This window comes from Streptomyces sp. NPDC006207 (assembly GCF_040613835.1).
Taxonomy (GTDB): domain Bacteria; phylum Actinomycetota; class Actinomycetes; order Streptomycetales; family Streptomycetaceae; genus Actinacidiphila.
In genome coordinates, this window is the sequence record NZ_JBEXSX010000030.1 from 1 (window position 1) to 102,481 (window position 102,481).

Consider the following 102,481-nt stretch of genomic DNA (forward strand, 5'->3'; position numbering starts at 1 on the left):
CCGCCGCACCGCCACCCCAGGGCCGCGCGCGGTCCGTGACGCCGAGCTGACCGAACAGATCACCAAGGTCCACACGCGATCGCGCGGAACCTACGCGCGGCGTTCTCCACGGTGACGATCCCGGCGGGCACGACCCCGCTGGCGGTGGTGGTGGCGCCGAACGGCAACGTCTACGTCGGCAACGCCAATTCCGGCAACGTGACGGTGATCAGCAGCACCACGAACACCGTCCTGGCCACCGTCCCCGTCGGTTCGGACCCGGCCATGATCGCGGTGGCGGCGAACGGCAACGTCTACGTCACCAACCAAAGCTCGAGCAACGTAACAGTGATCGACAGCACCAGTAACACGGTCCTGACCACTGTCCCCACCGGCGGGGGCCCGTTCGCGTTGGCGGTGGCGCCCAACGACAGGGTCTACGTCGCCAACTCGACGTCGAACAACGTGACGATGATCGACAGTACCAATAACACGGTCCTGGCCACCGTCCCCGTCGGCGCGGTCCCGGACGCGGTGGCGGTGGCGCAGAACGGCAACGTCTACGTCGCCAACCGAAACGCGGGCACCGTGACGGTGATCGACAGTGCCACGAACACCGTCCTGACCACCCTCCCCTCCGGCGGGTTCCCGGGCGCGGCGGCGGTGGCGCAGAACGGCAACGTCTACATCGCCAACCAGACCTCGAACAACGTGACGGTGATCAGCAGCGCCACGAACACCGTCCTGGCCACCGTCCCCGCCGGCACGGTCCCGGGGGTGTTCGCGGTGGCGCCGAACGGCAACGTCTACGTCACCAACACCGTCTCGAACAACGTGACGGTGATCGACAGTGCCACGAACGCGGTCCTGGCCACCGTCCCCGCCGGCGGGGGCCCGTTCGGGATAGCGGTGGCGCCGACCGGCAAGGTCTACGTCGGCAACTCAAATTCGAACAACGTGACGGTGATCGACAGTGCCACGAACGCGGTTCTGGCCACCGTCCCCGCCGGCGCGTTCCCGTTCTACGTGGCGGCGGCGCAGAACAGTAACGTCTACGTCACCAACGCCAATTCGGCGAACGTGACGGCGATTTCGCCATTGACGGTGACGACCTCACCCACGTCGCCGAAGTGCGAGCAATCGGTGACGTTCAGCATTTCCGGGGGCACTCCGAGCGGGACAGCGGTGGTGGACTTCGGGGACGGCAGCTCCACGGTCACCGTCGCCCTGGACGCCACCGGGAGCGGGCAGACCAGCCACACGTACGCCGCCGGTACGTTCACCGCGACCGTGAACGGCAACCCCACCTCCGTCACCGTGGCGAGCGGATCCGGCCGGCCGTGCTGTCGCGGTGGGTCCCACGCGGGCGATGGCGCGCGGCCTTCGCAGTCACCCCGACCGCACTGCTGCGCCGGCATGGGCAACTTGCCGCACGCAGATGGACCTTCGCCCAGCACCGTCGCCCCGGCCGCCCATCCGTCACCCCGGCCGTCAAGCGGCTCATCCTGCCCTTGGCCCGCGAAAACAGCAGCTGGGGCCACCGCCGAACACAAGGCGAACTCGCCTGCCTCGGCTACCCGATCGCCCCATCCACAGGCTGGGAAGTCCTTCATGCCGCCTGAATCGACCCTGCCCCGCAACGCTCCGGCCCGACCTGGCGCCAGTTCCTCACCCACCAGGCCCACGGCATCATCGCCGCCGGTTTCCTGCACCTCGACACCGTCTCACTCAAGCGCCTGTACACCCTGATCTCCATCGAGCACGGCACCCGGCGCGTCCACCTCGCCGGCATCACCGCGCTGCTGACCGCGGCCGGCGTCGCGCCCCGCGTGGTGATGGAGATCCTGGGCCATAGCCAGATCGCGGTCAGGATGAACGTGTACACGCACGTCGTGCAGGACACCCAGCGTGAGGCCGTGAGCCACATGGGCCGGCTGCTGCGGAGGCGTCCCGGCCGTGAGTGAGCGTGGCCGTTGATGTCAGATCTGGATGTCAAAGACCCCCAGCCATGACCGGCTGGGGGTCTTCTCACTGGTGGGCGTGGACGGTTTCGAACCGCCGACATCTGCCTTGTAAGGGTAGCTATGCCACCGCTCTGACCAGCGAAGTGGCAGCGGATGAAGATCATTTGGGCGATATTCGGGAGATCAACTCTGCTCCCAGATCTGATCCCACCCGAGCGCCCGCATCGCCCGTTCATAGATCTCCTGCAGCCCTTCGAGCCTATCGCGCCGCCTGCTCGTACTCGAGGGGCGCCTTGACCCCCAACTGCTGCTGGTACGTGTCATGGGTGTGCCGCATCGCCCTCATCGTCAGGCCCTGCATGATGGCTGGCCACTCCGGCCGTTCCGCGTGCCCCTTCGACTTCGGCAACGCCTTCCGGCCGTCTGCCACCGGCCGCATGACCTGCTTCCCGAAATTGCTGCGCCGCCACCACTCGCCGCTCCTGGTGCAGAACAGATACGGGTGCCTGTGCTCGGCCGCATGCTTGGCCAGGAGCTCGGCGAGGAACGGCGGCAGATCGATCCTCCGCTTCGACTCCCTCGTCTTCACCTGCTCGAGCCGGATCACCATGGGCAGCTTGTTCCCGTCGTCGTCCCGCGGCTGGTATTCCGCCACCTCGTTGACGACGTTGAGGGTCGGGCAGACGAACTCCCCGCCGTCGAAGGGCTCGCGGCGCTCGCCGAGCGCGGCCGACGTCAGCGCCAGGCTCTCGCCCCAGCGAGGCCCGGCGAACGCGGTGGTGAGGATGTGCAGCCCGTCCAGCGGCCCGGCCCTGCGCGCCATCTGCAGGACCACCTCGGGGGGAGCCCACAACTTGCTCTCGTCCTTCTCCTGTAGCTGAGCCTTGACGCTCGCCGGTCGGCTTCGGCGTCGGCCTGCTAAGGGATTGACGAGCAGGTACTCAGCGTCGACGGCCCCGGTGAGCATCATCGACATGATGGTCAGACACTGGGTGGCCGTCGCGTCGTCGCAGTCCAGGTTGTTCGCCCAGTCCTCGGCCTCGAACCAGTTGATCTGCCGGAGCGGGACCTCGTCCCAGCGGGGGAGGATGTGGGCGTCCAACCGGGCCCATCGCGTCGAGGTCGTGTTGCCGCGTGGTGACTTGGCCATCATCCACTTCCGCGCCCACTCGCCGAACGGCGTGCGCATGCGCTCCGGGTCGACCCACCGGCCGGCCCTGATGGCCGCTTCCTGCTCTTCGCCGAACTGCTCGGCCAGCTTCTTCGTGGGGAACCCTGGCTCTGATCCCCAAGTACCGTCCGGCCGTTTGTACCTCGCCCGCCAAGTGATCTTGCCTTTGCTGCCCTTGGCGGTGCTGACCCTCTTCTCTGCGTAAGCCATGTCTGACCCCTGTGTGCGGATGTTTCCTGCGGATCGCTCGAGTCGGCGGCGCGACCGCAGGAACCTCCGGCACTGCGGTCAGCGGCTGGTCAATTCCTCACCTGGAAGCTCCTCGAGGCGTCGCCAGACCTTGCTCCGCTTCACGAGCTCGACGCGGAACGCTTCAACCACGGGTGCGCTGAAACGGCCTGCGTCGAAGAAGGCGTGGAAGGCACTGAGATCGTCCTCGAGCCACAGAAGAACGCCTGGCGGCAGGTTCTTCCTGCGATGCACGGTGACGGGAAGGGCCTCCCAGGTACCGGCTTCCTCCGGTGGGGGCTTGACCCATCCCTGAGCTTGATCTGTCATCGCGTCGGCGAACCGCGCTGCGTCGTGGTCGTCGAGCTCACGCTCGTCGACGAGGCAGGTGATGTCGCCGTCCGGCTCATCGGTCATGGTCAGCGGCACCCCCTCCGGCAGTTTGCGGGCTGGTACGCGGAGAACGTGAACGCGCATAGTTCCCCCAGAAACCGATCGATTCGGTGGCCCCGATCAACGGTGTCCGGATATGCAACCACAACTTTGAGCCAAAAGTGTCCAGCTTGTGTAGATGTGACGAATTGGAAGTTACACGTGGCTTATGTCCCGGTATCCGAGGGTTTGTCTCGGCCCCCCTCCAACTGCTCTATGTCGGCCTCTGCCTGGCGCCAGGCTTGGAGTGCCTGACGTAGTTCTTCCTGTGACGCCCCCGGTGGCGCCTGCACGATGACGACGGCCCGCGCCCCAGTCGCGCCGACGCCACTGTCCAGGACGGGAGCGCCCGGTGAGGATCCGAGCCGACATCGCCGATCTCCTCGAGCGGGGCCTGTCGAACGCCGCCATCGCCCGGGAGACCGGGGCCGCCTGGCGGACCGTCGAGAAGCACCGCCAGGCCCTCGGCGTCACCCCCACCTCGCAGGGCCGCCGCCCGACCCCGCCGCCCCCGCCGGCCGAGGCCTGGCGCGCGCTCACCGAGCCCGCCGACGGGGGTCACCTCCTGTGGACCGGCCCCACCCTCCCTGACGGCACACCCCGCCACATCGACGGCGGCCGCGCCTACTCGGTGCGCGTCCTGGCCTTCCAAGACCGCACCGGCCAAGTCCCCCAAGGCCCCGTCCTCCCCGAGTGCGAGCAGCCCGACTGCGTCGAGCCCCGCCACCTCGAGAACCAGCTCGGCCGCGACCGCCTCGCCCAGCTCGCCGCCGCCATCGGCATCTGACCACCCACCACCAGCGAACGGACCCGCACCGCATGCTCACCGCCCACCACTTCGGCTGGTACGGCATCGCCGCCGCCCTCTACCTCGGCGCCAAGCTCCTGCTCTCCATCCCCAGACCCGGGCGCCAGGCCCGCCCGCCCCGGCCCCTCCCGGCGATGACCATCCACGCCGTCATCACCGCCTACAACGAGGACCCGGCCATGCTCCGGCAGTGCCTCGAGTCGCTCCTCGACCAGACCGTGCGCCCGAGCTCCCTCACCCTCGTCGACGACCACTCGACGGACCACTCCGCCGCCCAGGTCCTCGACCAGCTCCGCCCCCGCTTCGCCCAGGCCGGCATCGCCGTCAACCTGATCCGCTTCCCCCAGAACCGCGGCAAGCGCCACGGCCTCGCCGCCGGCTTCCTCGACGCCCCCACCGCCGACGCCTACCTCGCCGTCGACTCCGACACCATCGCCGCGCGCAACGCCGTCGAGGAGCTCCTCCGCCCCATGGCCCGGCGCCGCGTCCACGCCGTCACCGGCCTCGTCCTCGCCTACAACCGGGCCACCAACCTCCTCACCCGGCTCATCGACATGAGGTACGTCAACGCCTTCCTCGGCGAGCGCGTCGCCTACTCCCGCCTCGGCTCCGTCCTGTGCGCCTGCGGCTCCCTCGCCCTGTACCGCGGCTGGGTCATGCGCAAGCACCTCCACGACTTCCTCGGACAGCGATTCCTCGAAGGCCCCGCCACCTTCGGCGACGACCGCCGCCTCACCTACTACGCCCTGACCGAGGGTCAGTCCCTCATCGCGCCCACCGCCATCGGCTACACCGACGTCCCCGAGCGCCTCGGCCACTACACCCGCCAGCAGATCCGCTGGGGCAAGTCCTTCATCCGCGAGGGCTTCCTCCTAGCCCTCAAGCCCCGCTTCATCGGCCGCCTGTTCTGGTGGCTCAACCTCCTCGAGCTCGCCGCCTGGCTCGGCTTCACCGCGGGCCTCATCGCCGCCCTCGCCATCGCCGTCACGCACCCCGCCGGCTGGCACATCCTCGCCGGATACGTCACCTGGGTCTGCGTCATGTCCTGGGTCCGCTCCGTGCACTACCTGCGCCGCGCCCCCGGACTCCAGCTCCGCGAGCGCATCCCCACCTTCGCCGCGGCCCCGCTCTACGCCCTCCTCAACCTTGGCCTCCTCCTGCCCCTGCGCCTGTACTCGCTCGCCACCCCGCACATCACCTCCTGGGGCACCCGCCACAACGGCGCCGAGGTCCACCACGACGACCCCGCCCCCGCCCCGGAGCCCGCGGTCACCGACGCGATCACCGTCCCCATCCCGCGCCCCGCTCTCGCCCCCGACGACACAGTCCCCCTCCACCTCCTCGTCCCCCTCGACCCGGACAAGACCCTCGAGCTCGACCTCCGCGCCCACTGACCACACCACCCACCACACCGCATGGACAGGACAAGTCATGACCGCCATCTCTGAGGTCACCCACGACGACCCCCGCGTCACCGCCCTCGCCCGAGCCCGCCAACACCGCGCCCACACCCGCCTGCACCACCCCACCTACGACCAGCTCACGGACAAGGAGCAGCAGGACAGCCGCGTCGCCGCCCGCTCCTACCTCGCCGCCGCCATCGACGCCGGCCTCATCCCCCCTGCCGACATCGACACCCCCGCGGCCGCCGTCCGCTGGGCCATCGACCTAGTCCTCAGGACCCAGTTCATCCCTCGCCCCCACCCCGGCAGCGAGTTCGCCGTCACCAGCTGGGAGCGCACCCCCGACGGCAGCGTCAACACCTGGGACGGCAGCGCCGAGGCCGTCGCCGCCCGCATCACCGCAGCCACACTCCTCGGCCACCCCGAGCCCGACCCCACGAAGATCACCCCCGAGATCGTCCGCGACGCCCTCGCCCACTACGGACACACCGGGTATGGCCATGGCCCCGGCTCACACTCCGGCCACATGATCGCCGCCATCGAGACAGCCGACCACAAGACCCGCGCGCTCCTGGCCCTGACCCACGGTCCGTACGTGGAGGCCGTCCGCTTGGCCCGCGACGTCGACGGCGGCACCGAGCTCCTCGAGCGGATCGCCCGCAGGCTCCCGGCGGCCCCAGCGTGAGCGCGAGTCCCTCGGCCCGGGCCTGGAACAAGCGCGGCGACCAGCGGACCGTCTCGCCCGTCTTCCGGCCGCCCAAGCTCTCGCCCCAGCAGCGTGACGAGATCGTCCAGCGCTTACGCGACGGCGACGACCCCAATAACCTGGCGCTCGAGTTCGACGTCAGCGTCCGTACGATCCGGCACTACATGTGACGATCCCGGGCACCGTCAGCATTCGGTCCTGCCACTCACAGCCCGGAGCAGCACAACACATGGCGGCCGACGCCACTCTCATACCCCTCGGATCCAGGTCCGTGCCCTCGGGTTCTCATCGCGTGGGACGGCTACGTTCCTCCTTGGTGGTTCTGCGCCCCGCCTGCTCAGAGCAGAGCAAGGACGCTGGCTCCTGACGGCCCCAGCCAATGTGCGAGGGAGCTAAGCGCGCCGATTAGGGATGCCCCTGCGGAGGCAAGCACTCCCGCGTCTCGCAATCCGGCTGCGAAGGCCATGAGGTGCCGGGCGGCTCCTTCTCGGTCGGGTTCTTCGCCGTCAAGAGCTTGCCCAACGGCTTCGAGTTCGCCCTCGGCGCTCTGCCGCTGTTGGACAGTCAGCCGCAGTTCATCCATGGCTTGTCGGAGGGAGGTTACTTCGGCGAGTAGTCGCTGGTGGTCGGCATGGTGCACGGTCTGGTTATGGCCTGCCACGTACTGCTGTCCGCTTCCCGCGTTGACGGGACCGTGCACATTGCCGAATTGGTAGCTATCGCCGTTTGCCGTCATTCGTTGCTCCGTAAATTCAGGGTCGCCGAGGGCGACGCACTCGGTTGCGATACTCGATCTCCTCTTGCCGCTTGCGGGCAACCTTCGACATGCCACTTCCGATCGCAGCCACAACTGATCCAATGCCTGCGCCGGCAAAGCCCAGTGCGAAAGTCGGTACTCCGAACAGCTTTCTCTCTGCGAAGGGATTTGAGTCGTCCACGGGAGGCCCGGCACTCGCCATGAGGCTGAGGAGGGTGAACACGAACAGCCCGGCTCCTGCGAGCGCGATCAGATAGCCGATGATGGTAAGGAAGCGGCCGATGCCTTGCCCCTGAAACGCCTCGTCGGTGTTGTCGTAGCCGGAGGTGACGATCACTCGATTATCGTCCCCGTACATATCCCGACCTGAAACGAATTGGTCGCGACCGGCGACGTATTGTTGCCCGCTACCTGCGTTGACCGAGCCGTGAACGTCGCGGAAATCAAAGTTCCCGATCCTGCGCGGTCCCTGGGGCCACGACAGGCGAAGCTCAACCGCACCGATGCGCAACCGGTCGCCATCGTGGAGGGCGGATACACCGTCAAGACGTCGACCGTTGACGTAAGTCCCGTTGGTTGAGTTCAGGTCTGCGACCGTGATGTGGCTGTCGGTGCGAGTCAGGGAGGCGTGGTGTCGGCTCACGCCCTCCAGGTCGAGACGAACGTAGTTGCCAGGCAGCTTGCCGACTTCGCAGTGGCCCATGGGCAGGGCAAACGTTGAGCCAGCCAGTGGACCAGATACCACGATCAAGTGCGGCAGTGAAGCCGGGTTTTCCGACATTTGAGCCCCCCGTCAAGCCACCCACCGTGCCCCCATACATGGTGAGTCCTCCAGTTTCGGGCGACAAGCCTTTCGGACGAGGAGAGTCTCAGGCGACGACCTGCGTCTTCCAGGCAGCGATGAGTCGCTGCGGCGCCAAAGCAGCGCCAGCATGCGCACTGTGTACCTGTCAGAGGACACCTTCGACGAGCGCGCCCTCGCTGGCTGGAGTGCCACGTCATGTCGACGTCCCCGCCTTGGAACGAAGGCCCGCACGTCCGTGACCACCGCCCCTGCCACGACCCCCGCCTCCGATCACCCGCCAGGCCGTCACCGACGTACTCGACGCCGCCGGCCACACCCGGGCCGAGCGCGCCAACGGCGCCTGGACCCGACCCGGGTACCGCGCCGTCAGGCTGCGCTCCGCCCGCGTCGTCGTCATCCACGGCGGCGACACCCCCGAGGCCGAGGAGCAGGCCCTCGACGCCTACGCCGCGGCGCTCACCGCGACCGGCTTCACCATCACTCTCCGCACCATGGGCCAGGGCAAGACCCGCTTGGAGGTAACCCGTGGCTGACGACCACCAGCCGGGGGCCGCACACCCGAGGCCTCCGAGCAGTTCGGCGACTCAACTGAGGAGCTGCACGGTACGTCGAGCGATCCTCGCCAGCCTCGTCACCGCCGCCCTGGCCATCTCTGCCGCCCTCGCAGCCATGGCCCTCACAGGCCTCGACGGCTACCGCGCCCACACCACCGCCGTGCCATCCCCCAGCCCGAACGCGGAACCCCGACTGTGAGCGCCCGCGCGGATCAGGTTGCATTGCGACCAGTCCCAGTGGTTACCTACTTCGCTCTCCTGCTCGCCCTGAAAACGCCAGCACCGTCCACCTGGCAACGGCCGCAGACGGGTCGGCCGCGTCGGCTGACCGCACGTGCGAGGTCAGCTCATCAAGGACTCGATCACACCTCTGAAGGTTGAGACGATGGTCAGCACGGGAGGTACTGCTCCAATAGCCAGCGTAAGCATCTCTAGCGTTTCAGTGAGCCGTCGCCCGTCCGGTGATGGGCTATTGAGTTCCTCATCCAGGCGGTTGACGGCCTGTCGGCAACTTGTGATGCTGTGAACTTGGTCGGCGTGCGTGTCCAAAGCCGCTGATAGCTGCGTGAGAGTTGTCTGGGCGGTCAGGAAGGCAGCTTCCTTTCCGGTTCCATATGTGTGGACTTGATGCATGTCACCGCCAACGGAGCCGGTGTTGACTTGGTTTCCACTGCCGGTGACGTTGAGTCCACTATTCACCGCTTCTGCTGGGCGTCGCCGTCGCATGGTCAGCCTCCCTTGTTGCTTCAGCTAGACACGGAGGGGGAGCTGCCCTGCTGGTGCATATTCCCCCCCAAGGTTCCCGTGTTCACCTGGTTGTTATCGCCAGTGATGAAGTTTTGTGTGATGGCGACTGCCTGTCGCCGGAATTCCGCTGTGGCCAGACCGTGGTCCGCAAGGAACGCACTCACTGTGCTGAACATGCGCGACTGGAGGATCGAAACGTAGCGTTGCACGTCCTCGGTTTGGTGCATGTCGTTGGTTCTCACCAGGCCGCAATGCTCGCGAAGGCTCACCGGCAACCCGTCATCACGCTGTGGCTGAATACGCTCCGCTAGCTGGCCAGTGTCTATTAGGCCCAGGCTGCGTCCGAGGGAGGTATAGAACCGCGCGGCTAGGGCGACCGTGTCGCCACATGCGTTGAGGGGGGCTGCAGTCATCTGTCCTATCAAGGCCCAGCCCTTCGGCGGTGGTGCATCGCTAGAAGACAGCAGAGGGGCCAAAATGTGTGGCCGAGTGACGAAGTGGAGGGTTTTTCCTTCCAGCGCAGCATGCGCAAAGACGGTGACGACCACTTGGCCATCCCAGCTCACGACCTGCGCGGCGAGATAGCGGCGGGCGAAGTGCCCAGTTGGTGGGTTCTGGGCCTCGGTGCACATCTCCGTTGCTTCGGGCCAACTGGGCTCAGAATTATTTGCAGCCGCGCCAGACAGCTTCTTCCAACGGCTCTCCGGAACGCCGAGGAACTCTGCTACATCGCAATTGGGCAGAGCGTGGGTCTCGACAAGGATCCCGCAGAGGTCTTCGATTTCGTCCCGGACCTTGTCCAGTAGTTCGTCCGCCTCGAACTTTCGGTAGCCGCCGGGATCGGAGTCATCGACGACCTCCTCGGTTCTGCTGCCCTCTTCGGCCGTACGAGCTGGCGTCAGCTGGATACGAGTGGCCCCCCTACCCCACGCATTGAGACCGGCCCCGACGAACCTGTCAGTCCCGCTCTCATTGCGGTACGCGATGCTTTGCCATCTCTCAGTCACTCTGAGTGCTGTGACCTTCCTTGCCGCTAAGGGCGCCAAGTGCGGACGCTGCCCAATATGGGGACGCCCTGGGCGTAGAGACTGGAGATAGGCATGTGACGCCCAGCGGTCTATCAGATACACCACCGAACAGGCAGCGATCAGCAGCGGCGCCACACGTGTCGCATCGGTCAAAGCCCCATGCACTACTGGAACATAGGGCCGGACAAGGGTCCACGCGGCGAAAACAGCGCCTGCGAACAGGACGCCAGAGACGATCGAACGGCTACCCCATCGAAAAATGCCACGTCCCCGGTGCCCAGACAAGAACTGCCAGAGCACTATCGTGGCGACGATCGCCGCCATACCCCGCAGGTGAGAGACTGTCAGTTGGGCTACGACGAAGGTCAGAGCAGCGATGCGGATTCGGCGCTGACGTCGTGCCGCGACACTGTGAGCGAGAATGGGTGACAGGCCGAAACCGAAAGACGGCACCGGCCGCTTACGCGTATAGAGCACATTCTTCAAAGCCCATTGAGCCAGCGTCTCGCCGGCGTGCTCGTCGAGACGACGGATAGCGCGAGGTGCGCGACCTTGTATGCGGTCCGACCAACGGCCAAGCCAGTCCAAGCCTTGACCTAACCGGTCCACTCGCGCATGGACGGCACCTGCCATACGTCGGGTCACCAGGTTGGTGTCCGGGACGGGATCACGCAGGGCGTATTCCGTTCTGGCTTTTCCCCATCCGGCGCGCGCTGTGCCGTGCTGGACACCCACAGGGATCTCGGGCTGAGGCTCAGCGGCTCGAGCGCCACCGCGCACACTGTTGCCAGCCGGTGACGTCACTCGCCAAGGCAGCAGCGACATACAGACTCCCCCCGGAGGCGCGTACCAGGAGGCTTATCCTGCGGCACAGGCTGGCGAACGCGCCAGAGGGCAAACACCACTAGCTCTGTGCCTGATCCCCGGCTCCCGCGGCACGGCGTCGGCGAAGCCGCTTCCACCACGTCGAGTGCAACGCTACGTACTCCCGCACTTCCGCCGCGACGACGAATTCGGCACCTGGTCCAGGAGTACGAGGAAGACCCGGTCTGACGCATGCGCCCGCGGCGCGCCCAGTCACTCCCGGCGCGCCGCCGCGATGCTGGCCTCGAGCGCGGCCATCAGGTCGACGACCTCCACCGGCTCCGCCGGCTCCTCCACCTCGGCCCCGGCCATCTTCGCCGCCACCAACTGCTCGAGCGCCGCGGCGTACTCGTCGTGGAGCTCCCGGATCTCGACGCCGGCCAAGGAGTCCATGAGCAGCTCGGCGAGCTCGAGTTCCCGCTCCGTCACCGGGGCCGCGCTCGACAAGTCGTCCGGCTCCCGGATCTCCTCCGGCCAGAGCAGCGTGTGCAGGACGAGCATCCCGTGCCGCGGCCGCAGCACCGCCAGGCGCTCCCGCGTCCGCAGCGTCACCTTCGCCACGGCGACCGTGCCATGCCGCGCCAAGGCCTCGACGAGAAGCGCGTACGGCCGCTGCGCCTGCTCGCCGGCCGCACCGACCCAGTACGCCTTCGAGTACAAGACCGGGTCGACGTCACGATCGTCGACGAAGCCGAGGACCTCGACCGTCTTGCGCGTCGGGATGGGGAGCGCGGCCAGGTCCTCGTCGAGGAGCACCACCGTGCGACCGTCCGGCCGCTCCCAGCCGCGCGCGATCTCCGACTGCGGTACCTCGACGTCCTCGCGCTCACAGACGCGCCGGTGCCGGATGCGCCCACCGTCGCTGGCGTGGACCTGATGGAAGCCGGTGCCGTGCTCCTCGGTCGCCGCATAGAGCTTCACGGGGATCGTGACCAGGCCGAACGAGATGTAGCCAGTCCAGATCGCGCGCATACGGACAGGGTGCAATGCGGGGCGGCCGAGCGCCTGGCAGGCTACTCCGGCGCGGTGATCACTGTGTGCGGCAGCGGCCCTATGCCTTGCGCGTGATGACGTACATCCGGCAGCGGCGGACCGTGTCCGACACGCATTCGGCGGGATCTGTTAGAGCTCGCGATATCGTCACGCACCCTACAGAACCGCTACCGCGCCCACACCACTGCCGTACCGTTCTACAACCCGAACGCCGAGCCCTACCCGTGCGCGCGCCCCAAGAGTGCTCCGGGGTCGGCCGACCTCTTGATGGCCGCCCACGCGGAGGGCAGCCCGTAGCCGTCCAAGCAGCCCGCCCGGGTACGTGGTGAGTACCGGGCGGGCGCCCTACGCGGGGTTAACTACTGGGCGATGGTCATGGACCAGTGCACTGATGATGGAGCTTCGACGTGCACTGCCCCCTCGGCGCGTGGCCGTTTGAGTTGAATCTCGTTGTACGTGCTGCTGACCTCGCCGTCCACACACTCCAACGGGAAACTCAGTGCGACTGGCTCGACTGAAACCTTCAGAGTTCCCTTGCCCTTGCAATTCACGGCAATACCCAAAGGGGCTTTGGACAGGCCGCCAGGCAGATTGAGGATGCGATTACCGCTGACGGAGGCTACCTGGGTGAGGACTTCTCCATCAGGTGCTTCTGGTGCCCGGGTTACCGATTCGCCCTCGACGCCTTCAGATTGGTCAGAGGGCGATTTGGTAGCCGATGCTGCGGATCGGGAGGTGCTTGTGGATGTGTTGTCACAGCCGCTTATCGCGAGGCTGATGGCTATTACGCCCATGGCCGAGGCGGCAAGAGTGGCTGTGGCGCGGCCGGCACTCATGCGCCGGTCTCCCAGATGTACCAGCCCACCTTGTAGGGCGTGTAGCTGACGATCGTGCTCTTCGTTGACGTCGTGCAGTTGCTGTAGAGCGTGTAGCTCTTACCCGTGTGCTGCCGCCGCCACGCCCCGTATCGGGCATTGGTGGTCCTGTGTGGCGGGGTGTCAACGGCTATTGTGTTGCCGATCTTCACCGAGACCTTCGCGGAAAGGTTGACGTTCCAGGTCTGTTCGAGCGAGAGCACCAACACGGTGCCACTCACCTTGAGATTGCCCGAGTAGGAGATTCCTACCTCTCCCGCGGTCTCTGAAGTGAACGTAGACCTAGCGGTGCGCGTCCCCCCGTTGTAGTTTCCTTGGGTTACCCCGACGCCCTTGTGGTACTTATCGCCTTGCGAGGTCGGCACGTAGACGCCATGTGACGGGCCGCAATAGGTCCCATCCGGAGTGTCCGTCGCAGTGGGCTTCCCCGTGGGAGTTACCACGGGATCCGGGTCGAATGGTGGGTTTTCTTCCGGAGCGTCCGTCAGTGACTCCGTCGGTTCTGCAGGCGGTTCAGTATTTACCGCCCCGTCTCCGTCGGGTTCCTGGGATGTCGTCGGCACCGGAGTCGGCGTCTCGCCGAAAGCGAGTCCCTGTACGCCAAGAACCAGCAGCAAAGCTGTGGCTGAAACCGTTATTCCCCGTCTTGCGTTGATGATGTCCACAGGACACCTCTCGCGCTGGCCGCCCCCCTGGAGGCCGTGTGCTGATGAACGTATTGGACCTGCCGAGTGGATGGCAATGATCTTTGAGGTAGATCTGAGGGTTGGTTTCGTGTTCGCTGACGAGTGGCGGATCGGAGCCTTCGAATGGGGGACTTGGGTGTATTTCAAGCGGTTCCGACGTGTGCGGGAAGTGGATTTCGAAACTCCACTCTCCCACAAGCGAATGCAATCGCAAGGCCGCTAGGTGTGAAATCTACTTGCATTCCGTTTTCGTCTATAGTGTCCGAAATACGCCCTGTGGCACCTCGCGGGCCCTGCTTGCTTGCGGGGAAGTCGCGGTTGCCCCCTGATCGGGTCGCCCGCTCCGTCCCTAGTGGCGCTTGCCGGAGAGGCTGTTTGGAGGTCCTGGCGAGACTTCCAGTACTGGAAGTGCGGCTCCGGCTCGCTCCAGTCGAACAGTCGCATGCGGCAGAGCCGCACCGAGTCATTCGGTGGGATCGGCCAATCCGGATCTTCCGCCACGCCACGAGGTCAGGTGGGCTCGCGCTGTCGGATGTGCTCGAGGCGCGCGCGGACTCCGTTCCCCGTCGCCACCGCTCCCCGTGGGGTTCCTTGCGCGTTGTGTACCGGCTGCTCCGCGTGGATCATCCGGAGCTCGGCTGTGTACGCCTCTTTTCGGTTGGGGTACCCAATCCAACTCCGCGTGTGCCGCCCACCTTGCCATCGGGTTTCTGTCCATCCCGATGTAGAGCACCGTGCCGGCCTCGTCGAGTAGGCGGTAGAGGCAGCCTGCGTACTGCCCTTAGACGCTGCTCCCGGGTGTGAGACCAGGCATTGCGTCCTCCGCTGTGTCGCTTTGCTCCACCTTGGCCTTCTGTTTTGAGGGGTTGGTGATCCCCTTGGTGATGTGCCGGGCGCGACTGAAGCTCACGTTGATCAATTTGCCGATGTCCTCGTAGGACAGGCCGTTGTCGTGCAGCTCGCTGGCGGCCTGCTGCCGCATGGCCCTCACTTCCTTGTGGAGGTCGGGCCAGCGGTTCAGCAGATCTGTAAGGCGCTTGAGTCTTTCCGCGGGATCCCCGGACTGTGCGAGGGCGTCGATGGAGTCCAGCACGCGCTGCACCTCCTCGTCGATCTCGTCCGCCATTTGCACTCCATCCGTCAGGAGCGCAGCCCTTACCGGCGACTTGTAGAGTACTCTACAGTCGTCAGGTGGTAGCCACGCTGCCACTCGATCTCAACAAGTCGGCCCTCGTCCCGCCGCCTGGCAGCAATCGGGACGAGGGCCGGTCTCCGCAGACCGCAACGACCACGGAGATCCGATGCACGAGCCTAGTGGCGCCCTTCCCCAGCAGCCCAGCAATGACCCCTACGACTGGCGCCCCGGCCCCGTCGTCCCCCGCATCCCCGGCCAGCGAGCACCCGGCGGAGGCGCGCAGTGAACGGCGGCGAACGACCCACCGAGGCCGACCAGCCGGCCGTGACCCCGGTCGTCGAAGACGCGCACGCCATCGCGGAGCAGCTTCTCGCCCGCGCCGCCGTCGACTACGCCGCCGTCCCCCGCGGCTCCGGCACCGTCCTCGCGCTGCCAGCCAACGACTGATCGGCAGCCCCGCCCCCGTGCCGGCCGTGCCCGCACCCTCCGCCGCGGGCACGGCCACCCCACCTCATGCCCTACCAGCCGTACCGGGTCCGAGCCCAGTGGCCCCGCACGCGGAACCTGCTCACCCAGGTCCAGGCCTCGGGCGGCGACGTCGGCGGCTACTCGCTGGGCACCATCCCGCAGGGCAACGCGGGCGTCTCGACTTTCTCCGTGACGGACACCTCCGGCGGCACCATCGTCACCTCGAGCTCGGCGTGGAGCGGCGGCCGCGTCTTCCAGTACGCCGTACCGTCGGGCTCCGCCGTCGCCGCGGCAGTTTGCTTCACCCCGCAGCCCGTCGGCGAGCGGGGCGTCACGTACACGATGCAGATGCGGGTCCGGAACATCACCCCGTCCACATCGCTGCAGGTCCACGCCTACGTCTCCAGAGTCACCGCAGGCCAGACCCTCACCTTCACCCAGGGCAGCAACGTCACGCTCACCGGGTCGGCGACGGCCGCCTGGACCACCGTGACGGTCACCGCCACCCTCGGCAATGACGCGTCGTACCTCCTGTGCGGCGTCCGCCTCACCACCGCGGCGGCCGCCGCATGCTCCGTCCAGGTCGACGGCTGGCAGCTCGAGCGCGGCTCCGTCGCCACGCCCTGGACCTGCCCCGGCACCTGGTACCCGATGTACGCCGGCTTCGCGAGCGGTACCCGCCGTCGTGGGACGACAGCGGCACGTACGGCGTCGTGACCCCGACCATGGTCGACGCGTTCGCGCTGCTCTCACAGACGCAGCTCCCCGACCCCCTGACCGCCGAGATCAACCTGAGCTCCCCCCGCTTCCTCTACAAGCTGGGCGACCCGGCAGGCAGCCCGACCACGGCCGACTCCACCGGCAACAACCCCGCCGCCGCACTGGCGAACAGCAAGTACGGCGCCGGCTCCATGGTCTTCGGCACGGCGATCACCGCCACCGACCCCGTCGGCGGTATCTACACCGGCTCCACCGACACGGTCGCCACCCTCAACAATTCCTTCCCCGGCACCAACACCATCGGCCCGGCCACCTTCCTGAGCCTCGGCTCAGCCGGCATCAACGGACCGGCCGACCCCGCCCGGTGGTCCCGGATGATCGCCTTCCGGTACACCGGGCCGACGCCCACGTCCAACGCCTACCTCTGGTCCTCCATGGACCGCCAGCGCTCCGGGACCAGCCCCAACGGCTCCCACATCTACGTCTACCTCGACAGCACCGGCAAGCCCGCCCTCCACCTCCAGGGCCCCACCGGCGTGAGCGTCAACGTCTACTTCGGCGGCGCCACCAACTGCGTCGACGGAAACTGGCACCTGCTGCTCTTCGGCTACCAGCAGTCGACCAACCAGATCGTCATCAGCCAGGACGGCGCCACCAGCGCCTACATCGGCAGCGTCTCGACCGACGTCACCCCCACCGGGCTCGTCGGCGACAACGTCGGCTGCTTCGTCGACACCACCGTGGGCGGCGGCACGACCTACAACTTCAAGGGCGACATCGCCTTCGTCGCCGAATTCGGCACCTTCCTCAACACCTCCCAGCTCACCGGCATCTACTCCGCGTGGAAGTCGGCTTGCGACGGCGAGTCGACCAACGCCCGCTACGCGCGCATCCTGCGGTACTCCGGCTACACCGGCCCCTCGTCGATTCAGACCGGCCTCACGACGGCCATGGGCCCCGCCAAGACCGACGGCCAGGACGCGGTCAGCGCGCTCAATGCAGTCGTCGACACGGAGCACGGGGAGCATTTCGTCGCGCGCGACGGCAGCGTGGTCTTCCGCAGCCGCGCCGCCCGCTACAACGCCACCACCCCCGCCGTCATCTTCGGCGAGCGCCAGGACCTCGGCGAGTGGCCGTACGAGGCGGTCACGCTCGACTACGACTCCACCCACCTGGCGAACCAGGTCACCGTCACCCAGGAGAGCAGCGGCCAGACCTTCTACGCCCAGGACGCCACGTCCATCGCCAACTACTTCCCCAGGCCCCTGACGCGCACGATCAACCCGTCCAGCGCGCTCAAGGCCCAGGACGCCGCCGGCTACCTCCTGTCCCGGTACCGCCAGCCGAGCACGCGCATTGCAGGGCTACGTCTGCACCCGTCGGCCATGCCCGCCCTGTGGCCGACCGTCCTCGGCCTCGAGCTCGGCACCCGGGCCCGCGTCATGCGCCGGCCACCCGCGCTGGCTCCCGCCATCGCCGTCGAGTGCTTCGTCGAGAAGATCGACTGGGAGCTGTCCGACGAGAACGAGTCACTCTGCAGGCCTCCCCGGCGGACACCACCCCCTACGGCGCGTTCGCGGCCTGGCGCACCACCCTCGCCAGCGGCATCGCCTCGGGAGTCTCCTCCGTCACCGTCACCGCCTCGCAGGACAACACCAACCCGCTCGCGGCCCAGCTCGCCTCCGGGCAGCAGATCGTCCTCGGGCAGGGCACCGCCAACCAGGAGACCGTCACCGTCCTCTCGGTCGGCGCCACCTCGCCGGGCTGGACCACGGCCACGATCACGCTCACCGCGGCCACCACCAAGAGCCATGCCTCGGGCGACGTGGTGTGCGAGCCGCTCCCGGCCAGCACGACCGACCCCACCACCTGGGACGCCACCCAGTTCGACGCCGCAGCCTTCGCCTTCTAGGGGGTCCGCCATGCCACGCACCGTGCCCAGCATCACGACCGAGGTACCCGGCAATCTCATTACCTCGGCCAAATGGAACGCCGGTGTAAAAGCGATGGCCGATTTCATGATGGGCAGCGGCAGTAATGGCGTTCCCCGCTTTGAGGGACACCAGGGGACCGCGCAATCCATCTCCTCGGCCACGTTTACCAGTCTCACGCTGGACACCGAGACCATCGACAGCGACGGCGGACACAGCACCGTCACCAATCCGTCCCGCTACACCATCCAGGTCGCCGGGACCTATTTCCTCCTCGGGCAGGCCTGCTTCCCGTCGAACGCGACCGGCAACCGCGGGTGCCGACTGCAGGTCAACGGTGCCAACATCCAGGGGGGCGCCTCGCTCATCCCCGCAGCGACCGGCAACGCCTGCGGAGTGCCGTGCTCGGCAATGGTCTCGCTCAGCGTCGGCGACTACGTCGAAATCCAGGGATACCAGACATCCGGCGCGGCATTGAACACCGCCAACCCCAGCGACTTTTCAAGCGGCCTCCGCGTGCTCTGGATTTCCGGCTGACCCGCTAATCCCGGAAGGAGAGCGGCAAATGACCACTCCTCAGGTAACTCCGCAATGGCGGAAACTTCTCGACCACGTCATGGCCGTCCCCGAGCGGATTTACGAGACGTGGAATCCCGTCGAAGGCTGGGACAACCACACGCCGTTCGGGGAGCAGTACGGCTGGGACGGCGTCGCGTGGTGCGTCATGTGGGACTGGGACATGTACGCCGACGTCGGTCTCACCGCGGCCGTCCCGAAGACGGCGAGTGTCGCAGCGTTCACCTCCTGGGCGCGAATCCACGGCTGCTGGTCCGAGTACCCGTCGGTTGGCGCCTGGGTCAACTTCGGCAACGGCGGCCACACCGAGCTCGTCACCGGCTTCGACGCCACGTACGTCTACACCAAGGGCGGCAACTCCGTCGCGGCCGGCGCCGCCGATGCAGGGCAGGGGAACGGCGTCTTCTCCCACCGCACCGAGCGCCGCTCCTCCCGCGTCACCGGCTACCTCGCGCCCGTCTTCCCCGACGGCATCTGCCCGCCCACCGCCGACCCCGCCGACCCGCGTGGCGGCAAGCCCGCCACGGCGTACCGCTGGGCCCCGGCCATCGCGAACGTGACGCCGGCCTTCCCCGGCCGCAGCTACTTCCTCCTCGGCGCCACCTCCGACCACGCCCTCCTCCTGCAGACGTGGCTCCACCGCGGCCAGTGGGGACCGCCGTACCGCGTCGGCCCGTCCCGCACCATGACCGCCCTGGACCTGCTCAAGGTCAAAGCCCTGCAGGAACACTTCCTCGCCGCCCTCGTCCCGGCCGACGGCAAGACCGGCCCCAAGACCTGGCAGTACGCGTACGAGGTCGCCAACGGCCTCCGCAGGAAGTAGGCCGCGGCCATGGCACCGGACGCGCAACTGTGGTCCGCGTTCCTCGGCTTCGCCGCGCCGCCGCTCATCGCCGTCGTACAGCAGCCCCGCTGGTCCAGCACGGCCAAGACCCTCGTCATGCTGCTGTCGTCAGTGGCCCTCGGCTGCGGATCGGCCTACTTCGGCGGCCAGTTCACCGCCCACACCGTCGGAGGGAACGTGCTCATCGTCGCCATCGCCGCGGGCTCCGCGTACCAGACCGTCTGGAAGCCATCCGGAGTCGCGCCACGGATCGAGAGAGCCACGTCCCCGAGGCCGAGCCGAGGGCGGCATCGCTCATGAGCGAACTCTTCGGCCTGAAACTGGGGAGCGTCGGCCCCGCCGGCATCCTGGCCCTGGTCGTCGTCTTCGTCATCATCGGCCGCCTGGTCCCGCGCCGGACCGTCGAGGACATCCGCGCTGACCGTGACGCCCAGCTCGCCGACGCCCGCAAAGAGCGGGACACCTGGCGGGACGTGGCCCTCGCCTCCGAGCGGGCCCGCATGGAGCAGCAGGCGCAGGTCACCGAGCTCCTCGAGCTGTCCCGCACCGCGGTACGGGTGCTGACCGCTCTCCCCGCGCCGCCGACCTCCCGTGAGGAGGTGACGGCCGATGCTGCGGTGGACACGTCTCCGGCGGCGACCTGACCCGGCAGAGGAGGCGCGCGAGCCATCGCCCGAGCTGCAGGAGGCAACTCGGGCGCTCGAGCGCGCCAAGGAGGCCTGCAAGGAGGTCGGGCAGCTCGGCCGCGAGGTCGGGCAGCTCGGCGCCGAGTTGCGCCGCCAGCGCGAGACCAACCACTTCGCGGCGAGGATCCGCGCAGCTCTTGAGGAGGGGCGGTGAACGACTGGGCACGCCTGATCAACCTCGTCGGCTCGGGCCTGGTGGCCCTGGCCTGCGCCCGCTTCGTGGCCATCTACCACCTGCGGGCCCCCTGGCGCTCGACCGCGACAGGCCGCCACATCATGACCCTCGTGGCCGTCATCGGGATCCTCGGCCTCTACACGATCCTCATCACCATCTGGCCCGAGGGGCTCCTCGCCGACACCCTCCGAGCTGTCCGCAGCACGATCCTCCTCGTCATGGCCGTGCTCATCAGCGGCTTCACACGCATGGTCACCGACGCCCAGCGCAAGGAACACGACCAGCCGAAGTAGTGCCACCCTCCCGCACCCGCCCCCCACCGCCGCACGTCGGCGGTGGGGGGTCTTTCCGTATTTTCACCCGCATTGTCAGTACCCGCCCGTACCGTCGGCACCAGGACCAGTGATCAGGGAGCGCCGATGCTCGACACGACGACCGACGACCTCCTCACGCCCGAGCAGGCCCGCGCAGTCATCGGCTCGGCCACCACCGCCGAGGAGACCGCGCTCGCCGAGCTCGCGCTGCGCGTGGGCCTGCGCGGCCGCGAGGTCCTCGACCTGGTCCTCACCGACGACCCTGCCGAGCTGCTCACCGTCGTCTACCGCTTCCATGAGCGGCGCATCGCCATCGCCCCCACCGCGGCACGCGCGGTCGCCGCCCAGGCGCAGGCCGCCGGCGTCGGCCCGGGCGAGCGCCTCTTCCCCGGCATGGCCGAGGTCCAGCTCGTGCAGCTCGTCCACCGCCTGTGTACGGCCGCCGGCGTCCTCTTCGTCCCGCTGCCCGTACTGCGGCGGACGGCCATCTCGAGCGCACTCGATTGGGAGATCAGTCTCATGGACGCGCAGGCCTACTTCGGCTTCGCCGTCGACGGCGTCCTCCCCGACCTCCAGCCCGGGGCGGACGTCAGGATCGCGGCAATCCTCGACGACATGTACCGCGACTGATCACCAGGCCGGTACCCTCTGGCCCGGGCCTTGCCGCGCCCCCCGTCGCGGTAGGGCCCACCACTGCAATCGGCCCAAGCGTTGCCATTTGGGCAGTGAGAGCCGCGCGCCTTGCGCGCTTGTCGCGTGGTGTCTTGGCAGCAGGGCTGAACCCGCAACCGCAAACGATCGATCAGCATAGTGGTGATGGAAGCCGACGCTGGTCGGATAACCGCCTAGAGAAGCGCGAAGCGGCACAACACGACGCAGAAGCACCGCTTCAGGACAGGAGGAAGTGGCGTGGCTAACTTAGGGGAAGAGCAGCCTCCGGCGCCGCCGCAGAGATCGGTCGCCCGGCGTTTGCTCGGCGCACATCGCGGTCGAACCCTTGCTGACTGGGGAATCCTTGTAGGCATCTATTCGACATTGATCCTGGGTGTAATAGGGATCTTCTTAAATGTTCGCTCCATCTCCGTTTCGGAAGAAGGAAATGCGGCAGCCAAGAAGGCGAACGAGATAGCAGAGGAAGACGGAAAGAAGGCTGCCAAGCTGGAGTTGGCGAAAGTGACCGCAAGCATCAAGGGGGGCATCTCGGGAACCTCGAGAGACGGCGATGCGGCTCCGGAGAAGGAGAACGATCTGCGTGGCGTTCACGTTGAAATCACAGTCCGCAACCTTGAGGATGCTCCGGCGTTCATCTCGAAGGCGACCCTGACATTCCGTAAATCCGGGTATCCGGAGCCCTGTTACAACATTGGCGGGCCTCTTGTTTATACGGCCAATTATGAATTCACCGTCCCCGATAGTCAACCCTACGTGGACGATAGTAGTGGCCTCCATAAGGTGCCGTTCAGTCTCTCGAATGAATTAACACACGAAATCCCGCCTAACAAGTACGAAAAATTCATGATTACCGTTGGTCCTGAAAGTATTCCGGATCAAGGCAACCCATGGTTTGGCGTCTTTGATATCGTGCTGGAACATGACGACGGAAAGAATCTTAAGATCGGCCCTCTGGCGGTTGTCAACACAGGGGGGAACTCTATGTTCTATCCGGATGGAGACGGGTGGCACATCGAGGGTGAGCAGGTTCCTGGCTGCACCAAGAGAAATGCAGACTTGATTGCTGAAGTGATGCGCACGCCGAACCTGGTGACGTCGAAGGAATTTGCTAGCCTCGATTCCGCCCTTGAGCAATACCGATGAGGCGCGGCGGGGCGGTGTGAGTGCCAAGTCGGCCCAGTTGGATAGCCTGAACACGATATTCAGGCAGACCTAGCGGAGCTCCTCTTCGGGACGACACACCTCGCACGGCGACACGATGTCCACCTCGAGCGCGACGAGCGCCTCCTGCCGGTTGAGGCGGCCGCCGGAGGCCCGCGAGCAGCGCGCCCGGTGCAGGACGCCACGGCCGCCGCCGTCCACTGGCACGTGGGCGAGCCTCCACACCGTGGGCAGCGGCTCGCGGCCGGCCGGCTTCGGCTCCGTTGACACCGGCCTGGCAACGCGGATGGCCTCCGGCGACCACCAGTAGGTCCGCCAGTAGTGCACCGGCCACCCGTCGCCCTCGAGGAAGCACACCCGCATCTGCAGCGTGACCCGGCCGTCGTGGTGCCGGAACTTGGTGAAGACGGTCGCCTGGTGCCACTGCCCGCCCACCCGCACCTCCACCAGCGGCCGCCGGTCCGACGGGTACGCCTCGACGTCCGGCGAGGGCACCCCCTTGGGCAGGTCCTCGTGGTGCATGCGGACCACGTCGCCGTCGAGGAGGCCCTCCTCGACCGGGCTGCGGGCGGCGCGGGACTCGATGCGCATGGTCGCCTCGTCCCAGAAGAACCAGGCGCGGCGGCGGCCGCCCGGCAGGGCGGGCCAGACGATGAGGTGAAGCCCGACCCTGCCGTCCGGGTATTCGCGGCGCTCGGCGGCGATGGCGCGGTGCCGGCGGCCGGCGATCTGCAGGTAGACGCGGGGCCGGTCGTGCTCTGGGTAGGCCTCGGTGAACGCGACCGGTTCGGCGCCTGCCCCGGGTCTCCGGGGCGGCACCTCCTCCGCATCACGCCAATCGCTCACGTGTTCGACTGTAGCTGTGGGGCGGCCCAGCCCAAAGACCGGAAGCGCGCGCCGATCACCCGAACGGGTAGGCCGCCGGCTTACACCTGCTCTTCGGTGATGTCGATGCCCTTCGCCTTCGCCCAAGCCTCGACCGAGGGGCGGCTGTGCTCTCCCCAGTAGTTCCACCGGAGCGCCCCCGCCGCCGTCAACTGCAGGATCTCGGGCCTGCCGAACGCCTGCACCAGGTGGGAACCGAGCCGGTAGGCGGCGGCCACAAGCTCGGGGCCTTCCGAGGCGAGGTCGTCGATGTCGGCAACCGTCGTGGCCGACGGCGGCGACGTGACCATCCGGGATCCCAGAGAAGCCCGGCCACCGAAGAAGCGGTAGTGGACGAGGGTTGCCGCGCGCTCGGGGAAGACCGGGTAGATACTCGCCCGGATCAATGCGTTGCCGGACGCTCCAGTTCGATCACGTGCATGCTGGGCGAGGAACCGGAGCCCCGCGAGGAGGCTGTCGGCCACGTGCTCGTCACCCACTTCGGTTCGCGGCACCTCGTTGTCACTCGGAATGTCGACGACCGAGGCGAAGGCTCCGGCGCCCGTGTTGTGGAGCTGGCAGGCGAGCCACTTGGGCTTCTCGTCAGGCTGCAGCGAGCCGTCCGCGGAGAGGCGCCCCGGCCCGACCTGCGCCCGGTACCACTCACGCCCGATCGCTGCCACAATGTGCGGCCGCCGACTGGTCACTTCGTGCTGGAACTTCTTGAGCGCCGCCGAGTCGAGCGTCATCGTGCCGCCGAGATCCGGAAGCAGGCTGACCATGATGAACGTCTGGTCACTGATGTCGAGCTCGTCGGCGAGTCCCTGCTCGATGCCCTCGAGGCGGCCGGCTCGGTCGCCGTCGGCGGCGAACTGGGCGAGATACGCCGCGCGCACCTCAGCCTGGCTCATGTAGATGGTCGTGGAGCCGTTGCGCCGCGGGAACCGGAGGGTCTCGTTGTTGACGATGACCGCGTGGGGGGCCTCGGCGCTCCGGAGGATGGAGATGAGGTAGAAGCCACGGTCTGGGTTGCTCCCAGGGACCGGGATGACGTCGAACTGAGGCAGCGGGGAGACGCCAGCGGCAACCGTCTGCAGGATGCGCCGCTTCTCGTCGTCACTGAGGTCGACCTCCGGCGCTGCGGCCGCAACGCCGTGCGCGTCCTCGTCCATGCCCAGGATGATCAGGCCGCCGGCCGTATTCGCCATGGCCGCGACGTCGCCGCAAAGCGAGCGCTTCGCGCTGTCGTTGGTGCCGTAAAGCTCGCGCTTGAAGTCCAGGTCGAAGTCTTCGGGGACCGCGCCGGCTATGAGGCCGAGGACGTGGGAGTGCTGTGCCTCGGCCACGGGCGCGCCGAGCAGGCGCTCGAGCCGAGCGGAACGGAATGTCGCCATGCGTAGATCTTGGCGGAAAGGTTCCCGTCGTGAGTGGATTTTTCCCGGTCGTCACAACGGGAGCCGGTACACGACCTTCCCGCCGTTCACCGGGACGCCGAGGGCCTTATAGAAGCCCAGCGCGGTCGGGTTGTCGGTGTCGGCCGTCCACTCGAGCCGGGTGCAGCCGAGCTCATGGGCCGCGGTGCGGACGGCCTCGAGGAGAGCCCGGCCGACGCCGCGGCCGCGGGCCTCGTCCCGGACGTACAGCTCCTTCATCCACGCGCTCGTGTCGGCGCCGGCCGCGGGCCAGAGCAGGGAGAAGGAGGCCATGCCGAGGACGTCCTCGCCGTCACGGGCGAGGAGCACAGTGGCGGCCGGGCGGGCGCCGAAGAGCGCGGCGCGGATCTGGCCGACGTCGCCGGGGGCGTACGCGCCGCCGTAGTAGACCTCAATCTCACCGATGAGCCGGGAGATCTCCTCGGCGTCCTTCTCCGTCGTCGGCGTCACCTGAACCATTGATCATCCCCGCCCTCTCGCCGGGCGGGAGCGCCAGGATCTCGCGCAACACCCGGACCTCACTGACCGCTTGTGCCTCGGGCACCCTAGCGGCCACTTCCCGGGCACGGAAGATGATCAGTGCCGAGCGGTGAGCGGGCGGCAGGCTCACGATGGTCTCGGTGGCCAGAGCGGCGGCCGCGGCCGCGTCGCCGCCGTGGGCGCGGCACATGGCCTGGTCGAGGCGGATGAGAGTGCGGTCGGTGTGGTCGCTGTCCGGGTACAGGCCGAGGGCCCGCTCGTGCTGCTCGGCCGCGCGCGGCACGTTCCCCAGGTGGGTCCACGCGTTGCCCGAATGGAAGGCCAACTGCGCCTCGCTGTACCCGAAGGCCGAGCCGATGCGCTGCTCGGCGGGAAGCCGCTCCAAGGCGGCCTCGGCGGCCTCGAGGGCGGCCGCGGTCTCCTCGCCGTGGCCGAGCTGGGCCAGGGCCCGGGCCCCGAGCGGCGCGGCGAGGGCGGCGCCGACGCAGGGCAGGCCGCCTGCGTAGTGCTGGGCGCGTGCGGCGAGCTCGACGGCCCCATGGAGGTCGCCGGAGTAGTAGAGCTGGTACGCCTCCTGCGCGTACATCCATGCGAGGGTCGTGCGGTCCTCGCCGGCCGCGGCCGCGGCCCGGCCGGTGCGCCACCAGTCGCGAGCGGCCGGATCGCCCAGCTTGAGGAGCGTGAGGGCCATCAGGCCGGCCAACTGTGCCAGGCACTGGACGAGGCGTCGCCGGGTGGGCTCGGGGTGACGGTGCGCCAGGACCTGGCGCAGGTCGCCGATGTCCGCCAGGAGCTCCGGCAGGAGTTCGCGCTCGGGCCGGTAGCGGGTGGCGCGGCCGTGCCGGGCGACCGTGTACGCCCACTCGTCCAGGCACGTCGACGACACCGGCCCGGCCGCGAGGGTGTCCCGGAGGTCGTGCTGCAGGGCGGCGACCTGCTCGAGCGGCCGCAGGCCCGGCCTCATGGCGGCAAGCGCGATCAACTGGCCGTTGGCGTGGAGCGCCTGATCCAGCGCGGCCGCCATGGCCGGTGTCGGCCACCGCCGCCCGTTCTCCATGTCGGACACGTAGCTCTTGCCGCAGGCGGCCAGTTGCGCGACATCCCGCAGGGACCGCTCACCGCGGAGGCGGCGTAAGGCCTGCCCGAAGGTCTCCGACATGGCTGCTCCTCCCCATGTCCGCCATGTCCGCAACGCAGCGGACAGGAGCGGACGCGGTGTGTATGGGCCCCAACCGCCCTACTCGGCAACGCTACTCCCAAGGACTGATCAACCACGGGGCGTGACGGGAGAAGCGGTGTGGATACGACGGTCAATGAGAACGCGACCACCGCCGCCGCACGACCGGCGCACGCCCCGGAGCAGCCCAGGCGCCGCGCGCTGATCTACGTCTGCATGACGCAGTACGGCGACGTCCACCGGGTCGTCGAGGAGCTCCGCGCCTACGCCCGGCAGCGCGGCTGGGAGATCGTCGGCGAGTACGGCGACCGCCACGGCCTCGCCAGGACCGAGGGCGAGCGCCCGCAGTTCCACTTGGCCCGGGCCGCCATCGCCGCCGGCCACGCCGAGGTCTTCCTGACCTACTACCCGACCATGCTCGGGCTCTGCGCAGGCGAGGCCACCGAGGTCCCGGACTTCGAGCGGTGGCTCGCCACCCATGGCGCCGAGGTCTGCACCGCGTGGCACCCGTGCGTGAAGGAGCACGTATGAGCCGCCCGCCCGCTCCGCCCTCGACGAACCCGGAGAGCACCCCATGCACGCGCTGATCGCCGCCCCTCTCGGGGGCACCCACCTCCTCCTGCGCCCGGGCAGCCCGAAAGCCGTGAAGCTCGGGACCGCCAAGGCCGCCCACTTGCAGAGCCCGCCGCAGCCGGAGAGACGATCCCCGACTGGCTCCTCGGCCCCGTCGCCGCCTCCTGGGGGATCGACCTCGCAGGCCGACAAACAGCCCGCGCGATCCTCTTCCGCGACCCGGGCCCGTACGAGTTCAGCCGCGCCACGTACGAGATCAACCTCGGCTGCGACTTCGACTGCGAACACTGCTACCTCGGGCAGAAGCGCTTCGAGGGCGTGGACCTCGCCGGCAAGGAGCGGCTGCTCCTCACGCTCCGCGACGCCGGTGTGATCTGGTTGCAGATCACAGGGGGCGAGCCGCTCATCGACCCGCACTTCCCGTTCGTCTACGAGCGCGCCCACGAGCTCGGCATGCAGGTCGAGATCCTCTCCAACGGGTCGCGCCTGCGCAGCAACCGCATCTTCAACCTGCTGGCCAAGTACCCGCCGACGAAGCTGTCCCTGAGCGTGTACGGCGCGACCGCCGAGACCTACGACGGCCTCACCAGGAGGCGCGGCGCCTTCGACCGCTTCACGGAGGGCCTGGCACGGGTCGTCGGCGCGCGAATGAACCTGGATTTCAGCCTGATCATCACCCGCCGCAACGCCCACGAGCAGGACGCCATGCGCGCGTGGGCCGACGAGCTCGGCGTCCCGTACCGCGAGTACGCCAACATCTCGCCCACGATCTACGGCACGGCCGAGCCCCTGCCGACCCAGTCTCCCGAACACCTCACCCAGCGAGAGCCCTTCACCGGCTGCCCCGCCGGCGTCACCTTCTTTCACGTCGACCCTCACGGGCGGGCCTCGATCTGCACGGTCGGCCGTGACCCGAACGTCGACCTTCTCGCCGAGGGTGTGGAAGGCCTCGCTCGACTCGGCGGCATCGCCGAGTCCCTCATGCTTCGCACCGGAGGATGCAGCGGCTGCACGCTGTCCGCCACCTGTCGGGTCTGCCGGCCGATGGCGAAGGTCTTCCAGGATGCGAAGGCTCCACTGACCCACTACTGCCAACACGGCACCTAGGAGGACCTCATGGCTCCTGCCCTCGCTCTCGCCGAGCGCCCCGCCGCCCCGGCCGCGCCCGTTCTCGTCGGCCTGTCGCCGACCAGGACCACGCCGGACCCGGACGCCGTCGAGCTGGTCGCCGACGTCGACGCGCTCCTCGTCGGCACGCTGCCCGGATGCAGCGACGACAACCCGTACAACTGACCGCACACCGAGCGGGGCCGCGGCGCACGTCGCGGCCCCTCGGCCCTCCCCAGTCTGGAATCCTCACCTCATGCCGACGCACCGGTACCCCGAGATCCCCGCCGAGGCCCTCGCGATCATCGAGACGCACACCGGGCCCGTGCTCAAGGCCGAGACAGTCTCCACCGGCCTGAACTCCGAAGTCGCCGCCCACATCCACACCGCGGCAGGGAGTGTGTTCGTCAAGGGCCTTCGCCTCGAGCACCCCCGGGTCTGGACGCAGGAACGCGAAGCCGCCATTGCTCCGCACGTTGCCCCGCTGGCCCCTGCCCTGCTCTGGCACACCCAGCGCGCAGGCTGGGACGTCCTCGGCTTCGAAGACCTCGACGGCCCTCACGCCGACTACACCCCCGGCTCCCCGCACCTTGCCCTCGTCGCCAACGCGCTGCAGGCTCTCGCCGCGGTACCGCTGCCCGACCTGCCGCTCAAGACCATGCCGGACCGGATGCGGGCGTACGTCGGCGACGACGCCGAGCAGTTCGCCGGGGACCAACTCCTGCACACGGACTGGAACCCGCACAACGTCTTGGTCGTCGACGACCGGGCCCGGCTCGTCGACTGGGCCTGGGCCGCGCGCGGCGCCGGGTGGATCGACCCCGCACTATGGGTGATCTGGCTCATCGCCTCCGGTCACACAGCTGATGAAGCCGAGCGCATGACCCTCAGGCACACCATGCTGGCGGACGCGCCCGTGCCCTGCCTCGACACGTTCGCGCTCGCGCAGCATCGGCTCTGGGACGAGATCGCCGGCGACGCCCCCGACGAGTGGACGGCCACGATGCAGACCGCGGCCGCCGCATGGCACCGGCACCGCTCCGGATGACCGAGCCTCACCAGCCGATGCGCCAGCGGTCCGCGGGCAGTGTCAGGTCGGCGGTCTCCACCGGGCGGCCCTCGACGTCGTACCGCGTGCGCTCGACGACCAGGACCACTATCCCGACGGCCAGGCCGAGAAGGCCGGCGATGCTGCGGTCGAGGTACCCGGTGGATACCTCGACGTGGTGCGACACGTACAGCCGCGTGGTGCGGCCGCGGCGCCAGGTGGTCATCACCATCGCAGGTCGGCCGTCGGGGTCCAGGAGCTCGACGCGCTCCCGGAGCAGCGTCGTGCCCTCCGGCACGCCCAGCCGATGGGCAATGCAGGCGGATGCCCGAGCGGTCACGTGCTCGGCGTCGCCGCGGCCGTGGGGCCAGGGAGCGTCTGGTCGGACGAGGGTGCGCACAGCGGGAAGGTACGCGACGCGCAGGCGCGCCCGCGGGTGTCCTTCGATGAGCTCCTCGCTGCGGAGCTCTTCGATGGCCAAGCGGACGACCCCAAGGCCGACTTGATACTCCGCGGCGAGGTCCCGCCAGGACGGGATGCGCTCTCCGGGCACCCACTCCCCGGCAGCGATTCGCCGGCGGAGGTCTGCCGCGACGCGCTGGTAGGAGCCGGGCGTCATCAGGACCTCTGACGATTGGCGATCTTGTGGTTGCGAATCGCCAAGCTACTGCCGCTGGCACCGGCTGCTACGTAGCAGTTACCGTTAAGTGATCGGCGATGCCGCAGGGGATAGCAGATTGTCCCGGGACTCGCCTGACTCCCCGCAAATCCGAACAGGCGTCCACCTGTTCGGGCGAAAGATTGCCTCAGGTGACTAGGCTCGACTGGTACACACGTCAATCAACGGGGACGTGAGACGCGCCGGGCGGACCAGAACTGGTGGCCCCGTTCACCGGGTCGCCCGGCGGCGAGCCCGGCCCCCTCCGCGCTACTCGGAGGGGGCCGGTGCCTTCACAACGTCAGTACGGGGCCGAGAAGGTTCCCCACTCGACGAACGTACGCCAGATCGATACGCAGTCGGCCCACAGGTCTGCCGAGAACGCTATTCCCGCCGGGTGCCGGCGGCGAGAGGAATCTGCCCTTGCTTCACGGGAGACGAGGGCTCTCGAGTCCGGCGCTGACCAGGGAAAACACCTTGATTGTCTGGGAGATATTTGGGAGACGCCACGGCGTAGGGCGGCCGTAGTCCAAGCGTTTCCGACCGTAGGCCGACCGTGCCACAAGCGAAAGGCCCAGGTCGCCGAATAGCGAGTGACCTGGGCCTTCGTACGCCTCTGACCAGTTCAGAAGGGTGGGCGTGGACGGTTTCGAACCGCCGACATCTGCCTTGTAAGCCTGGTGGTCCGGGTCATCGAGGCCACGCAGGTCAGAGCGGCTTTTAAGAGACCCCAGCTCAGCCAGTCATCGCGACCGCGACGACCCGCCGTTGTCCGTGGTTGACCGCCCGATGTGGCACGGCTGTGGCACGCCGTCCCTCGTGTCAGCCCCATCCGTCATGCTCTGGAGCGTGGATGAGAACGCCTTCTGGCAGTTGATCTAGGACTGCAAGCCGATGACGCCTGACCCGGATGCGGAGCAACTCGTGGCCGCTCTGACCTCACGGCTGGTCGCGGGTCCATTGGGTACGGTCAAACAGTTCGCAGAGCAGTTGTCGTGGGCGCTGTACCGGCTGGATCGCAGGGAGTACGGGCACAGTCTGTCGGGCGATGCCTTTCTGTACACCCGAGCCGCTGTCGTTGCTGCCGGCCGAGAAACGTACGACCGCGTTCTTCGGGATCCTGCGGAGTTCGAGCCGTTTGCCACTGGCGGCGTATGGGCCGAAAGCTTGCTGTACGTTCCAGATCGGGCGTATGAGCACATCACCGGCGAGGAGTGGGGACGCCGGACGCGCTACTCCTATGAGTCCTACTCCAACACCGCGGGCTGGGCCGGCTCCTAGAACCTCAGCTCTGCTGCGCGCGAACTCACGTGGCGAACTATCGGTGCAGCTGGACACCAGACGCCGACACCTGCCTTGTAAGTTCGATTCCCCAGCCGTCGTCAGCCTGGACAGCCAGTCGCCCGAAAGGCATGGAAGCCATGTAGGAGTGTGGTGACCCGTCGGTATCCGCCCACGTTGATGTCAGCCGGAGATGTCAGGAACTTCTACCAGCCCTGACCCAAGACTGGCTGTAGCGAGGCTGCTACAGCAGAGACCACCCCAAGGCTTCCGCCAATTGTCGCCAGTCCAGTCGTCGCGTTAGGGAAGAGCTCGCGCCCCAGCTGCCTCCACCGCTCCCGAACCACCACCATCTTGAGCTTCTGCCATTTGTGCTGCCGTATGTGGCAACCCATCATGACACCCTTACTGTTGTTGCGGCATGAGCCGTCTCGCCCGAGGGCACCACACCACGCAGGGGCTCGGAAGAAGAAGTACACGGTGGTGATGGCGGAGAGAAGCAGCAGCACACCCGGTCCGAAGTCTGAGGTCAGCCAGCCCACCAGCAGCACGGCGAACACTGCCCATCCCCAGTACTTGCCTATGCCCTTCATGGGCCGGGAACGTATCGAAGCCCCAGCCGGACAGACAGGGAGCATCTGAGGCTCAATGGGCGCATTCGGGGCGCACATGCGGACGAGTGGCGCCCCATCACGCCAGCCGCCCACACACCGGCGGACATGGGTAGGTGCGCAACCTCTCACGGCCGAGACCTGGACAAGGTTCCCGCGCGCCGTCGTCGCAGGTCGACACGGGGGCAACTTCGACGACGGGGAGCCCCCGACCCCGCCAGCTGATCCAGCTCCTAGCGGCCTGCCGGACGCCTCGCTGCGGGTGGGCTTGTCCACAGTTCTCGACTGCCGCATACCGCGTCCCCGCCGGCGGCGGAGTCATCGAGCGATGTCTGCCGTGGTGCCTGAAGGCGGGGCGCACACGTGGATCGACGGAGGTGAGCTTGCCACCAAGCCCCAGCCACGAGTTGGACCCTCGCGAAGCTCCCTGGTGACTGCGACCAAGCGGCCCTGCACCACCTGGCCTGCCTTATTATCTGAGCCTGGGGAGGGGAACCGCACATGGACGACCTGTCAGATCGCCTTTCAAACGCCTTGGACAGCTTGATCTCTGGGCAGGAGTTCTCAGAGATCCCAGATATCGCCGTGTATGACGATGTTCTTAGTCAGTGGGATAAGGGATATCGCAAAGAGCTCGAAGAGTCCATTCGGGACGGCAATTTTGGCCCGCGCCACACAGAAATTATAGATTACCCAAAGAACGACATCGCGGTCCGCCCCTTGGCGCGATTTTCTGCTCCTGATCGGCTGGTTTACGATGCGATGGTATTCGAGATCGCACCCGAGCTAGACAATTTTCGGAGCCCCTCAGTCTATAGCTATCGATGGAATCATCGGGCCGGCAGACCAGTTTTCTGGCGAACTTCCTGGACTCAAATGAGGCGACGCGCCCAAGCTAAGTTGCTGACCAACTGGAAGTTCAGAGTGGCATCGTTGGACGTTTCGTCTTTCTATGAACACATCGACGTTGGCGTTCTGTCTGACGACTTGAGCATGGTCTCCAATAACGAGCTAGCCGTTACCCGAATTGGAACGTTTCTCAAGAAATTTCAGACCATCAATCATGCGTGGGGCCTCCCACAAGGATCGGACGCTTCTGGCATATTGGCGAACGTCTACCTGGCGCCCGTAGACGAGTTTTTGCAGCGCAACGGATTTCCATTTTTTCGGTACTCTGACGATGTGACGATTTTTGACGAAGAGTGGAATTCTCTCAGGGATGTGCTTATTGAAGTAAATAAGCTACTTCGCTCTAAGAGGCTTTCAATGTCGGGACATAAAACAGGAATTCATGAGTTCTGGGAAGCACTCCAAGATCTCCTGAGTGCTGAGAAGGCCTCGATCGATCAGGCGGTCCGCTCCGGAGATCCGGAAGCTGAGCGCGATGTCCGGACCTTCTTTGACGACCTTATTGAAGCAGATAAAATATCTGCAAGTGACCTGAAATTTGCCATCAATAGATTTAGAAATATGGGCGACGACTACGCCGTCGACTGGTGTCTCGGCAACCTGCGTTTTGTTGCTTACGCATCGAGGGAGATATTCGCCTACTTTGCGGAGTGTGGACACAGTCAGCCCCGGATACAGCGTCGTCTCGAAGAATTCTTGCAGTCGGCGGAAAGTGCCAGTTATCCGTACATAGAGCAGCGAGTGTTGAGATACTTCGTGCGACTGGGCATCGAGAGCGAGGAAGTAAAGGGCGCCGCCTGGGACATCATGGAGGACAAGAATCGCGAAGAGTTTCCGCGCGAGTTTGCGGTCCGGTATTTGGGAGGCTTCTCATCCGCATCCGAAGCTCAATTGTTGCGACATAAGTTCGAAAGCGAGGCGAGCATCCCAATGCGTAGGGCGCTCCTAATGGCTCTCTACGAATCAGGAAAGCTCTCTGCAAGGTACCTGGGTGACGTGCAGTACTCGTTGCCGGAATTGCGATGGACGTGCAGCTATCTTGGCGAGAATCCCAAGATCCCGAAGTCATGAGAGTAGGTTAAACCTTGAACGATGATCAGTTTAGCTCCGTCAAGGGCGAACTCGAACGCATTCACGAGAACTGCCTCTACAGTGCGCAGGCATATTTTGAGGCGGCTAAGCGCGCCGAGTTTTGGGGACGGTTGATGGTTTTCATTCCAGCATGCATGTCAGCCATTTCGGGATTCATGTCCACATTGCATAAGAACCCGATATGGGGTGCCATTTCTGCTATAGCGGGAGCAGTCGCCGCAACGGCTTCTTTCCTTGGGGTGACCAAGAAAGCTTCCGACTTTCAATCTTCTGCGCGTTCGTACACTGCCTTGCGTCACAACGTCCAGATGGAGATTGGCTTGCTATCGAAGGACGACTCTTGGGATCACGCACAGGGGATTTTGCGTTCAATGAACGCTGCTTATGTGCAGATCGTGGCTACTGACATACCGGTCACTAATCGCGCTTTTAGTGTTGCGCGCAGGCGCATCCATCAAGGAATGGCGTCATAGTTCGAGACTTCGAACTCCCAAGTTTTGGCGGCAGTGCACGTCCATCCGTTCCGTGGTGTCATCGCTCGTCGAGATGCACGCACCTCCTTTTTCACCGGTGCCCGAGATGTTGATGTCATACAGCCTCAGTTGTAGTTGTGTCCTGACTGCTGCGGCATAGCGACCCCTCGGCAATGAAGGTACGGGTGTTCGTCGCCAACCATACAGTGTGCTGTTCCCCGAGGTGTTCCGTGTACAGGACGCCTGAATCCCCGGTAGTTTTGCCGACCACGGCCCCTTCCCACATTTGTGCAGCTATCGGAAGAAGTCGCTCGGGGCGGAGAGTGCCCAGCACACGGCAGGATGCCCACATTCCGCCATTGATGCGGATATCCGTGAAATCTTTCGGATTCTCACTGATGCTGCTGCGCTTCGTCCAGTCCCGCCTGATCACCTTGATGGCCCACCCACGGCGGCCGCACTCGCTAAGGAACAGATCCAGCACAGGGCCGTCGACTTGCCCAAACCCCACCCAAGAGCCGTGACGGCCGCCAGCGAATGCATGCCCATCGGCGTCCAGGACACCTGCCATCCAGCCGGCGATTCGAGTATTCTCTGGCACCCATGGGCGGCCGATGTTAATGATGCGATGCTTATTTGGAGACAGGTCCTTGCTAGCCACCCAAGCGATCCTGGAGCCGCGGTTGACGTAAGGGAGCCGGACTAGCCATAGGTGTTCTGCGGACGCGATGGATTCTCCATCATCGGTGACCACCCGATAGGAATCAATAGTCCCGCGCTCATTCTGAATTACGATCCCCTTGCGATATCTTCGTCCGCCATTTGCATTCCCGACCCTTACTGTCTCCTCGTCGAAGGAAACAAGTTTGTCCCCAGTCTTGAGTTCGCCTGCCATTTTCCACGTGAGATCGGCGCAGAGAACTAGAGCCTCAGGGTGCATGTGATATCCATTTGTACTCCAATTTGTGTTTCAGTGGCTCCCCGCGAGCATTTGGCCGGGTTGGCGCCTATTCTTCCTCGGCTTCCTGAGACAAATATCTGAATTCCTGGCGCAGGCGTGGTGTTGTCGACTTGCGCCACACCTTGGTGCAGCCCGGAAGTCCATCCACCGGACTCACGATACCGCCATACTCCGTTCCGTCGGGCGCGAGGAAGGAGAATTCAAAAGTGCCAGAGATGGGTGAGGATGCGGAGGAAATTTCCTGCAGTGATTCGTTGTCGATGTCGTAGTTACGCACGATGTGACGTCTCAGGATTTCCTGCGCTTCCTCTGCCGTAATTTCGGCACTCGGAGCGTCTGGGCGAGAACGGGTCTTGATCCGTTCGAATGCCGTTCGGACGGCTGCGGCAAACGCAACCGCACCGGCGCCGCCGGTTATGTCTGATGCGAGAGTGATGGCGTACTCAGCAAATGATCCGGAGGCTCCCCAATTCGTTCGGCTCTCCTGGATGCTGACGACATTAGAAGTTGGATATTCTTTGTGGCCGTCTAGTGTTGCAATCGAGTGCAAGTATTCGGCAATGTCATCGCCCGTGGCGTCGACTTCACCGAGCTCGTAACTCCAGACTTCGCTGGGATAGTGGATAAGTTGATCTACTACTCGAACCGAGATCAAACATTCGGAGACGCGCACTTTTGGATCCCGCAATCGGTTTGCTGGAAGTCAATCCGGTACAGCAGATGGTAGGGCTCAGTCGCGCGCAATGTGGGCAACTTAGGTCGGCGGAGTGGGTTTGGCCGGTGGCCTGCCTGGGCTGGGGCCGGGCATGATCAGGGGGCCGTACGCTTGCCAGCGACTCGGGCAGGCTTGCCCCTGCCCGTAATGTGTCCGAGTGGCCCCCTGGTCTTGCTCGGCGCGGGTCCCGGACCGGGGAGGTGGCTAAAGCCGCGGAGCCGACCGCCCCAGCCACAGCGGGTTTCTCCTGCCAACCCTCCGCCGTCTGGCGGGCGGCCGGCGGCCGGGCCGGAGCGGGGCGCAGACAGGAGCGTCGGCCCGAGGCGCCGGGCCGCGCGCCGCCGCGCTGTGCGCGGCGGGAGCGCCTTGATGAAGTAGAGAAAGTCTTACCGCACAGCATCACTTCATGATCGTCTAGGGCTGACGTCAAGCATCACCCGATGCCAAATCGTCAAGCCTCAACCGAGGCCCGACAGGGGGCCGGTGGGCCTGAGCCCGCCGCACGGCCGAGAACCGCAGAGCAAGGTTCTGCGTCCCTTCTTGCGGCGCCATGGCCTAGGGGTGGTCTAGGGGCGCGAAAGATAGCAAAGGTGATCATGAGGCAAAAGTGGGTGCTCATCGTCGTTCTGGCGTTCCCGATAGCTTTCCTGGGATGGGTTGCCTGGACGTTCATCACGTCGCCCTTCTTCAGCGACCCGATGTCCCAGGCAGAAACCGTCCCGTGCGAGGAGGCCATGCGCTACGCGGACCAGGACGGACTGCCCAAGGGAGCTCGCGACGCGAAGTGCACCGCCCTCAGTTGGCTGGACACGACGTATACGGCCCACTTTACGATCACACGGACGGATCTGGACGCATGGTTGAACGAGGCCTATCCCGGCACCCATCTCACGTCGGAGGACTGCCTCGGGGCGCCGGCAGACGCCTGCGCTCACATCGAGTTGAACCCTCCCGCTGACGGTGGGGCGATGGCGATAGACGTCAGTGTGCGGTACGCCAAGGACTCGACCGCAGTCGTCGATTTCGAGCCGTTCGACGTGTGACCCAGCCAGCGCCGCCGTTCACGCGACGACCGCTGCTTCGCCGGGTTTCATCGGCCGATGCCCCGTGCCGGGCGAACCTATGCGGTCAAAGCACTAGCTGGTGATTAGGTGCTTGCCGTTGTGGCTGCGTACGTGGGGGCCGTTCCCGTCCAGGGCGTCGAGGAGCCGGACCGCGAAGACTTCGGACATGCGCTCTGAGACTTCTTCGGGGGTGAGCCAGTCGACGGCTGTGGACTCGTTGGAGGTGCGTTCGGTGCCGCCTGAGGGCTTGCAGCGGAAGACCAGGGCGACGATGCCGCGGGTGGTGTTCTTGTAGACCCCGGTGAGTTGGTCGACCTCGACGTGGATGCCGGTCTCTTCCCACACTTCGCGCTTCACGCCGTCCTCGGGTGCCTCGTCCAGTTCCAGGACGCCACCAGGGAGCTCCCAAGTGCCGTTGTCAGCCCGGCGGATCGCCAGGAGCCGGCCGTCCTCGCGCACCACGGCTCCGGCCACGGATACCGAGTGCAGCGCTGGCGTCGGCGTGGGCCCCTGCGATTTACTCATGTACAGGAGCATAGGAGGGGGAGAAGGACTATGGGAACCGCGGTAGGAGGGGCGAGGTCGGTGCCTCGGTATGTGGAGATCGCCGATGAGATCGTTCTGCAGATCCGGCAGGGTGTTCTCAAGCCTGGTGACACGGTGCCGAGTGAGTCGGAACTGATGGACCGTTACGGCGTCTCCGGTGGCACGATTCGCAGGGCGATGACAGAGGTCCGCGCGAGCGGCCTGGTGGAGACGCGCCACGGCAAGGGCTCGACGGTCAAGGATCGCCCGCCGGTGCGGCATCGGTCGTCGGACCGCTTCCGTCGCTCGCTCCGTAGGGGTGGCAAGGCCGCGTACCTGGCTGAGTCCGAGCAGTCCGGTGCTGAGGCGAAGGTCAGCGTTCTCTACATCGGGCCCGTGGAGGCCCCGGAGGACATTGCCGAGCGGCTGGGCGTGGAGGTCGGCGCCAAGGTGCTGGCCCGGCGGCGTCTTTACTTCCGCAACGGGACGCCGGTCGAGACGGCTACCTCGTACCTGCCGTGGGACGTGGCGAAGGACATCCCCGAGCTGTTCGCCGAGAACCCGGGCGGCGGTGGCATCTACGCCCGGCTGGAAGACCACGGGCACGAGTTCGCCGAGTACGTCGAGACCTTGCAGGCCCGGCCGGCCTCCAAGGCTGAGTCTTCGGAGCTGGCGCTCAGCCCCGGTGCACCGGTGATCCACCTCATCCGCAACGCGATCACAGTCGACGGTCGGGTCGTGGAGGCGTGCGACACGCTCATGGCCGCTGACCAGTTCGTTTTCACCTATCGCATCCCCGCGATCGACTGACGCTCGCTCAACTCCGCGCAGCCCGCCGTGACTTCTTCTTCGCGGCGGGTTGACTCATGTATAGGAGTCGGGCACTCTTCTTCATGTCACTCCTATACATGAGTGACTGAGTCGAAGCCTCTATAGAGGAGTGATCTTCTGTGCGTCAGATCCCCGTCGACACCTCCGCCGCCACCGTGATGGTCGCGCAGCCGCCCCAGCCCAAGGTCCGCGACCGCCGCACCGGCGAGATCGCCACGGACGCCGAGACCGGCGCGACGATGATGACCGTGGACGTGATGTTCGCGGCGAACGGCGAGGTCGAGATCCTCTCGGTGTCCGTCCCGGAGCCCGGTATCTCCGGTGAACTGGTGATGGGCACCCCGGTCGCGATCACCGGCCTGATCGCCCGGCCGTGGGAGAACGAGTTCAACGGCCAGCGCCGCCACGGGATCAGCTTCCGCGCGGTCGCCGTCACCTCGCTCGCCGCCGGCACCGCGAAGGCGGCCTGAGCCATGACCCGCTTCACGGTCGCGCTGCTGCTGGTCGCCGCCACTGCCCTGATCCTGCGGTGGCGGCGCCCCGCCTGGTACTGGCTGACCTTCGGCGTCACCCTCGCCGTCCTGCGGGTCCTGGTCCGCTACGGCTCGGTGATGGAGGCGTGCGGGCTGACCGTGCCGCCCTCCCGCTGGCGCATGGCAATCGCGCGAGCCACCAACCGCCCCGCCCCCAATGCGCGGGCCCCGCGCATCCTGCGGCTACGCCCCACCCGTACCGGCCTGGTCCTGCAGTTAGGACTGCGCCCGGGGCAGGACGCCTTCGACGTCGCCGCCTCCTGCGACCGGCTGCGGCACTCGTTCGGTATGTACGGCGTGACCTCGCGCGAGCTGCGCTCGGGTGTGGTCGAGCTGCGGATGACCGGCTACGACGTCCTCAAGCGCGTGCAGATGCCCGCGAAGATCGACCGCACCCCGATGCGGGTCCCGGTCGCCCTGCGCGAAGACGGCGCCGTCCACTACCGCGACTACCGCACCGTCCCCCACGCCCTGACCCTCGGCGCCACCAAGTCCGGGAAGTCCGTCTACCAGCGGAACCTGGTCGCCGAACTGGCCGCGCAGGACGTCGCGCTGGTGGGCATCGACTGCAAGCAGGGTGTGGAGCTGTTCCCGCTGGCCCGCCGGTTCTCCGCGCTGGCCGACAACCCCGACACCGCCGCCGACCTCCTCGACGCCCTCATCGCCCGCATGGAGGCCGTCTACCAGCTCATCCGTACCGAACAGCGGATCACCGCCGACGTGCCCGATGCGCAGATCGCCGCCGACATCTGGGACCTGCCCGACCACCTGCGTCCGACCCCGGTCGTGGTCCTGGTCGACGAGGTCGCCGAACTCGCCCTGTTCACCACCAAGGACGAAGAGAAGCGCCGCGACCGCATCATCACCGCGCTCGCACGGCTGGCTCAGCTTGGCCGCGCCGCCGGCATCTACCTGGAGATCTGCGGACAGCGCTTCGGCTCCGAACTCGGCAAGGGCATCACCATGCTCCGCGCCCAGCTCACCGGCCGCACCGCCCACCGCGTCAACGACGAACCGTCCGCGAACATGGCCTTCGGCGACATCGCCCCCGACGCCGTCCTCGCCGCCATCCAAATCCGCCCCGACACCCCCGGCATCGCCGTGACCGGCGACTCAACCGGCGGATGGGCCCGCATCCGCACGCCCCACACCACGCTGCGCCAGGCCGTCAACGCCTGCAACCGGCACGCCGACCACACCCCGGACCTGCCCGAACTCGCACCCTTCCGGCCCGCCCTGGCTGCCCACCTCACCCCGGTGACGACACCGGCGGCCAAGACACCGGCCCCGGCCGCCGCCTGATCCCTCCCAGCCCAACGGCTGGCGCGACCGCCTCGCGCCAAGGTCCCTACCCCGCCCATGCCGAAACCAGGAAGGAGACCGACGATGCCCAAGCTCCGCGTGGACGCCGTCCTCGTACAGGCCGTGATCGCCGGTGCCCTGTCCTTCGCCCACCTGCACGACCTCGCCGCCGCAGCCGGGCAGAGCGGCTGGAAAGCCTGGGCCTACCCCATCAGCGTCGACCTGCTCCTCGTTGCCGCCTGGCGACGACTGCGCACCCTCCGCACGGACGGTGCCCCCGTGCGCGCCGCGTGGCTGTGGTTCGCGGTGGCTTTGTCCGCCTCCCTCGGGGCGAACATCGCTACCGCCGGACTCCTCGACCTGGACCACGTACCCGACTGGCTGAGCATCCTCGTGGCCGGATGGCCCGCCCTGGCCTTCCTCGGCGGCACCCTCCTGGTCCACGCCCCCGGCCACCAGGCTCCGGCTCCCGTGCCGACCGAGACGGCCAGCGTCGAACGCGCCCCTGAGCCCGAGCCGGTGCCGGAAGCCGTCGAGACAAGCGAACCCGTTCCGGCCCTGCCTGCCTCACAGCCCGCGCCTCCGCCGACCGTTCCCCCCGTTCCGGCCGCGCTGGTGGCCCATGCCCGGAAGGTCGCCAACGACCACCAAGCCCGCACCGGGGCCCCGATCGACACCGACACGCTCCGCGTCCGGCTCGGCGTCCCCGCCCAGCTGGCCGACGCCATCGCCGCCCACCTCACCTGAGAAGGAGGAAACCCAATGCGTCCGCACATCCGCGCCGCCCTGGAACGGTCCGCCGAACTCACCCGGAACAACCGCCTGGTAGACGCCATGCGCCTGGGCGAGGACGCGATCAACCAGGCCACCGACGACGAACACCCCGAGATCCGCCAATGGCTCACCAACCACGCCGGCGACTTCACCGGACAGGAGGACTGACCCATGCCCGCCCGCGACTTCTTCCACTCCGTGATGCGGATCGGCCCCGTGCAGATCGGCACCCACCGCGACCGCCACGGCCAGACCAAGCACGTCGCGGTGTGCACCAACGACCGCTGCGGCTGGTCCGCCGACTACTCCAGCCAATCCGCCGCACAGCTGGCCGCCCGCACCCACCGCTGCACGGCCCGATAGGAGGCAAAGCCCGTGGACGTCCCGCTCTGGTTCGCCCTGATCGTCGTCGGCTACCTCGGCTGCAAGCTCATCCGCCCACCGCTCTGGCTGGTTTTGGTGCTGCTCCTGGGCGGCTACCTCATCGCCGACAGCCTCCTCGCCCCCTTCATCGACACCGTCATCAAGTAGGGAGACCGCTCATGCTCCGGCCGAAGATCCCCACCAACCCGACCCCGACCGGTGTCGTGATGCCGCTGCCTGTCGAGCCCGCCGCCGGCGTCGTCCAGCACACCCCGGCCCCCGCGCCTGTCCCCGTGGCTCCGGTGTCGTCCCGGCCCGTCGTGCAGCTCACCCCGGGCGCCCTGGTCGCGCTCGTCGGCGGCGGTACCGCCGTGGTCCTGGTCGTCGGCACGGTCCTGGTCTCGATGCTGCTGGCGGTCGCCGTCACCGCCGCCTCGGTCGCCGTCTGCGCCGTGGTCCTGCGCTCGATGCTCAACGGCCAGCACAAGCACCGCTGACCGGCCCCCGGGGCGGTCTCAACCGCCAAGTATCCGCCGCCCCGGGAGCCGTGCCCCTGCCCGAACCAGAGATCCGGAAGGAACCCCCATCATGACCCACCCCACACCGCCCCCGGCACGGATGTGCCCGGCCTGCGACGGCTTCGCCTCCGCCGCCATCACCCTCGGCGGGCGCGACCGGCACGGCCACCTGCGCACCCTCACAGTCCACTGCCCGGCCTGTCACGGCGCCGGCACCCTCCGCCCCGCCCTGACGCGGGAGGGCGCCCGTGCCTGACACCGCGACCCCCGCGGGCCTGGACCCGACCACCCTGACCGACCTGCTGCGGGTGGCCGGGTCCCCGGGCTTCCACCGCTGGGAAGACCAGATCCACCGCACCGGCGGCTGCTCCGACCCCATCCACCTGACCGGCTGGACCCTCACCAAAGACAAGGTGAGCGGCGAGACCCTGCACCACTACTCCACCGAGAACGAACCCGGCGGTCGACTGCGTATCGCGTGCGGCAACCGCCGCGCCTCGCGCTGCCCGGCCTGCGCCTGGACGTATGCGGGCGACACCTACCACCTCATCCGGGCGGGCCTGGCTGGCGACGACCGCCGCGACATCCCCGGCACCGTTCGGGATCACCCCCGAGTCTTCGCCACCCTCACCGCCCCCTCGTTCGGGCGCGTCCACAACCGGCCCGACACCGGACGCTGCCGCTGCGGCACCCGACACGCCGCGGACGACCCGGCGCTGGGGACCGCGCTCGACCCGGCCACCTACGACTACGCGGGGGCGGTGCTGTTCAACAACCACGCCGGGCAGCTGTGGCAGCGCTTCACCAACCGGCTCCGCCGCGAGATCGCCGCCCGCGCCGGCCTCACCCAACGCGCCATGGCAGAGGTCCTGCGGGTCTCCTTCGGCAAGGTCGCCGAGTTCCAAAGGCGCGGCGCTGTCCACTTCCACGCTGTCATCCGCCTCGACGGCCCGGACGGTCCGGAAACCGCCCCGCCGTCCTGGGCGACCACAGGGTTATTGGAGGACGCCATCCGGGCTGCCGCCCGCCACTCGTACACCTCGATCGCCGTCCCCGCTGCCGGTGACCAATCGGCCCGTACGTTCCGCTGGGGCGCTCAGCTCGACGTCCGACCGGTCAAGGCGTTCGGCGACGGCTCCGACATCACGGAGCAGGCTGTCGCCTCCTACGTCGCCAAGTACGCCACCAAAGCAGCACAGAACACCGGCACCCTCGACCGCCGCATCGGGGAGCTGGCCGAACTCGACCGCCACGGCGTGCCCGACCACGCCCGCCGCCTCATCCAAGCCTGCCGCGACCTCGACGACCTCTACCCCGACCGCCGGCTGTGGGCCTGGGCGCACATGCTCGGCTTCCGCGGCCACTTCTCCACCAAATCCCGCGCCTACTCAACCACCCTCGGAGCGCTGCGACAGGAACGCGCCGACTACCGCGCCGCCCAAGAGCACGCGGACCTCGGCCCGGAGCCCATCGAGCCGGACACCGTCCTGGTCCTGGCCGACTGGCAGTACGCCGGCCACGGCCACACCCCCGGCGAATCTGTCCTCGCCGCCTCCATCGCTCGGGACCTCCAGCTCAACCGTGAAACCGCACGTGAAGCCCTACGCGACCAACTGGCCCTGGAAGGAGCCGCAGCATGAGGGAGCGATACCTCAGCGTCGACCAGGTGGCCGAAATGCTCGGGACCTCGGTGCGCTTCCCGCGTCGTCTGATCGCCGAGCGTCGCATCACATTCGTCAAGGTCGGCCGCCACGTCCGCATCCCCGAGAGCGCGGTCGAAGCTTTCATCGCGGACCACACGGTCCAGCCGGTCACGAGCGGCACGGCGCGGCTGAAGGCGGTGGCCTGATGGCGAATTCCAAGGGGCGCCGTCGTCGCTTCGGGTCGGTGCGGAAGCTGCCTTCGGGGCGTTTCCAGGCGCGTTATCGGGGCCCGGACGGGCTGATGCGGACGGCGGACAAGACCTTCGCCAGTCAGACCGATGCGGACCGCTGGCTGGTGAGGCAAGAGGCCAAGATCCTCGACGGTGACTGGCAGAACCCCGACGTCAAGATCGCTTTCGGTGAGTACGCCGAGAGCTGGTTCAAGGACCGCGACTACGCCGCCACCACTCGCGAACGGAACGGCAGCGCTTTGAACTTGCACATCCTGCCGACCTTCCGCGCGGTGCCGCTTCGGGACATTACTACCCCGCAGGTGCGGCGTTGGCGGACGACGCTCCTCGATCAGGGCGTCGGCGGGGCGACCGTCGCCAAGGCGTATCAGATCCTCCGCGCCATCATGAACACCGCCGTGGACGACGGCTTGGTCCAGCGCAATCCGTGCCGCATCAAGGGCGGGGCCACCGCACCGAGTGCCGAGCGACCGTTCCTGTCGGTGGCGGAAGTCTTCCGGCTCGCGGATGCCGTACCCGCGCGCTACCGCGTGATGATCCTGCTGGCTTCCTTCACGGCACTGCGCTTCGGGGAGCTGGCCGGCCTCCAGCGGTGGGACGTCGACCTGGAACGCCGCACCATCTCGGTCCGCCGGTCGGTCGCCGAGACCCGGTCGGACGGACTGACGGTGAAGGCGCCCAAGTCCGCGGCCGGCGTGCGCACCGTGGCGTTCCCCGCCTCGCTCACGGTCGAGTTGGCGGCGCATCTCGCCGAGTACGCCGAGCCCGGCCGCACGGGTCGGGTCTTCGTCGGGCCGCGCGGGGGAGTGCTGCGGCGGAACAACTTCCGGCGGATCTGGCTGCGGGCCATCGGTACGGCCGGCCTCGGGGACGTTCACTTCCACGATCTGCGGCACACCGGCAACACCCTCGCCGCGACGGGCGGGGCCTCCACCCGGGAGCTGATGCACCGCATGGGGCACTCGTCGGTGCGGGCCGCGCTGATCTACCAGCACCTCGTCAACGGCCGCGACCACGAGATCGCCGGGCACGTGGACGACCAGATCCGGCGGGTCAAGGGGCCGGACGTCGGGGATCCATCTGGCACGTGAGTGGCACGGCGGCCCTCACAGGCGGCAAGAGATCAAGGCCCAGGCTTCCGGACTCGTACCGGTTGACCTGGGCCTTTGCCATGCGCTGGGGCTGGTGGGCGTGGACGGTTTCGAACCGCCGACATCTGCCTTGTAAGGGCAGCGCTCTACCGCTGAGCTACACGCCCGCTGGACACGCGAAAGCACACCCTACCCTGCCATACCCCGTGACCAGCAAACGCACGCTCGGGGTCAGGTGTAGGTCACACGGAGTTCCTTCACGCCGTTGAGCCAGGGGGAGCGGAGGCGGCGGGGGGCGCCGGCGAGGCGGATGGCGGGGAGGGTGTCGGCGATGGCGTTGAAGATGAGGTCGATCTCGAAGCGGGCGAGGCTGGCGCCGAGGCAGAAGTGGGGGCCGCCGCCGCCGAAGCCGAGGTGGGGGTTGGGGTCGCGGGTGACGTCGAAGGTGTCGGGGGCGGTGAAGACCTCGGGGTCGTGGTTGGCGGAGGCGTAGAAGATGCCGACGCGGTCGCCCTCGCGGATCTTGGCTCCGCCCAGCTCCGTGTCGTGGGTGGCGGTGCGCTGGAAGGAGGTGACCGGCGTGGCCCAGCGGACGATCTCGTCGGCGGCGGTGCGGGGGCGCTCGGCGCGGAAGAGGTCCCACTGGTCGGGGTGGGTGAGGAAGGCGTGCATGCCGTGGGTGATGGCGTTGCGCGTGGTCTCGTTGCCGGCGACGGCCAGGACGAGGACGAAGAAGCCGAACTCGTCGGTGGTGAGGTTGCCCTCGTTCTCGGCGGCGACGAGCTTGGTGACGATGTCGTGGGCGGGGCAGGCCTTGCGTTCGTCGGCCATGTTCATCGCGTAGGAGATGAGCTCGATGGAGGACTCGGTGCCGATCTCCTCGGTGATGGCGAGCTCGGGGTCGTCGTAGCCGATCATGTTGTTGGACCACTCGAAGATCTTGCCGCGGTCCTCCTGGGGGACGCCGATGAGTTCGGCGATGGCCTGGAGGGGCAGTTCGCAGGCGACGTCGGTGACGAAGTCGCCGCTGCCGTGGGCGGCGGCGCCGGCGACGATGCGTTCGGCGCGCCGGCGCAGGGCGTCCTCGAGGGCGCGGATGGCGCGGGGGGTGAAGCCGCGCTGGACGATCTGCCGCAGGCGGGTGTGCTCGGGCGGGTCCATGTTGAGGATGATCAGCTGCTGGGCGTCGATGCGGTCCCGCTGCATGTGCTCGTTGAAGCGGATGATCGCGGTGTTGGTGCGGGAGGAGAAGGTCTCGGGGGTGGTGGAGACCGTCTTGACGTCGGCGTGGCGGGTGACGGCCCAGTAGCCGTCGTCCCCGAAGCCCGCGATGCCGTGGGGCTGGGGGATCCAGGAGACGGGTGCGGTGCGCCGGAGGGCGGCGAACTCCGGGAGGGGTATGCGCTCCTGGTTGACGTCCGGGTCGGTGAAGTCGAAGCCGTCGGGGAGGGCGGGGCAGGAGGGGGGCGGCGGCGTGGCGGACATCGGCGGCTCCTGGTCCGGGTGGTCCGGCGTGGTCCGGGTCGTGGTCCGGGTCGTGATCCGGTTGGTCCGGATGTCTCCGTGGTGGTCTCCGGGGCTTCCCTGGGCGGCGGCCCGCGGACGTCCCCGCGCACCGCTTGCTGACGCTCCATCAGATGTGCCTGTGGACGGTAGCTCCGGCCCCTGCAAGTCGCAAGGCCCGTGACGGTGCGGATCGGCCGGCTTGGTGCACGACCCTTGCGCCCGCGTACCGCCGGTAATCAGACTGCTGGGCGGAACTAGAACGCGTACTAGTTCTGCCGTGGGCGCCGGGACGCCCCGCGGCCGAGGAGAGGACGAGGTACATGGCCGCTGAACCCGTCATCGTCGAAGCTGTACGCACCCCCATCGGCAAGCGCGGCGGCGCGCTCGCCAATCTGCACCCCGCCTACCTGCTCGGTGAGACGTACCGCGAACTGCTCGGCCGCACCGGCATCCAGCCCGACGCCGTGGAGCAGATCGTCGGCGGTACGGTCACTCACGCCGGGGAGCAGTCGATGAACCCGGCGCGCACCGCCTGGCTGGCCTGCGGGCTGCCGTACGAGACGGCCGCGACGACCGTGGACTGCCAGTGCGGTTCCTCGCAGCAGGCCAACCACATGGTCGCCAACATGATCGCGGCCGGGGTGATCGACATCGGCATCGGCTGCGGCGTCGAGGCCATGTCGCGGGTGCCGCTCGGCAGCGGCTCCAAGCACGGGCCCGGCAAGCCCTTCCCGGACGAGTGGAACGTGGACCTGCCCAACCAGTTCGAGGCGGCCGAGCGCATCGCGCGGCGCCGCGGGCTGACCCGGGAGCACGTCGACCGGCTCGGGCTGATCTCGCAGGAGCGGGCCGGGCGGGCCTGGGCCGAGGAGCGCTTCAAGCGGGAGACCTTCGCCGTGCAGGTGCCCACGACGGAGGAGGAGCAACTCGCCGGCCAGGGCATGTGGCGGCTGGTCGACCGTGACGAGGGGCTGCGCGACACCAGCATGGAGGCGCTGGCCGGGCTGAAGGCGATCATGCCGACGGCCGTGCACACCGCGGGGAACTCCTCGCAGATCTCCGACGGCGCGGCGGCCGTGATGTGGGCGTCCAAGCGGATGGCGCGGGCGCTGAAGCTGCGCCCGCGGGCCCGGATCGTGGCGCAGGCGCTGGTCGGCGCTGACACGCACTACCACCTGGACGGACCGATCGATGCGACGCGCGCGGTCCTCGGCAAGGCCGGCATGACGCTGGACGACATCGACCTCGTCGAGATCAACGAGGCCTTCGCCTCGGTGGTGCTGTCCTGGGCCCAGGTCTTCGACCAGGACCTGGAGAAGGTCAACGTCAACGGTGGCGCGATCGCCCTCGGCCACCCCGTGGGCGCCACCGGGGCCCGTCTGATCGCCACCGCGCTGCACGAACTGGAGCGCGCGGACAAGGAGTTCGCGCTGATCGTGATGTGCGCGGGCGGGGCGCTCGCGACGGGCACGATCATCCAGCGGATCTGAGCCGGCGGGACGCGGGCAGCGCACCGGGGCCTTGCGCCGGGGCGCTGCGCCGGGCCAGGGACCGGGCCGACGGCAGCTGCGACGGGCGGCCGGCCGTGCCGGTGCGGCCGCACACCGCGAGCGGGACCCGCGACGTGCCGATCGGCAACAGCGGGAGCTGCCGCGCCGACCTCGCGGCGCACGGCGTGCGGGCGGCGCCGGCCGACCCCGGCGACACCGACGGCTTCGGCGCGTTCCTGCGCTCGGCGCCCCGCGTCGCGCGCGCTGGTTCGCGGCGCCGGCCCGTCAGCGTGCCTGAGGCGGCACGCGCGACGCGCCGTCTCCGCTCCCGTCCCCGCCACCGTGTACGTCCACGAAGGCCACCGGTGCGCCGAACGCGGCGCGCCGGGTGGCCCGGCGCAGGGCGCGCAGCACGAACGGGCCCAGGGTGAGGACCAGGACGGCGGTCAGCACGGCGCGCGGGACGTCCCAGCCGAGCGAGGTGGCCAGGCAGTACGCGGCGAAGCGGGCGAGGTTGTCGGGGAGCGGACCGCCCGGCACGAAGGAGACCCCGGAGGACATGCCGCCGAGGTACGGCCAGCCCTGCAGGTTCATGATCGTTCCGTAGGCGATCGAGGACACCGCCCCGTAGCCGGCGAGGAGGACGAGCTCGCCCCGGCCGCGCAGCCCGCCGGCGCCCGGGAGCAGGCCCGCGCCGAGCGCCACCCAGCCCATCGAGAGCATCTGGAACGGCATCCACGGCCCGACCCCACCCGTGAGCAGGGCCGACGCGAACATCGTCAACGCCCCCAGCGCGAAGCCGAAGCCGGGGCCGAGCACCCGGCCGGACAGCACGACGAGGAAGAACATGGGCTCGATGCCCGCCGTGCCGCCGCCGAGCGGACGCAGCGCCGCTCCCGCGGCGGCCAGCACCCCCAGCATGGCGACGGACTTGGCGCTCAGGCCCTCCTCGTCGTCCGCGATCGTCGCCATGACGACGGCGAGCAGCAGCGGCAGCAGCAGCGCGAACAGCCAGGGTGCGTCCTCGCTGTGGGCCAGCCCCGAGCCCGGGTCGGCGAGCAGCGGCCAGCCGAAGGCGGCGACGCCGATCACCGAGACAAGCGTCAGCGCGACGACGGCCCGGCGGCCCAGCCGGACCGCGCGCGGTGGACGCGCGGTCACGCCGTGCCCGCCAGGGCCGCCTCGACCTGGCCGACCGTCAGCCAGGGCAGCGGGCTGAGCACCTTGGCCACCTGCGGGGCGAAGGCGGGCGAGGAGACGACGACGTCGGGGGTGGGGCCGTCCGCGACGAGGTCGCCGTCGGCGAGGACGACGACGCGGTGGGCGAGTTCGGCGGCGAGTTCGACGTCGTGGGTGGCGAGGACGACGGCGTGGCCGTCCGCCGCCAGGGCGCGCAGGTGCGCGGCGAGACGGGCCTTGGCGGCGTAGTCCAGGCCGCGGGTCGGCTCGTCGAGCAGGATCAGCGGGGGCCGGCCGGTCAGTACGACGGCGAGGGCGAGCGCGAGGCGCTGGCCCTCGGACAGGTCGCGCGGGTGGGTGCCGTCGGCGACCCCGGGCAGCAGTTCGCCGACGAGGGCGCGGCAGGTGCCGGGGGTGGCGCGGGCGTCGGTGTCGGCGGCGGCGCACTCGGCGGCGACGGTGTCGGCGTACAGCAGGTCCCGGGGGTCCTGCGGGACCAGGCCCACGCGGCGGATCAGCTCCGCGGGCCTGGTGCGCGACGGCTCCAGCCCGCCGACGGTCACGCTTCCCGAGGTGGGGGGCCGCATCCCGGCGAGGGTGGACAGCAGGGTGGACTTGCCCGCGCCGTTGCGGCCCATGAGGGCCACGGTCTCGCCGGGCCGTACGGTCAGGTCGACCCCGCGCAGCGCCTCCAGCCGTCCGCGGCGCACGGTGAGTCCCGCCACGGCCGCGACGGGCTCGCCCGCGGCGGGCGCGGGCGGCGCGGGCGGGGTGCGGCCGTCGAGGCGTTCGCGCAGCGGGGCGGCGGCGCGGCGGGCGTCGCGCACCGACAGCGGCAGCGGGGACCAGCCCGCGAGCCGGCCGAGCGCGACGACCGGCGGACGCACCGGCGAGAGCGCCATGACCTCGGCCGGCGGACCGGAGACCGGGGCGGCGCCCCCGCCCGGGAGGAGGACGACCTGGTCGGCGTACTGCACGACCCGCTCCAGGCGGTGCTCGGCCATCAGCACGGTCGTCCCCAGGTCGTGGACGAGCCGCTGCAGCACGGCGAGCACCTCCTCGGCCGCGGCGGGGTCGAGCGCGGACGTCGGCTCGTCCAGCACCAGCACCCGCGGGTGGACGGTGAGGACGGAACCGATGGCGACGCGCTGCTGCTGCCCGCCGGAGAGGGTGCTGATCGGGCGGTCGCGCAGGTCGGCCAGACCCAGCAGGTCGAGGGTCTCCTCGACACGGCGGCGCATCACGTCGGGGGCGAGGCCGATCGACTCCATGCCGTAGGCGAGTTCGTCCTCGACGGTGTCGGTGACGAAGTGCGCGAGCGGGTCCTGGCCCACGGTGCCCACCAGATGGGCCAGTTCGCGCGGTTTGTTGCGGCGCGTGTCGTGCCCGGCGACGGTGACCCGCCCGGTGAGGACGCCGCCGGTGAAGTGCGGCACCAGACCGGAGACGGCGCCAAGGAGGGTGGACTTGCCGGTGCCGGAGGGCCCGACGACCAGGCAGAGTTCCCCCTCGGGGACGGTCAGCTCGACACCGGCGACGGCGGGCGCCGCGGCGCCCGCGTACGTGACGGAGACCTGCTCGAAGCGGATCACGGGCGGGCTCCCTTCAGGTGCGCGGGCAGCAGCCCCAGCAGGACGGCGGCCGCGGGCCACAGCGGCAGCGACGGCGCGGTCAGCGGCACCACGGGCGGATCCAGGTCGGCGGGGGAGGCCCCGGCGGCCCAGATCGTCAGCGCGGCGACGGCCACGCCCGAGGCGGTGATCAGCCACGCGGTCGCGTCCCAGCGGTCGGGACGGTAGCGGGTGCGGACGGAACGGCGCCCGCCGAGCCGCAGCCCCGCGGCGGCGGCGGCCAGACCGGCCAGCAGCAGGGGCAGGCCGTACGCGGCACCCGCGGCGGCCAGCAGCGCGTAGGTGCCGGCGCACAGCCCGAGCAGCCCGCCGAGGGTCAGCGCGGCGGTCGCCCGGCGCACGGCGGGCGGCACCTCGGCCGTACGGCCGTAACCGCGGGCGTCCATGGCGGCCGCGAGGGCGACGGAACGCTCCAGCGCGCCCTCCAGCACGGGCAGGCCGACCTGGAGCAGCGCCCGTACGCCCTTGTCCGCGCGGCCCCGCAGCCTCCGGGCCGTCCGCAGCCGCCGGACGTCGGCGACCAGGTGCGGCGCGAACGTCATCGCGACGACCACGGCGACGCCCGCCTCGTACAGGGCGCCGGGCAGCGACTTCAGCAGCCGCGCGGGGTTGGCCAGGGCGTTGGCGGCGCCGAGGCACGCCAGGAGCGTGGCCAGCTTCATGCCCTCCCGGAAGGCGAACCACAGCCCCTCGGCGGTGACCCGCCCGCCGAGACGGACGCCCCGCGCCCAGTCGGGCAGCGGCACTTCGGGGAGGGACACCACGGTGTGCGTGCCCGGGATCGGCGACCCCAGGACGACGGCGAAGGCGAGCCGGATGGCGATGACCACCAGACCCAGCCGGAGGAACGCGGCGTACGACCGCGACCAGGGCGCGTCCGGCACCCGGCACACGGCCACGACGTATCCGGCGACGGCGGCGAGCAGCGCGAGCAGCGCCGGATTCGTCGTCCGCGACGCGGCCGTGGCGAGCCCCAGCGCCCACAGCCACCACGCCCCCGCGTGCGGCCCGCGCCTCCGTCCCGCCCGTCCGCCCTCCGTGCCCGCGTCCTTGGTGCGGTCGGGCAGCCGGAGCAGCGCGCGCAAGCGGGCGGAGCCGCCGCCTTCCGCGCTGCGGGGGAGGGTGCGGTGGTCGCCCCCGGCGGGCGGTGTGAGGACCTGTCGGGGGCGGGTTGCCGCGCCAGGCAGGGCGGTTGCGTGGCCCGTGGGCGGTTCGCCGGCGCCGCCCCCGGGGGCGATGTCCCCCAGGAGCCGTGCTGCCGCGCCGCCGGGGCGGATGGCCGGGGCGGCCGACTGGCCGTGGCGCTGCGTCGCGGCCCGCGCGTGGGGTGCGGTGGCCGTGCGTGGTTCGCCGGTCTTGTGGAGGGGAGTGTCGGCGCTGCCCAGGGGGGTGTCGTCCCGCTGGGTCCGCGTTGCCGTGGCCGGCGTGCCGGTCGGACCGTCCGCGGGTCCGGCGGTGCCGGCGCGGTGGCGTCGGCACCGCGGATCCTCGCCCTGCGTCGCGGCCCTGGCGGCGCGCGAGGGGAGGGCGGCGGCGCCGGGCCGCGGGGAGGGCGTGGCGGTGGTCACGGGCGGTCGCTCCGGCGCCGTCGGGCCTGCCAGGTCCTCCCGGGTGCGCGGACGCAGTGGGGCGGGGGCGCCCGATACCTCGGCCTGCGCGGTGGTCGCATCGCCCGTGCGCGGTTCGGCGGGGGTGTCGGCAGAGGGGAGGTCCGTCCGCCGGGGCCGGGCGGCCGGGCCGGTCAGGTCGTCGCGGTTGTGCGGGCGCAGCCGCGCAAGCAGGGCGAGGGCCCGCAGGGCACGCGGTCCGGAGACCGGCGCGCCGCTGGTCCACCGCAGGGGCGTGGCGGTGGTCACGGGCGGTCGCTCCGGCGCCGCCGGACCTGCCAGGTGGCGGCCGCGGCGACGACGAGGACGACGGCGGCGGCGCCGTACGTGCCGAGCGCGGGACCGGAGGAGGGCGCGGGCGCGGGCGCGGGGGGCGCGGCGTCGTCGGTGACCTGCTCGCCGCAGCCCGTGGCGGGGTAGCCGGCGATGGCGCAGACGAGGCCCGCGGAGTTGTAGCGCAGCGGGGGCGCGACGGCGGCCAGGGCGTCGGCGGAGGTGGCGTCGGCGGGGACGCGGGCGCAGGCGGTGCGGGCGGCCGGGGCGCCGGCGGCGGTGCCGAAGTCGAGCAGCAGGGCGACGCGCTTGGTGCCGGGGCGGGCCGGGGTGCCGTCGCAGACGTCGGCGAACCGGGCGGCGCCGCGGGGGCGCGCGGCCGAGTCGGCGTCGGGGCTGACGCCGAAGCGCCAGCCCTCGACGGCACCGTCGCCGGGGCGGCTGAGGGCGGGGCCGGTCCGGGCGTACGCCCAGGCGTCGGTGGCCGCGTCACGCTGCCAGAAGGACCAGTACCGGTAGGTGGCCGCGTGCGCGGGCGTCGCGACGAGGGCGGCCACCAGGGCCAGGAGGAGTGCCGCCGCCGTGAGGGGCGGCCGCCTCACAGCCGGTGCTTCCGGCCGGCGAGCAGCACCCCGATGCCGATGCCCGCGACCAGGCAGGCGCCGACGATCCACCACACCGAACTGCCGCCGGAGGAGTCGGGCTTCTGTTCCGCGACCGGACCGAGGGCGCTGAGCTGCGTGATGTGGTCGCGCAGGGGGTTCCCGGTGGCGTACGCGGCGAGGGCGAGTTGCGCGAGGGCGGTGGGGTTGTCCTTGGACCAGGCGGCGGAGTTGGCGGCGAGCCAGTTGTACGCGCCCTTGGCGGCGTCGAGGTGGCCGCCGGCGGCGAGGGCGACGACGGCGTCGGCGGTGGTGCCGAAGTCGGGGGTCTTCTGGTCGGAGCCCGGGGTGACCGCGTCGAAGTGGCTGCCGCCGGCGGTGAGACCACCGGCGAGCCAGGCGGCGCCCGCATCGGAGGCGCTGCCACCGCACTCGGCGCGCACGGGGACGTCCCGGTCGGGGGCCTCGACGACGAAGCCCGCGCCCTCGGCGCCGCGCACGGCGTCGGCGGTGGCCTTGGCGTTGGCCGCGAGGGCGCCGGACTTGGGGTCGGGCTGGTAGGCGAACGCGCCGCCGTCCTTCTTGCCGCAGGCCACCTGGAGGGAGCGCAGCGCGTCGTAGGGCGAGCGGCCGTCGGTGGTCACGGACTTGACGTCGGTGCCGGCGGCCTTGAGGCCGCCGATGACGACGCCGGTGGAGTCGGCGTCGGAGGCGCCGCCGGGGTTGTAGGACCAGCCGCCGTCGCGGTTCTGCACCTTGGCGAGCCACTCGGCGGCGCGCTCGACGGCGAAGTCCTGGCCGTGGACGGCGAGCGCCTGGACCGCGATGGCGGTGGCGTTGGTGTCCTCGGTCTTCGGGTCGCAGGGCGCCGTCGGGTCGGGACGGTACGAGGCGAAGCCGCCGTCCGCGCACTGCTGCTTGGCGAGCCACTCCACCGCGTCACCGGCCGGGTCCGTGTCGGCCGCGTGGAGCGCCAGCAGCGCGTACGACTGACGCCACACGCCGTCGTACGTCGGGTCGCCCTCCCCGTACAGCGCGGCGGGCGCCGCCGCGGGCGACGGTGACGGCGACGCGGCTATGAGGAGCGTGCTGAAGGCGGCCAGGGCGGCCGCGGCGGTGCGGCGCAGGTGCATCGGGTGGTGCCTTTCGGGTGAGCGGTCGCGCAGCCGGATGCGGGCGCGCGGTCACGGCACCGGGCTCCGGCTCCGTGTACCTCGACGGAAGAGCCGCTCCCGTCCGCGCGGGTGCTCCGGCTGGGCCCTCCCCGGGCGGGGACGGCTCACGGTTGCGGGTCAGCGCCGGATTCGCACCGGCTTCCCCCGCTCGGACGTGATTGGACTTGGTGTGTCGACCACACCTTAGCCGGGACCGCGCGCCGGGCCGTGCCCGGCCGTGTGCGGTCTGGCTCACACCGGCGGCCTCACACCGCGGTGTACGCGACCGGATCCGACCCGGGTACGGGTTCGGCGTGCCCGAGCTTGACCAGGCGGCGCAGGTGCGCCTCGGCCTCGGCGACGGCGATGTTCCGGGAGGGGAAGGGGATCTGCTCCCAGGGACGGTTCCACTGCATGGCCTCGGCCAGTTGCCACGGGGTGCGCGGGGCCTCGGCGATCAGGGCGCGGAGCGAGGCGAGGCGGTTGGCGTGGTGGTCCAGCAGCTCGCGCACGCGGGCGCCGGCGTCGGTGAAGGGGTGCTTGTGGGCGGGCAGCACCTCGGCGGGGTCGAGCCGGGCGACGCGTTCCAGGGAGTCGAGGTAGTCGCCCAGGGGGTCGCCGGCGGTCGCCTCGTCGGGGTCCTCGTACAGGCCGATGTGCGGGGAGATCCCGGGCAGCAGGTGGTCGCCGGAGAAGAGGCGGCGGCCGTCCTCCTCGAAGAGGCAGACGTGACCGGGGGTGTGGCCGGGGGTCCACACCGCGCGGATGGCGCGGCCGGCCAGCGGGACCCGCTCGCCGGGGACGATGTCGCGGTCGGGCAGGGCGGGCCGCAGGCCGGGTACGTTCGCGGCGCGGCGCTCGGCGCGCACCGCCCGCAGCGGGGCGAGGTGCTCCTCGGGGGCGCCGGCGGCGGCGAGTTTGACGGCGAGGTAGTCCAGCCACAGGCCCGGTGCGGCGCCGCGGGCGCGGCGGACGACGGCGGTGTCGGCGGGGTGCATGGCGATCCAGGCGCCGGAGGCCTCACGGACCTGGCCGGACAGGCCGTGGTGGTCGGGGTGGTGGTGGGTGACCAGGACGCCGTGGACGTCGGCGACACGGGTGCCGAGCGCGGTGAGGCCGTGGGCGAGGGCGTCGTAGGAGGCGGGGTCGTCCCAGCCGGTGTCGACCAGGACGGTGCCGCGGTCGGTGTCGACAACGTAGACGAGCGTGTGCCCCAGGGGGTTGTCGGGGATCGGGACCGGGATGCTCCAGATGCCGTCGCCGTGCTCCATGAGGGCCCCTCTCCGCTCCGTCGCATGCATTGCCCACCATAACTAGAACTGGTATCAGTTCTGAAGCAGAGTCACTTTCTGACGAGGCATCAGCCAAAGGCGGGACGGGACAGGCATGGACGGGAACGGGATCGTCGAACACGGACAGCTCTTCATCGGCGGGGAGTTGGTGGACCCGCTCGGCACCGGCACCATCGAGGTGGTCTCGCCCCACACCGAGCAGGTCTTCGCGCGGGTGCCGCACGCCTCCCGCGAGGACGTCGACCGCGCCGTCGCCGCCGCCCGCAGGGCCTTCGACGAGGGCCCGTGGCCACGTACGACCCTCGACGAGCGCATCGCGGTCGTCACGCGCATCAAGGACGCCATCGCCGTGCGCCACGACGAGATCGCCCGCGTCATCAGCTCCCAGAACGGCTCGCCCTACTCCTGGAGTGTGCTCGCGCAGGCGCTGGGCGCGATGATGGTGTGGGACGCCGCGATCACCGTCGCACGCGGTTTCACCTGGGAGGAACGACGGGCCGGCGTGCTCGGGCCGCTCCTCGTGCGTCGCGAGCCGGCCGGCGTCGTCGCCGCCGTCGTCCCGTGGAACGTCCCGCAGTTCACCGCCGCCGCCAAGCTCGCCCCCGCGCTGCTCGCCGGGTGCGCGGTGGTCCTCAAGCCCTCGCCGGAGTCACCGCTGGACGCGTACCTGCTCGGCGAGATCGCCGCCGAGGCGGGGCTGCCCGAGGGTGTGCTGTCGATCCTGCCCGCCGACCGCGAGGTCAGCGAGTACCTGGTCGGCCACCCCGGCGTCGACAAGGTCTCCTTCACCGGCTCGGTCGCCGCCGGCAAGCGCGTCATGGAGGTCGCCTCCCGCAACCTCACCCGCGTGACGCTGGAACTCGGCGGCAAGTCCGCCGCACTGGTCCTGCCCGACGCCGACCTGGACACCGCCGTCCCCGGCATCGTCTCGGCCGCCTGGATGAACAACGGACAGGCCTGCGTCGCCCAGACCCGGATCCTCGCGCCCCGCTCCCGCTACGACGAGACCGCCGAGCGCCTGGCGGCCGCCGCCTCCGCGCTCGTCGTCGGCGACCCCCTCGACCCCGCCACCCAGGTCGGGCCGCTGGTCGCCCGCCGCCAGCAGCAGCGCTCCCTGGACTACATCGCCCTCGGCCAGCAGGAGGGCGCCAAGGTCCTCACCGGCGGCGGCCGCCCGCAGGCGCAGCCCACCGGCTGGTACGTCGAGCCCACCCTCTTCGGCGACGTCACCAACTCCATGCGGATCGCCCGCGAGGAGATCTTCGGCCCGGTCATCTGCCTGCTGCCGTACGAGGACGAGGCCGAGGCCGTCCGCATCGCCAACGACTCCGACTACGGCCTGTCCGGCAGCGTGTGGACCGCCGACGTCGAGCACGGCATCGACGTCGCCCGCCGGGTGCGCACCGGCACCTTCAACGTCAACACCTTCAGCCTCGACATGCTCGGACCCTTCGGCGGCTACAAGAACTCCGGGCTCGGGCGCGAGTTCGGCCCCGAGGGGCTGGGCGAGTACCTGGAGCACAAGATGATCCACCTGCCCGCCGGCTGGGAGGGCTGACCCCGTGGGGGACCGGTGGCACATCGAGGTCGACCGGGGGGTGTGCATCGGCTCGGGCATGTGCGTGAACTCCGCGCCGGGCGGCTTCACCCTCGACTCCGCCCGCCAGTCCCACCCGGCGGCCCCGGACACCGATGCCGCCGAGGCGCTGCTCGCGGCGGCGGAGGGCTGCCCGGTGGAGGCGATCAGCATCACGCTGGCCGGCTCCGGCGAGGCGGTCTTCCCGCCCGAGGAGTGACCGGGCCGGAGGAGTCAGGGCTTCGCGCGGCGCGGATCGGTGAGGTCGATCAGCCGGCACACCGTCTCGATGTCGATCTTCACCTGGGCGATCGAGGCGCGTCCCGACAGCCAGGTCACCAGGGCCGAGTGCCAGGTGTGCTCGATGACGCGGACCGCGGAGAGCAGCTCGGGCCCGGGCGGCCCGTCCAGCCGCATCGCGTCCAGGACGATCGCGGTCGTCAGCCGCGACACGGCGTCCACCTCCGGGCTGACGGAACGGTCGGCGAAGGTCAGCGCCCGCACCATGGCGTCCGCGAGGTGCGGTTCGCGCTGCATCGCGCGGAAGGCGCGCATCAGCGTCTCCGCCACGCGGTCCGCGGGCTCGGCCGCCGAGGGCGGGCGCTTGCGCAGCGCCTCGTGGAGGTGCTCCAGCTGGTCCCGCATCGTGGCGACGAGCAGATGGATCTTGGACGGGAAGTAGCGGTAGAGGGTGCCCAGTGCGACGTTCGACTGCTCGGCGACCTCGCGCATCTGGACGGCGTCGAATCCGCCCCGCACGGCGAGCTCGGCGCTGGTGCGCAGGATGCGGCGGCGGCGGGCCTCCTGACGCTCGGTCAGCGGCACGGGGGACGGCGTCGGCTGAGGAGCTGCGGTCATCTGTCCCAATCCGAATCTGTGCGCCGTGCGGAACCGGCCCCCAGCGTACTGCGGTGCCCTTCTGCGGGGGGTGCCCCTTGCGGCCCGGTGGTTGTGTGCGGGTTGTTCGCGCCTGCGGCGGGCATCCCCCGCCCGCCGCAGGCGCAACGGAGCCGCACACGAACACCGGGCGCGGCCGCAGGCACGGCGTGGCGGGAATCACCCGGACCGACCAGGGCACCCCGCACGGCTACAGGTATCTTCGTGCTCTCGGGCCAACTCCTGAGTAACCGAATCTGAAACTTGTTCTAGCAAGGCACGGGCGGCTACGCTCCCGCTGAAGTGCAGTGAGAAGGGGGCCGTGAGTGACCGCAGAGGCCAGGCCGCTCCGGATCGCGCTGCTCACCTACAAGGGGAACCCGTTCTGCGGGGGTCAGGGCGTCTACGTACGCCATCTGTCCAGGGAACTCGCCCGGCTCGGGCACAGCGTCGAGGTGATCGGCGCCCAGCCCTACCCTGTGCTCGACGCGGTCGGTGACGGGGTACGCCTCACCGAGCTGCCCAGCATGGACCTCTACCGCCAGCCGGACCCGTTCCGCACCCCGAAGCGCGGCGAGTACCGCGACTGGGTGGACGCGCTGGAGGTCGGCACGATGTGGACCGGCGGCTTCCCCGAGCCGCTGACGTTCAGCCTGCGGGCCCGCCGTCACCTGGCCGCCCGGCGCGGGGCCTTCGACGTCATCCACGACAACCAGACGCTCGGCTACGGCCTCCTGGGCGGCCCCCGTTCCCTCGGCGCGCCGCTGGTGACGACCATCCACCACCCCGTCACCGTCGACCGGCAGCTCGAACTCGACGTCGCGCAGGGGTGGAAGCGCCGGGCGTCGGTGCGCCGCTGGTACGGCTTCACCCGGATGCAGAAGCGGGTCTCGCGCCGGCTGCCGTCCGTGCTGACCGTCTCCGGCAGCTCCCGCCAGGAGATCGTCGACCACCTCGGGGTGCGCGAGGACCGCGTGCACGTCGTGCACATCGGCGCCGACACCGGGCTGTTCTCGCCCGACCCGTCCGTGCCCGAGGTGCCGGGCCGGATCGTCACCACGTCCAGCGCCGACGTGCCCCTCAAGGGCCTGGTCCACCTCGTGGAGGCCCTCGCCAAGTTGCGCACCGAGCACCCCGACGCGCACCTCGTCGTCGTCGGCAAGCGGGCCGACGACGGCCCGGTGGCCGCCGCCATCGAGCGGTACGGGCTGGGCGGTGCCGTCGACTTCGTCAAGGGCATCAGCGACGCGGAGCTGGTCCGCCTGGTGCGCAGCGCCCAGGTGGCGTGCGTGCCGTCGCTGTACGAGGGGTTCTCGCTGCCGGCCGCCGAGGCCATGGCCACCGGGACGCCGCTGGTCGCGACCACCGGCGGTGCCATCCCCGAGGTGGCCGGGCCCGACGGGGAGACCTGCCTCGCCGTGCCGCCGGGGGACCCGGGCGCGCTGGCCGCGGCGCTGGGCCGGCTGCTGCGCGACTCCGAGCTGCGCCGCCGTCTCGGCCGGGCCGGCCGGGAACGCGTACTGGCCCGCTTCACCTGGGAGCGGGCCGCCATCGGCACCGCCGAGCACTACCGCGCGGCGATCGAGGCCGCCGGGGGGCCGCGGCCCACTGTCCAGTCACCGTCCCGGACGAAAGCAGACTCCACGTGCTGACCGTCGACTTCTCCCGCTTCCCGCTCGCTCCGGGTGACCGCGTGCTCGACCTGGGCTGCGGCGCGGGCCGCCACGCCTTCGAGTGCTACCGGCGCGGTGCGAACGTGGTCGCCCTGGACCGGAACGGCGACGAGATCCGCGAGGTCGCCAAGTGGTTCGCCGCCATGAAGGAGGCCGGGGAGGCCCCGGCCGGTGCGACCGCCACGGCCATGGAGGGCGACGCGCTCAGCCTGCCGTTCCCCGACGACAGCTTCGACCGCGTCATCATCTCCGAGGTCATGGAGCACATCCCGGACGACAAGGGCGTGCTCGCCGAGATGGTGCGCGTCCTCAAGCCGGGCGGGCTGATCGCGATCACCGTGCCGCGCTACGGGCCGGAGAAGATCTGCTGGGCGCTGTCCGACGCGTACCACGAGGTCGAGGGCGGCCACATCCGCATCTACCGGGCCGACGAGCTGCTGGGCAAGATCCGTGAGGCGGGCCTGCGCCCGTACGGCACCCACCACGCGCACGCGCTGCACTCCCCGTACTGGTGGATCAAGTGCGCCGTCGGCGTGGACAACGACAAGGCCCTGCCGGTGAAGCTGTACCACAAGCTGCTGGTCTGGGACATCATGAAGAAGCCGCTGGCCACCCGGCTCGCCGAGAACACGCTCAACCCGCTGATCGGCAAGAGCTTCGTCGCCTACGCCACCAAGCCGCACAACCCGAAGGCGGGCGTCGACGCGTGAGGCGGACCGAACACCTCGTCCTGCCCGGCGTCCTGACCTCCGAGCAGGCCGCGCAGACCGTCGCCGGGATCCTCGCCGTCCAGCGGCCGGACGGCGCCATACCGTGGTTCGAGGGCGGCCACCTCGACCCCTGGGACCACGTCGAGGCCGCCATGGCGCTGGACGCCGCAGGCGAGCACGAGCACGCCGAGGCCGCCTACGCCTGGCTCGCCCGAAGGCAGAACCCGGACGGCTCCTGGTACGCCGCCTACGGCTACGCCGACGGCGCCGAGGGCGAGCCCACCGACCTGGGCCGGGAGAGCAACTTCTGCGCCTACGTCGCCGTCGGCGTGTGGCACCACTACCTGTCCACCGGCGACGACGCCTTCGTGGAGAGCATGTGGCCGGTGCTGTACGCGGCCGTCGAGTACGTCCTGGAACTCCAGCTGCCCGGCGGGCAGATCGCCTGGAAGCGCGAGCAGGACGGGACGTTCCCGCAGGAGGCGCTGCTGACCGGCTGCTCGTCGATGTACCAGGCGCTGCGCTGCGCGCTGGCCGTCGCCGAGCACCGCGAGGACCCGCAGCCCGACTGGGAGCTGGCCGCCGGTGCCCTCGGGCACGCCATCGCCCACCACCCCGAGCGGTTCCTGGACAAGGACCGCTACTCGATGGACTGGTACTACCCGGTCCTGGGCGGGGTGCTGCGCGGCGAGGCCGCCCGGGAGCGCGTCCTGGCACGCTGGGACGAGTTCGTCGTGCCCGGCCTCGGGGTCCGCTGCGTGGTGCCCAACCCCTGGGTGACCGGCGGGGAGAGCGCGGAACTCGCCCTCGCCCTGTGGGCGATGGGCGAGTCCGACCGCGCGGTGGAGATCCTGGCCGCGATCCGGCACCTGCGCGCCGAGGACGGCATGTACTGGACCGGGTACGTCTTCGAGGGCGACGCGCAGGCCGGCACCGGACCCGCGGTGTGGCCCCGCGAACGCACCACGTGGACGGCCGGGGCCCTGCTGCTCGCCGTCGCCGCCCTGGGAGGGGACGAGGCGACGACGGCGGTCTTCGGGGGCGAACGGCTGCCGCTCGGGCTGGTGCCCGAGGCGGCGGGGTGCTGCGCCGGCCGGTGAGCGGGCGTCAGGCCCGGTTGACGCGACCCGCCACGGCGTGCCCGACGATCAGGTAGACCGCCGCCGGCAGACCGTAGTTCAGCAGGGTGCGCGCCCATGCGGATTGGGTGGAGAAGATGTCGTGGGCCCAGCCACCGAGCCAGGACGCCATGTCGTGGATCCACTCCACGAGGTCGTTCGCCCGGTTGGCGTCGAGGACCCACAGCACGATCCAAAGGATCAGGATGAATGCCGCCACGTCCGCGGCCACCATGATGATGGTGGCCGCCAGATTGCCGCGATAACGTCTGGACATACCTGCCGTCTTGCCCCGATCGGCGGACTGAAACGTGGCGGGCCGGCGCGCGCCTGACGCCCCGTACGGCCCTGTGCGGTGGCCGGTCGCCGGGGCCCGGGCGAGGATGCGATCACGCACCGCATCCCCCGGGAGTAACCGTCATGCCCTTGCGCCGCGCCCTGACCGCCCTCCTGCTCTCCGGCGTCCTCCTCGTGGTCCCCGCCTGCGGCGGCGACTCCGACGGGAGCGCGAGCGGCGGCACCGCGAGCCCTACCTCCTCCGTGCAGAAGCAGAAGCTCGCCAAGACCCGCTTCGTCGCGAACGCCGGACTGGCCGCCGGGGCGACCTACCAGTGGATCGTCAAGCCCTACCGCGAGGGCAAGTTCAAGAAGGACGCCGACGGCCGCAAGCTCACCCTGGTGAAGGCCGGCCTCGCCGGGGCCTTCGCCTACAACCGGCTCAAGGCCGCCTCGGAGAACGCCAAGGGCGACCCGACCCTCTCCAAGCTGGTGGCCCCGCTGACGGCGGGCATCGACTCGCTCAAGGACCTGCCGGCCAAGCTGCGCAGCGGCCAGGGCACGGACGACATCGTGGGCACCTTCCAGGACACCATCAGCGGCGTCAAGTCGGCCGGCGAGGACGCCGGCGCCAAGGTCACCGACAAGGTGCCCTCGCTGTCCCAGCTCAGCGGCGGATGAGCTCGGCCAGCACCCGCAGGGTGGCCGGGTCGGGCGCGGTGACCAGCAGGTCGGTCACCGGGCCCGACCGCCACACCTCCAGCCGCTCCGCGATCCTCCCGCGCGGGCCGACGAGCGAGATCTCGTCCGCGAAGGCGTCCGGCACCGCCGCCACCGCCTCCTCGCGCCGCCCGGCCAGGAACAGCTCCTGGATACGCCGGGCCTCCTCCTCGTACCCCATCCTGGCCATCAGGTCGGCGTGGAAGTTGCGGGAGGCGGCGCCCATCCCGCCGATGTAGAAGCCGAGCATCGCCTTCACCGGCAGCAACCCCTCCGCCGGGTCGTCGCACAGCCGGGCGCGCGCCATCGGGGCGATCATGAACTCCTTCGGCGCGTCCGCCAGCGACGCCTCGTACACGTCCGTGCGGAACGGCGACCAGTACAGCGGCAGCCAGCCGTCGGCGATGCGGGTGGTCTGGGCGATGTTCTTCGGGCCCTCGGCGCCCAGCAGGATCGGCAGGCCGGCCCGGAGCGGATGCGTGATCGGCTTGAGCGGCCTGCCGAGGCCGGTCGCGTCCGGCCCCGCGTACGGCAGCGGATGGAAGCGCCCGTCCAGCGCCACCGGGCCCTCGCGGCGCAGCACCTGCCGCACGACGTCCACGTACTCCCGGGTCGCGGTCAGCGGACTGCGCGGGAACGGCCTGCCGTACCAGCCCTCCACCACCTGCGGTCCCGACAGGCCGAGACCCAGCATGACCCGGCCGCCGGAGAGGTGGTCCAAGGTCAGCGCGTGCATCGCGGTGGCGGTGGGGGAGCGGGCCGCCATCTGGGCGATGCCCGTGCCGAGCCGGATCCGGCTGGTGTGCGCGGCGATCCAGGTGAGCGGGGTGAACACGTCCGAGCCCCAGGCCTCGGCCGTCCACACCGAGTCGTAGCCGAGCCGCTCGGCCTCCTGCGCCAGGGCCAGGTGGTCGGGGGAGGGGCCGCGCCCCCAGTAGCCGAGGGCCAGACCGAGCCGCATGCGCAGGCCTCCTGCCGCATCTGACGGTATGTCAGCCGTACGGTACGGCAACCTCCCCCGCCCCGGAAGGGGAACAGCCGTGCCCCGGACCGGACGGCCCGGGGCACGGCTGGTGCGCGAGGAGCGGGGGGATCAGCCGCGCTGGATGCCGCCGGCGTCCTGCAGGACGCCGCGCCGGCCGTCCTGGGTCTGCGCGACCAGGGCGGTGCCGCTCTGGTCCACCGCCAGGTACCAGGTGCCGGGGGTCAGTTCGGCGATCTGCCGGCCCGAACCGTCCTCCGCGTACAGCGGCCGCGCCACGGGCACCGCGAACCAGAAGGCCGTGAACTCCGCCGAAGGCTGGGCCTGCGGCTGCTGCTGGGGCTGCTGCTGTGCCTGCGGGTAGCCGTACTGCCCGCCGCCGAACGACGGGTCGGCCGGCGCGCCGTGCCCACCGGTCTGCCCCGGGTACCCGTAGCCGCCCTGCTGCACGCCCGGGTACGGCTGGCCCTGCTGGCCGCCGTACGGCTGCGCCTGCTGGGGCTGCTGCGGCTTGGGAGCGGGCAGCAGCGGCGCCTTCAGCGCGGGCAGGCCCTGCAGGGTGAGCAGCATGGCGGCGGCGAGAGCGGCGGCGGCGACGAAGGAGAGGTAGGCGCCGGCGCCCAGCTCGAAGGCCTCGTTGCCGTTGAAGAGCGACCACAGGGCGTCCCAGGCGGCGGCCACGGACAGCACCGCGCCCCACTGGGCCAGGCCGATGCCGAGCACCTTGCGCCCCTCGGGCTGGAAACGCGAGGCCACGAACAGGCCGGCGGCGACCAGGCCCAGCAGGTGCACCGAGGGCAGCAGCGGGAACAGCTCGCTCTTCCAGGCGCTGACGGCGCACCCGTCCGCGTCGCAGTTCTTCGCGGCGTAGAAGTTCAGGAACGAGGCGATCAGCAGCAGCAGCGCCGCGCCGATCACCGCGCCGTCTCCTCGGGTGAGGGAGCGGTTATTCACGGGGGGTCCTTGTCAGTCGTCTCGTCATCGCTGTCGCAGGGCTGTTCCCCATCGTATGAGGACGCGCGTCCGCGGCTGAGCCCGGCAGGGTCCCGGTGACAGGATCGGGACCCGATGGACACCGGTCGATCACTGCCTGCCCTGCAAATACGCCGTGATGCCGTCCGCGATGCCCTTGGCCGCCTTCTGCCGCCAGCTGGCGCTCTTCATCAGCGCCGCGTCCTTCGGGTCGCGCATGTTGCCGCACTCGATCAGCACCTTGGGCACGGTGCTGAGGTTGAGCCCGCCCAGATCGCTGCGGACGACCAGGCCCGTACCGCGGCCCACGTAGTTGGACGGCTTGGTGCCGGACGCCGTCGCGAAGTGGTTCTTCACGGCGGTGCCCAGCCGCTTGGAGGGCGCGACGATCTTGCGGGTGTCGGCGATGCCGCGGTGCACCGAGGCCGGGAGGATGACGTGGAAGCCGCGGTTGCCGGCCGCCGACCCGTCGCCGTGCACCGACACGACGGCGTCGGCCTTCGCCTTGTTGCCGATCCGGGCGCGCTCGTCGATGCACGGGCCGTACGCGCGGTTCCCGTCCTGCGTCAGCTTCACCGTGGCGCCGCGCGCCGCGAGCAGCGCCCTCACGCGCCGGGACACGTCCAGCGTGTACGAGGCCTCGGAGTACCCCGAGTTGGTCGCGGTGCCCGTGGTGTCGCACGCCTTGCGGCCGGTGCCGATGTTGACCAGGCGGTTGATCTCGCGGGTGTGGCGGCTGTTGCTCGTGTTGTGCCCCGGATCGAGGACGACGACCTTCCCGGCGAGCGGCTTGGCGACGGACAGGGCCTTCGGCGCCGACGGCTGCTGCGACGCCGCGGCCGAAGGCGGCAGCGGCTGCGCGTTCAGCGAGAGGTCGGCGTTCTTGCCGGCTGCCGGATCGCCCGACGCGGTCCATACGAGCCAGGCCGCCGCACACGTCGGCACCAGCGCGGTCACGGCCACGGCGATGCGTGTCTTGGTCTTGAACACGTCAGCGATGCTATCCGCAGGCTCAGATTCCCGGGCCCGTACGCCGCAGTACGTGCAGGGAACCGGTCACCGAGAGCTCCTCGAACGCGCCCGACTCCAGCGCGCGCCGGTAGATCCGCCAAGGCGCCTGGCCGCCGTCGGCCGGGTCCGCGAACACGTCGTGGATCACCAGCAGGCCGTCCTGCGCGAGGTGCGGCGCCCAGCCCTCGTAGTCGTTGCCGGCGTGCTCGTCGGTGTGCCCGCCGTCGATGAAGACCAGGGCGAGCGGCTTCCCCCACACCGTCGCGACCTGCGGGGAGCGGCCCACGACCGCGACCACGTGCTCCTCCAGCCCGGCGGCGTGCAGGGTGCGCCGGAAGGTGGGGAGGGTGTCCATCAGGCCGACCTCGGGGTCGACGAGCGCCGTGTCGTGGTACTCCCAGCCGGGCTGCTGCTCCTCGCTGCCGCGGTGGTGGTCGACGGTGACGGCGACGGTCTTGGCCTCGCGTGCGGCGGCGGCCAGCAGGATCGTGGAGCGGCCGCAGTACGTCCCGACCTCCAGCAGGGGCAGGCCCGGGAGGCGGGTGGCGGCGTCGGCGGCGGCCGCGTGGAGGGCGAGGCCCTCGTGGGTGGGCATGAAGCCCTTCGCGGCCTCGAAGGCGGCCAGTGCGTCCGCGGGGACGTCTGCGGGGGGTGGCGTGCTCATGCCCCCCATCGTCCCCCACGCGTGCGGTCCCCGATGCGGGGGGTGACCCCCGCGGCCCGTTGTTGTGTGCGGCGCCGTTGTGTGTTGCGGGCGGGGGATGCCCGCCGCAGGCGCAGGCAGCCCGCACACGACAACCGGGCCCCACAGAACGCACCCCGGGCAGAGGGTCAGAGCCACCCGTTGTGGCGGGCCGTGCGCACCGCCTCCGTACGGTTCCGGGTGCCCGTCTTCCCGATGGCGGAGGACAGGTAGTTGCGCACCGTCGACTCCGACAGATGCACCCGCGCCGCGATGTCCGCCACCGTCGCCCCGTCCGCCGCCGCGTTGAGCACGTCCTGCTCGCGCGGCGTCAGCGGGCTGGGCCCCGTGCTGAGGGCGGCCGCGGCCAGGGCGGGGTCGATGACGCGGTGCCCGGCGAGGACGCGCCGGATCGCGGCGGCGAGTTCCTCGACGGGGCCGTCCTTGACCAGGAAGCCGGACGCCCCGGCCTCCATGGCGCGGCGCAGGTACCCGGGGCGGCCGAAGGTCGTGAGGATGAGCACCTTGCACTGCGGCAGCCGCTCGCGCAGTTCCGCCGCCGCGTCGAGCCCGCTGCGCCCGGGGAGCTCGATGTCGAGCAGGGCGACGTCGGGCCGGGCCTCCAGCGCCGTGGTGACGATCTCGTCCCCCGCGGCGACCTCCGCGACGACCTCGATGTCGTCCTCCAGGTTCAGCAGCAGGGAGAGCGCCCCGCGCATCATGCCCTGGTCCTCGGCCAGCAGGACCTTGATGGGGCTGCTCATACGGCCTGTTCCTCCTCCACCGGCAGTTCGGCGACGACCCGGAACCCGCCGCGGGGCGCGGGGCCGGTGCCGAGGGAACCGCCGGCCGCGGCCAGCCGCTCCGTGAGCCCCTTCAGGCCGGAGCCCGACCCGGGGGCCGAGCCTACGCCGCGGCCGTCGTCGGTGATCCGCAGGCGTACCTGACCGTCGGCGCCGGCGAGCTCGATGACGCAGGTGGTGGCCCCGCTGTGCCGTACGACGTTGGTCACCCCCTCCCGCACCACCCAGCCGAGGAGGGCCTCGGTCTGCGAGGGCAGCGGCGGGCCGGACTCCTTGACGACGGCCTCGATCCCGGCCGCCGTCAGGGCCGAGCGGGCGCGGTCCAGCTCGGTGGAGAGGCTGCCCTCGCGGTAGCCGGTGACGGCCTCGCGGATCTCGGTGAGGGCCTGGCGCCCCACCGCCTCGATGTCGGCGACCTGGGCGAGGGCGGCGTCCAGGTCGCGCGGGGCGAGCCGGCGGGCGGCCTCGGCCTTGACGACGACCACGGAGAGGGTGTGCCCCAGCAGGTCGTGCAGGTCGCGGGAGAAGCGCAGCCGCTCCTCGGCGACGGCGTTGCGGGCCAGCTCCTGGCGGGTGGCGCGCAGCTGGGTCACCGCGTCGAAGAGGGTGAGCATGGCCGCGGTCACCAGGCCGGAGATGAGGCTGCCGTACCCGATGGACACGCCGTCCCAGATGTCGCCGCTGCGCAGCCCGGAGACGATCCCGGCGGACACCGCGAGGGCGACGAGGACGGGACCCATCCGCCGGCCGCGCACCACGATCCCCACGGCCAGCGACAGCAGCGGGAAGAACACCAGCCAGCTGCCGCCGTAGCCGATGGCGAGGGCGTAGGTGACGGCGGCCAGCGCGAGCAGGTACAGCCGGGGCGCCTTCCCGGCCGCGGCGCGCGGGTTGAGGGCGGTGAAGACGACCCCGATGTAGAGGGAGTTGAAGGCCAGCAGGCCGAGGCCGCCGAGCCAGGGGTTGGCGGCCTTGCCCTGCAGGAGGTGGGACAGGGCGCCCACGCCCATCAGCAGCCAGGGCAGGAAGGTGAAGCGGGTCGGGGGCTTGAGGTCCTCGATCTCCGCGGAGGCGGACCGGGTCACCCGCAGGTGCCGCCACTCGCGCCAGATGCGTGCCGGCAGCGGGGGCCGGGATTCCGTCGTCGCCATGGCCGTCGTCTCCTCCTTCTCCACGGTGCCGGTGGTCTTCACGGGGTGCGTGCCGAGCGGCGGTAGGCGTACACGGCGTACGCGCCGAACAGGGCCGTCCACGCGGCGAGCACGGCGACGGTACCCGCCCGCGGGACCGCGCCGTCGGCGATGCTCCAGCCGAGCTGCCCGAAGCGGTGGGACGGGGTCCACTCGGAGACCGCCCGCAGCCAGCCGGGGAAGACGGACGAGGGGATCCACAGTCCGCCGACGACGGACAGGCCCAGGTTGCAGGCCATGTTCACCACGCCGGTGGTCTGCCCGGACAGCCGGTAGCCGTTGCCGAGGCCGAGCAGGGTGAAGGGGGCGGTGCCGATCCACAGCAGCCCGCCGACCGCCGCCCACTGCCAGGGCTCCAGTTCGACGCCGTTGACGAGCCCGCCGGCCAGCAGGACGGCCAGGATGGCGGGCAGCACGGTGACCGAGCCGCTGATGCAGCGGCCGGTGACGACCAGCAGCGGGGACATGGGGGTGATCCGCAGCTGGCGCAGCCAGCCGAGGCCCTTGTCCTCCGCGACGCTGGACCCGGTGGACACCGCCGAGCCCAGCGCGCCGTACGCGGCCATGCCGATCATGGAGGCCAGCGCGATGGACTTGTCCTCCTCCGAGCCGCTGACCCCGAGGTTGGTGAAGAGCAGGTACATCATGACGGGCATGCCGACGCCGAAGATCACGAATCCGGCGTCGCGCAGGGTGCGGCGGATCTCCAGCGAGACGTAGGCGAGCAGCATCAGACCTTCTCCTCGGTGAGGGCGGCGGTGTCCGTGGCGGTGGCGGGGGTGGCGTCCTCGGCGGAGGACTGCGAGGTCAGGGAGAGGAACGCGTCCTCCAGGCTGGCGGCGGTCACCGTCAGGCCGCGGACCATGCCGCGGTCGGCGAGGGCGACGACGGTGGCGTCGGAGTCCGCGGAGCGCAGCAGGGCGCGGTCGCCGCGGACCTCCACGGTCACCACCCCGGGCAGTTGCCGCAGGCCCTCGGTGGGGGTCCCGGCCAGGTCGAAGGAGACGAGGTTGCCGCCGACGGCCCGCTTGATGCGCTCGCCGCTGTCGTCGGCGACGACACGGCCGCGGTCGATGACCACGATGCGGTCGGCGTTCTCGTCCGCCTCCTCCAGGTAGTGGGTGGAGAACAGCACGGTGTTGCCGCGGGCCGCGTACGCCCGCATCGAGTCCCAGAAGGCGCGCCGGGCCTCGACGTCGAGGGCGGCGGTGGGCTCGTCCAGCACGATGAGCTCGGGGTTGCCGGCCAGGGCCACGGCGAAGCGGACCCGCTGCGCCTGGCCGCCGGAGAGCCGGTCGGCGCGGCGGCCGGCGACCTCGGTGAGGCCGGCCAGCTCCAGGGCCTCGGCCACGGGCATGGGGCGTGGGTAGGTGCGCGCCACGAAGGTGAGCAGCTCCCGTACGGTCACCCGGGGGATCGGCCGGCCGTCCTGCAGCATCGCGCCGATCCGGCCCGCGCGGACCGCCGTGTGCGGGGTGGTGCCGAAGAGCCTGACCTCGCCGCTGTCGGGTTCGTTGAGCCCGAGCAGCAGGCTGATCGTGGTGGACTTGCCCGCGCCGTTGCGGCCGAGCAGGGCGACGGACTCCCCCCGCCGGATCTCCAGGTCGACGCCGTCCACCGCGCGTACCGCGCCGAACGTCTTGACGGCCCTGGTGAAATTCACTGTCGTCGTCATGTCACCGACACTAGGGCGGCCGCCCCCCGCCGGGTCAGTGGGGAATGTACGGACCCGGGCAGGACAAATGTCACTACCGGCGTCCGTTCTGACGACGCGTCAGCTATTCCCAGCGGCCGGGCGATGCGTTATACATGGGCTGGCTAGAACGCGTTCTAGTAGACGCCCTGGCGGGGCCGACGGTGCGGACGGCCGCGCCAGGGCCCACCGCGCAGCGAAGGAGCCGCCGGACATGCCGATCGACGTCGTCGCCGCCACCTCGGCCGAACCCCGCAGCGCCGAACTCGTCTGGGACCACAGGGACGTCATCCTCTACCACCTGGGCCTCGGCGCGAACACCCTCAACTACGCCCTCGAAGGCCCCGGCCTGCAGGTCCTGCCCAGCTTCGCCACCGTCGCCGGCGGCTCGGTCGCCGCCGGGGACGCCCGGGGCGGGCTGTCCCTTCCCGGCATCGAGATCGACCTCGCCGCCGTCCTGCACGGCGCGCAGCGCATCGAGGTGCACCGCCCGGTCCCCGTCCGCGGCCGGGCGCTGCAGACCTCGCGCGTCGCCGACGTGTACGACAAGGGCAAGGCCGCCGTCATCGTGCTGCGCCGCGAGGTCACCGACGAGCAGGGGCCGCTGTGGACCTCCGACGCGCAGATCTTCGTCCGCGGCGAGGGCGGCTTCGGCGGCGACCGCGGCCCCTCCGCCCGCACCGCGCCGCCCGGACGGGCCCCCGACCGCACCGTCCTGCGTGCCACCCGGGAGGACCAGGCGCTGCTCTACCGGCTCTCCGGCGACTGGAACCCGCTGCACGCCGACCCCGAGTTCGCCAAGCACGCCGGCTTCGACCGGCCCATCCTGCACGGCCTGTGCTCCTACGGCATCACGCTCAAGGCCGTCGTCGACACCCTGCTCGGCGACGACGCGGGCCGCGTACGGTCCTGCTCCACCCGCTTCGCCGGGGTCTTCCTCCCCGGCGAGACCCTGCGCATCCGGATGTGGTCCGAACAGGGCCGCGTCCTGGCGTCGGCGACCGCCGTCGAACGAGACGACGCGCCGGTCCTCGCCGACACCGTCGTCGAGTACTCGTAGGCCCCGGAGGGGAGAGGGGAACACCCATGCGTGCAGCGCTCCTGCAGGAGATCGGCCAGGACAAGCTCGAGGTCGTCGACGACATCGAGACGGTGGGCTTCGGCCCGGGCAAGGTGCGCATCCGGCTGCGGGCGACCGGGCTGTGCCACTCCGACCTGTCCGCCATGAGCGGCGTCCTGCCGCAGCCGGCGCCCTTCGTCCCCGGCCACGAGGGCGCCGGGGAGATCGTCGAGACCGGCGAGGGCGTCGAGGGCCTCACGGCCGGCGACCGGGTCCTGGTCTGCTGGCTCCCGGCCTGCGGCGCCTGCCCGGCCTGCCGGCGCGGCCAGTCCCACCTGTGCCTGGCCGGCTTCATGAACGCCGGTACGCCCAACTTCCGCCGCCCCGCCGGGGACGTCTTCGGCTTCGCGGGCACCGGCACCTTCGCCGAGGAGGTCGTGGTCTCCGCCTCCTGCGCCGTGCCCATCCCCGACGACCTGCCGTACGAGATCGCCGCCCTCATCGGCTGCGGCGTCACGACCGGCATCGGCGCCGCGCTGAACACCGCGCGGGTCACCCCCGGCTCGTCCGTCGCCGTCATCGGCTGCGGCGGCGTCGGCATCAGCGTCATCCAGGGGGCCCGCGCCTCCGGCGCCTCGGAGATCATCGCCGTCGACCCCGTGGAGTCCCGCCGCGACGCGGCCCTGCGCTTCGGCGCCACCGACGCGGTCGCCCCGGAGGAACTGGCCGACGCCAAGGCCAAGATCACCGGCGGCGAGGGCTTCGACTACGTCTTCGAGGTCGTCGGCCGCAGCGCCACGGCCCGCACGGCCTACGAGACCACCCGCCGCGGCGGGACGCTCTGCGTCGTCGGCGCCGGGGCGATGGACGACCTCCTGCAGATCAACATGTTCGAGCTCTTCTTCGACGAGAAGCGCATCCTGCCCTCCCTCTACGGCGGCGGCGACGTCCTGCGGTCCTACGACCGCGTCATCCGCCTCTGGCGCGCCGGACGCGTGGACCTGGAGGGGCTCATCACCCACCGCGTACGGCTCGACCAGATCAACGAGGCCGTCGACCAGATGCGCAGCGGTGAGGCGCTGCGCACCTGCATCGCGGTCTGACACCAGGGCTGGAGAAGGCATGGGCGTGCTGGACGGCAGGACGGCGATCGTGACGGGGGCCGGACGCGGCCTGGGCCGTGCGGAGGCGCTGGAACTGGCGCGGCTGGGCGCCAACGTGGTCGTCAACGACTACGGGCAGCCCGGCCGCGACGGCTCCGGCGCGGCGTCGGCGACCCCCGCGGACGAGGTCGTCGCCGAGATCGCCGCCGCCGGCGGCCACGCGGTGCCGCACCACGGGGACGTCGCCGACTTCGGGCAGGCGCAGGACCTGGTCGCGCTGGCGGTCGGCACGTACGGGGCCCTCGACATCCTGGTCAACAACGCGGGGATCCTGCGGGACCGCATGGTCTTCTCGATGACCGAGGACGAGTGGGACTCCGTCGTCCGGGTCCACCTCAAGGGCCACTTCGCCACCACCCGGTTCGCCGCCGCCCACTGGCGCGAGCGCGCCAAGACCACGGACGCCCCGGTCTACGGCCGGGTCGTCAACACCTCGTCCGAGGCGTTCCTCGCCGGCTCGGCCGGCCAGCCCAACTACGCGGCAGCCAAGGGCGGCATCGTCGGCCTCACCTCGTCGACGGCCGCCGCCCTCGGCAGGTACGGCGTACGCGTCAACGCCATCTGCCCCCGGGCGCGCACGCGGATGACCGAGGACGTCTTCGCGGGCCTCGGGCGGCCCGGGGACGGGCCGGACCCGCTGGGGGTGGAGCATGTCGCCCCGCTCGTCGGCTACTTGGCGTCACCGGCGGCCGACCGGATCACCGGTCAGCTGTTCGTCGTGCACGGCGGGATGGTGGCGGTGATGGACCGCCCCCGCGTCGCGGCGAGGTTCGACACCGCCAAGGAGGCGTTCACCCACGACGAGCTGGACGACCTGCTCACCCCGTACTGGGCGGGCCGTGACCCCGGTGACACCTTCGCCGCCACCGACGTCCTGGCCCTGCGCCACGGGGGCTGAACCGGGCCTTCCGGGCTCCGGGCCCGTCAGACCTCCATGGCGGGGGGCCCGGAGGGGCGGCGGTGGCGGCCGTGCGGCGCCTGGACCACCTGGGCGCTGTCGTCTTGGGCGGAAGCCGTACCGCGGTGGCGGCCGGCGTGCTGGCCCTCGGCGGAACCGTCCTCGAGGCGGGCCTCGGCGGCGGTGTCGTGTCGGGCATCGGACATGAGGAAACTCCCCGTGACTAGCGTGCAAGGTGCGCGGAACGCCGCAGGAGTTTACCGATTCAAGATCCTGTGGCCAGCGGCGCCTTCTGCAACGGGAGCACAGGGCTGGTCGTGGCCGCCTCCGGGACGTCCGCGGGAGCGCCCTCCGCCGCGCTCCCCGGCGGGGGCGGCACGGGCACCGCGGGCGGCGCCTGGTACTCCACCGTGCCGCACGGGCAGTGCGTGCAGGCGTACGGCAGGCGCAGCACCCCGCGGTCCGACCACAGGCCGGCCCCGGGCAGCCAGCCCTCCGGCGCCGACAGCCAGGTGGTACGGCGTTCCCCGGGCCGCCAGACCGCCAGCGACGTGCCGTGCGGGCCGTCCGCGCGCAGCGCCACCGCGCACGCCTCGGGCATCAGCACCTGGCCGGGCTGCGCCGCGAACGGGGTGAGCACCGCGTCCGGGACACGCAGGCACTCGGCGAACCGCAGGGGCCGGCGGCTGCCCAGGACGCCCCAGCCGATGCGGTCCTCGCCGGTGGCGTCGGTGCGCACTATCAGCAGCCCGCTGTCCGGCTCCGCGAGCAGCAACCGGTCGTTGCTCCCCTCGGTGATCTGCAGCAGCGGGCTGACCGCCCCGGCCCGCTCCAGGTCGACGGCGACCGTCTTGACCGTCCCCTCCGCCTCGCGGTCCAGCGCGAGCAGCCGGCCCGCCCGGTCCAGCCACGCGCCGCCCCCGCAGCGGCCCGGGACCTCCGCCAGCCGGCGCGGCCGCAGGTCCCGGTCGTCGTGCACCAGCCACACCGCCGACACCTCGCGCACCGGGTCGTAGGTGAGCGCGTACGCCTCGCCGGAGGCGACCGGGGGCAGCAGTCGCGCCTCCGCGTCCCCGCCCGGCAGCGAGCCGACGAGCAGTTCGCCGGTCCCGGGACCGGTCGGGTAGAGCAGGGCGAGGTCGTACCGGTCGGCGACCCGGCGGCGGATGAGCACGCGGCCGTCGGGCAACGGCAGGACCTCGGAGCACTGTTCCTCGGGCTGGTTGCCGGGCAGGGGCACGGTGTACGGCTCGGGCCCGCCGAGCGTCCAGCGCTCGGGGTACCAGCCGTCACCCCCGTCGGGTGCCTGGGCCAGGCAGGCGGCGTAGGAGCCGTCCGCGGCGATCGTGAACCCGGCCCGTCGCACGGTGGTGGTCTCGGTGGCGCAGGCTGTCATGGTGTGGCTCACCTCCGGGCCACGACGCTAGTTTTGGCACGCCCGGGCGTCCGACACGAGTTGGTGGTCTTCACACATAAGGGTGGCTCTCGTCCCGTTCCGTCGGACTTCGGATGCTCGGTGTGCTCATGACCAGCCCGGGATTCCGGCCGCCCGCCACCGGCGCGGTAACCTCGACCCGTGCCGAAACTGTCCGACGTCATCGCCGCCCTCGAAGCCCTCTGGCCTCCGGCATGGGCCGAGCAGTGGGATGCCGTCGGTCTCGTCTGCGGGGACCCGGACGCGGAGGTCGGCCGGGTCCTGTTCGCCGTCGACCCGGTCCGGGAGGTCGTCGAGGAGGCGATCGCCACCGGCGCCGACCTGCTGGTCACGCACCACCCGCTCTACCTGCGCGGGACGACGACGGTCGCGGCGACCGGCTTCAAGGGCCGCGTCGTGCACACCCTGATCAAGAACGACGTCGCGCTGCACGTGGCGCACACCAACGCCGACCGGGCCGACCCCGGGGTCTCCGACGCCCTCGCCGAGGCCGTCGGCCTGCGGGTCACCGGACCCCTCGTGCCCGACCCCGCCGACCCGGCCGGCCGCCGCGGCCTCGGCCGGATCGGCGAACTGCCCGAGCCGATGACGCTGGCGGAGTTCGCGCGCCGTGCGGCGGCCGGCCTGCCGGCCACCGCGACCGGACTGCGCGTCGCGGGCGACCCGGAGCGGCAGGTCCGCACCGTGGCGGTGTGCGGCGGCTCCGGCGACAGCCTCTTCGACGATGTGCGCAGGGCCGGGGTGGACGTCTACCTCACCGCCGACCTGCGCCACCACCCGGCGTCCGAGGCGCAGCAGGCGGGTCCGCCCGCGCTCGTCGACGCCGCCCACTGGGCCACCGAATGGCCCTGGTGCGAGCAGGCCGCGCGCCGGCTCGACGAGGTCTGCGAACGGCACGGCTGGGCACTGCGAACGTCCGTTTCGCGCGCCGTCACCGACCCGTGGACGGCCCACGCCCCGGCACTTCCCCTTGACGAACCCACGACCTCAGGAGCCCCCCGCTGAAAGCCGCGCCCGCAGACCAGATCCGACTGCTTGAGGTCCAGGCCCTCGACGCGCGCCTCGCGCAGCTGGACCACAAGCGCATCAACCTTCCCGAGCACGCGGAGATCGAGCGCCTGAACTCCGACGTGACCCAGCTGCGCGACCTGCTGGTCGCCGCCCAGACCGAGGAGAGCGACACCGCCCGCGAGCAGACCAAGGCCGAGCAGGACGTGGACCAGGTGCGCAAGCGCGCCGTCCGCGACCAGGAGCGGCTGGACTCCGGCGCGGTCTCCTCCCCCAAGGACCTGGAGAACCTGCAGCGCGAGATCGCCTCGCTCGCCAAGCGGCAGAGCGACCTCGAGGACGTCGTCCTGGAGGTCATGGAGCGCCGCGAGGGCCTGCAGGAGCGGGTCCAGGAGCTGACCGGGCGCCTGGAGTCCGTGCAGGCCAAGGCCGGCGAGTCCACGGAGCGCCGCAACGTGGTGCTGCAGGAGATCGACGCCGAGGGCTCCACGGTCACCAAGGAGCGCGAGATCATCGCCGGTTCGGTCCCCGCCGACCTGCTGAAGCTCTACGACAAGCTGCGCGGCCAGTCCGGCGGCGTCGGCGCCGCCCGGCTCTACCAGAAGCGCTGTGAGGGCTGCCGGCTGGAGCTGAACATCACCGAGCTCAACGAGGTGCGGGCGGCCGCCGCCGACGAGGTCGTGCGCTGCGAGAACTGCCGCCGCATCCTCGTCCGCACCCCCGAGTCGGGCCTGTAATGGCCCGTACGTTGGTGGTGGAGGCCGACGGTGGGTCCCGGGGCAACCCGGGACCGGCCGGGTACGGCGCCGTCGTCTGCGACGGCGCCACGGGTGAAGTGCTCGCCGAGGCCGCCGAGTTCATCGGCCGGCACACCAACAACGTCGCCGAGTACCGGGGCCTGATCGCCGGGCTGCGCGCGGCGCGCGCGATCGACCCGCAGGCCCGGGTACGGGTGCGGATGGACTCCAAGCTGGTCGTCGAGCAGATGTCCGGCCGCTGGAAGATCAAGCACCCGGACATGCGGCCGCTGGCCGCCGAGGCGAAGACCGTCCTGCCGGCGGAGCAGGTCAGCTACGAGTGGATCCCGCGCGAGAAGAACAAGCACGCCGACCGGCTCGCCAACGAGGCGATGGACGCCGGCAAGCGCGGCGAGCAGTGGGAGCCCGGCCGCTCCGCCGCCGCGCTGGTCACCGCCGCCACCGAGCCCGAACCGGTGGACGAGGCCGTGGACGAGGCACCCAAGGCCCCGCCCGTCGGCTGGGCGGCGGCGGCCGACCTCGGCACGCCCACCACCTTCGTCCTGCTGCGGCACGGCGAGACCCCGCTCACCGCGGACAAGCGCTTCTCCGGCAGCGGCGGCGACGACCCGGAACTCTCGGAGAAGGGCCTCTGGCAGGCCCGGCGCGCCGCCGACACCCTCGCCGCCCGCGGCACCGTCCAGGCCGTCGTCACCTCGCCGCTGGCGCGCTGCCGGCAGACCGCGCAGGCCGTCGCGGACCGGCTCGGCCTCGACGTACGCGTCGACGAAGGGCTGCGCGAGACCGACTTCGGCGCCTGGGAGGGGCTCACCTTCGCCGAGGCGAAGGAGCGCTACCCGGACGAACTCGACGCCTGGCTCGGCTCGGCCAAGGCCGCCCCGCCCGGCGGGGAGAGCTTCGCCGCCGTCGCCCGCCGGGTCTCCCTCTCCCGGGACAAGCTCCTCGCCCGTCACCCCGGCCGCACGGTCCTGCTGGTCACCCACGTCACCCCGATCAAGACCCTGGTCCGCCTCGCCCTGGGCGCCCCGCCGGAGTCGCTGTTCCGGATGGAGCTGTCGCCGGCGGCGCTGTCGGCGGTGGCGTACTACGGGGACGGGAACGCGTCGCTGCGGCTGCTCAACGACACGTCACACCTGCGCTGACGGCGCGGGCCGCGCCGTTGCCCGCAGCGCGGCCGCCTCGCGGGCGAGCCGCTCCACCCGGTCCCAGTCGCGGTCCCGCAGGGCGTCCTGCGGGACCATCCAACTACCGCCCACGCAGGCGACGTTGGGCAGCGCCAGATACGTCGGCGCGCGCTCCGCGTCGATGCCGCCGGTCGGGCAGAACCGGACGTCCGGCAGCGGGGCGGCCAGCGCCCTGAGGTACGCCGTGCCGCCGGCCGCCTCCGCGGGGAAGAACTTCAGCTCCGTCACGCCGCGTTCGGCCAGGGCGACCACCTCGGAGGCGGTCGACACGCCGGGCAGGAACGGCAGCCCGGACGCGGTCATCGTGTCCAGCAGGCCCGGCGTCCACCCCGGGCTCACCAGGAACCGCGCCCCGGCCCGCGCCGCCGCCCCCACCTGCTCCGCCCGCACCACGGTCCCGGCCCCCACGACTGCCTCGGGCACCTCGCGGGCCGCCGCGGCGATCGCCTCCAGCGCGGTGGGCGTCCGCAGCGTGAACTCCACCGCGGTCAACCCCCCGCGGACCAGCGCCCGGACGAGCGGGGCCGCGTCGGCGGGGTCGTCCAGCGTGAGGACGGGGATCACGGGGGCGGCGGGGGCGAGGTTCAGCACCGTGGCATCGTGCCGCCCCCGTGCGGCCCCCGCAACGCGCGTTGCAGCCTGCGCAACGGGGTGCCCCTTGCGGCCTGTTGTTGTGTGCGGCTCCGTTGCGCCTGCGGCGGGCGTCCCCCGCCCTCCCGCGCGATTGCCCGGCGCGGTCAGTGACCGCCTCGCGCGGTCGTTGTGGGGCCGGTGCCGCGCCGGGGCACGCCCCCCAGCCTTCGGTCGGGGGGACCCCCATGGGCGCACCCCGCCACACCCCTCCGGTTGTCTAGGCGACTAACGGCCGGTAGGGGTGAGAAGGCGGTCCGGGGTTGCCACAAGTGCCCTTCTGAACCCCCACCGGCCGTCATGCGCCCACACAACGGGAGGGGGTGTGGCGGGGTGCGCCCGGAACCGACGAGCGGTACGCGCGGCGCCGAACGATGTGGGGGTAAACCGCGAGCGCTGAGGACGTGCGCCGGCGCGGCCCCGACCCAGGCACACGGTGCGAGGCCCGCACTGACCGCGCCGGGCAATCGGGCGGGAGGGCGGGGGATGCCCGCCGCAGGCGCAAACGACCCGCACACAACAGCGAGCCGCAACCACAACCCACCCGCACAAGAACTCAGTGGACGTCCGTCACCAACACGTCGAGGCGGCCGGGCGCAGGCACTTCCACCGTGAAGCCCAGGTCGCGCAGGGCCGCGACGAGCGCGTCGGGGTTCCCGGGGCGCGCCCCGGACTCCAGGAGGGCCCGCACGATCCGCCCCTTGGTCGCCTTGTTGAAGTGGCTGACGACCTTCCGCGTCTCGGCCTGCACCACCCGCACCGTCGCCGTGCGCCCCGCGAGCGCGCTGCGCGGGGCCGGTTTCCACGCCGCCCCGTACGCCGAGGACCGCAGGTCCAGGAGCAGGCCCCCGCCCGCGGCCTCCGCGGCGTCCGGGAGGGCCTCGGTGAGGTGCGTGCGCCAGTACGTGGCGAGCGACCCGAGCGCCGGCAGCTTCACGCCCATCGAGCAGCGATACGCGGGGATCGCGTCCCGGACGCCGACCGCGCCCCACAGCCCGGAGAAGACCAGCAGCGAGCGGGCGGCCCGGCGCCGGGCGGCGGCGTCCAGGGTGTCCAGGCCGAGGGCGTCGTAGAGCACGCCGGTGTAGATCTCGCCCGCGGGCCGGGTCCGCGCCTCGCGCAGCCCCGCGTTGCGGGCGATCTCGCCGCGCAGTCCGGGGCTGAGCCCGAGCACGTCCGCGGCCTTGTCCTCGTCGCCGCCCGCGCAGAGCCCGACGAGCTCGTCCAGCACCGTCGCGCGGGCCGTGGTGAGCCCGGGCAGGGAGAGGGAGCCCAGGTCGACGGCGGGGCCGGTGCCGTCGGTGGCCTTGCCCTCGGACGGCGGTAGCAGGACGAGCACTGTTGTTCTCCTTCACGTTTCCCCGGTGCAGTGCAGCCTACGACCGCCCGACTTAGGCTCGCTCCATGCCTCGTCGTCCCCTGCGCGTCACCACCGCCGACGGAGTCCGGTTGAGGTCCGCGCTGGACGCGCTCCGCGCGGACCTGCACGTGCGGCGGGACTTCCCGGCGAACGTGCTCGGGGAGGCCGAGGAGGCGGCGCGCGATCCCCGGCTGCCCGCGTACGACGCCACCGACGTGCCGTTCTTCACCGTCGACCCGCCCGGGTCGCTCGACCTGGACCAGGCGATGCACCTCGCCGTGCGCGAGGGCGGCCGCGGCTACCGGGTGTCGTACGCGATCGCCGACGCCGCCGCCTTCGTCACGCCCGGCGGCGCGCTGGACGCCGAGGCGCACCGGCGCGTGCAGACCCTGTACTTCCCCGACGTCCGGGTGCCCCTGCACCCGCCGGTGCTCGGCGAGGGGGCGGCCAGCCTGCTGGCCGGGCAGGACCGGCCCGCCGTGCTGTGGCGGATCGACCTCGACGCGGACGGCGCGGTCACCGACGTCGACGTCCGCCGGGCGCTCGTCCGCAGCCGCGCCCGGCTGGACTACGCGGGCGTGCAGCACGCGATCGACGCCGGCACCGCCGAGGAGCCCGTGGCGCTGCTCCGCACCGTCGGCCGGCTGCGCGAGGAGCAGGAGAGGGCCCGCGGCGGGATCTCCCTGAACGTGCCCGAGCAGGAGGTCGTGGAGCTCGACGGCGGCTACGCCCTGCGGTACCGGGCGCCGCGCCCCGTCGACGTTTGGAACGCCCAGATCTCCCTGCTCACGGGCATGGTCGCCGCCGGCGTCATGCTCCGCTCCGGCACCGGCATCCTTCGTACGCTCCCGCTCGCCCCGCACGGGGAGGTGGCCAGGCTGCGCAGGGTGGCCGCGGCGCTGCGCATCGACTGGCCGCACATAACCTCGTACGCCGAACTCGTCCGCACCCTGGACCCGGAGCGCACCACCCACGCTGCGTTCCTGCACGAGGCGACGAGCCTGTTCCGCGGCGCCGACTACACGCCCTTCTGGCCCGGCCACCCCGCCGAGCCGGCCGTGCACGCCGCCGTCGCCGAGGCGTACACGCACTGCACCGCGCCCCTGCGGCGCCTCGTCGACCGCTACGCCGCCGAGTTCTGCCTGGCCGCGGTGGCCGGCCAGGAGCCGCCGGAGTGGGTCGCGGCCGCGTTCCGGGACCTGCCCCGCGACATGCGCGGCGGATCGCACTTCGCGGCCACCATCGAGAGCGCCTCCCTCGACCTCGTCGAGGCGGCCCTGCTCAAGGACCGCGTCGGCGAGGTCTTCGACGCCTACGTCATCGACATCAAGGACTCCGACCCGACCTCCGGCACGGTCCACCTGCGTGCCCCGGCCGTCGTCGCCCGCGTCCGCGGCGGCGCCGCACCCCTCCCGCTCGGCGAGCCGCTCCCGGTCCGTCTGACGCAGGCCGACCCCGGCCGCCACACCGTGCTTTTCACCCCGGCGTGATCGGCCGGTAGCATGGTCGCCACGGCAGACGAGCCGAGCGGGCGGCCGCGTCAGGACCTGGTCCTGCCGAGGAACGTCCGGGCTCCACAGGGCAGGGTGGTGGGTAACGCCCACCCGGGGTGACCCGCGGGACAGTGCCACAGAAAACAGACCGCCGGGGCCGCAAGGCTCCCGGTAAGGGTGAAACGGTGGTGTAAGAGACCACCAGTGCCCAGGGTGACCTGGGCAGCTAGGTAAACCCCACCCGGAGCAAGGTCAAAAGGGGCCGTCGTGAGACGGCCCTGCGCGGACGATCGAGGGCTGCCCGCCCGAGTCCGCGGGTAGACCGCACGAGGCCGGCGGCAACGCCGGTCCTAGATGGATGGCCGTCGCCCGGCCGGCCGCGAGGCCGACCGGGGACAGAACCCGGCGTACAGCTCGACTCGTCTGCCTCACCCGCCGTCGGCCTCCGCCGGCGGCGCCGCGCACTCCGCGGCCAGCCGTGCCATCCCGTACTCCTCCGCCACCGCGCGGGCCGAGCGCAGCAGCCGCGGTGCCTCCGCGGCGGCGTCCGGGCGGCCGCAGGCGCGCAGGGCGCGGGCCTGCCACAGGCGGAGCCGGGCGAGCTGCGGGGCGGAGGTACGGGCCGGGGTGGCCGCCAGGGGCGGCACGCGGCGGTGGACGCCGGCTTCCCCGACGACCCGGAGCGGCTGCTGCCGTCCATCGAGCCGGAGGCCGCGGCGCTCTATTGCTACCTGCGGATGGCCGACCTGACCGACGGGACCGGCATGCGCGACCGGCTGCAGCTCAACGTGGACGGCTTCCGCTTCATGGTGGTCGACTGCGGCGGCGGCACCGTGGACGTCACGGCGTACGAGACCTCCAGCGAGCGGCCGAGCTCATCGCGCTCCGCGAGATCGGCGTGGCCACCGGCGGCCGGCTCGGCTCGGAGTACGTCAACCAGGCCTTCCGTGAGCAGGCCCTGGGCAAGCGGCTGGGGCCCGAGCTGCTCAGGCGGCTGGAGCGGGAGCACTCGGGGGACCTGCTGGAGCTGTCCGAGCAGTGGGAGCGGGCCAAGACCACCGCGGAGGTCGAGTGGGACGAGGACGGCACCCCGCACATCATGGACACCGTCCGGATCGACCTGCCCGTCACCGTCTGGCAGTTGCTGGACGAGGGCAGCCGGGCCCGGCTGGCGGAGGAGGCGGGCGGCCGCCCGCAGCGGATGGTGCTGGCGCCGGAGGAGGTGGAGGTCCTCCTGGACAGCGTGGGCGAGGGGATCCTGGACAAGGTCGAGGAGCAGTTGGCCGCCATCCGGCGCACCAGCGGGGAGGCCGCGGGCGCGGGCGCCACGGGGTCGGAGACCCTGGTGCTGGTCGGCGGGTTCGCCAAGTCCCAGTGGCTGCGGGAGCGTATGCACCGGCACTTCGGCTCCCGGCACCCCATCCTGGTGCCGCCGGACCCGGCGCTGGCGGTGCTGGAGGGGGCGACCCACTTCGCGTACAACCCGCGGGTGTTCCTGTCCCGGCAGGCCAAGTACACCTACGGCTTCGAGACCTCGAAGCTGTTCGAGGAGAGCGTCGACTCGCCGATGCGGATGTTCCGCGACGACGACGGCGACATCCTCTGCGTGGGCCGCTTCGCCGTGGCCGTGCGGCGGCTGGACAGCGTGCGGGTGAAGGACGCCTTCCCGTTCACCATCCTGCCCACCCGGGAGGACCAGACCGAGATCGAGCTGCGGGTCTACCGCACCGTCAAGGCCGAGCCCCGCTACGTGGACGAGGACGGCTGCGAGGAGATCGGCCGGCTCGCCGTCGACATCGGGGAGACCGTGGGGCGGCCCTTGGCTGGAGCGGATCCTCGCCGACATTCCGGACCCCGACGAGCGGCGGATGGTCGCGGAGGTCGCGGGCGTCGGCCTGTCCGCGCGGCTGCGGCCGCCGCACCGGCCGATCGGCTACGCCGTCGCCCGCGCGCTGGACCTGTCCACCCGGCCGCCCGCGCGCCGTCCGGACGACCCGGCCCGCGTGGCCGTCGAGGACGCCCGCCGCGACTGCGGCCACGTACCCGCGGTGACCCACGAGGAGTTCGTCCGCGGCGTCATCCACGAGCAGGCCGACGCCGCCCGCCAGGCACGCGCCGCGCTGCGCACCGAGACCGAGAAGCGACGGGGGACGGGGGAAGGGGGAGGGCCCGATGCCTGAGCACCAGGGGGAGGTCCGGGGGGTGGGGGGCGTGGGGCCCGCCGGACCCGGTCCGGGCATCGGGCCCCACGACGGGGGCAGTCCCGTGCCGGACCGCTTCGGGGACCTGCGGCGGCGTGCCGCGGGCATCGGTTCCGGGCCGCTGCCGGAGTACGGCGCGGCGGCGGGCCCGGGCACGGGGGCGGTACCGGCCCCGGACCGGTGGGAGACCGCACAGGGGACGGCCTCGCACCGGTTCGGGCTGGTACTGGCGGGAGGCGCCGCCAAGGGCGCCTACCAGGTGGGCGCGGTCGAGTGCCTGGCCCACCACGGCGCGCGGATCACCGCCATCGCCGGGACCAGCATCGGGGCCCTCAACGGGGTCGCGCTGGCCGGTGCGCCGAGCCTGCGGGAGGGGGCGGCGCGCCTGGCGGAGCTGTGGCGCGACTTCACCTCCCGCATGGGCGACGCCCCGTTCGGCACCCGGGCCGTCGCGGACGGGGCCGTCTCCGAGTCCCTGCTGCAGAGGTTCGGCAACCTCGCGCCCCGGGTCGTCCGCCTCCTCGGCGCGCACGGCGACCTGGAGCGGCTCGCCGACCGCGCCGTCGACGCGGCCGCGCTGCGGCGCCCGGCGGCCGTCACCATGCGGGTCGCGGCGTTCCCCGTCCTGGCCCCGCACCCGCTGCCGCACCTGCGGGCCGGACAGATGGCCGCCGAATGGCTGGCCGGACTCCTCGGCAGCCGCTCGCGGATCCCCCACCTCAACGGCCTGGAGCACGCGGAGATCAAGGAGGCCGTGCTGGGCAGCGCCGCGCTTCCGTTCCTGTTCGCGCCGCGCCAGGTCGCGGGGGAGTACTACCGCGACGGCATGCTCGGCCGGGACAACACGCCCATCCGCGCCCTGGCCGACCTCGACCACTGCGACATCGTCATCGTCGTCCAGCTCGCCCCGGGCGAGACCGTGCGGCAGATCGAGCACCCCGGGCTGACCCTGCTGCGCGTCCGCCCGTCCCGCCCGCTCACCCCCGAGGGCACCCTGGGCACCCCCAGCGGACTGCCGGACTTCTCGCCCGCCACCTTCGAGCGGCTGCGCTCCCGCGGCTACGAGGACACCGAGCGAATGCTCGCCAGGACCGCCGGCCTGCTCGGCGCGGCGCACGAGGTGCGCGCGGCCGAGGAGTTCATGGCCGACGCAGTCCAGCGCGTCATCGACAAGGGCCGCCGGCTCCGCGGCGGTCCGTGAGGCGGCGCCGTTCGCGCGCGCACACTGCCGGGAACGGGCCATGCCCACGGGCCCGCGGACCTGCCACCCTCGCTGTGGCAGTGGCGTGGCAGGGGGGAGCCCACATGGCGGGCGGCGGAGGCGGCGGCGCGTTGTTCTCGGTGGTCTGGGGGCTCGGGGCGACCGGCTTCGGGTGGGTCCTCGTGACGGACTTCCGGGGTGCGGCGCGTCGCTTCCACACGATGTCCTCGCGGTCCGCGCCCTTTGGCGGGGGCCGGCCACCGGCCGTCGGCATCGGGTTCGTCCGCTGCGTGGCCGGGGTGTTCGCCCTGGCCGGGCCGGTGGTCCTGGTGACCGGTCTGCTCGTGCTGGTCCGGGACCCGGCGGCGCCGGAACGGCTGCCCCGGCTGCCCTTCCCCTTCGCCGTGTTCGCCATCCTCGGCGCAGGGGTGGGGCTGTGGACCTTCTGGCGGCGCTCCGGCGTGCTCCGCCTCGAATGGGCGGAGGGCGGCACCGTCCGGCGGGCGGCGGCGGCCGTCCTCACGGGGGTGCTCGTCGCCTTCCCGGTCCTGTTCGTGCTCGGCCGGACGATGCCGATGCTCCTCGTCTGGCTGCTCGGCGGTATCGCGGGCGGGGTCCTGCTGGTGGGCCGCCGGGACCGGGCGCCGCGGTGACTCAGCGGGCCCCGGCGGCGCGGCCGCGGGCCCGCCGGCCGCGCTTGCGACCGCCCGTCGGCCACAGGCGCGGCCGGCGTCGTGAGGCGACGTCCTCGGTCCAGCCGACCAGCAGGACGGCGGCGCCGATGAGCGGCCAGACGACGAGGAACTGGAACCAGGTCGCGTCGAGCGGGAGATGGGCCTCGAAGAAGGGCACGTCCCACATCAGGTCGATCAGCGGGACGCTGGCGAAGAGCGCGACCTCGTGCCACAGGTAGACGGTGACGGCACGGGCGTTGAGCAGTCCGACGGCGCCGTCGGCGACGGGCAGGCGGCCCGTCCGGCGCGGGCGGAAGCGCAGCAGCAGGAGGACGAAACCGGCCGACCACAGCGCCTGGGCCAGCGGGATCTCACCGAGGTCGATGCCCTCGTCGGTGGGGTGGGTGTATGCGAACCAGCCGCCCGCGGCGAGGCAGAACGCGGCCGAGGCGACCACGGTGCGGGCCTGCAGGGCGTCCAGCAGGCCGTCGCGGTGCGCGAACCCGAGCAGCCAGCAGGCGGCGAAGGTGACGAGGTCGACCACCGGCGTGAGGGCCGGCTCGGCGAGCGGCAGCCGGTCGTACTGGGCGAGGACGACCAGGGCGCCGCAGGCGGCCAGGCACGAGCGCGGCGCGGCCCGGAAGGCCTTGAGCAGCCAGGGGGAGAGCAGGACGAGCCACAGGTAGGTGCGGATGTACCAGAGCGGGGCGATGATCTGCTCGGCCCAGGCGGTGCCGGGCGGGTCGGCCAGCGGCAGGATCCACAGCAGCATCCGGTGCCAGGAGTGCGGCCGCCAGCCGTGGAGCAGCATCAGGACGGTCACGGCGGCGGCGAACAGCCAGAAGGGCACCAGCAGCCGCCGCAGCCGGCCGCGCACCACGGACAGCGCGGGACGCTGCAGCGAGTGCGCGGCCAGCGACCCGGCCAGGGCGAACATGATGCCGATGGACGGGAGGAGCAGGGTCAGCCAGGCCCAGCCGAAGGTGTGGTAGACGACCACCCGTACCAGGGCGAGGGCGCGCAGCAGGTCGAGGTAGCGGTCCCGGCCGCCGCCCCCGCCCCCGGTGGAGGGGGCGGGGGCGGCGGGGGTGGAGCTGCGCGGCCCCGGTATGCGCGTCCCGGCGCCGTCCGCGGGCCGGGGCGGGGCCGCCGGGGCTCCCGCCTCACGTGCATCGGACATGGGGCAACTCCTCGGGAGGGTACGGGTGTTCAGACGCGGCCGGCGGTGCCGCTGCCGACGGTCGGCGCGCCGACCTCGCCGGTGCGCCGCAGTTTGTGCCAGCCCAGCCGGCCGCCGTTGACGGCCGTCACGCAGGACTGCAGCAGCACGAGGTACATCAACTGCCGGTACAGCACCTGCTGGAGGGGCAGCGGCCACAGGTCCCGCAGCGGTTCGCCGTCCAGCCGGAAGGCGTACGCCGCGCACGCGGCCTGCACGGCGAGCACGCCCGCCCACGCGAGCGCGGTGCGAAACGGGTCCATGAAGACCAGCCCGTAGATCGCGAACACGTCGATGAGCGGGGCCAGCAGCGGGGCGAGCACCTGGAAGAGGACGACGAGCGGCAGCCCGACCCGGCCGAAGCGGCCGGAGTGCCCGCGGTCCAGCACGGCGCCGCGGTGCTTCCACATCGCCTGCATGGTGCCGTAGCTCCAGCGGTAGCGCTGCTTCCACAACTGCCGTACCGAGGACGGCGCCTCGGTCCAGGCGCGGGCGCGCTCGGCGTACACCACGTGCCAGCCGGCCCGGTGCAGCGCCATCGTGACGTCCGTGTCCTCGGCGAGGGTCTCGTCGCTCATGCCGCCGACGTCGCGCAGCGCGTCCCGCCGGAAGGCGCCGCACGCGCCGGGGATGGTGGGCATGCAGCGCAGCAGGTCGTACATGCGCCGGTCGAGGTTGAAGCCCATCACATACTCGATGTGCTGCCAGCGCCCGATCATCCGGGTGCGGTTGCCGACCTTGGCGTTGCCCGCGACCGCGCCGACCCGCGGGTCGCCGAAGGGCTGCACCAGTTCGCGGACGGTGGCCGGCTCGAAGACCGTGTCGCCGTCCATCATCACGATCAGGTCGTGCCGGGCGTGCGCCACACCGTTGTTGAGCGCCGCGGGCTTGCCGCTGTTGGGCTGCCGCACGAGGGTGACGCCGGGCAGGTCAAGGGCCTCGACGATGTCGGCGGTGCCGTCGGTCGAGCCGTCGTCCACGACCACGATCTCCACGGGATGGTCGCTCGTGGCGAGGGAGTTCACCGTGTGGGTGATGCACTCCTTCTCGTTGTACGCGGGGACGATGACGCTCACCGGTTCGGTGACCGCCGGCCCCCAGCGGAAGCCGGGCGCCCGGCGCTGCCGCGCGTGCCGGCGCGCCAGCACCAGCATCGCGGCGAACCGGGCCAGCACCAGCAGGCCCACCCCGGCGAGGAGGACGGCGAGCGCCGGCACCGCTGCCTCGGAGACCTCCACCGCGGCGACGAAGACCCGTCCCTTCCACAGCTCCGAGCCGCTGACCTTGTCGTTGGTGGACGTGGCGCCGACCGCCTCGCCCACCGTGGCGAAGCGGTAGCCGCGCTCCTTGAGCAGCGGGACCAGCCGGTCCAGCGCCGCCACGGTCTGCGAGCGGTCGCCGCCGGCGTCGTGCATGAGCACGATCGCGCCCTCGCCCGGCTTCGCCGGCACGGAGGCGTCGACGATCGCCCGCACACCGGGCCGTCGCCAGTCCTCGGCGTCGCGGTCGATGAAGGCGGCCACGTAGCCCTGCTTGCCGACCCGCTGGACGACCGGCCAGGACAGGTCGTCCAGCGCGTCGGCGGTCGAGGAGTACGGCGGGCGGAAGAGGGAGGCGTGGATGCCGGCGGCCCCCGCGAGCGCCAGCTGGGTCTGGGACAGCTCCCGGTCGATCCGCCCCGGCGACTGGTACACCAGGTCGGGGTGGGAGAAGGTGTGCACGCCGATCTCGTGGCCCTCGGCGACCATCCGCCGGATCAGCGCGGGGTGCCGGGCGGCCATGCCGCCGGTCACGAAGAAGGTGGCGCGTACGTGTTGCCGCTTGAGCACGTCCAGCACCTCCGGCGTCCAGACCGGGTCGGGTCCGTCGTCGAAGGTGAGGGCGATGGTGCGGTCCGGGGTGCGGTACGAGCGGGGCCTGTCACCGGTGGTGTCGACGACCGGGCCGCCCTCCAGCACCGCCTCCGGCACCTTGTCCGCCGAGACCGGCGGGTGGACCCGGTGGTCGGCCTCGAAGTCGCCGCGTACGTAGCCGCCGAGCAGCAGGACACAGACGAGCACCACGAGGGCGAGCAGGGGTATGACGAGGCGGGGGCGCAGGGCGGTCACTGGCCGCCCTGCGGCTGCTGGTCGACGGGGCCGTCGGAGGCGCCCGGGGCGGGGGAGGCGGAACCGCTGGGCTGCCCCGACGGGGAGCCGGACGGCGCCGGTTCGGTCGCCGTCGCCCCGGTGGTCGGGGTCGCTCCGGTGGTCGGGCTGCCCGCCGTCGCCCGCGGGGTGGCGGGGGCGCCGCCGCCCTTGGCCGGGCGCTTGGTCGGGGAGGCGCTGGGGCTGGGGGAGGACGGGGGGCCGGCCGTCCCGGACGGGGACGGCGCGGCCGCCGCCCCCGCCCGGAGGAAGCCCGCCGTCACCGGGGGTGCTGCGGCCTGGTCGGCCGGTACGTCGAGTTCCCCCGTCCCCGAGGAGCCCGCGTCGTCCGGCGCTGTGCTCGGCACCCCCGGCAGCGGCAGCAGCGTCTTCGGCGCGATCGGCGTCGCGCCGGAGAGGCTGAGTGCCAGCGCCGCCGTGTAGACGGAGCATGCCGCGCCGACCAGCCAGCCGGCCCTGCGTACTGCACGGGCCCGTCTCCCGCTGGAATCGACGAACACGGGGCCGGGCAGCGCTATCAGCTCGGTCTCCGGCTCGGGGGGCCCGGCCTCGGACCCGACATCGTCTGCGGGCGTTTCTGACCATACGTCGCGGTGGTGCTTGGAGAGCATGCCGCAACGTAACGCGACGCAAGCAGTCCTATGGGACGTATTTCGGACTTGACCATTTCCGTGGGTGAAGTGGTCGAATTCGGCCGCGGGTGGCTGTGGCCCCCGCTGCGGCGTCAGCCGCGGCCGATGTACGGCATCGTCGTCGCCATCACCGTCGCGAACTGCACGTTCGACTCCAGCGGCAGCGCGGCCATGTGCGCGACGGTGCGGGCCACGTCGGCGACGTCCATCCGGGGCTCGGTCATCAGCCGCCCGTCCGCCTGCAGGGTGCCGGCCGCCATCCGCTCCGTCATCTCCGTGGCCGCGTTGCCGATGTCGATCTGCCCGCAGGCGATCCGGTACGGACGGCCGTCCAGTGACAGGGACTTCGTCAGCCCGGTGACGGCGTGCTTGGTCGCCGTGTACGCCACGCTCAGCGGCCGCGGCGCGTGCGCGGAGATCGACCCGTTGTTGATGATCCGGCCGCCCTGCGGCCGCTGCGCGCGCATCGTCCGGAAGGCGGCCTGCGCGCACAGGAACGCGCCGGTGAGGTTGACGTCGACGACGGCACGCCACTGCTCGAACGTCAGCTCGTCCACCGGCACGGCGGGCGCCCCCATCCCCGCGTTGTTGAACAGCAGGTCGACCCGGCCGAAGCGGGCGCCCACGGCGGCGAACAGCGCGTCCACCGCCTCCGGGCGGGTGACGTCCGTCGGGATGACCGCCACCGCCGCGTCCGGCAGCCCGTCGGCGGTCCCGCGCAGCGCCTCCTCCCGCCGGCCGGCCAGGGCCACGGCCCAGCCCGAGGACGCCAGTTCGCGTGCCACCGCCCGCCCGATGCCCGACCCGGCCCCGGTGACCACCGCGACCCGGTGCGCGGTGCCCGTTCCATTTCCCGCGATCTCAGTCATGGCTCCGCAGGGTATGCGGTGCCACGATGAAACCATGTCACCCTACGCCGACCCCCTGTCGCACAAGGAGATCGAGGACCGCCTCGCCGAGTTGCCCGGCTGGTCCCTCTCCGAGGACGGCGCGAGCCTGCTGCGCACGTACCGGCTGCCGCACATCCCGGCGGCGGTCTTCGTGATGCACATCGCCCAGATCCAGGACGAGCTGAACCACCACAGCGACCTGACGCTGGGTTACCAGTCGGTCGCCGTCTCCGTCACCACGCACGCGGCGGGCGGCCGGCTCACGGAGCGGGACTTCGGTCTGGCCCAACGCATCGAGGCCATCGCCCCGGCCCACGGGGCCGCGTAGCGGCAGGCCCGCGCGGGCGCGAGTGCCCCGTGGCGTGCGGGCCGGTGGGTGGTGTTGCCGGCGCGAGGCGGGGCGGTGGCGGCGGTGCGAGGGCCCGGGCCCGGGTGTGACAGGGGGCCGTATCGGCGGGTGTGCGCCCACGTGGTGTCCTGGTGGATGCCCTGATGACGGCCGGTCAAGCCGAGCGCAGACGCTTCGTGGCGTGCGGGCCGGTGGGTGGTGTTGCCGGCGCGAGGCGGGGCGGTGGTGGCGGGCGGCTCGGGTCCGGGTGCGGCAGGGGGCCGTATCGGCGCGCGTGCGCCCGGTTAGTGGCAGCCACAGGCCTTGACGGGCCGTCACCCCGTTGGCGGGGATGCGACCCGTGCGTGCCGTGTCCCCGGTCGGGGTGATCTTGATGGGCTGCCGGGGCGGGGGCGGGGCGCCCCCGGCTGCACACCCTCTGCCGTCCGGGAGCTTCCCGGACGGGGGGCTTCGCGTCGCGGGGGCGAGATGTCCCGGTTAGGGTGGCCGTTCCGGGTCGCGGAGCTGACGCGGCGTCAACAACGGACAGGGGCACCGTGGGCCGAACGGGGGGTTCCGGGAGTCCGTGTGCGCGACCGGGGCCACGCAACCCACCGCCAGGGAGGGACACGTGACGCACCCACAGGCCCGCAGCCGCCATGACCGCACGCTGCGCGCCGCGGCGGCGCTGCTCGACCGCCGCCGCTTCCTGACCGTCACGGGGGCCGCCGCGGCCCTCGCGTTCAGCACGAACCTGCCCGTCGCCGGTGCCGCGCAGGGGGCCGAGGCGCCGCCCGGGGCGCTGGCCGGGGACCCGTTCACGCTGGGTGTCGCGTCGGGCGACCCCACGCCTTCGGGCGTGGTGCTGTGGACCCGGCTCGCGCCGCGCCCGTACGAGCCGGCGCCGGGCGACGGACTGCCCGAGGCCCGCGTGCCCGTCCGGTGGGAGATCGCGCGGGACGACCGGTTCGCGCGGGTCGTCCGCCGCGGTACCGCCCTGGCGCACCCGGAGTTCGGCCACACCGTGCACGTCGACGTCCAGGGCCTCCAGCCGGACCGGGTGTACTACTACCGCTTCCGCGTGGGCCCCTGGATCAGCCCCCCGGGCCGTACCCGCACCGCCCCCGCGCCGGGCGCCCTCCCGTACGAGATGCGGCTGGCCGCGGTGAGCTGCCAGGCCTACCACGACGGGTACTTCACCGCGTTCGGTCACCTCGCGAACGAGGACGTCGACGCCGTCTTCCACCTGGGCGACTACCTCTACGAGTACGCCGTCAGCGCCACCGGCGGCGCCCGCGCCCTCACCGACCGCACCCTGCCGGAGTGGTTCGCCAAGGAGACGGTGACGCTGGAGGACTACCGCCTGCGCTACGCCCTCTACAAGTCCGACCCCGACCTGCAGGCCGCGCACGCCGCCTTCCCCTGGTTCGTGACCTGGGACGACCACGAGACCGAGAACAACTACGCGGGCGGCAGCGACGAGCACGGCGGCTCCGCCGACGCGTTCCTGGTCCGCCGCGCCGCCGCCTACCGGGCCTACTGGGAGAACCAGCCGCTGCGCCTCCCGCAGTTCCCCCGGGGCCCGGACATGACGCTCTACCGCCGCTTCCACTACGGACGGCTCGCGCAGTTCGACATCCTCGACACCCGCCAGTACCGCACCGACCAGGCGTACCGGGGCCGCTGGCACGACCCCGGGCCGCAGTCGCAGGACCCGGCGCGCACGATGACCGGGGCGACCCAGGAGCGCTGGCTGCTGGACGGCTTCGCCCGCTCGCACGCCGTCTGGAACGTGATCCCGCAGCAGGTGGTGTTCTCCCGGCGGAGGAACGCCGCCGCCGCCTCCCCGCTCAGCATGGACGCCTGGGACGGCTACCCGGCCTCCCGGGACCGCGTGCTGGCCGGGGCGGGAGCCGCCGGCATCGAGAACCTGCTGGTGCTCACCGGCGACGTGCACGTCCACTACGCGATGGACATCAAGGCCGACTGGGACGACCCCACCTCGCGCACCGTCGGCACGGAGCTGGTCACCAGCTCGATCAGCAGCGGCCGCAACGGCTCCCCGCGCCCGTCCAACTGGTCGTCGCTCCTGGCCGCCAACCCGCACCTGCGGTTCTACGACGGGCGCCGCGGCTACGTGACCGTCCGGCTGGACGCCGAGGAGGCGCGGGCCGACTTCAAGACCGTCGACTCCGTGACCACCCCTGGCGCCGACCTGACCACCGCGGCGTCCTTCGTGACCGAGGCCGGGGACCCCGGTCTGCGGGAGACCTGAGGGGCTCAGTCCTCACCGGGGTAGCGAACGCCGATGCGGTCCCGGACCGTGTCGAGCGTCCGCATGACGGCGAGGCTGCCCTCCAGCGGTACGAGCGGGGACTCCCGCTCGCCCGCGCGCAGGCAGCGCATGACCTCGGCCGCCTCGTGCTGCAGCCCGCGCAGTCCGTCGTCCGGGGCGCCGAACTCCTGCGGCTCGCGGCCCTCGCGGTGCAGCACGAAGCGGTCCGGGTGGAAGAAGCCGGCCGGAACCTCGATCCGTCCCGCGGAGCCGGTGACCACCGCGGTCTGGGCGGTGTCGGCGGTGAGGGAGCAGCTGAGCACCGCCATGGCGCCGCTGTCGTACCCGAGCAGCATGCCGGTGTTGTCGTCCACACCGTGCTCGGTCAGGTGGGCCCAGGCCTGGACCTCGTCGGGCTCACCGAGCAGCAGGTGGGCGAAGGACACCGGGTAGACGCCCAGGTCCAGCAGGGCGCCGCCGCCGAGGGCCGGGTCGAGCAGCCGGTGGCCGGGCTCGAAGGGACCGGCGAGGCCGAAGTCCGCGTGCACACTGCGGACCTCGCCGACCGCCCCGTCCGCGACCAGTTCGGTCAGCCGCCGCACCACGGGGTTGCAGTAGGTCCACATGGCCTCCATCAGGAAGAGCCCGCGGGCTTTGGCGAGGTCGGCCAGCTCGCGCGCCTCGACCGCGTTGACGGTGAACGGCTTCTCGCACAGCACCGACCGTCCGGCCCGCAGGCACAGCCCGGCCGCGACGCGGTGCGCCGAGTGCGGGGTGGCGACGTACACCACGTCGACGCCGTCGTCGTCGGCGAGTTCGGTCCAGCTGCCGTACGCGCGCGGGATGTCGAAGCGGTCCGCGAAGGCGCGCGCGGAGGCGAGGCTGCGCGAGCCGACCGCGACGATCTCCGCGTCGTCCTTCATCTCCCGCAGGTCCTCGGCGAAGGACGCTGCGATGCCGCCGGTGGCCAGGATGCCCCAGCGCACTTTCCTACCGGAACCGACCGATTCCGTCATGAATCTGCCCCCACCTGGCCTCGACCACCTCGTGATTGCTGAGAGCATAGAGAACGATTCACACACCACGGAGAGAGACCCATGCCGGAAGCCGGCGCGACCCCGCCCGACCAGATATCCACACCGGGGCCGTCCATCCCGGTACGACGCGCCGGAGACGTCCCAGGAGCTCGCACCAGCCTGATGGTGACGTTCCTGCTCGGCGCGCTCAGCGCGCTTCCCGCGCTCTCCATGGACATGTACCTGCCGGCCCTGCCGCAGGTCACCGAGGACCTGCGCAGCCCGGCGGTCACGGTGCAGCTCACGCTCACCGCGTGCCTGCTCGGCCTCGCCCTCGGGCAGATGATCGTCGGCCCCATGAGCGACCGCTGGGGGCGCCGCCGCCCGCTGCTGGCCGGAATGGCGCTCTACGTCCTCGCCACCGCCGTCTGCGCCTTCGCGCCCACCACGGAACTGCTGATCGGCTTCCGGCTGCTGCAGGGCCTCACCGGCGCGGCGGGCATCGTGATCGCCCGCGCGATCGTCCGCGACCTGTACGACGGTGTCGCGATGGCGCGCTTCTTCTCCACCCTGATGCTGATCTCCGGGGTCGCGCCGATCGTCGCGCCGCTCATCGGCGGGCAGGTGCTGCGGATCACCGACTGGCGCGGGGTCTTCGTCGTGCTGACCGTGGTGGGCGTGCTGCTCACCCTCGTGGTGTGGCGCTGCCTGCCCGAGACGCTGCGTCCCGCGGACCGGCACGGCGGCGGGTTCGGCGCCACGCTGGGGGCGATGCGCGGGCTGCTGGCCGACCGGGCCTTCACCGGCTACATGCTCACCGGCGGCTTCACCTTCGCCGCGCTGTTCGCCTACGTCTCGGCGTCCTCGTTCGTCGTCCAGGAGATCTACGGCGCCTCGCCGCAGACCTACAGCCTGCTCTTCGGCCTCAACTCCGTCGGCCTGGTGGCGCTGGGCCAGGTCAACGGCAAGATCCTGGTCGGGCGGGTCAGCATGGACAAGGTCACCGGGGTGGGGCTGGCGGTGATCACGGTGGCCGCGGCCGTGCTGCTGGCGCTGACCGCGGGGTGGCTCGGGCCGGTGGGGCTGGTGCCGGTGGCCGCGGGGCTCTTCGTGCTGATGGCGGCGATGAGCCTGGTCCTGCCCAACACCAACGCGCTCGCGCTGATGCGCACCCGGCACGCCGCCGGCTCGGCCTCCGCGCTGCTCGGCACGACCTCCTTCCTGGTGGGCGCCGTCGCCTCGCCGCTCGTCGGGATCGCGGGCGAGCACACGGCGGTGCCGATGGCCCTGGTACAGCTGGGAAGCGTCCTGGCGGCCTGGGTCTGCTTCGCCGGGCTGTGCCGACCGTGGCGGCGTACTGTGGATGCACGGTGACACCTGCCGTCATTGCCGCGCCGAGTCAGGAGGCAGCGATGTCCGAGCCGATCGACGAGAGCAGGTGGGCCTGGAAGACTGCGGACAGTTGTCTGCACACCGGGTCCGAACACATGATCGATCCGGAGGACCTGGTCATGGCCTCCGGCCGTGAGCCGACGCCGGCCCTCATCGAGAAGGCCCGCAAGTTGCTGGAGGAGCATGGCCCCGCAGCTGTCGAGAGGTACCTCCCGTGAGGCGCAGCTGCGCGGCGACGAGCTGAGTCTGCTCGTCGAGGACATCACCCCATATCTCGAACCCGTGCCCCCCTCCGTGCACCCGTGGTGCGCGGGGGCGGTGGTCCTGGCGGGCCGCGGCGGGACGGTCGCACTCCACGAGGCCGTGGGCTGGGCGGTGCGCTACGCGTCCTACGACGAGGGCGCCGACCGCGGAGTGGAGCTGAGCCGCGAGCGATGGGTCCCGATGCGGCCGGACACGGTCTTCGACCTGGCCTCGCTGACCAAACTCTTCACCGCCGTCGTCGCGGTGGGCCGGCTGGAACTCGGCCGGGAGGTCGCGGCCTACGTGCCCGAGTTCGCCGCCGCGGGCAAGCAGCGCATCACCGTGGGACAACTCCTCGACCACACCTCCGGACTCCGTCCCGAACTGCCGTTCCACGACCACCCCGACGCCGAGGCCCGGGCGAAGCTGCTCTGGGAGGAGGCCCCGGTCGTCGCGCCCGGCACCGAGCGGATCTACTCCGACCTCAACCTCATCGCACTGCAGCACGTCCTGGAGCGGACCACCGGAGAGGCCCTCGACGCCCTCGTACGGGAGGACGTGACCGACCCGCTCGGGATGTACGACACCCGCTACAACCCGCCCGCCTCCTGGGCCCCGCGGATCGCCGCCACCGAGGACCAGCGCAGGCCCTGGGCGCGGCTGGACCGCGGCCCGCTCCGCGGGACGGTCCACGACGAGAACGCCCACGTCATGGGTGGTGTGGCCGGCCACGCGGGGCTGTTCTCCACCGCCTGGGACCTCGCCCTGTTCTGCCGTGCGCTGCTGGACGGCGGCGGCCCCTACCCCGGCTTCGAGCTGGACCGGCCCTGGTTCATGGGCGCCCTCGCGGGGCGCGGGGCGGCGGGCCACACCGGGTTCACCGGCACCAGCCTGGTGATCGACCCCGCCACCGACGGCTTCCTGGTGCTGCTCGCCAACTCCGTGCACCCGTGCCGTACCTGGCGGGACGGCAGCGTGCCCCGGGCGGCCGCGGGCACGCGGTTCGCGAAGGCGCTCGGCGTGGCGTGAGCCCGGTGGCGTGAGTCCCGTGGGGCCGCAGGGACGTACCGGGCACGGCGGGGCGGCGGGGGCAGCCGCCCGAAAGGTGCCGCATGCGGTTCATCGGGTAGTTTGGCAGCTGACGTGGGGTGGCGATCCCGGGCGGCCGCCGCGTCGGCCGGCCGGCCCCCACGGCGGAACGGAGGCGCAGGAGTCGATGGTCCCCGAGGTCAGGACGCGACCGGACCCGGCACCGGACGGGGGGCGGTGAGGGCATGCCGCCGGACCTCGCCGGTCTCGTCGCCGCGGACACCGGTCCGGCGCTGCTGGACTCCCCGCTGAGCCAGGTGGTGCGCGACACGGGCGCCTCCATGGGCCTGGTCTACCTGATGACCCCCGAGCAGGACCTGCTGCGGCTGGCGGTGGTCGTCGGCGTCTCGCGCAAGATCGATACGATCTGGGGCCGGGTGGCGTCCGGCGCCTCCAGCCCCATCGCCGACGCGGTGCGCGAACGACGCATGGTGCTGCTGTGCGGCCACGAGGACACCGCCCGGCTGTACCCCCGGCTCGCCCTGGTCCTGCCGTACGACTTCCCGCTCGCCGCGGCCCCGATCACCAGCGGCTCCACCATCTGGGGCGCGCTGTGTCTGGTGTGGCCGGGCGGGCATCCTGGGCGGATCCCCCGGCGGGCCCGGGAGGCGTACCGCGGGGCCTGCGACCGCATGGGCCGCCTCCTGCGCAGGGCCGCCGAGGACGGCGAGCCGGTGCTGCCCCCCGCCGAGCCGCGGGTGCTGCCCGCGCTCCGCACCCGCACCCACAGCCCGGCCGAGGCCCTGGCCGCCGCCGACCTCGCGGAACGGCTCCCGGAGGGCTCCTTGGCCCTGGACCTGGACGGCCGGATCACCTTCGTCACGGAGACCGCCGCCGCCCTGCTCGGGGCGGAGGTGCCCGACCTCCTGGGCACCGAGCCCTGGGAGCTGCTGTCCTGGCTGGACGACCCGGTCTTCGAGGACCGCTTCCGCAGCGCGATGATCAGCCGCCGGCCCGGCTCGGCCACGGCATTGCGCCCACCGGACCGCTGGCTCACCTTCGAGCTCTACCCGGACGGCACCGGCGTGAGCCTCCGCGTCACGCCCGCCCCCACGCCCGAGGCCGCGGACACCCCCGCGGCGCAGCTGCCCGCGGGCCCCACACCGGACCGGGCCATCGCCCTGTACCACCTGCTGCACATGTCGGCCACGCTCACCGAGGCCGTCGGCACGCAGGACGTCATCGACCTGGTCGTCGAGCAGATGCTGTCCGTCTTCGGCGTGCAGGCCGTGGCCCTGCTGACCACCGAGGAGGGACGACTGCGGATCATCGGGCACCGGGGCTACCACGAGGACTTCATGGAGTCCGTCGACGCCCAGCCGATGGACGTCGACAACCCGGCCGTGCGCGTCCTCAAGACCGGGGTCCCGAGCTTCTTCGCCAACGTCGACGAGTTCCTGCGGATCTACCCCGGCACGGTCGTCCGGGACCGCAAGGCCGCCTGGGCCTTCCTGCCCCTGATCACCTCGGGCCGGCCCGTCGGCTCCATGGCCCTGGCCTACGACCGCCCGCACCCCTTCTCCTCCGGCGAGCGCAGCGTCCTCATCTCGATCGCCGGCCTGGTCGCGCAGGCCCTGGACCGGGCGCGGCTGTACGACGCCGAGCACAACCTCGCCATCAGCCTGCAGGCACGGCTGCTGCCCCGCGCCCTGCCGGACGTCCCCGGCCTGGAGGTGGCCGCCCGCTACATGCCGGCCACCCGCGGCATCGACATCGGCGGCGACTTCTACGACGTGATCCGGCTCGACACGACCACCTGCGCCGTGACGATCGGCGACGTCCAGGGTCACAACGTGAACGCCGCCGCGCTCATGGGGGAGGTCCGCACCGCCGTCCGCGCCACCGCGGGCGCCTCCCCCAGCGAGGTGCTGGCCCGCTCCAACCGGCTGCTCGTCGACCTCGACCCCGGCCTGCTCGCCAGCTGCCTCTACGCCCAGCTGGACCTGGAACGGCACACCGCCTGCGTGGCCACCGCCGGACACCCGCCGCCGGTGCTGCGGCACCCGGACGGCACCACGGAGGTGCTGCCGCTGCCGCCCGGCCCGCTGCTGGGCGTCGACCCCGACGCCTGCTACCCGACGACGGAGATCGCGCTGCCGCCCGGCGCGGTGCTCGCGCTGTACACCGACGGTCTGGTGGAGACCCCGGGCGTCGACATCGACGTGTCCGCCGCCGACCTCGCGGCGCACCTCGCCCGGGCCGGCCCGGACGCCTCGATGGACGCCCTGGCCGACAGCCTCCTCGGGCACGCCCAGCGGTCCGGCCCGCGCAACGACGACATCGCCCTGCTGCTCACCCACGTGACGGGACGGCCGGCCGGGCCCGCGGTGTGACGACCCCTCAGGGAGTCGTCCCGCCCCACGCCGGGCGGCCCTTGCGCATCGCCTTCCTCGCGAAATGGTTCCGCGAACCGGGCGCCCCGGCTGCTAGCATCGGGGCATGATCGCGAACCCGTACCACCGGCAGATGATGGCCCCCGCCCGGGGCCGCTGACACCGGACGCGTCCGCGTCTTCCGAGGCCCCCACCGGGGCCTCGATCCTTTTGCGCGTCGGAGCCCCGCCACCGTCCTTCCCGGAGGTTCCGATGACCGCGCCCCAGGCTTCCCATTTCTACGTCACCACCACCATCCCGTACGTCAACGCCCGCCCCCACCTCGGCTTCGCGCTCGAACTGGTGCAGGCGGACGTGCTGGCACGGCACCACCGCCGACGCGGGGAACCGGTGCGCTACCTCAGCGGCACCGACGACAACTCGCTGAAGAACGTGCTGGCCGCCGAGGCCGAGGGCATCCCCGTCCAGGACCTCGTGGACCGCAACGCGGCCGCCTTCGCGGCCCTGGACGGCCCGCTCGCGCTCTCCCTGGACGACTTCATCCGCACCAGCCGCGACCCCCGCCACCGCACGGGCGTGGAGCGGCTCTGGCGCCGCTGCGCCGACGCGGGCGACCTCTACCGCGAGCACTACGAGGGCCTGTACTGCGTGGGCTGCGAGCAGTTCTACACGCCGGACGACCTGGTGGGCGGCCGCTGCGCCGAGCACGGCACCGAGCCGCAGACGGTCGCGGAGGAGAACTGGTTCTTCCGGCTGTCCCGGTACACCGACGAGCTGCGCGGGCTGATCGAGGACGGGCGGCTGCGCATCGAGCCGGCCGCGCGGCGCAACGAGGTGCTCGCCCTGCTTGCGCGCGGGCTGCGCGACTTCTCCGTCTCCCGGTCCCAGACCCGGGCCCGCGGCTGGGGCATCCCGGTGCCCGGCGACCCCGGGCAGGTGATCTACGTCTGGTGGGACGCGCTCGGCAACTACGTCACCAGCCTCGGCTACGGCGGCCCCGACGGGGAGCGCGACGCGGCGTACGGCCGGTGGTGGGCGGGCGACGGGCGGCGCGTGCACCTGGTGGGCAAGGGCGTGCTGCGCTTCCACGCCGTCTACTGGCCCGCGATGCTGCTGTCGGCGGGGCTGCCGCTGCCGACGGACATCCTCGTCCACGACTACCTGACGGTGGAGGGGCGGAAGATCAGCAAGTCGGCGGGCACCACCGTCGACCCGGAGGAACTGACCGCCGAGCACGGCACCGACGCGGTGCGCTGGTGGCTGCTGCGCGAGGTGCCGCGGGTCGGAGACGCCGACTTCACGCGCGAACGGCTGGTCGCCCGCGCCGACGCGGACCTCGCCGGCGGGCTCGGCAACCTGGTGCACCGGGTGGTGACGATGGTCCACCGGTTCCGTGACGGCGTCGTCCCGGAGGCGGGCGGGCCCGGAGAGCCGGGCACGGAGGCCTTGCTGACGGCATGTCGGGAAACGCCGGACGCCGTCGCGGCGGCGCTGCACGACGTGGACTTCCGGCGTGCCACGGCCGCCGTCTGGCGGATCGTCGATGAGGCCAACCGCTGCATCGACGAGACCCGGCCCTGGGAGCTGGCCCGCGCCGAACGCCGGCACCGCAACGCCTCCGCCGGCCGCCGCCTGGACGGGGTGCTGGCCGCCCTCGTGCACGCCTGCCGTGCACTCGCCGGTGAGCTGGAGCCCTTCCTGCCGGGTGCCGCGGCCCTGATCGCGCAGCGCTGCACGGCCGGGGACGACGGCCGCCTCCCGTCCCCCGCACCGCTGTTCCCCCAGTCCGGCACGGCGAAAGCCGCCCCGGCCGCGGCCCCGGCGGCACGGGCGACGGGCTGACCGCGGAGGGCCTTCGGTGTGGAGGCGGCTCGCGGGCCGTGGGCGGCGCGTGTCCGGGCTCCGGAGCGGGTGGCCGCTCCCGTGGTGCCCGTCCCGTCGCCGCCCGCGGATGCGGTGGCCGCTGCCGCGCCCTCGCTGCGTGGGGGCGCGCCGTAGGACGGGCCGCGGCACCAGGGTGTGAACGCCGGGCCCGGGCAAGCGCGCCGAGGTCGTGTCGTCACATGAGCTCCCCCGGCTCCGCTGGGAGGTGCCCCCAGGTGCGGTGCATCGCAAGGCGGAGAGTCGTCCTCGTAGTGGGCTACTCGGACGATTCGACAACTCCCCCGGCCGCAGGTTGGGGGAGGGCATGTGACGCCACGGCCTAACCCGCCAGCATCTTCTGGATCGCCTGCCGCGTCACCCCGAGCTCCCGTGCGATGTCGGCCTGCGACACGCCCTGGCCGATCAGGTCCTGCATCAACTCGCGCCGCTCGGCGGCGAACTGCTGGGCGAGACGGGCATGGTGGATGGCCTGCGCCCGCACCTCCTTGATGCGGCGGAGGGCAGGCTCGTGCGCGGAGAGGTCCCTGGTGTCTGCCATGCCCACAGGGTGACAACCCGGGGTTGTCGCTGTCAACCCCCTGTTGTCTGCCCCCGGTTCAGGTCGTGGCGGGTTTCCCCGAGGGCTCGGACTCCTCCCGTCCGTCCGCCCGGCCGGGGCGGGTCGCCGTGGACGGCAGGGCACGCCAGGGCAGGAGCAGGGCGCTGGCCAGGCACAGCACGCCCGCGACGACGATCGCCACGCGCACGCCCCCCACGGCGGCGATGGCGCCGCCGGCCAGCATGGACAGGGGCTGGGCCGTCTTGGAGCTCACCGACCACGCGGTCACCACCCGGGTCATGACGCCGTCGTCCGTGGCGGCCATGCGGTACGTGATGAACGACGGGTTGAAGACCCCGGCGGCCAGCAGCAGGAAGGTGTCGGCGGTGACCAGGACGACGGGCCCGAGGGGACCGGGCGGCGCCCAGGCGAGCAGCAGGAGCCAGGGGGTGCGCAGCACCCCGAACAGCAGCAGCACCCGGTGCGGGCCGAGCCTGCCGGTCAGCGGGGCGGTGAGGCGGGAGCCCAGGACACCGCCGAGGCACGGCAGCCCCAGCGCCAGGCCGTACTGCCACGGGGTGAAGTGGAGTTCGCGGAGCATCAGGACGGCCAGCAGCGGGTTGCTCATCATGATGGACCCGCCGAAGAGCATGGCGTTCCAGAAGAGCGGCCGCAGTCCGCGGTGCCCCAGGACGTAGGTCCAGCCGGCCACCAGGTCCCGGCCGCGGCCGTGCGACCCGGCCCGGGCCGGGGGCTCCGGTTCGGGGCCGCGGATCCGGCGGACGCCCAGCGCGGACAGCAGGAAGGAGACCGCGTCCACGGCCAGGGTGATCGTCGCCCCGAAGGCGGTGACGAGCAGTCCGCCGACCGGCGGCCCCGCGCTCAGGCTGAGCCAGTCGGTGGTCTCCAGCCGCGAGGCCGCCCGGAGACGGTCCCCCGGCGGGACGAGGCCCTTGAGGTGCGCGGTGCTTGCCGCGCCGAACACGATGGCCGCGGCCGCCTGGACGATGCCCACCAGGCACAACTGCGCGAAGGTGAGCACGCCGAGGGCCGCCGCGACCGGGACGCTGAGCAGCACGAGGCAGCGGAGCAGATCTGCGGTGATCATGACCGGCCGTTTACGGCGGTGTTCGATGCGGCCGCCCAGGGGGAGGGTGATGGCGGCGCCCGCGAGCGCCGACAGCGCCGCGAGGAGGGAGACCTGGAAGGTCGTGACGTCCAGCGCCAGGACGGCCACCAGCGGCAGGGCCCCGGAGCCGACCGCGCTCCCCGCCGCGCTCACCGCGTAGGCGCCCCACAGGCGGCCGAAGTCACGTCGTGCGTCCGTCACTTGCTCATCCGGCGAGGCCATGACGGCGGAGCCTAGGTGTTCTGTCCCGGGAGGTTGTGGACGGGTGATGCAGGTCTCGGTTGAGGGATCTTGAAATGGGTGAGGGCCTTCTGGCCTGGTGTGGA

General features: G+C 71.2%; 106 protein-coding genes, 1 tRNA gene, 1 other RNA gene, 2 pseudogenes and 1 riboswitch. Of the genes and pseudogenes, 61 read left to right on the plus strand and 49 right to left on the minus strand.

The window, feature by feature from the left end; translation table 11 throughout:
• Positions 1–111: 111 nt before the first annotated feature.
• Both ABZ312_RS23565 and ABZ312_RS23570 read left to right on the plus strand, forming a co-directional pair.
• A complete protein-coding gene (locus tag ABZ312_RS23565) occupies positions 112–1,728 on the plus strand; it encodes a virginiamycin B lyase family protein (protein ID WP_500438678.1) in 1,617 nt (538 codons plus the stop codon).
• A 44-nt stretch (positions 1,729–1,772) separates the two neighbouring features.
• Positions 1,773–1,943, plus strand: a pseudogene (locus ABZ312_RS23570) (site-specific integrase); the annotation flags it as partial.
• Between the two features lie 259 nt (positions 1,944–2,202).
• Here ABZ312_RS23570 and ABZ312_RS23575 read toward each other — a convergent pair.
• Positions 2,203–3,324, minus strand: a complete 1,122-nt coding sequence (locus tag ABZ312_RS23575; RefSeq protein WP_500438679.1) for a site-specific integrase — start codon at positions 3,322–3,324, stop codon at positions 2,203–2,205.
• A gap of 78 nt (positions 3,325–3,402) precedes the next feature.
• Positions 3,403–3,759 (minus strand): hypothetical protein, encoded by a 357-nt coding sequence (locus tag ABZ312_RS23580; RefSeq protein WP_500438680.1) that lies wholly within the window; start codon positions 3,757–3,759, stop codon positions 3,403–3,405.
• Between the two features lie 367 nt (positions 3,760–4,126).
• On the opposite strand from ABZ312_RS23580, the gene ABZ312_RS23585 reads away from it, so the two are divergent.
• From ABZ312_RS23585 to ABZ312_RS23600, 4 genes are read left to right on the plus strand one after another with little or no spacing between them, the layout of a single operon-like run.
• Positions 4,127–4,561 (plus strand): hypothetical protein, encoded by a 435-nt coding sequence (locus ABZ312_RS23585; protein ID WP_500438681.1) that lies wholly within the window; start codon positions 4,127–4,129, stop codon positions 4,559–4,561.
• 32 nt (positions 4,562–4,593) lie between these two features.
• The gene (locus ABZ312_RS23590; protein ID WP_500438682.1) at positions 4,594–5,976 is read left to right on the plus strand and encodes a glycosyltransferase; all 1,383 of its coding nucleotides are present in this window, start codon (positions 4,594–4,596) and stop codon (positions 5,974–5,976) included.
• A 37-nt stretch (positions 5,977–6,013) separates the two neighbouring features.
• Complete coding sequence (locus tag ABZ312_RS23595) at positions 6,014–6,670, plus strand: hypothetical protein (RefSeq protein ID WP_500438683.1); 657 nt, start codon at positions 6,014–6,016, stop codon at positions 6,668–6,670.
• Complete coding sequence (locus ABZ312_RS23600; RefSeq protein WP_500438684.1) at positions 6,667–6,861, plus strand: helix-turn-helix domain-containing protein; 195 nt, start codon at positions 6,667–6,669, stop codon at positions 6,859–6,861. The genes ABZ312_RS23595 and ABZ312_RS23600 overlap by 4 nt, the downstream gene beginning before the upstream one ends.
• Before the next feature lie 582 nt (positions 6,862–7,443).
• Here ABZ312_RS23600 and ABZ312_RS23605 read toward each other — a convergent pair.
• From ABZ312_RS23605 to ABZ312_RS23635, 7 genes are all read right to left on the minus strand, one after another.
• Positions 7,444–8,229, minus strand: a complete 786-nt coding sequence (locus ABZ312_RS23605) for an FHA domain-containing protein (RefSeq protein WP_500438685.1) — start codon at positions 8,227–8,229, stop codon at positions 7,444–7,446.
• Between the two features lie 920 nt (positions 8,230–9,149).
• Positions 9,150–9,533 (minus strand): hypothetical protein, encoded by a 384-nt coding sequence (locus tag ABZ312_RS23610; RefSeq protein WP_500438686.1) that lies wholly within the window; start codon positions 9,531–9,533, stop codon positions 9,150–9,152.
• Positions 9,534–9,553: 20 nt separating this feature from the next.
• A complete protein-coding gene (locus tag ABZ312_RS23615) occupies positions 9,554–11,170 on the minus strand; it encodes an AbeC-like domain-containing protein (RefSeq protein WP_500438687.1) in 1,617 nt (538 codons plus the stop codon).
• A 489-nt stretch (positions 11,171–11,659) separates the two neighbouring features.
• Positions 11,660–12,418: a non-homologous end joining protein Ku gene (gene ku / locus ABZ312_RS23620; protein ID WP_500438688.1), complete on the minus strand. Its 759-nt coding sequence runs from the start codon at positions 12,416–12,418 to the stop codon at positions 11,660–11,662.
• Positions 12,419–12,798: 380 nt separating this feature from the next.
• Positions 12,799–13,275, minus strand: a complete 477-nt coding sequence (locus tag ABZ312_RS23625) for a hypothetical protein (RefSeq protein ID WP_500438689.1) — start codon at positions 13,273–13,275, stop codon at positions 12,799–12,801.
• On the minus strand, positions 13,272–13,979 hold the full coding sequence (locus tag ABZ312_RS23630) for a hypothetical protein (protein WP_500438690.1): 708 nt from the start codon (positions 13,977–13,979) through the stop codon (positions 13,272–13,274). The genes ABZ312_RS23625 and ABZ312_RS23630 overlap by 4 nt, the downstream gene beginning before the upstream one ends.
• Before the next feature lie 802 nt (positions 13,980–14,781).
• Positions 14,782–15,126: a hypothetical protein gene (locus ABZ312_RS23635; protein ID WP_500438691.1), complete on the minus strand. Its 345-nt coding sequence runs from the start codon at positions 15,124–15,126 to the stop codon at positions 14,782–14,784.
• Between the two features lie 291 nt (positions 15,127–15,417).
• Between ABZ312_RS23635 and ABZ312_RS23640 the strand changes: the two genes are divergently transcribed.
• From ABZ312_RS23640 to ABZ312_RS23685, 10 genes are all read left to right on the plus strand, one after another.
• Positions 15,418–15,582, plus strand: a complete 165-nt coding sequence (locus ABZ312_RS23640) for a hypothetical protein (protein ID WP_500438692.1) — start codon at positions 15,418–15,420, stop codon at positions 15,580–15,582.
• Between the two features lie 66 nt (positions 15,583–15,648).
• Positions 15,649–16,320: a hypothetical protein gene (locus ABZ312_RS23645; protein ID WP_500438693.1), complete on the plus strand. Its 672-nt coding sequence runs from the start codon at positions 15,649–15,651 to the stop codon at positions 16,318–16,320.
• On the plus strand, positions 16,317–18,791 hold the full coding sequence (locus ABZ312_RS23650) for a hypothetical protein (RefSeq protein ID WP_500438694.1): 2,475 nt from the start codon (positions 16,317–16,319) through the stop codon (positions 18,789–18,791). The genes ABZ312_RS23645 and ABZ312_RS23650 overlap by 4 nt, the downstream gene beginning before the upstream one ends.
• 28 nt (positions 18,792–18,819) lie before the next feature.
• The gene (locus ABZ312_RS23655; RefSeq protein WP_500438695.1) at positions 18,820–19,653 is read left to right on the plus strand and encodes a hypothetical protein; all 834 of its coding nucleotides are present in this window, start codon (positions 18,820–18,822) and stop codon (positions 19,651–19,653) included.
• Positions 19,654–19,662: 9 nt separating this feature from the next.
• Positions 19,663–19,974 carry a hypothetical protein gene (locus ABZ312_RS23660; RefSeq protein WP_500438696.1) on the plus strand — a complete coding sequence of 104 codons (312 nt, stop codon included), beginning with the start codon at positions 19,663–19,665 and terminating at the stop codon, positions 19,972–19,974.
• The gene (locus ABZ312_RS23665) at positions 19,971–20,318 is read left to right on the plus strand and encodes a hypothetical protein (protein ID WP_500438697.1); all 348 of its coding nucleotides are present in this window, start codon (positions 19,971–19,973) and stop codon (positions 20,316–20,318) included. The genes ABZ312_RS23660 and ABZ312_RS23665 overlap by 4 nt, the downstream gene beginning before the upstream one ends.
• On the plus strand, positions 20,284–20,514 hold the full coding sequence (locus ABZ312_RS23670; protein WP_500438698.1) for a DUF7620 family protein: 231 nt from the start codon (positions 20,284–20,286) through the stop codon (positions 20,512–20,514). The genes ABZ312_RS23665 and ABZ312_RS23670 overlap by 35 nt, the downstream gene beginning before the upstream one ends.
• Positions 20,511–20,828 (plus strand): putative phage holin, encoded by a 318-nt coding sequence (locus ABZ312_RS23675; RefSeq protein WP_500438699.1) that lies wholly within the window; start codon positions 20,511–20,513, stop codon positions 20,826–20,828. Before ABZ312_RS23670 ends, ABZ312_RS23675 begins: the two co-directional genes overlap by 4 nt.
• A 126-nt stretch (positions 20,829–20,954) precedes the next feature.
• Entirely contained in the window at positions 20,955–21,479 is a 525-nt protein-coding gene (locus tag ABZ312_RS23680) for a hypothetical protein (protein WP_500438700.1), read from the plus strand.
• Positions 21,480–21,758: 279 nt separating this feature from the next.
• Positions 21,759–22,664 (plus strand): hypothetical protein, encoded by a 906-nt coding sequence (locus ABZ312_RS23685; protein ID WP_500438701.1) that lies wholly within the window; start codon positions 21,759–21,761, stop codon positions 22,662–22,664.
• 69 nt (positions 22,665–22,733) lie between these two features.
• On the opposite strand, the gene ABZ312_RS23690 is transcribed toward ABZ312_RS23685, so the two are convergent.
• The 4 genes from ABZ312_RS23690 to ABZ312_RS23705 all read right to left on the minus strand — a co-directional run bounded on the left by ABZ312_RS23690 (position 22,734) and on the right by ABZ312_RS23705 (position 26,618).
• Positions 22,734–23,528, minus strand: coding sequence for a DUF6233 domain-containing protein (locus ABZ312_RS23690; RefSeq protein WP_500438702.1), 795 nt, complete (start codon positions 23,526–23,528; stop codon positions 22,734–22,736).
• Between the two features lie 80 nt (positions 23,529–23,608).
• On the minus strand, positions 23,609–24,940 hold the full coding sequence (locus tag ABZ312_RS23695; RefSeq protein ID WP_500438703.1) for an AlbA family DNA-binding domain-containing protein: 1,332 nt from the start codon (positions 24,938–24,940) through the stop codon (positions 23,609–23,611).
• A 51-nt stretch (positions 24,941–24,991) separates the two neighbouring features.
• Positions 24,992–25,438, minus strand: coding sequence for a GNAT family N-acetyltransferase (locus ABZ312_RS23700; protein WP_500438704.1), 447 nt, complete (start codon positions 25,436–25,438; stop codon positions 24,992–24,994).
• On the minus strand, positions 25,377–26,618 hold the full coding sequence (locus ABZ312_RS23705; RefSeq protein WP_500438705.1) for a helix-turn-helix domain-containing protein: 1,242 nt from the start codon (positions 26,616–26,618) through the stop codon (positions 25,377–25,379). The genes ABZ312_RS23700 and ABZ312_RS23705 overlap by 62 nt, the downstream gene beginning before the upstream one ends.
• Positions 26,619–26,756: 138 nt before the next feature.
• Between ABZ312_RS23705 and ABZ312_RS23710 the strand changes: the two genes are divergently transcribed.
• The 4 genes from ABZ312_RS23710 (at position 26,757) to ABZ312_RS23725 (ending at position 29,364) form a co-directional block, all read left to right on the plus strand.
• On the plus strand, positions 26,757–27,167 hold the full coding sequence (locus ABZ312_RS23710) for a recombinase family protein (protein WP_500438706.1): 411 nt from the start codon (positions 26,757–26,759) through the stop codon (positions 27,165–27,167).
• A 297-nt stretch (positions 27,168–27,464) separates the two neighbouring features.
• Positions 27,465–28,316, plus strand: a complete 852-nt coding sequence (locus tag ABZ312_RS23715; protein WP_500438748.1) for a radical SAM protein — start codon at positions 27,465–27,467, stop codon at positions 28,314–28,316.
• A gap of 9 nt (positions 28,317–28,325) precedes the next feature.
• A complete protein-coding gene (locus ABZ312_RS23720) occupies positions 28,326–28,502 on the plus strand; it encodes a hypothetical protein (protein ID WP_500438707.1) in 177 nt (58 codons plus the stop codon).
• Positions 28,503–28,572: 70 nt separating this feature from the next.
• Positions 28,573–29,364, plus strand: a complete 792-nt coding sequence (locus ABZ312_RS23725) for an aminoglycoside phosphotransferase (RefSeq protein WP_500438708.1) — start codon at positions 28,573–28,575, stop codon at positions 29,362–29,364.
• 7 nt (positions 29,365–29,371) lie between these two features.
• Here the strand turns inward: ABZ312_RS23725 and ABZ312_RS23730 are convergent, their stop codons facing one another.
• On the minus strand, positions 29,372–29,983 hold the full coding sequence (locus ABZ312_RS23730; protein ID WP_500438709.1) for a GntR family transcriptional regulator: 612 nt from the start codon (positions 29,981–29,983) through the stop codon (positions 29,372–29,374).
• 933 nt (positions 29,984–30,916) lie between these two features.
• On the opposite strand from ABZ312_RS23730, the gene ABZ312_RS23735 reads away from it, so the two are divergent.
• Positions 30,917–31,303, plus strand: a complete 387-nt coding sequence (locus tag ABZ312_RS23735; protein ID WP_500438710.1) for a DUF4240 domain-containing protein — start codon at positions 30,917–30,919, stop codon at positions 31,301–31,303.
• Between the two features lie 206 nt (positions 31,304–31,509).
• On the opposite strand, the gene ABZ312_RS23740 is transcribed toward ABZ312_RS23735, so the two are convergent.
• Positions 31,510–31,896 carry a hypothetical protein gene (locus tag ABZ312_RS23740; RefSeq protein WP_500438711.1) on the minus strand — a complete coding sequence of 129 codons (387 nt, stop codon included), beginning with the start codon at positions 31,894–31,896 and terminating at the stop codon, positions 31,510–31,512.
• A 519-nt stretch (positions 31,897–32,415) separates the two neighbouring features.
• Between ABZ312_RS23740 and ABZ312_RS23745 the strand changes: the two genes are divergently transcribed.
• Entirely contained in the window at positions 32,416–33,894 is a 1,479-nt protein-coding gene (locus tag ABZ312_RS23745; protein WP_500438712.1) for an RNA-directed DNA polymerase, read from the plus strand.
• 14 nt (positions 33,895–33,908) lie between these two features.
• Complete coding sequence (locus ABZ312_RS23750) at positions 33,909–34,388, plus strand: hypothetical protein (protein ID WP_500438713.1); 480 nt, start codon at positions 33,909–33,911, stop codon at positions 34,386–34,388.
• Between the two features lie 115 nt (positions 34,389–34,503).
• On the opposite strand, the gene ABZ312_RS23755 is transcribed toward ABZ312_RS23750, so the two are convergent.
• Together ABZ312_RS23755 and ABZ312_RS23760 are read right to left on the minus strand one after the other, a co-directional pair.
• A complete protein-coding gene (locus ABZ312_RS23755) occupies positions 34,504–35,328 on the minus strand; it encodes a Hint domain-containing protein (RefSeq protein WP_500438714.1) in 825 nt (274 codons plus the stop codon).
• A gap of 67 nt (positions 35,329–35,395) precedes the next feature.
• A complete protein-coding gene (locus ABZ312_RS23760; RefSeq protein ID WP_500438715.1) occupies positions 35,396–36,022 on the minus strand; it encodes a hypothetical protein in 627 nt (208 codons plus the stop codon).
• Positions 36,023–36,660: 638 nt separating this feature from the next.
• On the opposite strand from ABZ312_RS23760, the gene ABZ312_RS23765 reads away from it, so the two are divergent.
• On the plus strand, positions 36,661–37,107 hold the full coding sequence (locus tag ABZ312_RS23765) for a hypothetical protein (protein ID WP_500438716.1): 447 nt from the start codon (positions 36,661–36,663) through the stop codon (positions 37,105–37,107).
• Between the two features lie 93 nt (positions 37,108–37,200).
• Here the strand turns inward: ABZ312_RS23765 and ABZ312_RS23770 are convergent, their stop codons facing one another.
• Positions 37,201–37,665: an NUDIX hydrolase gene (locus ABZ312_RS23770; protein ID WP_500438717.1), complete on the minus strand. Its 465-nt coding sequence runs from the start codon at positions 37,663–37,665 to the stop codon at positions 37,201–37,203.
• An 18-nt stretch (positions 37,666–37,683) separates the two neighbouring features.
• Between ABZ312_RS23770 and ABZ312_RS23775 the strand changes: the two genes are divergently transcribed.
• The 12 genes from ABZ312_RS23775 to ABZ312_RS23830 all read left to right on the plus strand — a co-directional run bounded on the left by ABZ312_RS23775 (position 37,684) and on the right by ABZ312_RS23830 (position 44,959).
• A complete protein-coding gene (locus ABZ312_RS23775) occupies positions 37,684–38,463 on the plus strand; it encodes a GntR family transcriptional regulator (protein WP_500438718.1) in 780 nt (259 codons plus the stop codon).
• Between the two features lie 140 nt (positions 38,464–38,603).
• Positions 38,604–38,954, plus strand: a complete 351-nt coding sequence (locus tag ABZ312_RS23780) for an SCO3933 family regulatory protein (protein ID WP_500438719.1) — start codon at positions 38,604–38,606, stop codon at positions 38,952–38,954.
• 3 nt (positions 38,955–38,957) lie between these two features.
• Positions 38,958–40,319 carry an FtsK/SpoIIIE domain-containing protein gene (locus tag ABZ312_RS23785; RefSeq protein ID WP_500438720.1) on the plus strand — a complete coding sequence of 454 codons (1,362 nt, stop codon included), beginning with the start codon at positions 38,958–38,960 and terminating at the stop codon, positions 40,317–40,319.
• An 84-nt stretch (positions 40,320–40,403) separates the two neighbouring features.
• Positions 40,404–41,066: a DUF2637 domain-containing protein gene (locus ABZ312_RS23790; protein ID WP_500438721.1), complete on the plus strand. Its 663-nt coding sequence runs from the start codon at positions 40,404–40,406 to the stop codon at positions 41,064–41,066.
• Between the two features lie 15 nt (positions 41,067–41,081).
• Entirely contained in the window at positions 41,082–41,261 is a 180-nt protein-coding gene (locus ABZ312_RS23795) for a hypothetical protein (RefSeq protein ID WP_500438722.1), read from the plus strand.
• A gap of 3 nt (positions 41,262–41,264) precedes the next feature.
• Positions 41,265–41,456, plus strand: a complete 192-nt coding sequence (locus tag ABZ312_RS23800; RefSeq protein WP_500438723.1) for a mobile element transfer protein — start codon at positions 41,265–41,267, stop codon at positions 41,454–41,456.
• Between the two features lie 12 nt (positions 41,457–41,468).
• Positions 41,469–41,624, plus strand: a complete 156-nt coding sequence (locus tag ABZ312_RS23805; protein ID WP_500438724.1) for a hypothetical protein — start codon at positions 41,469–41,471, stop codon at positions 41,622–41,624.
• Positions 41,625–41,635: 11 nt separating this feature from the next.
• Positions 41,636–41,953, plus strand: a complete 318-nt coding sequence (locus tag ABZ312_RS23810) for a SpdD-like protein (RefSeq protein ID WP_500438725.1) — start codon at positions 41,636–41,638, stop codon at positions 41,951–41,953.
• Between the two features lie 91 nt (positions 41,954–42,044).
• A complete protein-coding gene (locus ABZ312_RS23815; RefSeq protein ID WP_500438726.1) occupies positions 42,045–42,230 on the plus strand; it encodes a hypothetical protein in 186 nt (61 codons plus the stop codon).
• Positions 42,223–43,614, plus strand: coding sequence for a replication initiator protein RepSA (gene repSA, locus ABZ312_RS23820; protein ID WP_500438727.1), 1,392 nt, complete (start codon positions 42,223–42,225; stop codon positions 43,612–43,614). The genes ABZ312_RS23815 and repSA overlap by 8 nt, the downstream gene beginning before the upstream one ends.
• Positions 43,611–43,823, plus strand: coding sequence for a helix-turn-helix domain-containing protein (locus ABZ312_RS23825; RefSeq protein ID WP_500438728.1), 213 nt, complete (start codon positions 43,611–43,613; stop codon positions 43,821–43,823). The genes repSA and ABZ312_RS23825 overlap by 4 nt, the downstream gene beginning before the upstream one ends.
• On the plus strand, positions 43,823–44,959 hold the full coding sequence (locus tag ABZ312_RS23830) for a tyrosine-type recombinase/integrase (RefSeq protein ID WP_500438729.1): 1,137 nt from the start codon (positions 43,823–43,825) through the stop codon (positions 44,957–44,959). Before ABZ312_RS23825 ends, ABZ312_RS23830 begins: the two co-directional genes overlap by 1 nt.
• A gap of 92 nt (positions 44,960–45,051) precedes the next feature.
• Here ABZ312_RS23830 and ABZ312_RS23835 read toward each other — a convergent pair.
• A tRNA-Val gene (locus ABZ312_RS23835) sits at positions 45,052–45,126 on the minus strand.
• Between the two features lie 64 nt (positions 45,127–45,190).
• Complete coding sequence (locus ABZ312_RS23840; RefSeq protein WP_500438730.1) at positions 45,191–46,444, minus strand: cytochrome P450; 1,254 nt, start codon at positions 46,442–46,444, stop codon at positions 45,191–45,193.
• Between the two features lie 341 nt (positions 46,445–46,785).
• Between ABZ312_RS23840 and ABZ312_RS23845 the strand changes: the two genes are divergently transcribed.
• The gene (locus ABZ312_RS23845) at positions 46,786–47,955 is read left to right on the plus strand and encodes a steroid 3-ketoacyl-CoA thiolase (RefSeq protein ID WP_499511615.1); all 1,170 of its coding nucleotides are present in this window, start codon (positions 46,786–46,788) and stop codon (positions 47,953–47,955) included.
• A 285-nt stretch (positions 47,956–48,240) separates the two neighbouring features.
• Here ABZ312_RS23845 and ABZ312_RS23850 read toward each other — a convergent pair whose 3' ends face one another.
• The 6 genes from ABZ312_RS23850 to ABZ312_RS23875 form a co-directional block, all read right to left on the minus strand.
• Positions 48,241–49,161, minus strand: a complete 921-nt coding sequence (locus ABZ312_RS23850) for an ECF transporter S component (protein WP_500438749.1) — start codon at positions 49,159–49,161, stop codon at positions 48,241–48,243.
• Positions 49,113–50,726 (minus strand): ABC transporter ATP-binding protein, encoded by a 1,614-nt coding sequence (locus ABZ312_RS23855; protein WP_500438731.1) that lies wholly within the window; start codon positions 50,724–50,726, stop codon positions 49,113–49,115. Before ABZ312_RS23855 ends, ABZ312_RS23850 begins: the two co-directional genes overlap by 49 nt.
• On the minus strand, positions 50,723–51,832 hold the full coding sequence (locus ABZ312_RS23860; RefSeq protein WP_500322395.1) for a CbiQ family ECF transporter T component: 1,110 nt from the start codon (positions 51,830–51,832) through the stop codon (positions 50,723–50,725). Before ABZ312_RS23860 ends, ABZ312_RS23855 begins: the two co-directional genes overlap by 4 nt.
• A 785-nt stretch (positions 51,833–52,617) precedes the next feature.
• Entirely contained in the window at positions 52,618–53,247 is a 630-nt protein-coding gene (locus ABZ312_RS23865) for an SCO2322 family protein (protein WP_500438732.1), read from the minus strand.
• The gene (locus ABZ312_RS23870) at positions 53,244–54,380 is read right to left on the minus strand and encodes an SCO2321 family membrane protein (RefSeq protein ID WP_500438733.1); all 1,137 of its coding nucleotides are present in this window, start codon (positions 54,378–54,380) and stop codon (positions 53,244–53,246) included. The genes ABZ312_RS23865 and ABZ312_RS23870 overlap by 4 nt, the downstream gene beginning before the upstream one ends.
• 110 nt (positions 54,381–54,490) lie before the next feature.
• A riboswitch (cobalamin riboswitch) is annotated at positions 54,491–54,566 on the minus strand.
• A 101-nt stretch (positions 54,567–54,667) separates the two neighbouring features.
• A complete protein-coding gene (locus tag ABZ312_RS23875; RefSeq protein WP_500438734.1) occupies positions 54,668–55,672 on the minus strand; it encodes a Strvi_7410 family MBL fold metallo-hydrolase in 1,005 nt (334 codons plus the stop codon).
• Between the two features lie 115 nt (positions 55,673–55,787).
• Here ABZ312_RS23875 and ABZ312_RS23880 point away from each other — a divergent pair, with 115 nt between their 5' ends.
• A complete protein-coding gene (locus tag ABZ312_RS23880) occupies positions 55,788–57,251 on the plus strand; it encodes an aldehyde dehydrogenase (RefSeq protein ID WP_500322176.1) in 1,464 nt (487 codons plus the stop codon).
• Between the two features lie 4 nt (positions 57,252–57,255).
• A complete protein-coding gene (locus ABZ312_RS23885; protein ID WP_500322177.1) occupies positions 57,256–57,489 on the plus strand; it encodes a ferredoxin in 234 nt (77 codons plus the stop codon).
• 14 nt (positions 57,490–57,503) lie between these two features.
• On the opposite strand, the gene ABZ312_RS23890 is transcribed toward ABZ312_RS23885, so the two are convergent.
• On the minus strand, positions 57,504–58,127 hold the full coding sequence (locus ABZ312_RS23890; protein WP_500322178.1) for a TetR family transcriptional regulator: 624 nt from the start codon (positions 58,125–58,127) through the stop codon (positions 57,504–57,506).
• Between the two features lie 344 nt (positions 58,128–58,471).
• Here ABZ312_RS23890 and ABZ312_RS23895 point away from each other — a divergent pair, with 344 nt between their 5' ends.
• The 3 genes from ABZ312_RS23895 to ABZ312_RS23905 are packed head-to-tail and all read left to right on the plus strand — an operon-like array spanning position 58,472 to position 61,628.
• On the plus strand, positions 58,472–59,797 hold the full coding sequence (locus tag ABZ312_RS23895) for a glycosyltransferase family 4 protein (RefSeq protein ID WP_500322179.1): 1,326 nt from the start codon (positions 58,472–58,474) through the stop codon (positions 59,795–59,797).
• On the plus strand, positions 59,791–60,528 hold the full coding sequence (locus tag ABZ312_RS23900) for a class I SAM-dependent methyltransferase (RefSeq protein ID WP_499511605.1): 738 nt from the start codon (positions 59,791–59,793) through the stop codon (positions 60,526–60,528). The genes ABZ312_RS23895 and ABZ312_RS23900 overlap by 7 nt, the downstream gene beginning before the upstream one ends.
• The gene (locus tag ABZ312_RS23905) at positions 60,525–61,628 is read left to right on the plus strand and encodes a prenyltransferase/squalene oxidase repeat-containing protein (RefSeq protein WP_500322180.1); all 1,104 of its coding nucleotides are present in this window, start codon (positions 60,525–60,527) and stop codon (positions 61,626–61,628) included. The genes ABZ312_RS23900 and ABZ312_RS23905 overlap by 4 nt, the downstream gene beginning before the upstream one ends.
• A 7-nt stretch (positions 61,629–61,635) precedes the next feature.
• On the opposite strand, the gene ABZ312_RS23910 is transcribed toward ABZ312_RS23905, so the two are convergent.
• The gene (locus tag ABZ312_RS23910; protein ID WP_499511603.1) at positions 61,636–61,923 is read right to left on the minus strand and encodes a hypothetical protein; all 288 of its coding nucleotides are present in this window, start codon (positions 61,921–61,923) and stop codon (positions 61,636–61,638) included.
• Positions 61,924–62,066: 143 nt separating this feature from the next.
• On the opposite strand from ABZ312_RS23910, the gene ABZ312_RS23915 reads away from it, so the two are divergent.
• Positions 62,067–62,603, plus strand: a complete 537-nt coding sequence (locus ABZ312_RS23915) for a hypothetical protein (RefSeq protein ID WP_500322182.1) — start codon at positions 62,067–62,069, stop codon at positions 62,601–62,603.
• Here ABZ312_RS23915 and ABZ312_RS23920 read toward each other — a convergent pair.
• The 8 genes from ABZ312_RS23920 to ABZ312_RS23955 form a co-directional block, all read right to left on the minus strand.
• Positions 62,590–63,603, minus strand: coding sequence for an LLM class F420-dependent oxidoreductase (locus ABZ312_RS23920; protein WP_500322184.1), 1,014 nt, complete (start codon positions 63,601–63,603; stop codon positions 62,590–62,592). The two genes, ABZ312_RS23915 and ABZ312_RS23920, sit on opposite strands and share 14 nt — an antisense overlap.
• Positions 63,604–63,735: 132 nt before the next feature.
• Positions 63,736–64,578 (minus strand): DUF5336 domain-containing protein, encoded by an 843-nt coding sequence (locus ABZ312_RS23925; protein WP_500359211.1) that lies wholly within the window; start codon positions 64,576–64,578, stop codon positions 63,736–63,738.
• A 129-nt stretch (positions 64,579–64,707) separates the two neighbouring features.
• A complete protein-coding gene (locus ABZ312_RS23930; RefSeq protein WP_500322187.1) occupies positions 64,708–65,586 on the minus strand; it encodes an N-acetylmuramoyl-L-alanine amidase in 879 nt (292 codons plus the stop codon).
• A 22-nt stretch (positions 65,587–65,608) separates the two neighbouring features.
• Positions 65,609–66,280, minus strand: a complete 672-nt coding sequence (locus ABZ312_RS23935) for a class I SAM-dependent methyltransferase (RefSeq protein ID WP_500322189.1) — start codon at positions 66,278–66,280, stop codon at positions 65,609–65,611.
• Between the two features lie 158 nt (positions 66,281–66,438).
• The gene (locus ABZ312_RS23940; protein WP_500322191.1) at positions 66,439–67,053 is read right to left on the minus strand and encodes a response regulator; all 615 of its coding nucleotides are present in this window, start codon (positions 67,051–67,053) and stop codon (positions 66,439–66,441) included.
• Entirely contained in the window at positions 67,050–68,243 is a 1,194-nt protein-coding gene (locus ABZ312_RS23945; protein WP_500359217.1) for a sensor histidine kinase, read from the minus strand. The genes ABZ312_RS23940 and ABZ312_RS23945 overlap by 4 nt, the downstream gene beginning before the upstream one ends.
• 38 nt (positions 68,244–68,281) lie before the next feature.
• A complete protein-coding gene (locus ABZ312_RS23950; protein WP_500322192.1) occupies positions 68,282–69,013 on the minus strand; it encodes an ABC transporter permease in 732 nt (243 codons plus the stop codon).
• Positions 69,013–69,945 (minus strand): ABC transporter ATP-binding protein, encoded by a 933-nt coding sequence (locus ABZ312_RS23955; RefSeq protein WP_500322398.1) that lies wholly within the window; start codon positions 69,943–69,945, stop codon positions 69,013–69,015. The genes ABZ312_RS23950 and ABZ312_RS23955 overlap by 1 nt, the downstream gene beginning before the upstream one ends.
• 244 nt (positions 69,946–70,189) lie before the next feature.
• Between ABZ312_RS23955 and ABZ312_RS23960 the strand changes: the two genes are divergently transcribed.
• From ABZ312_RS23960 to ABZ312_RS23970, 3 genes are read left to right on the plus strand one after another with little or no spacing between them, the layout of a single operon-like run.
• The gene (locus ABZ312_RS23960) at positions 70,190–71,035 is read left to right on the plus strand and encodes a MaoC/PaaZ C-terminal domain-containing protein (RefSeq protein ID WP_500322194.1); all 846 of its coding nucleotides are present in this window, start codon (positions 70,190–70,192) and stop codon (positions 71,033–71,035) included.
• A gap of 26 nt (positions 71,036–71,061) precedes the next feature.
• The gene (locus ABZ312_RS23965) at positions 71,062–72,138 is read left to right on the plus strand and encodes a Zn-dependent alcohol dehydrogenase (RefSeq protein WP_500438735.1); all 1,077 of its coding nucleotides are present in this window, start codon (positions 71,062–71,064) and stop codon (positions 72,136–72,138) included.
• Positions 72,139–72,157: 19 nt separating this feature from the next.
• Entirely contained in the window at positions 72,158–73,096 is a 939-nt protein-coding gene (locus ABZ312_RS23970) for a 3-oxoacyl-ACP reductase (protein ID WP_500438736.1), read from the plus strand.
• 26 nt (positions 73,097–73,122) lie between these two features.
• Here the strand turns inward: ABZ312_RS23970 and ABZ312_RS23975 are convergent, their stop codons facing one another.
• Together ABZ312_RS23975 and ABZ312_RS23980 are read right to left on the minus strand one after the other, a co-directional pair.
• On the minus strand, positions 73,123–73,302 hold the full coding sequence (locus ABZ312_RS23975) for a hypothetical protein (protein ID WP_500359208.1): 180 nt from the start codon (positions 73,300–73,302) through the stop codon (positions 73,123–73,125).
• A 59-nt stretch (positions 73,303–73,361) separates the two neighbouring features.
• Complete coding sequence (locus ABZ312_RS23980; protein ID WP_500322199.1) at positions 73,362–74,492, minus strand: hypothetical protein; 1,131 nt, start codon at positions 74,490–74,492, stop codon at positions 73,362–73,364.
• Positions 74,493–74,672: 180 nt separating this feature from the next.
• Here ABZ312_RS23980 and ABZ312_RS23985 point away from each other — a divergent pair, with 180 nt between their 5' ends.
• The 3 genes from ABZ312_RS23985 to ABZ312_RS23995 are packed head-to-tail and all read left to right on the plus strand — an operon-like array spanning position 74,673 to position 77,439.
• A complete protein-coding gene (locus ABZ312_RS23985) occupies positions 74,673–75,536 on the plus strand; it encodes a Nif3-like dinuclear metal center hexameric protein (RefSeq protein WP_500438737.1) in 864 nt (287 codons plus the stop codon).
• Positions 75,533–76,276 (plus strand): zinc ribbon domain-containing protein, encoded by a 744-nt coding sequence (locus ABZ312_RS23990; RefSeq protein WP_500322399.1) that lies wholly within the window; start codon positions 75,533–75,535, stop codon positions 76,274–76,276. Before ABZ312_RS23985 ends, ABZ312_RS23990 begins: the two co-directional genes overlap by 4 nt.
• Positions 76,276–77,439 (plus strand): bifunctional RNase H/acid phosphatase, encoded by a 1,164-nt coding sequence (locus tag ABZ312_RS23995; RefSeq protein WP_500438738.1) that lies wholly within the window; start codon positions 76,276–76,278, stop codon positions 77,437–77,439. Before ABZ312_RS23990 ends, ABZ312_RS23995 begins: the two co-directional genes overlap by 1 nt.
• Here ABZ312_RS23995 and eda read toward each other — a convergent pair.
• Positions 77,425–78,072 carry a bifunctional 4-hydroxy-2-oxoglutarate aldolase/2-dehydro-3-deoxy-phosphogluconate aldolase gene (gene eda, locus ABZ312_RS24000; RefSeq protein ID WP_500438739.1) on the minus strand — a complete coding sequence of 216 codons (648 nt, stop codon included), beginning with the start codon at positions 78,070–78,072 and terminating at the stop codon, positions 77,425–77,427. The two genes, ABZ312_RS23995 and eda, sit on opposite strands and share 15 nt — an antisense overlap.
• A 595-nt stretch (positions 78,073–78,667) precedes the next feature.
• Positions 78,668–79,450 (minus strand): peroxide stress protein YaaA, encoded by a 783-nt coding sequence (yaaA, locus tag ABZ312_RS24005; protein ID WP_500360670.1) that lies wholly within the window; start codon positions 79,448–79,450, stop codon positions 78,668–78,670.
• 65 nt (positions 79,451–79,515) lie between these two features.
• On the opposite strand from yaaA, the gene ABZ312_RS24010 reads away from it, so the two are divergent.
• Both ABZ312_RS24010 and rnpB read left to right on the plus strand, forming a co-directional pair.
• Positions 79,516–80,961: an RNB domain-containing ribonuclease gene (locus ABZ312_RS24010; protein WP_500438740.1), complete on the plus strand. Its 1,446-nt coding sequence runs from the start codon at positions 79,516–79,518 to the stop codon at positions 80,959–80,961.
• 29 nt (positions 80,962–80,990) lie between these two features.
• Positions 80,991–81,390, plus strand: an RNA gene (gene rnpB / locus ABZ312_RS24015) — RNase P RNA component class A.
• Positions 81,391–81,392: 2 nt separating this feature from the next.
• Here the strand turns inward: rnpB and ABZ312_RS24020 are convergent.
• Positions 81,393–81,611 carry a hypothetical protein gene (locus ABZ312_RS24020; RefSeq protein WP_500438741.1) on the minus strand — a complete coding sequence of 73 codons (219 nt, stop codon included), beginning with the start codon at positions 81,609–81,611 and terminating at the stop codon, positions 81,393–81,395.
• 871 nt (positions 81,612–82,482) lie between these two features.
• A complete protein-coding gene (locus ABZ312_RS24025; protein ID WP_500438742.1) occupies positions 82,483–82,641 on the minus strand; it encodes a hypothetical protein in 159 nt (52 codons plus the stop codon).
• Between the two features lie 191 nt (positions 82,642–82,832).
• Between ABZ312_RS24025 and ABZ312_RS24030 the strand changes: the two genes are divergently transcribed.
• The 3 genes from ABZ312_RS24030 (at position 82,833) to ABZ312_RS24040 (ending at position 85,019) form a co-directional block, all read left to right on the plus strand.
• A complete protein-coding gene (locus ABZ312_RS24030) occupies positions 82,833–83,144 on the plus strand; it encodes a hypothetical protein (RefSeq protein WP_500322208.1) in 312 nt (103 codons plus the stop codon).
• Entirely contained in the window at positions 83,137–84,366 is a 1,230-nt protein-coding gene (locus tag ABZ312_RS24035) for a patatin-like phospholipase family protein (RefSeq protein ID WP_500438743.1), read from the plus strand. The genes ABZ312_RS24030 and ABZ312_RS24035 overlap by 8 nt, the downstream gene beginning before the upstream one ends.
• A gap of 104 nt (positions 84,367–84,470) precedes the next feature.
• Positions 84,471–85,019, plus strand: a complete 549-nt coding sequence (locus ABZ312_RS24040) for a hypothetical protein (protein WP_500360945.1) — start codon at positions 84,471–84,473, stop codon at positions 85,017–85,019.
• Position 85,020: 1 nt separating this feature from the next.
• On the opposite strand, the gene ABZ312_RS24045 is transcribed toward ABZ312_RS24040, so the two are convergent.
• The 4 genes from ABZ312_RS24045 to ABZ312_RS24060 form a co-directional block, all read right to left on the minus strand.
• On the minus strand, positions 85,021–86,220 hold the full coding sequence (locus ABZ312_RS24045; protein WP_500438744.1) for an acyltransferase family protein: 1,200 nt from the start codon (positions 86,218–86,220) through the stop codon (positions 85,021–85,023).
• 29 nt (positions 86,221–86,249) lie between these two features.
• Positions 86,250–88,367 (minus strand): bifunctional polysaccharide deacetylase/glycosyltransferase family 2 protein, encoded by a 2,118-nt coding sequence (locus ABZ312_RS24050; protein WP_500322213.1) that lies wholly within the window; start codon positions 88,365–88,367, stop codon positions 86,250–86,252.
• Positions 88,364–89,017 carry a hypothetical protein gene (locus tag ABZ312_RS24055; protein ID WP_500438745.1) on the minus strand — a complete coding sequence of 218 codons (654 nt, stop codon included), beginning with the start codon at positions 89,015–89,017 and terminating at the stop codon, positions 88,364–88,366. The genes ABZ312_RS24050 and ABZ312_RS24055 overlap by 4 nt, the downstream gene beginning before the upstream one ends.
• Positions 89,018–89,130: 113 nt before the next feature.
• Complete coding sequence (locus ABZ312_RS24060) at positions 89,131–89,907, minus strand: SDR family oxidoreductase (protein ID WP_500360968.1); 777 nt, start codon at positions 89,905–89,907, stop codon at positions 89,131–89,133.
• Between the two features lie 34 nt (positions 89,908–89,941).
• On the opposite strand from ABZ312_RS24060, the gene ABZ312_RS24065 reads away from it, so the two are divergent.
• Entirely contained in the window at positions 89,942–90,256 is a 315-nt protein-coding gene (locus ABZ312_RS24065; protein ID WP_500322217.1) for a 4a-hydroxytetrahydrobiopterin dehydratase, read from the plus strand.
• 631 nt (positions 90,257–90,887) lie between these two features.
• A complete protein-coding gene (locus tag ABZ312_RS24070; RefSeq protein ID WP_500322218.1) occupies positions 90,888–92,531 on the plus strand; it encodes an alkaline phosphatase D family protein in 1,644 nt (547 codons plus the stop codon).
• Positions 92,532–92,536: 5 nt separating this feature from the next.
• Here ABZ312_RS24070 and ABZ312_RS24075 read toward each other — a convergent pair whose 3' ends face one another.
• Positions 92,537–93,547: a Gfo/Idh/MocA family protein gene (locus tag ABZ312_RS24075; RefSeq protein ID WP_500322220.1), complete on the minus strand. Its 1,011-nt coding sequence runs from the start codon at positions 93,545–93,547 to the stop codon at positions 92,537–92,539.
• 81 nt (positions 93,548–93,628) lie between these two features.
• Between ABZ312_RS24075 and ABZ312_RS24080 the strand changes: the two genes are divergently transcribed.
• The 5 genes and pseudogenes from ABZ312_RS24080 to metG all read left to right on the plus strand — a co-directional run bounded on the left by ABZ312_RS24080 (position 93,629) and on the right by metG (position 100,446).
• On the plus strand, positions 93,629–94,921 hold the full coding sequence (locus ABZ312_RS24080) for a multidrug effflux MFS transporter (RefSeq protein ID WP_500358040.1): 1,293 nt from the start codon (positions 93,629–93,631) through the stop codon (positions 94,919–94,921).
• Positions 94,922–94,959: 38 nt separating this feature from the next.
• Positions 94,960–95,157 (plus strand): hypothetical protein, encoded by a 198-nt coding sequence (locus ABZ312_RS24085; RefSeq protein WP_499511571.1) that lies wholly within the window; start codon positions 94,960–94,962, stop codon positions 95,155–95,157.
• Positions 95,123–96,205, plus strand: a pseudogene (locus ABZ312_RS24090) (serine hydrolase domain-containing protein); the annotation flags it as partial. The gene ABZ312_RS24085 and the pseudogene ABZ312_RS24090, both read left to right, overlap by 35 nt.
• Positions 96,206–96,456: 251 nt before the next feature.
• Complete coding sequence (locus ABZ312_RS24095; protein WP_500322223.1) at positions 96,457–98,604, plus strand: SpoIIE family protein phosphatase; 2,148 nt, start codon at positions 96,457–96,459, stop codon at positions 98,602–98,604.
• 252 nt (positions 98,605–98,856) lie between these two features.
• On the plus strand, positions 98,857–100,446 hold the full coding sequence (gene metG / locus ABZ312_RS24100) for a methionine--tRNA ligase (RefSeq protein ID WP_500438746.1): 1,590 nt from the start codon (positions 98,857–98,859) through the stop codon (positions 100,444–100,446).
• Between the two features lie 361 nt (positions 100,447–100,807).
• Here metG and ABZ312_RS24105 read toward each other — a convergent pair whose 3' ends face one another.
• Together ABZ312_RS24105 and ABZ312_RS24110 are read right to left on the minus strand one after the other, a co-directional pair.
• Positions 100,808–101,026 carry a TrfB-related DNA-binding protein gene (locus tag ABZ312_RS24105; protein WP_499511567.1) on the minus strand — a complete coding sequence of 73 codons (219 nt, stop codon included), beginning with the start codon at positions 101,024–101,026 and terminating at the stop codon, positions 100,808–100,810.
• 58 nt (positions 101,027–101,084) lie between these two features.
• Positions 101,085–102,356, minus strand: coding sequence for an MFS transporter (locus ABZ312_RS24110; RefSeq protein ID WP_500438747.1), 1,272 nt, complete (start codon positions 102,354–102,356; stop codon positions 101,085–101,087).
• Positions 102,357–102,481: the final 125 nt, after the last annotated feature.

Excerpts from the sequence above, each read along its gene's own strand:
- ABZ312_RS23665 (WP_500438697.1), top strand. The coding sequence starts at position 19,971 with ATGAGCGAACTCTTCGGCCTGAAACTGGGGAGCGTCGGCCCCGCCGGC.
- ABZ312_RS24030 (WP_500322208.1), top strand. The coding sequence starts at position 82,833 with ATGGTCGCGGAGGTCGCGGGCGTCGGCCTGTCCGCGCGGCTGCGGCCG.
- ABZ312_RS23880 (WP_500322176.1), top strand. The coding sequence starts at position 55,788 with ATGGACGGGAACGGGATCGTCGAACACGGACAGCTCTTCATCGGCGGG.
- ABZ312_RS23720 (WP_500438707.1), top strand. The coding sequence starts at position 28,326 with ATGGCTCCTGCCCTCGCTCTCGCCGAGCGCCCCGCCGCCCCGGCCGCG.
- ABZ312_RS23800 (WP_500438723.1), top strand. The coding sequence starts at position 41,265 with ATGCCCGCCCGCGACTTCTTCCACTCCGTGATGCGGATCGGCCCCGTG.
- ABZ312_RS23605 (WP_500438685.1), bottom strand. The coding sequence starts at position 8,229 with ATGTCGGAAAACCCGGCTTCACTGCCGCACTTGATCGTGGTATCTGGT.
- ABZ312_RS23795 (WP_500438722.1), top strand. The coding sequence starts at position 41,082 with ATGCGTCCGCACATCCGCGCCGCCCTGGAACGGTCCGCCGAACTCACC.
- ABZ312_RS23745 (WP_500438712.1), top strand. The coding sequence starts at position 32,416 with ATGGACGACCTGTCAGATCGCCTTTCAAACGCCTTGGACAGCTTGATC.
- ABZ312_RS23875 (WP_500438734.1), bottom strand. The coding sequence starts at position 55,672 with ATGGAGCACGGCGACGGCATCTGGAGCATCCCGGTCCCGATCCCCGAC.
- ABZ312_RS24075 (WP_500322220.1), bottom strand. The coding sequence starts at position 93,547 with ATGACGGAATCGGTCGGTTCCGGTAGGAAAGTGCGCTGGGGCATCCTG.
- ABZ312_RS24085 (WP_499511571.1), top strand. The coding sequence starts at position 94,960 with ATGTCCGAGCCGATCGACGAGAGCAGGTGGGCCTGGAAGACTGCGGAC.
- ABZ312_RS23705 (WP_500438705.1), bottom strand. The coding sequence starts at position 26,618 with ATGTCGGAGACCTTCGGGCAGGCCTTACGCCGCCTCCGCGGTGAGCGG.
- ABZ312_RS23775 (WP_500438718.1), top strand. The coding sequence starts at position 37,684 with ATGGGAACCGCGGTAGGAGGGGCGAGGTCGGTGCCTCGGTATGTGGAG.
- ABZ312_RS23980 (WP_500322199.1), bottom strand. The coding sequence starts at position 74,492 with ATGACAGCCTGCGCCACCGAGACCACCACCGTGCGACGGGCCGGGTTC.
- ABZ312_RS24010 (WP_500438740.1), top strand. The coding sequence starts at position 79,516 with ATGCCTCGTCGTCCCCTGCGCGTCACCACCGCCGACGGAGTCCGGTTG.
- ABZ312_RS23915 (WP_500322182.1), top strand. The coding sequence starts at position 62,067 with ATGCCCTTGCGCCGCGCCCTGACCGCCCTCCTGCTCTCCGGCGTCCTC.
- ABZ312_RS24065 (WP_500322217.1), top strand. The coding sequence starts at position 89,942 with ATGTCACCCTACGCCGACCCCCTGTCGCACAAGGAGATCGAGGACCGC.
- ABZ312_RS23960 (WP_500322194.1), top strand. The coding sequence starts at position 70,190 with ATGCCGATCGACGTCGTCGCCGCCACCTCGGCCGAACCCCGCAGCGCC.
- ABZ312_RS23580 (WP_500438680.1), bottom strand. The coding sequence starts at position 3,759 with ATGACCGATGAGCCGGACGGCGACATCACCTGCCTCGTCGACGAGCGT.
- ABZ312_RS24040 (WP_500360945.1), top strand. The coding sequence starts at position 84,471 with ATGGCGGGCGGCGGAGGCGGCGGCGCGTTGTTCTCGGTGGTCTGGGGG.
- ABZ312_RS23965 (WP_500438735.1), top strand. The coding sequence starts at position 71,062 with ATGCGTGCAGCGCTCCTGCAGGAGATCGGCCAGGACAAGCTCGAGGTC.
- ABZ312_RS23755 (WP_500438714.1), bottom strand. The coding sequence starts at position 35,328 with ATGCACCCTGAGGCTCTAGTTCTCTGCGCCGATCTCACGTGGAAAATG.
- ABZ312_RS23830 (WP_500438729.1), top strand. The coding sequence starts at position 43,823 with ATGGCGAATTCCAAGGGGCGCCGTCGTCGCTTCGGGTCGGTGCGGAAG.
- ABZ312_RS24095 (WP_500322223.1), top strand. The coding sequence starts at position 96,457 with ATGCCGCCGGACCTCGCCGGTCTCGTCGCCGCGGACACCGGTCCGGCG.
- ABZ312_RS23660 (WP_500438696.1), top strand. The coding sequence starts at position 19,663 with ATGGCACCGGACGCGCAACTGTGGTCCGCGTTCCTCGGCTTCGCCGCG.
- ABZ312_RS23785 (WP_500438720.1), top strand. The coding sequence starts at position 38,958 with ATGACCCGCTTCACGGTCGCGCTGCTGCTGGTCGCCGCCACTGCCCTG.
- ABZ312_RS24080 (WP_500358040.1), top strand. The coding sequence starts at position 93,629 with ATGCCGGAAGCCGGCGCGACCCCGCCCGACCAGATATCCACACCGGGG.
- ABZ312_RS23945 (WP_500359217.1), bottom strand. The coding sequence starts at position 68,243 with ATGGCGACGACGGAATCCCGGCCCCCGCTGCCGGCACGCATCTGGCGC.
- ABZ312_RS23670 (WP_500438698.1), top strand. The coding sequence starts at position 20,284 with ATGCTGCGGTGGACACGTCTCCGGCGGCGACCTGACCCGGCAGAGGAG.
- ABZ312_RS24055 (WP_500438745.1), bottom strand. The coding sequence starts at position 89,017 with ATGCTCTCCAAGCACCACCGCGACGTATGGTCAGAAACGCCCGCAGAC.
- ku (WP_500438688.1), bottom strand. The coding sequence starts at position 12,418 with ATGCGCGCGATCTGGACTGGCTACATCTCGTTCGGCCTGGTCACGATC.
- ABZ312_RS23735 (WP_500438710.1), top strand. The coding sequence starts at position 30,917 with ATGACGCCTGACCCGGATGCGGAGCAACTCGTGGCCGCTCTGACCTCA.
- ABZ312_RS24060 (WP_500360968.1), bottom strand. The coding sequence starts at position 89,907 with ATGACTGAGATCGCGGGAAATGGAACGGGCACCGCGCACCGGGTCGCG.
- ABZ312_RS23940 (WP_500322191.1), bottom strand. The coding sequence starts at position 67,053 with ATGAGCAGCCCCATCAAGGTCCTGCTGGCCGAGGACCAGGGCATGATG.
- ABZ312_RS23840 (WP_500438730.1), bottom strand. The coding sequence starts at position 46,444 with ATGTCCGCCACGCCGCCGCCCCCCTCCTGCCCCGCCCTCCCCGACGGC.
- ABZ312_RS23695 (WP_500438703.1), bottom strand. The coding sequence starts at position 24,940 with ATGGCGACATTCCGTTCCGCTCGGCTCGAGCGCCTGCTCGGCGCGCCC.
- ABZ312_RS23625 (WP_500438689.1), bottom strand. The coding sequence starts at position 13,275 with ATGAGTGCCGGCCGCGCCACAGCCACTCTTGCCGCCTCGGCCATGGGC.
- ABZ312_RS23770 (WP_500438717.1), bottom strand. The coding sequence starts at position 37,665 with ATGCTCCTGTACATGAGTAAATCGCAGGGGCCCACGCCGACGCCAGCG.
- ABZ312_RS23730 (WP_500438709.1), bottom strand. The coding sequence starts at position 29,983 with ATGACGCCCGGCTCCTACCAGCGCGTCGCGGCAGACCTCCGCCGGCGA.
- ABZ312_RS23995 (WP_500438738.1), top strand. The coding sequence starts at position 76,276 with ATGGCCCGTACGTTGGTGGTGGAGGCCGACGGTGGGTCCCGGGGCAAC.
- ABZ312_RS23950 (WP_500322192.1), bottom strand. The coding sequence starts at position 69,013 with ATGCTGCTCGCCTACGTCTCGCTGGAGATCCGCCGCACCCTGCGCGAC.
- ABZ312_RS23890 (WP_500322178.1), bottom strand. The coding sequence starts at position 58,127 with ATGACCGCAGCTCCTCAGCCGACGCCGTCCCCCGTGCCGCTGACCGAG.
- ABZ312_RS23655 (WP_500438695.1), top strand. The coding sequence starts at position 18,820 with ATGACCACTCCTCAGGTAACTCCGCAATGGCGGAAACTTCTCGACCAC.
- ABZ312_RS23920 (WP_500322184.1), bottom strand. The coding sequence starts at position 63,603 with ATGCGGCTCGGTCTGGCCCTCGGCTACTGGGGGCGCGGCCCCTCCCCC.
- ABZ312_RS23740 (WP_500438711.1), bottom strand. The coding sequence starts at position 31,896 with ATGAAGGGCATAGGCAAGTACTGGGGATGGGCAGTGTTCGCCGTGCTG.
- ABZ312_RS23765 (WP_500438716.1), top strand. The coding sequence starts at position 36,661 with ATGAGGCAAAAGTGGGTGCTCATCGTCGTTCTGGCGTTCCCGATAGCT.
- ABZ312_RS23725 (WP_500438708.1), top strand. The coding sequence starts at position 28,573 with ATGCCGACGCACCGGTACCCCGAGATCCCCGCCGAGGCCCTCGCGATC.
- ABZ312_RS23590 (WP_500438682.1), top strand. The coding sequence starts at position 4,594 with ATGCTCACCGCCCACCACTTCGGCTGGTACGGCATCGCCGCCGCCCTC.
- ABZ312_RS23610 (WP_500438686.1), bottom strand. The coding sequence starts at position 9,533 with ATGCGACGGCGACGCCCAGCAGAAGCGGTGAATAGTGGACTCAACGTC.
- ABZ312_RS23845 (WP_499511615.1), top strand. The coding sequence starts at position 46,786 with ATGGCCGCTGAACCCGTCATCGTCGAAGCTGTACGCACCCCCATCGGC.
- ABZ312_RS23575 (WP_500438679.1), bottom strand. The coding sequence starts at position 3,324 with ATGGCTTACGCAGAGAAGAGGGTCAGCACCGCCAAGGGCAGCAAAGGC.
- ABZ312_RS24045 (WP_500438744.1), bottom strand. The coding sequence starts at position 86,220 with ATGTCCGATGCACGTGAGGCGGGAGCCCCGGCGGCCCCGCCCCGGCCC.
- ABZ312_RS23825 (WP_500438728.1), top strand. The coding sequence starts at position 43,611 with ATGAGGGAGCGATACCTCAGCGTCGACCAGGTGGCCGAAATGCTCGGG.
- ABZ312_RS23975 (WP_500359208.1), bottom strand. The coding sequence starts at position 73,302 with ATGTCCGATGCCCGACACGACACCGCCGCCGAGGCCCGCCTCGAGGAC.
- ABZ312_RS23970 (WP_500438736.1), top strand. The coding sequence starts at position 72,158 with ATGGGCGTGCTGGACGGCAGGACGGCGATCGTGACGGGGGCCGGACGC.
- ABZ312_RS23870 (WP_500438733.1), bottom strand. The coding sequence starts at position 54,380 with ATGCACCTGCGCCGCACCGCCGCGGCCGCCCTGGCCGCCTTCAGCACG.
- ABZ312_RS23595 (WP_500438683.1), top strand. The coding sequence starts at position 6,014 with ATGACCGCCATCTCTGAGGTCACCCACGACGACCCCCGCGTCACCGCC.
- ABZ312_RS24105 (WP_499511567.1), bottom strand. The coding sequence starts at position 101,026 with ATGGCAGACACCAGGGACCTCTCCGCGCACGAGCCTGCCCTCCGCCGC.
- ABZ312_RS23910 (WP_499511603.1), bottom strand. The coding sequence starts at position 61,923 with ATGTCCAGACGTTATCGCGGCAATCTGGCGGCCACCATCATCATGGTG.
- ABZ312_RS23790 (WP_500438721.1), top strand. The coding sequence starts at position 40,404 with ATGCCCAAGCTCCGCGTGGACGCCGTCCTCGTACAGGCCGTGATCGCC.
- ABZ312_RS23935 (WP_500322189.1), bottom strand. The coding sequence starts at position 66,280 with ATGGGGGGCATGAGCACGCCACCCCCCGCAGACGTCCCCGCGGACGCA.
- ABZ312_RS23645 (WP_500438693.1), top strand. The coding sequence starts at position 15,649 with ATGCCCTACCAGCCGTACCGGGTCCGAGCCCAGTGGCCCCGCACGCGG.
- ABZ312_RS23635 (WP_500438691.1), bottom strand. The coding sequence starts at position 15,126 with ATGGCGGACGAGATCGACGAGGAGGTGCAGCGCGTGCTGGACTCCATC.
- ABZ312_RS23815 (WP_500438726.1), top strand. The coding sequence starts at position 42,045 with ATGACCCACCCCACACCGCCCCCGGCACGGATGTGCCCGGCCTGCGAC.
- metG (WP_500438746.1), top strand. The coding sequence starts at position 98,857 with ATGACCGCGCCCCAGGCTTCCCATTTCTACGTCACCACCACCATCCCG.
- ABZ312_RS24035 (WP_500438743.1), top strand. The coding sequence starts at position 83,137 with ATGCCTGAGCACCAGGGGGAGGTCCGGGGGGTGGGGGGCGTGGGGCCC.
- ABZ312_RS24025 (WP_500438742.1), bottom strand. The coding sequence starts at position 82,641 with ATGGTGAACGGGAAGGCGTCCTTCACCCGCACGCTGTCCAGCCGCCGC.
- ABZ312_RS23680 (WP_500438700.1), top strand. The coding sequence starts at position 20,955 with ATGCTCGACACGACGACCGACGACCTCCTCACGCCCGAGCAGGCCCGC.
- ABZ312_RS23810 (WP_500438725.1), top strand. The coding sequence starts at position 41,636 with ATGCTCCGGCCGAAGATCCCCACCAACCCGACCCCGACCGGTGTCGTG.
- ABZ312_RS23700 (WP_500438704.1), bottom strand. The coding sequence starts at position 25,438 with ATGGTTCAGGTGACGCCGACGACGGAGAAGGACGCCGAGGAGATCTCC.